Origin of the sequence: Pseudarthrobacter sulfonivorans (assembly GCF_031454915.1) — a bacterium.
GTDB classification, from domain to species: Bacteria; Actinomycetota; Actinomycetes; order Actinomycetales; family Micrococcaceae; genus Arthrobacter; species Arthrobacter sulfonivorans_C.
Window position 1 is genome coordinate 1 of record NZ_JAVDRS010000001.1, and the last position, 114,155, is coordinate 114,155.

104 protein-coding genes and 5 pseudogenes are annotated in these 114,155 nt (G+C 64.5%); 70 read left to right on the top strand and 39 right to left on the bottom strand.

Annotated elements, in window-relative coordinates; translation table 11 throughout:
- Positions 1-609 precede the first annotated feature (609 nt).
- Positions 610-882, top strand: a complete 273-nt coding sequence (locus J2808_RS00010) for a hypothetical protein (protein ID WP_309809796.1) — start codon at positions 610-612, stop codon at positions 880-882.
- Positions 883-1,375: 493 nt separating this feature from the next.
- Here the strand turns inward: J2808_RS00010 and J2808_RS22215 are convergent, their stop codons facing one another.
- On the bottom strand, positions 1,376-2,554 hold the full coding sequence (locus J2808_RS22215; protein ID WP_397427945.1) for an acyltransferase family protein: 1,179 nt from the start codon (positions 2,552-2,554) through the stop codon (positions 1,376-1,378).
- A gap of 441 nt (positions 2,555-2,995) precedes the next feature.
- On the opposite strand from J2808_RS22215, the gene J2808_RS00015 reads away from it, so the two are divergent.
- The 6 genes from J2808_RS00015 (at position 2,996) to J2808_RS22220 (ending at position 9,656) form a co-directional block, all read left to right on the top strand.
- Positions 2,996-4,501: a tyrosine-protein kinase domain-containing protein gene (locus tag J2808_RS00015; protein WP_309809798.1), complete on the top strand. Its 1,506-nt coding sequence runs from the start codon at positions 2,996-2,998 to the stop codon at positions 4,499-4,501.
- Positions 4,482-5,819: a hypothetical protein gene (locus J2808_RS00020; RefSeq protein ID WP_309809800.1), complete on the top strand. Its 1,338-nt coding sequence runs from the start codon at positions 4,482-4,484 to the stop codon at positions 5,817-5,819. The genes J2808_RS00015 and J2808_RS00020 overlap by 20 nt, the downstream gene beginning before the upstream one ends.
- The gene (locus J2808_RS00025; RefSeq protein WP_309809802.1) at positions 5,785-6,600 is read left to right on the top strand and encodes a glycosyltransferase; all 816 of its coding nucleotides are present in this window, start codon (positions 5,785-5,787) and stop codon (positions 6,598-6,600) included. The genes J2808_RS00020 and J2808_RS00025 overlap by 35 nt, the downstream gene beginning before the upstream one ends.
- The gene (locus J2808_RS00030) at positions 6,600-7,820 is read left to right on the top strand and encodes a glycosyltransferase (RefSeq protein WP_309809805.1); all 1,221 of its coding nucleotides are present in this window, start codon (positions 6,600-6,602) and stop codon (positions 7,818-7,820) included. The genes J2808_RS00025 and J2808_RS00030 overlap by 1 nt, the downstream gene beginning before the upstream one ends.
- Before the next feature lie 10 nt (positions 7,821-7,830).
- Complete coding sequence (locus tag J2808_RS00035) at positions 7,831-9,114, top strand: lipopolysaccharide biosynthesis protein (RefSeq protein WP_309809808.1); 1,284 nt, start codon at positions 7,831-7,833, stop codon at positions 9,112-9,114.
- A 302-nt stretch (positions 9,115-9,416) separates the two neighbouring features.
- Positions 9,417-9,656 (top strand): serine O-acetyltransferase, encoded by a 240-nt coding sequence (locus J2808_RS22220; protein WP_397427975.1) that lies wholly within the window; start codon positions 9,417-9,419, stop codon positions 9,654-9,656.
- A gap of 902 nt (positions 9,657-10,558) precedes the next feature.
- Here J2808_RS22220 and J2808_RS22335 read toward each other — a convergent pair.
- Positions 10,559-11,296, bottom strand: a pseudogene (locus J2808_RS22335) (ATP-binding protein); the annotation flags it as partial.
- Positions 11,293-12,855, bottom strand: a complete 1,563-nt coding sequence (istA, locus tag J2808_RS00050) for an IS21 family transposase (protein ID WP_309809816.1) — start codon at positions 12,853-12,855, stop codon at positions 11,293-11,295. The gene istA and the pseudogene J2808_RS22335, both read right to left, overlap by 4 nt.
- Before the next feature lie 1,050 nt (positions 12,856-13,905).
- Here istA and J2808_RS00055 point away from each other — a divergent pair.
- The 9 genes and pseudogenes from J2808_RS00055 (at position 13,906) to J2808_RS00095 (ending at position 21,064) form a co-directional block, all read left to right on the top strand.
- Positions 13,906-15,069 carry an acyltransferase family protein gene (locus J2808_RS00055; RefSeq protein WP_309809817.1) on the top strand — a complete coding sequence of 388 codons (1,164 nt, stop codon included), beginning with the start codon at positions 13,906-13,908 and terminating at the stop codon, positions 15,067-15,069.
- A gap of 412 nt (positions 15,070-15,481) precedes the next feature.
- Positions 15,482-15,874 (top strand): TetR family transcriptional regulator, encoded by a 393-nt coding sequence (locus tag J2808_RS00060; RefSeq protein ID WP_309811803.1) that lies wholly within the window; start codon positions 15,482-15,484, stop codon positions 15,872-15,874.
- Positions 15,875-16,090: 216 nt separating this feature from the next.
- Positions 16,091-16,228 (top strand): hypothetical protein, encoded by a 138-nt coding sequence (locus J2808_RS00065; RefSeq protein ID WP_309809820.1) that lies wholly within the window; start codon positions 16,091-16,093, stop codon positions 16,226-16,228.
- 24 nt (positions 16,229-16,252) lie between these two features.
- On the top strand, positions 16,253-16,522 hold the full coding sequence (locus J2808_RS00070; RefSeq protein ID WP_309809823.1) for an MFS transporter: 270 nt from the start codon (positions 16,253-16,255) through the stop codon (positions 16,520-16,522).
- A gap of 218 nt (positions 16,523-16,740) precedes the next feature.
- A complete protein-coding gene (locus J2808_RS00075) occupies positions 16,741-17,223 on the top strand; it encodes an MFS transporter (RefSeq protein ID WP_309809825.1) in 483 nt (160 codons plus the stop codon).
- Entirely contained in the window at positions 17,202-17,687 is a 486-nt protein-coding gene (locus tag J2808_RS00080; protein WP_309809828.1) for a hypothetical protein, read from the top strand. The genes J2808_RS00075 and J2808_RS00080 overlap by 22 nt, the downstream gene beginning before the upstream one ends.
- 107 nt (positions 17,688-17,794) lie before the next feature.
- Positions 17,795-18,225: pseudogene (locus J2808_RS00085) on the top strand (integrase core domain-containing protein); the annotation flags it as partial.
- A pseudogene (locus J2808_RS22225) lies at positions 18,186-19,181 on the top strand (IS481 family transposase). The pseudogenes J2808_RS00085 and J2808_RS22225, both read left to right, overlap by 40 nt.
- 332 nt (positions 19,182-19,513) lie before the next feature.
- Positions 19,514-21,064, top strand: a complete 1,551-nt coding sequence (locus J2808_RS00095; protein WP_309809832.1) for a glycoside hydrolase family 16 protein — start codon at positions 19,514-19,516, stop codon at positions 21,062-21,064.
- Positions 21,065-21,211: 147 nt separating this feature from the next.
- Here J2808_RS00095 and J2808_RS00100 read toward each other — a convergent pair whose 3' ends face one another.
- Together J2808_RS00100 and J2808_RS00105 are read right to left on the bottom strand one after the other, a co-directional pair.
- A complete protein-coding gene (locus tag J2808_RS00100) occupies positions 21,212-22,120 on the bottom strand; it encodes an alpha-1,2-fucosyltransferase (protein ID WP_309809835.1) in 909 nt (302 codons plus the stop codon).
- 7 nt (positions 22,121-22,127) lie between these two features.
- Complete coding sequence (locus tag J2808_RS00105) at positions 22,128-22,667, bottom strand: hypothetical protein (protein ID WP_309809838.1); 540 nt, start codon at positions 22,665-22,667, stop codon at positions 22,128-22,130.
- A 105-nt stretch (positions 22,668-22,772) separates the two neighbouring features.
- Here J2808_RS00105 and J2808_RS00110 point away from each other — a divergent pair.
- Positions 22,773-23,026 (top strand): annotated as a pseudogene (locus J2808_RS00110) (2-oxo acid dehydrogenase subunit E2); the annotation flags it as partial.
- A 118-nt stretch (positions 23,027-23,144) separates the two neighbouring features.
- Positions 23,145-23,486, top strand: coding sequence for a hypothetical protein (locus tag J2808_RS00115; protein WP_309811892.1), 342 nt, complete (start codon positions 23,145-23,147; stop codon positions 23,484-23,486).
- A gap of 361 nt (positions 23,487-23,847) precedes the next feature.
- Here the strand turns inward: J2808_RS00115 and J2808_RS00120 are convergent, their stop codons facing one another.
- Positions 23,848-24,267, bottom strand: coding sequence for a hypothetical protein (locus tag J2808_RS00120; protein ID WP_309809842.1), 420 nt, complete (start codon positions 24,265-24,267; stop codon positions 23,848-23,850).
- Between the two features lie 115 nt (positions 24,268-24,382).
- On the bottom strand, positions 24,383-24,760 hold the full coding sequence (locus tag J2808_RS00125; RefSeq protein WP_397427976.1) for an Lrp/AsnC family transcriptional regulator: 378 nt from the start codon (positions 24,758-24,760) through the stop codon (positions 24,383-24,385).
- Positions 24,761-25,007: 247 nt separating this feature from the next.
- Between J2808_RS00125 and J2808_RS00130 the strand changes: the two genes are divergently transcribed.
- From J2808_RS00130 to J2808_RS00165, 8 genes are all read left to right on the top strand, one after another.
- Positions 25,008-26,264, top strand: coding sequence for a thiamine pyrophosphate-dependent enzyme (locus J2808_RS00130; protein WP_309809848.1), 1,257 nt, complete (start codon positions 25,008-25,010; stop codon positions 26,262-26,264).
- A complete protein-coding gene (locus tag J2808_RS00135) occupies positions 26,261-27,373 on the top strand; it encodes an alpha-ketoacid dehydrogenase subunit beta (RefSeq protein ID WP_309809851.1) in 1,113 nt (370 codons plus the stop codon). Before J2808_RS00130 ends, J2808_RS00135 begins: the two co-directional genes overlap by 4 nt.
- Before the next feature lie 3 nt (positions 27,374-27,376).
- Complete coding sequence (locus J2808_RS00140; RefSeq protein ID WP_309809855.1) at positions 27,377-28,855, top strand: dihydrolipoamide acetyltransferase family protein; 1,479 nt, start codon at positions 27,377-27,379, stop codon at positions 28,853-28,855.
- Positions 28,856-29,798: 943 nt separating this feature from the next.
- Positions 29,799-31,235: a hypothetical protein gene (locus tag J2808_RS00145; RefSeq protein ID WP_309809858.1), complete on the top strand. Its 1,437-nt coding sequence runs from the start codon at positions 29,799-29,801 to the stop codon at positions 31,233-31,235.
- A gap of 22 nt (positions 31,236-31,257) precedes the next feature.
- Complete coding sequence (locus J2808_RS00150; protein WP_309809861.1) at positions 31,258-36,534, top strand: hypothetical protein; 5,277 nt, start codon at positions 31,258-31,260, stop codon at positions 36,532-36,534.
- Positions 36,531-39,659, top strand: coding sequence for a hypothetical protein (locus J2808_RS00155; protein ID WP_309809866.1), 3,129 nt, complete (start codon positions 36,531-36,533; stop codon positions 39,657-39,659). The genes J2808_RS00150 and J2808_RS00155 overlap by 4 nt, the downstream gene beginning before the upstream one ends.
- A 607-nt stretch (positions 39,660-40,266) precedes the next feature.
- Entirely contained in the window at positions 40,267-41,481 is a 1,215-nt protein-coding gene (locus tag J2808_RS00160; protein WP_309809869.1) for an acyltransferase family protein, read from the top strand.
- A gap of 103 nt (positions 41,482-41,584) precedes the next feature.
- Positions 41,585-42,190, top strand: coding sequence for a globin family protein (locus tag J2808_RS00165; RefSeq protein WP_309809871.1), 606 nt, complete (start codon positions 41,585-41,587; stop codon positions 42,188-42,190).
- On the opposite strand, the gene J2808_RS00170 is transcribed toward J2808_RS00165, so the two are convergent.
- Together J2808_RS00170 and J2808_RS00175 are read right to left on the bottom strand one after the other, a co-directional pair.
- Entirely contained in the window at positions 42,180-42,512 is a 333-nt protein-coding gene (locus J2808_RS00170; protein ID WP_309809874.1) for a hypothetical protein, read from the bottom strand. The genes J2808_RS00165 and J2808_RS00170 overlap by 11 nt on opposite strands.
- On the bottom strand, positions 42,509-42,784 hold the full coding sequence (locus J2808_RS00175) for a hypothetical protein (RefSeq protein WP_309809877.1): 276 nt from the start codon (positions 42,782-42,784) through the stop codon (positions 42,509-42,511). The genes J2808_RS00170 and J2808_RS00175 overlap by 4 nt, the downstream gene beginning before the upstream one ends.
- Positions 42,785-42,893: 109 nt before the next feature.
- Here J2808_RS00175 and J2808_RS00180 point away from each other — a divergent pair, with 109 nt between their 5' ends.
- Positions 42,894-43,742: an SGNH/GDSL hydrolase family protein gene (locus J2808_RS00180; RefSeq protein ID WP_309809879.1), complete on the top strand. Its 849-nt coding sequence runs from the start codon at positions 42,894-42,896 to the stop codon at positions 43,740-43,742.
- Between the two features lie 68 nt (positions 43,743-43,810).
- Here the strand turns inward: J2808_RS00180 and J2808_RS00185 are convergent, their stop codons facing one another.
- The gene (locus J2808_RS00185; protein WP_309809882.1) at positions 43,811-44,755 is read right to left on the bottom strand and encodes a hypothetical protein; all 945 of its coding nucleotides are present in this window, start codon (positions 44,753-44,755) and stop codon (positions 43,811-43,813) included.
- 185 nt (positions 44,756-44,940) lie between these two features.
- Between J2808_RS00185 and J2808_RS00190 the strand changes: the two genes are divergently transcribed.
- A complete protein-coding gene (locus tag J2808_RS00190; protein WP_309809885.1) occupies positions 44,941-45,756 on the top strand; it encodes an MBL fold metallo-hydrolase in 816 nt (271 codons plus the stop codon).
- Positions 45,757-45,832: 76 nt separating this feature from the next.
- Here J2808_RS00190 and J2808_RS00195 read toward each other — a convergent pair whose 3' ends face one another.
- On the bottom strand, positions 45,833-46,648 hold the full coding sequence (locus tag J2808_RS00195; protein ID WP_309809888.1) for a hypothetical protein: 816 nt from the start codon (positions 46,646-46,648) through the stop codon (positions 45,833-45,835).
- Positions 46,649-46,863: 215 nt separating this feature from the next.
- Between J2808_RS00195 and J2808_RS00200 the strand changes: the two genes are divergently transcribed.
- From J2808_RS00200 to J2808_RS00210, 3 genes are all read left to right on the top strand, one after another.
- Positions 46,864-47,007, top strand: coding sequence for a hypothetical protein (locus tag J2808_RS00200; protein WP_309809891.1), 144 nt, complete (start codon positions 46,864-46,866; stop codon positions 47,005-47,007).
- A gap of 86 nt (positions 47,008-47,093) precedes the next feature.
- Positions 47,094-47,231: a hypothetical protein gene (locus J2808_RS00205; protein WP_309809893.1), complete on the top strand. Its 138-nt coding sequence runs from the start codon at positions 47,094-47,096 to the stop codon at positions 47,229-47,231.
- Positions 47,232-47,572: 341 nt separating this feature from the next.
- The gene (locus J2808_RS00210; RefSeq protein WP_309809895.1) at positions 47,573-48,859 is read left to right on the top strand and encodes a MinD/ParA family ATP-binding protein; all 1,287 of its coding nucleotides are present in this window, start codon (positions 47,573-47,575) and stop codon (positions 48,857-48,859) included.
- 457 nt (positions 48,860-49,316) lie between these two features.
- On the opposite strand, the gene J2808_RS00215 is transcribed toward J2808_RS00210, so the two are convergent.
- Positions 49,317-49,643: a hypothetical protein gene (locus J2808_RS00215; protein ID WP_309809898.1), complete on the bottom strand. Its 327-nt coding sequence runs from the start codon at positions 49,641-49,643 to the stop codon at positions 49,317-49,319.
- 484 nt (positions 49,644-50,127) lie between these two features.
- Between J2808_RS00215 and J2808_RS00220 the strand changes: the two genes are divergently transcribed.
- Both J2808_RS00220 and J2808_RS22230 read left to right on the top strand, forming a co-directional pair.
- Positions 50,128-50,352 (top strand): hypothetical protein, encoded by a 225-nt coding sequence (locus tag J2808_RS00220; RefSeq protein ID WP_309809901.1) that lies wholly within the window; start codon positions 50,128-50,130, stop codon positions 50,350-50,352.
- 226 nt (positions 50,353-50,578) lie between these two features.
- On the top strand, positions 50,579-50,707 hold the full coding sequence (locus J2808_RS22230; RefSeq protein ID WP_397427977.1) for a DUF6855 family protein: 129 nt from the start codon (positions 50,579-50,581) through the stop codon (positions 50,705-50,707).
- A 258-nt stretch (positions 50,708-50,965) separates the two neighbouring features.
- Here J2808_RS22230 and J2808_RS00225 read toward each other — a convergent pair whose 3' ends face one another.
- Complete coding sequence (locus J2808_RS00225) at positions 50,966-51,718, bottom strand: SDR family oxidoreductase (protein WP_309809903.1); 753 nt, start codon at positions 51,716-51,718, stop codon at positions 50,966-50,968.
- A gap of 191 nt (positions 51,719-51,909) precedes the next feature.
- Between J2808_RS00225 and J2808_RS00230 the strand changes: the two genes are divergently transcribed.
- The gene (locus J2808_RS00230) at positions 51,910-52,242 is read left to right on the top strand and encodes a hypothetical protein (RefSeq protein WP_309809906.1); all 333 of its coding nucleotides are present in this window, start codon (positions 51,910-51,912) and stop codon (positions 52,240-52,242) included.
- 113 nt (positions 52,243-52,355) lie between these two features.
- Here J2808_RS00230 and J2808_RS00235 read toward each other — a convergent pair whose 3' ends face one another.
- Positions 52,356-52,697, bottom strand: coding sequence for a thioredoxin domain-containing protein (locus J2808_RS00235; protein ID WP_309809909.1), 342 nt, complete (start codon positions 52,695-52,697; stop codon positions 52,356-52,358).
- Positions 52,698-52,818: 121 nt separating this feature from the next.
- Between J2808_RS00235 and J2808_RS00240 the strand changes: the two genes are divergently transcribed.
- The 3 genes from J2808_RS00240 (at position 52,819) to J2808_RS00250 (ending at position 55,253) form a co-directional block, all read left to right on the top strand.
- Positions 52,819-54,036 (top strand): MFS transporter, encoded by a 1,218-nt coding sequence (locus J2808_RS00240; RefSeq protein ID WP_309809912.1) that lies wholly within the window; start codon positions 52,819-52,821, stop codon positions 54,034-54,036.
- Between the two features lie 84 nt (positions 54,037-54,120).
- Positions 54,121-55,023 carry an LssY C-terminal domain-containing protein gene (locus J2808_RS00245; protein ID WP_397427946.1) on the top strand — a complete coding sequence of 301 codons (903 nt, stop codon included), beginning with the start codon at positions 54,121-54,123 and terminating at the stop codon, positions 55,021-55,023.
- Positions 55,023-55,253, top strand: a complete 231-nt coding sequence (locus J2808_RS00250) for a zinc-ribbon domain-containing protein (RefSeq protein ID WP_309809917.1) — start codon at positions 55,023-55,025, stop codon at positions 55,251-55,253. Before J2808_RS00245 ends, J2808_RS00250 begins: the two co-directional genes overlap by 1 nt.
- Before the next feature lie 34 nt (positions 55,254-55,287).
- Here the strand turns inward: J2808_RS00250 and J2808_RS00255 are convergent, their stop codons facing one another.
- The 3 genes from J2808_RS00255 to J2808_RS00265 all read right to left on the bottom strand — a co-directional run bounded on the left by J2808_RS00255 (position 55,288) and on the right by J2808_RS00265 (position 58,085).
- Positions 55,288-56,532 carry a hypothetical protein gene (locus J2808_RS00255; RefSeq protein WP_397427978.1) on the bottom strand — a complete coding sequence of 415 codons (1,245 nt, stop codon included), beginning with the start codon at positions 56,530-56,532 and terminating at the stop codon, positions 55,288-55,290.
- Positions 56,533-56,817: 285 nt separating this feature from the next.
- Positions 56,818-57,306, bottom strand: a complete 489-nt coding sequence (locus J2808_RS00260) for a hypothetical protein (RefSeq protein WP_309809924.1) — start codon at positions 57,304-57,306, stop codon at positions 56,818-56,820.
- A 194-nt stretch (positions 57,307-57,500) separates the two neighbouring features.
- Positions 57,501-58,085 (bottom strand): carboxymuconolactone decarboxylase family protein, encoded by a 585-nt coding sequence (locus J2808_RS00265; RefSeq protein WP_309809925.1) that lies wholly within the window; start codon positions 58,083-58,085, stop codon positions 57,501-57,503.
- Positions 58,086-58,263: 178 nt separating this feature from the next.
- Here J2808_RS00265 and J2808_RS00270 point away from each other — a divergent pair, with 178 nt between their 5' ends.
- The 3 genes from J2808_RS00270 to J2808_RS00280 all read left to right on the top strand — a co-directional run bounded on the left by J2808_RS00270 (position 58,264) and on the right by J2808_RS00280 (position 61,849).
- A complete protein-coding gene (locus J2808_RS00270) occupies positions 58,264-59,754 on the top strand; it encodes an APC family permease (protein WP_309809927.1) in 1,491 nt (496 codons plus the stop codon).
- Positions 59,755-59,929: 175 nt separating this feature from the next.
- On the top strand, positions 59,930-61,234 hold the full coding sequence (locus J2808_RS00275; protein ID WP_309809931.1) for a PLL family lectin: 1,305 nt from the start codon (positions 59,930-59,932) through the stop codon (positions 61,232-61,234).
- Between the two features lie 9 nt (positions 61,235-61,243).
- Positions 61,244-61,849, top strand: coding sequence for a hypothetical protein (locus J2808_RS00280; RefSeq protein ID WP_309809934.1), 606 nt, complete (start codon positions 61,244-61,246; stop codon positions 61,847-61,849).
- Positions 61,850-61,899: 50 nt separating this feature from the next.
- Here the strand turns inward: J2808_RS00280 and J2808_RS00285 are convergent, their stop codons facing one another.
- Positions 61,900-62,808, bottom strand: coding sequence for a phosphatase PAP2 family protein (locus J2808_RS00285; protein ID WP_309809937.1), 909 nt, complete (start codon positions 62,806-62,808; stop codon positions 61,900-61,902).
- Positions 62,809-62,945: 137 nt separating this feature from the next.
- Between J2808_RS00285 and J2808_RS00290 the strand changes: the two genes are divergently transcribed.
- Genes J2808_RS00290 through J2808_RS00305 form a run of 4 tightly spaced genes read left to right on the top strand, consistent with a single transcriptional unit; the run spans position 62,946 to position 67,741 of the window.
- A complete protein-coding gene (locus J2808_RS00290; protein WP_309809939.1) occupies positions 62,946-64,367 on the top strand; it encodes an extracellular solute-binding protein in 1,422 nt (473 codons plus the stop codon).
- A complete protein-coding gene (locus J2808_RS00295) occupies positions 64,364-65,317 on the top strand; it encodes a carbohydrate ABC transporter permease (RefSeq protein WP_309809941.1) in 954 nt (317 codons plus the stop codon). The genes J2808_RS00290 and J2808_RS00295 overlap by 4 nt, the downstream gene beginning before the upstream one ends.
- An 8-nt stretch (positions 65,318-65,325) precedes the next feature.
- Positions 65,326-66,210 (top strand): carbohydrate ABC transporter permease, encoded by an 885-nt coding sequence (locus J2808_RS00300; RefSeq protein ID WP_309809944.1) that lies wholly within the window; start codon positions 65,326-65,328, stop codon positions 66,208-66,210.
- A 28-nt stretch (positions 66,211-66,238) separates the two neighbouring features.
- Positions 66,239-67,741, top strand: a complete 1,503-nt coding sequence (locus J2808_RS00305) for a glycoside hydrolase family 32 protein (RefSeq protein ID WP_309809947.1) — start codon at positions 66,239-66,241, stop codon at positions 67,739-67,741.
- 102 nt (positions 67,742-67,843) lie between these two features.
- Here the strand turns inward: J2808_RS00305 and J2808_RS00310 are convergent, their stop codons facing one another.
- The 4 genes from J2808_RS00310 to J2808_RS00325 form a co-directional block, all read right to left on the bottom strand.
- Positions 67,844-68,905, bottom strand: a complete 1,062-nt coding sequence (locus tag J2808_RS00310; RefSeq protein WP_309809950.1) for a LacI family DNA-binding transcriptional regulator — start codon at positions 68,903-68,905, stop codon at positions 67,844-67,846.
- Positions 68,906-68,983: 78 nt separating this feature from the next.
- Positions 68,984-70,186 carry an MFS transporter gene (locus J2808_RS00315; RefSeq protein WP_309809953.1) on the bottom strand — a complete coding sequence of 401 codons (1,203 nt, stop codon included), beginning with the start codon at positions 70,184-70,186 and terminating at the stop codon, positions 68,984-68,986.
- A gap of 138 nt (positions 70,187-70,324) precedes the next feature.
- The gene (locus J2808_RS00320) at positions 70,325-70,834 is read right to left on the bottom strand and encodes an SRPBCC family protein (RefSeq protein WP_309809956.1); all 510 of its coding nucleotides are present in this window, start codon (positions 70,832-70,834) and stop codon (positions 70,325-70,327) included.
- 14 nt (positions 70,835-70,848) lie between these two features.
- Positions 70,849-71,184 (bottom strand): ArsR/SmtB family transcription factor, encoded by a 336-nt coding sequence (locus J2808_RS00325; protein WP_309809959.1) that lies wholly within the window; start codon positions 71,182-71,184, stop codon positions 70,849-70,851.
- A 79-nt stretch (positions 71,185-71,263) separates the two neighbouring features.
- Between J2808_RS00325 and J2808_RS00330 the strand changes: the two genes are divergently transcribed.
- The 4 genes from J2808_RS00330 (at position 71,264) to J2808_RS00345 (ending at position 74,309) form a co-directional block, all read left to right on the top strand.
- Complete coding sequence (locus tag J2808_RS00330; protein ID WP_309809962.1) at positions 71,264-72,280, top strand: magnesium and cobalt transport protein CorA; 1,017 nt, start codon at positions 71,264-71,266, stop codon at positions 72,278-72,280.
- Between the two features lie 112 nt (positions 72,281-72,392).
- Positions 72,393-73,028 (top strand): hypothetical protein, encoded by a 636-nt coding sequence (locus J2808_RS00335; protein WP_309809963.1) that lies wholly within the window; start codon positions 72,393-72,395, stop codon positions 73,026-73,028.
- On the top strand, positions 73,028-73,258 hold the full coding sequence (locus tag J2808_RS00340; protein WP_309809966.1) for a helix-turn-helix domain-containing protein: 231 nt from the start codon (positions 73,028-73,030) through the stop codon (positions 73,256-73,258). The genes J2808_RS00335 and J2808_RS00340 overlap by 1 nt, the downstream gene beginning before the upstream one ends.
- 34 nt (positions 73,259-73,292) lie before the next feature.
- Positions 73,293-74,309 carry an o-succinylbenzoate synthase gene (locus tag J2808_RS00345; RefSeq protein WP_309809967.1) on the top strand — a complete coding sequence of 339 codons (1,017 nt, stop codon included), beginning with the start codon at positions 73,293-73,295 and terminating at the stop codon, positions 74,307-74,309.
- A 228-nt stretch (positions 74,310-74,537) separates the two neighbouring features.
- Here J2808_RS00345 and J2808_RS00350 read toward each other — a convergent pair whose 3' ends face one another.
- From J2808_RS00350 to J2808_RS00380, 7 genes are all read right to left on the bottom strand, one after another.
- Complete coding sequence (locus tag J2808_RS00350) at positions 74,538-75,815, bottom strand: MFS transporter (protein ID WP_309809970.1); 1,278 nt, start codon at positions 75,813-75,815, stop codon at positions 74,538-74,540.
- 111 nt (positions 75,816-75,926) lie between these two features.
- A complete protein-coding gene (locus J2808_RS00355; protein ID WP_309809973.1) occupies positions 75,927-77,327 on the bottom strand; it encodes an MBL fold metallo-hydrolase in 1,401 nt (466 codons plus the stop codon).
- A gap of 121 nt (positions 77,328-77,448) precedes the next feature.
- The gene (locus J2808_RS00360) at positions 77,449-77,811 is read right to left on the bottom strand and encodes a thioredoxin family protein (protein WP_309809976.1); all 363 of its coding nucleotides are present in this window, start codon (positions 77,809-77,811) and stop codon (positions 77,449-77,451) included.
- A gap of 55 nt (positions 77,812-77,866) precedes the next feature.
- Positions 77,867-78,163 carry a rhodanese-like domain-containing protein gene (locus J2808_RS00365; RefSeq protein ID WP_309809979.1) on the bottom strand — a complete coding sequence of 99 codons (297 nt, stop codon included), beginning with the start codon at positions 78,161-78,163 and terminating at the stop codon, positions 77,867-77,869.
- 32 nt (positions 78,164-78,195) lie between these two features.
- Positions 78,196-78,537, bottom strand: a complete 342-nt coding sequence (locus J2808_RS00370) for a rhodanese-like domain-containing protein (protein ID WP_309809981.1) — start codon at positions 78,535-78,537, stop codon at positions 78,196-78,198.
- 22 nt (positions 78,538-78,559) lie between these two features.
- Positions 78,560-79,318: a sulfite exporter TauE/SafE family protein gene (locus J2808_RS00375; protein ID WP_309809984.1), complete on the bottom strand. Its 759-nt coding sequence runs from the start codon at positions 79,316-79,318 to the stop codon at positions 78,560-78,562.
- Complete coding sequence (locus J2808_RS00380; protein ID WP_309809986.1) at positions 79,315-79,932, bottom strand: rhodanese-like domain-containing protein; 618 nt, start codon at positions 79,930-79,932, stop codon at positions 79,315-79,317. The genes J2808_RS00375 and J2808_RS00380 overlap by 4 nt, the downstream gene beginning before the upstream one ends.
- Positions 79,933-80,051: 119 nt before the next feature.
- Between J2808_RS00380 and J2808_RS00385 the strand changes: the two genes are divergently transcribed.
- The 6 genes and pseudogenes from J2808_RS00385 to J2808_RS00410 all read left to right on the top strand — a co-directional run bounded on the left by J2808_RS00385 (position 80,052) and on the right by J2808_RS00410 (position 86,905).
- Positions 80,052-80,309 carry a metal-sensitive transcriptional regulator gene (locus J2808_RS00385; RefSeq protein WP_309809989.1) on the top strand — a complete coding sequence of 86 codons (258 nt, stop codon included), beginning with the start codon at positions 80,052-80,054 and terminating at the stop codon, positions 80,307-80,309.
- 34 nt (positions 80,310-80,343) lie between these two features.
- Positions 80,344-80,751 carry a DUF302 domain-containing protein gene (locus J2808_RS00390; protein WP_309809992.1) on the top strand — a complete coding sequence of 136 codons (408 nt, stop codon included), beginning with the start codon at positions 80,344-80,346 and terminating at the stop codon, positions 80,749-80,751.
- 833 nt (positions 80,752-81,584) lie between these two features.
- Positions 81,585-81,740, top strand: a pseudogene (locus J2808_RS00395) (AAA family ATPase); the annotation flags it as partial.
- 141 nt (positions 81,741-81,881) lie between these two features.
- Positions 81,882-83,957 carry a PhoX family protein gene (locus J2808_RS00400; protein ID WP_309809997.1) on the top strand — a complete coding sequence of 692 codons (2,076 nt, stop codon included), beginning with the start codon at positions 81,882-81,884 and terminating at the stop codon, positions 83,955-83,957.
- A gap of 116 nt (positions 83,958-84,073) precedes the next feature.
- Positions 84,074-85,762: a 2-succinyl-5-enolpyruvyl-6-hydroxy-3-cyclohexene-1-carboxylic-acid synthase gene (gene menD, locus J2808_RS00405; protein WP_309811804.1), complete on the top strand. Its 1,689-nt coding sequence runs from the start codon at positions 84,074-84,076 to the stop codon at positions 85,760-85,762.
- A gap of 168 nt (positions 85,763-85,930) precedes the next feature.
- Positions 85,931-86,905 carry a hypothetical protein gene (locus tag J2808_RS00410; protein ID WP_309810000.1) on the top strand — a complete coding sequence of 325 codons (975 nt, stop codon included), beginning with the start codon at positions 85,931-85,933 and terminating at the stop codon, positions 86,903-86,905.
- An 86-nt stretch (positions 86,906-86,991) separates the two neighbouring features.
- Here J2808_RS00410 and J2808_RS00415 read toward each other — a convergent pair whose 3' ends face one another.
- From J2808_RS00415 to J2808_RS00430, 4 genes are all read right to left on the bottom strand, one after another.
- Positions 86,992-87,795 carry an amino acid ABC transporter ATP-binding protein gene (locus J2808_RS00415; RefSeq protein ID WP_309810003.1) on the bottom strand — a complete coding sequence of 268 codons (804 nt, stop codon included), beginning with the start codon at positions 87,793-87,795 and terminating at the stop codon, positions 86,992-86,994.
- A gap of 11 nt (positions 87,796-87,806) precedes the next feature.
- A complete protein-coding gene (locus tag J2808_RS00420; protein WP_309810006.1) occupies positions 87,807-88,598 on the bottom strand; it encodes an amino acid ABC transporter permease in 792 nt (263 codons plus the stop codon).
- Positions 88,599-88,712: 114 nt separating this feature from the next.
- Positions 88,713-89,516 (bottom strand): ABC transporter substrate-binding protein, encoded by an 804-nt coding sequence (locus J2808_RS00425; RefSeq protein WP_309810009.1) that lies wholly within the window; start codon positions 89,514-89,516, stop codon positions 88,713-88,715.
- Between the two features lie 222 nt (positions 89,517-89,738).
- The gene (locus J2808_RS00430) at positions 89,739-91,082 is read right to left on the bottom strand and encodes an isochorismate synthase (RefSeq protein ID WP_309810011.1); all 1,344 of its coding nucleotides are present in this window, start codon (positions 91,080-91,082) and stop codon (positions 89,739-89,741) included.
- Positions 91,083-91,207: 125 nt separating this feature from the next.
- Here J2808_RS00430 and J2808_RS00435 point away from each other — a divergent pair, with 125 nt between their 5' ends.
- The 4 genes from J2808_RS00435 (at position 91,208) to J2808_RS00450 (ending at position 95,686) form a co-directional block, all read left to right on the top strand.
- Positions 91,208-91,996, top strand: a complete 789-nt coding sequence (locus tag J2808_RS00435) for a demethylmenaquinone methyltransferase (RefSeq protein WP_309810013.1) — start codon at positions 91,208-91,210, stop codon at positions 91,994-91,996.
- A 5-nt stretch (positions 91,997-92,001) separates the two neighbouring features.
- Positions 92,002-93,345: a geranylgeranyl reductase family protein gene (locus J2808_RS00440; protein WP_309810016.1), complete on the top strand. Its 1,344-nt coding sequence runs from the start codon at positions 92,002-92,004 to the stop codon at positions 93,343-93,345.
- The gene (locus tag J2808_RS00445; RefSeq protein ID WP_309810019.1) at positions 93,342-94,442 is read left to right on the top strand and encodes a polyprenyl synthetase family protein; all 1,101 of its coding nucleotides are present in this window, start codon (positions 93,342-93,344) and stop codon (positions 94,440-94,442) included. Before J2808_RS00440 ends, J2808_RS00445 begins: the two co-directional genes overlap by 4 nt.
- A 404-nt stretch (positions 94,443-94,846) precedes the next feature.
- Positions 94,847-95,686 carry a type IV toxin-antitoxin system AbiEi family antitoxin domain-containing protein gene (locus tag J2808_RS00450; protein ID WP_309810021.1) on the top strand — a complete coding sequence of 280 codons (840 nt, stop codon included), beginning with the start codon at positions 94,847-94,849 and terminating at the stop codon, positions 95,684-95,686.
- 177 nt (positions 95,687-95,863) lie between these two features.
- On the opposite strand, the gene J2808_RS00455 is transcribed toward J2808_RS00450, so the two are convergent.
- Both J2808_RS00455 and J2808_RS00460 read right to left on the bottom strand, forming a co-directional pair.
- Positions 95,864-96,292: a hypothetical protein gene (locus J2808_RS00455; RefSeq protein WP_309810024.1), complete on the bottom strand. Its 429-nt coding sequence runs from the start codon at positions 96,290-96,292 to the stop codon at positions 95,864-95,866.
- Between the two features lie 14 nt (positions 96,293-96,306).
- The gene (locus J2808_RS00460; protein ID WP_309810027.1) at positions 96,307-97,002 is read right to left on the bottom strand and encodes a trimeric intracellular cation channel family protein; all 696 of its coding nucleotides are present in this window, start codon (positions 97,000-97,002) and stop codon (positions 96,307-96,309) included.
- 60 nt (positions 97,003-97,062) lie between these two features.
- Here J2808_RS00460 and J2808_RS00465 point away from each other — a divergent pair, with 60 nt between their 5' ends.
- From J2808_RS00465 to J2808_RS00485, 5 genes are all read left to right on the top strand, one after another.
- On the top strand, positions 97,063-97,797 hold the full coding sequence (locus J2808_RS00465) for a sirohydrochlorin chelatase (RefSeq protein WP_397427953.1): 735 nt from the start codon (positions 97,063-97,065) through the stop codon (positions 97,795-97,797).
- 155 nt (positions 97,798-97,952) lie between these two features.
- On the top strand, positions 97,953-99,701 hold the full coding sequence (locus tag J2808_RS00470; protein WP_309810029.1) for a nitrite/sulfite reductase: 1,749 nt from the start codon (positions 97,953-97,955) through the stop codon (positions 99,699-99,701).
- On the top strand, positions 99,698-100,453 hold the full coding sequence (locus J2808_RS00475; protein WP_309810032.1) for a phosphoadenylyl-sulfate reductase: 756 nt from the start codon (positions 99,698-99,700) through the stop codon (positions 100,451-100,453). Before J2808_RS00470 ends, J2808_RS00475 begins: the two co-directional genes overlap by 4 nt.
- A complete protein-coding gene (cysD, locus tag J2808_RS00480) occupies positions 100,450-101,397 on the top strand; it encodes a sulfate adenylyltransferase subunit CysD (RefSeq protein ID WP_309810035.1) in 948 nt (315 codons plus the stop codon). The genes J2808_RS00475 and cysD overlap by 4 nt, the downstream gene beginning before the upstream one ends.
- The gene (locus tag J2808_RS00485; protein WP_309810039.1) at positions 101,398-102,852 is read left to right on the top strand and encodes a sulfate adenylyltransferase subunit 1; all 1,455 of its coding nucleotides are present in this window, start codon (positions 101,398-101,400) and stop codon (positions 102,850-102,852) included.
- Positions 102,853-102,960: 108 nt separating this feature from the next.
- On the opposite strand, the gene J2808_RS00490 is transcribed toward J2808_RS00485, so the two are convergent.
- Positions 102,961-104,202, bottom strand: coding sequence for an NAD(P)/FAD-dependent oxidoreductase (locus tag J2808_RS00490; RefSeq protein WP_309810042.1), 1,242 nt, complete (start codon positions 104,200-104,202; stop codon positions 102,961-102,963).
- A 124-nt stretch (positions 104,203-104,326) separates the two neighbouring features.
- Here J2808_RS00490 and J2808_RS00495 point away from each other — a divergent pair, with 124 nt between their 5' ends.
- The 6 genes from J2808_RS00495 (at position 104,327) to J2808_RS00520 (ending at position 111,723) form a co-directional block, all read left to right on the top strand.
- Positions 104,327-105,493 carry an RtcB family protein gene (locus J2808_RS00495; RefSeq protein ID WP_309810044.1) on the top strand — a complete coding sequence of 389 codons (1,167 nt, stop codon included), beginning with the start codon at positions 104,327-104,329 and terminating at the stop codon, positions 105,491-105,493.
- A 133-nt stretch (positions 105,494-105,626) separates the two neighbouring features.
- Positions 105,627-106,763 carry an ABC transporter substrate-binding protein gene (locus J2808_RS00500; protein WP_309811805.1) on the top strand — a complete coding sequence of 379 codons (1,137 nt, stop codon included), beginning with the start codon at positions 105,627-105,629 and terminating at the stop codon, positions 106,761-106,763.
- Positions 106,764-106,804: 41 nt separating this feature from the next.
- Positions 106,805-107,530: an ABC transporter ATP-binding protein gene (locus J2808_RS00505; RefSeq protein ID WP_309810046.1), complete on the top strand. Its 726-nt coding sequence runs from the start codon at positions 106,805-106,807 to the stop codon at positions 107,528-107,530.
- Positions 107,520-108,485, top strand: a complete 966-nt coding sequence (locus J2808_RS00510; protein WP_309810049.1) for an ABC transporter permease — start codon at positions 107,520-107,522, stop codon at positions 108,483-108,485. The genes J2808_RS00505 and J2808_RS00510 overlap by 11 nt, the downstream gene beginning before the upstream one ends.
- A gap of 417 nt (positions 108,486-108,902) precedes the next feature.
- Positions 108,903-110,168, top strand: a complete 1,266-nt coding sequence (gene cobA / locus J2808_RS00515; RefSeq protein ID WP_309810052.1) for a uroporphyrinogen-III C-methyltransferase — start codon at positions 108,903-108,905, stop codon at positions 110,166-110,168.
- 88 nt (positions 110,169-110,256) lie between these two features.
- Positions 110,257-111,723: an FAD-dependent oxidoreductase gene (locus J2808_RS00520; protein WP_309810055.1), complete on the top strand. Its 1,467-nt coding sequence runs from the start codon at positions 110,257-110,259 to the stop codon at positions 111,721-111,723.
- 94 nt (positions 111,724-111,817) lie between these two features.
- On the opposite strand, the gene J2808_RS00525 is transcribed toward J2808_RS00520, so the two are convergent.
- From J2808_RS00525 to J2808_RS00535, 3 genes are read right to left on the bottom strand one after another with little or no spacing between them, the layout of a single operon-like run.
- Positions 111,818-112,258 (bottom strand): SRPBCC family protein, encoded by a 441-nt coding sequence (locus J2808_RS00525; protein ID WP_309810057.1) that lies wholly within the window; start codon positions 112,256-112,258, stop codon positions 111,818-111,820.
- A gap of 31 nt (positions 112,259-112,289) precedes the next feature.
- Complete coding sequence (locus J2808_RS00530; protein WP_309810058.1) at positions 112,290-113,117, bottom strand: DUF1206 domain-containing protein; 828 nt, start codon at positions 113,115-113,117, stop codon at positions 112,290-112,292.
- A 3-nt stretch (positions 113,118-113,120) separates the two neighbouring features.
- Positions 113,121-113,408 carry a hypothetical protein gene (locus J2808_RS00535; RefSeq protein ID WP_309810060.1) on the bottom strand — a complete coding sequence of 96 codons (288 nt, stop codon included), beginning with the start codon at positions 113,406-113,408 and terminating at the stop codon, positions 113,121-113,123.
- Positions 113,409-113,526: 118 nt separating this feature from the next.
- On the opposite strand from J2808_RS00535, the gene J2808_RS00540 reads away from it, so the two are divergent.
- Positions 113,527-114,063, top strand: a complete 537-nt coding sequence (locus J2808_RS00540) for a hypothetical protein (RefSeq protein ID WP_309810062.1) — start codon at positions 113,527-113,529, stop codon at positions 114,061-114,063.
- The last annotated feature ends 92 nt before the right edge of the window (positions 114,064-114,155 follow it).

Sequence of the window (114,155 nt, forward strand, 5' to 3'; positions counted from 1 at the left end):
GTGGGCAGATCTCATGGCCACCGGCGGGCAGTTCTACTGGCCGTCAGCGGGCAATTTCGTGGCCGCCTATGGGCAGTTTTTCATGGCCGCTAACACGGAACAGCTACGCCGCCGGAGTCGCTGCATTCGCCGGGGTCCTCGCGACCAGGATCGTGCAGGTCAAACCTTACGACTCGGAGAGCACGGGCGTGGTGGAGGGGCGAACCAGTTCCTAGAGACCTCATTCCTGCCGGGCCGGACCTTCACCTCACCAGCGGATTTCAATACCCAGCTCACGCCGTGGCTGCCGCTGGCCAATGCCCGATTGGGCCGCCGGACCGGTGCCCGGCCCGCTGAGTTGATCCGCCAGGATAAAGCGGCGATGCTGGGGCTGCCACCGGTTCCGCCTGTGACCGGATTCGCGGCCCGGGTCGGCTCCCGCGGGACTACTACGACCGGGATGGGATCCAACGGCTACTGGCCGGTGTGGGACCAGACATGCTCATCAACGCCGAGCGCATCCACCCCTCGAGCCGTCCATCGCTGCGATCCGCCGGGATGCTTTCACCTGCACCGTGTTCCACGGTGGGCCAGGAGACGCCGAGCTGATGAGCCAAGGCCGAGACCGACGTGCTGAAACGCTGGAGCGCATCGGTCGCCCGCCTGGCGGCCCTGGTCATGAGTTTCGTCCGAGCGCCCGCCATGGGACGTTCCTCGGTGAACGTCGTTCTCGGGCAGCCCGGGTCCGGGCAGCGCCAGACGCGCTCGATCCACAGCAACCGCACCGGCTGCCGAAACAGGGAATGCCATGGAGCCGATCCGCCGCCGACGACCGCCTACGGCGACGACGCCGCAGCGCGGACAACCGTTGACATCTCCTTCGGTCTCCACGCGCACAACTAAGCCGGCCCCGGTTGCCATGACGGACCTGACATGGATGCCCCCGACCCCCGACACCGAGCAACGCATCCGCACGCGTGCACCAGTGGCCATCGGAACAAGACATAGAGCTATTCATGTCAGGGTCTCTTTTTAGGTATTGGCTTGCTTGGTCGCTACCAATTCTAAGAGGCCCTGACCTCTTTTCACGCGGCACCGAAATACGTCGCAGCGCCGCGGCGGCATCCTCAGACCGCCCAACCACGCCCACTTGCAAAGTCCTTATTAACTCTACAGTCATGACCCGACGAGGCGCTGCCCACAAGCTTGTAGCGGCAACCATGACGTCGCCTGGCCCGAGCACAAGGGCGCGCGGGCGAGCTGGGCGTTGGTTTAGGCAACTGCCTGCCATGACCCGCCCACGAAATTCTGCCACACAGGGCGTATCACACATCCGTTCATTCCCAGGACCAACTCGCTTGGGGAATGACTCGCTGGAGTGGCAAGCCCTTCCTCATTAGCGGCTCGTAAGCGTTCTGGTCCCTTTGTGCCTTGGCTCCCGACTAAGAACGTTTCCAATTCTTCGACGAACGCGCGTCGTATTTCGTTCAGTGACCAACGACATAGTGAAAGCAACCGCCGAGACACACAAAACGATCGCCAAGGCCGCAAGAATTGATGTTGGACTGACTTGCCAACGAGCGGTAGGGACGGGGACAAGCAGGGACGCTAGGAGCGCGATAATCGGGACGTGGATCGCGTACAAGGTGTATGACCATTCCGCTGCCCAAGATAGCGGTCGGATAGCTTGGCGCCCCTGAGCCACGTCCGTTGTGTGTAGCCCCAGCATGATAGCGCTCGGAAGTACTACGAACAGCAGCAGTCCGGTGCTGCCGTCACCCAACAATATGACAGCGGACGCGACGACGCCCACTGCGGCTACGGACGAGAATCGCAGGCAAGCAAGAAGCAACGGTTGTGTTGCGTTCAGCCATGAGGCGATTTGGTCACGCCGCCAAGCAACTATTGCACCTACGATCCAAGCCGGAAACATTGCTAAGACACTGGGACCAGCCAAGGCACATCCTCCGATCGTGAAGAGAAGGCAGTATACCCTTTTCTTCACGCTAAAGTATCGAGAAAACGTAATGATTAGTGCGGGAAAAATCGCGTAGTACCAGAATTCGTACGCAAGAGACCAGAGTGGCGAATTAGTCCCCAGTGTGGCCGTATAAATGGACTGGAGAAAGAACAGATTCCCCAAAGTTTCTAGTGTTCCTAAGGTCGGAAGCGGCCCTGCCGCCGGAATGACGCTGTGGTAAGCCGCCGATCCGCTATAGATGCTACTCGTCGGACTGGCCCAAGCTCCTATCCTGTCAAGTAGTTGGGTGAGGGCGATAACCGGAATTAAAACAAGCCAGAGTCGCGTCATTCGGGAAATGCAATATGCCGACCAGCTAAAGGTTCCATTTCCGACTTGCCGTAAAACAGATCCGCCGACCCAATACCCGCTGAGAACAAAGAAAACAATGACGGCTGGGTGGCCCATTGAGCTTATAAGATAGAAAATCTGGACCGGCACTGATGTTGATTCCGAAATTCCAAAATCTACGAAAAATAGTGTCCTTAAGTGACTTATAACAACTAAAAAGGCCGCCACTGTTCGCATGGCATTGAGTGACAAATTCGTATTCACCTGCGCTAATCCCCCGGGTCGTGACAGAGTACTTGGTCGAGCTTGAAGTTTGGTATTGACTGTGCGTGCGATTGCATCAACCGCGAGGCCTTAGGGCGCCCAGTACCCTGAATCAATCGAGATAGCAATCGAACCATACGTCACGGCACTGAATGCCGGCGGTACTTGTCCGCGCGATGAGCCCAAACGGATGTTCGGTGTGGTCGTCTAACGGCCTAGGCGATAATACCTTGAGTGGCGCGGAGCGACTGACGCCGGTGCTCACGGGCTCACGAGCTCGTTCGTCGCCAGGACAGCCCGCCCATAGGCAACTCTCGTCGTTGGCGAGGTGGTCAATCTCGAAACATGCGACGGGTACAATTACCCAAGACCGCACGGACGTGGCCGTTCTGGTGTCAGACCAGCGGCTGTCTCCAGTCATTAACTCAGGGGGATCCTCGCTTGCAATTACGCGACTACTTTCGTATCCTGCGCCGCAGTTGGATCCTAATCACAGCGGTAACGCTTGCTGGACTAACCATTGGCGGAGGAACGACGCTTCTCGCCCGACCCATCTACACCGCGGAAACACAACTGTTTGTAGCAATTCAAGGTTCCGGCAGTGTCTCTGAATTGCAGCAAGGGAATTCGTTCAGTCAGGCTCGTGTTCAGTCTTACGTGAAGACGGTCCAGTCGCCCGCAGTGCTTCAGCCTGTGATTGACACGCTAGGCCTCGAGGTTACGGCGCAAGACCTTGCCCAGGATGTCGGGGCAACGACGGATCTCAACACGGTCCTAATAAATATTTCGGTTGATAACGAATCACCGGTTCAAGCAGCCGCGATAGCTCAGGCTGTGGCCAACAGCTTAATTCGGACTGTTGACACGCTCGAAAAGCCAACAAGCGGCGGCGTGTCACCCGTCAGTCTTTCAGTAATAAAGCCAGCTATCGCGCCGCCCGCGCCTACGTCTCCGAATACCAGACTGAATTTGGTCGTTGGGATTCTCGTCGGCATAGTTGCTGGCGTAGGACTTGCCGTATTGCGGGCCACTCTGGACACGGCTATAAGGGGCGAGGTCGACGTGCGCCGAGTTACGAGCGCCGCAATCCTTGGAGGTATCGCGTTCGATCAAGACGCGAGTAAGAAGCCCCTTCTCACGCAGACGGCGCCGCAGAGCCCACGGGCGGAGTCCTTTCGACAGTTGCGGACTAATCTCCAATTCGCCAATGTAGCTGGCCAGGCTAGAACTGTCCTGGTAACTTCGTCACTGCCCGGCGAAGGCAAGAGCACCACGGCGACCAACTTAGCGATTTCGCTGGCTCAAGCTGGTCAATCTGTGTGCCTCGTTGACGCCGACCTCCGTCGCCCAATGGTGAATGAGTATCTTGGTCTCGACAGAAGTGCAGGACTGACGACCGCCCTTGTTGGTGCCGCGGATGTAAGCGAACTGTTGCAGCCGTGGGGTGACAACCGACTTTACGTCTTGACGTCCGGCCTGATCCCGCCCAATCCAAGCGAATTGTTGGGGTCCGACGAGATGAGGAGTCTCGTAGTTAGGTTGGAGGACTTGTTCGACATGGTAATTATCGACGCGCCGCCCCTGCTGCCCGTAACGGACGCAGCCGTTCTCTCGCAGCACGTCGGAGGCGTCGTTCTGATTGTCGGTTCCCATACAGTTAAACAGAACGACCTGGCGCGATCCCTCGATGCGTTGAGCATGGTGGATGCCAATGTTTTGGGCGTAGTCCTAAACCGCCTTCCGCTCAAAGGTCCGGACGCCAACTCGTATAGCTACTACAACTACACCTCTGCTTCGAGAGGTCGTGGAGCTTCGGAAAACGCACCCTTTGACTCTTACCACGAGATGACTCTCAACGATGATGCTCACGTTTCGGACAGCGAGCTGATCCCCAGCAGGTCAAAGCCGGCACGAAGGTTCTCGCGAAATGACGCCAGAGATCACTAAAGGGTCGGTGGACCCTAAACTTAGAAGGCAACCTCGCAGGTCTGTTCGTGCAGGATCCAGTGGGCTACAGAGCAAGAGCATTGAGTCCGCGTTTCTTGTATTCGTCACCACCTCGTCATTCGTCTTCATCGGTTTAGCTGGACAGGTCTATATCGCCGAGCTGGTCTTGTCCATATACGTGTTTCATCGGATAGCTAGTTCTCAACTTGTCCCGATTCGTGTTCCCGCATGGACGTTGTGGACGCTTCTTGTATGGCTTGTTGGGACGATTGCTTCGGACATTGCGCTTGGTTCTGATGCACTGCAAACGATTAGAGGCATTGCACGTATAGTTTTCTTAGCCATTGATCTCATTGCTCTATACCTCCTAATCAATGGCCGAATGAAGCTAATTTTTACCGCATGGATTGGCCTCATAGCTGCTTCAGTATTGTCTTTCATATTTCAACCATCCACTTTTGCGCGGGCGCTCCCTTGGAAGTTTGAATTTGGGGTTCCGGTAACAATAGCGGTGGCCTTGTGGCTGGGATCCAACGATTCCCGGCTCCGATGGGGTGCGCCGGCTCTGTTTACAATGACGGGAATTCATTTTGCACTAGGCTTCCGCAGCATGGCCGTTGTATCTCTATTGACTGGATTTATACTACTGGTGCGGGCTCGAACTGAAATCTCCCCCGAGCACGGACGTTTTGGGAGATGGCGACCGCTAGTCATAGGTTTTGGCGGATCTTCTGCGGGGATTTTTCTCATAGACCTCTATGATCGTTTAGCCATAGCTGGAACGTTCGGTGGGATTGCGCAACAGAAAGCAATGTTTCAAGCTGGTGGTGACTATGGGTCATTACTCAGCAGTCGGAGTGAGTTTTTTCTGTCGATTGGAACGATCCTCAAGCAGCCCTTGCTAGGGGGTGGGTCGTTTTCCCTGGCGTCGCCCGATACTGTGCAGAACGCGGCGTCCCTTTACAACGCCTGGGGTTATACGAGCGTCGCGTCAAGGATGCTGTTGGACGTTCCCGCGTACCACTCGACCCTGCTAGGAAGTTGGGCCGAAAACGGCGTCCTTGCCTTGCCGTTCTGGCTCGCCGTACTGGGAGTATTCATAAAAGGTTTAGTCAGCGTGCTCTATCGAGAATGCCACGCGCCGGCGCTTGTCGCCTTGCTGTGCACTTCGGGCATCTGGGACCTTATGTTCAGCCCGTTTGGTGCGGAACGGAGAATGTGGCTTGCCCTTTCGGTTGTCACTGTCATTACATTGATTTATCGCACAAAAGGAATAGAGAAGCGTGCCACGAATTTCCATTGTAACAATAAGCTATAATCAGATTGATTTTCTGCCTCTCTGCGTGGAAAGTATCGAATCACAGGACTACGATGACTATGAGCACATCATCGTCGATCCTGGCTCCTCTGATGGATCGAGAGAATGGCTAGCTGCCAACTTGAATTCAAAAAGGAGGTTAGTCTTTGAGGCTGATTCAGGCCCGGCCGACGGCTTGAATAACGGCTTGGCTCACTGTCGGGGTGAGATATTCATTTATCTAAATGCGGATGATGAGCTTCCGCCGGGTGCTTTGCAACGTATTGATGAGCTTCATAGGCAAAATGCAGTATTTGATGTAATTATAGGCAATGGTTGGACAATCGATCATTTGGGTAACCCTGTCAAGCATGTCATCAGTGACGGATTTAGCCCCTTTCGCTATGCCTTATCAGTGGGTACTGTTCTTCAACAGGCCACTTCATTCAAACGTGCTGCGCTTGGAACCGACTTAGTCTTCAATGTACGAAACCGAGTGAACTGGGACACTGAATTTTTGTTTGATGCCGCAGCTTCAAATCTGTCGTTCACCAATGTACCGGACTGTTTAGGCTTTTTTCGGCTGCAGGAAAACTCGATTACTGTTAGCGGACGATTTGCCTCACAACTTAAGGCCAAGCGACAGGAGTTGACTAAACATCATTCTGGTCGCGCAACTTATTGGGTTGGACAGATCTTATCGCCTATTACTCGTTGCTATAAGCGCGCTAGATCGATCCGCGCAGGAATGACCAGCAAACCATCATTTCCAGGTCTCAGCAGATTGCAAAAGGATTTCTAGTGTCAACTTCGTACAAAGTGGCTATTAACAACGGATTTGGTCAGTTCCATTTGGCGCGTTTGGCCGAGAATCTGGAGGCCGCAGGCAGCCTGGAGGTCTTCCTCACCGGGGCCTATCCAAAAGGCGGCTTTTCCGCGGCGCTTGCGAAGTCACAGGTTCCAGCAATTGGGAGACTGGGCGCTCGCAAGATTGATGTGCCTGACAAAAAAATCAGATCATTTTGGTTCGGTGAGGGTCCTCACCAGTTGGCCCAATACACTCGTCACCACGGTTTTAGCGAATTATCAGAACTTTCTACGGGTCTGGCCCTAAGTTCGTACCAGAAGTTTGCAAGCCATTCATTGAGGTCAAGTTCGGCCGATATATACCATTACAGGGCTGGCATGGGTGGGCCTAGCGTCGCCGTCGCAAAGAGGAATGGTGCGGTTGCGATATGCGACCACAGCATTGTCCATCCTCGTGTACTTCAGGGCTTGATCGCCGGGACTGGTGAGACAGCTCAAAATTTGTCTCAATTATGGCGTCGAGTTGAGGCTGATATGGAGCAGGCGGATCACTTGTTAGTGAACAGTGACTTCGTGGCAGAGACCTGCATCGCCGTGGGTATTGATGCCGCCAGGATATCTGTCGCTTATACCGGCGTGGACCCGCTTTTCCTTCAACAGTTGGACTTAGCGCAGCATTTCACTCGCTGGTCAAATCCTCGCGTTCTCTTTGCCGGCACACTGGAGCGCCGCAAAGGGACTGATGTCGCTATCGCGGCGGCAAAAGTTACGAGTGGCTCTCATCTTCCCTGGCTCTTTATGGGCAACTGGGAGCCCGACTCGAGGCATCTGGAGACGGAAATTGGAGGGTACATAGGTCACACCCCGCGTGCAAACCGACACGGATTGGCGAGCGCTATGGCTTCAAGCGCAATGTTCGTTTTTCCCACACGGGCGGAGGGCTCCGCGCGTGTAGTCGCCGAGGCGCTTTGTGCTGGTTGTTATGTAATTACCACGAAGAATGCTGGCTCTATCGTCAGGGATGGCATCGACGGCCGCATTGTATCCGTGGGCGACTCTATGGGGATAGAGAGCGCAATTGCGGAGTATCTTGCTCTGGGCGTCGAAGAAAGGGCCGAGCGCTCACTTCGGACTAAGACATACGCTCGTAGCCGTCTCAATGAGCTCGAATACTCCTCTAGCGTAGCTAATGCATACGCGGCTGCCCAGAAGTAAGGTCTTTTTGATGGGCCTGGGTCATTTTTTTCGCAGCGGTCCGGGCCGTGGCCTGATCGGACAGGGCTTTACATTATTTTCCGTCATGGGTGTCCAGCTGCTTCAAGTGCCTACATACCTTAATGTCTTGACGGCTGAGGAATACGGCGCCTACCTAGTCCTAATCGCAGTTCCTAGCGCCTTGACTCTTGCTGACTTTGGCCTATTGAGCGCCTTGTCAACTCGACTAACGCGTCTGATTGCGGCGGGAAAACAACCTGAAGCTACACAAGTCTTTCGCATGGTTTTGTATATTGTCTTTTTCTTGACATCGATGATTCTCGTTGCCGTTTTTTCTATTCTTGCTTTTTTCGTAATTGAGCTTGAACCTTTCAATCGAATTGAGGCAGCGGCGGTTCTTTCTCAATATACAGTTTATTCGTTATTGTTTATTCTGTCTTCCGCACTCGAAGGAGCCATGCGCGCCTCAAATGCTTACGCTGATGCGTGGATGCGGTTGGCTTTCATGCGAATTTCTGACTTTGCATGTGGAGTGGCTTTGCTCTACTTGACAGACTCAGTGATTTTTGCAGTTTCGGGAATGTTGATTTCACGAATGATCGGCGTGGCGCAACTGTACCGCAGAACGCGAATGCGGGCGACGTGGGCGAGCTTTTCCCCCTTGAGGCCTACACGCTCAGGCATGGAAGGTATGATGAAACCGACCATAGGGTCTGCAGCTCTTCCTATTGGTAATGCTGTGCTCAATCAAGGTGTTGTCTTGGCGGTTAACGCGTCCCTGGGGCCCGCCGCCGTGGCGGTTTACTCCACAACGCGCACGATCGTTAGTACGCTCCGGCAGCTAAGCAACGTGGTCTCGAATGGGATCCTGCCGCACATGACGCAACGCTACGCTTTGAGCCGGGCCCTAGAAGCTCAGTCTTTTCTTCGACGTGTTTTCTTCGCTACTTCGGCGGTTCTTCTGGCGTCATCCGTAGTTCTTGCGCTATGCGGGCAGTGGCTTGTTTCGATTTGGACTCTTGGGCGGATAGAACCGTCTCAGTCGTTGTTGCTCATAATGATCTGCCAAGTGCTGATCGAATCGATCTGGACGCTGATAGCCGTTCAGCTATTGGCGCAAAATATTCATTTTGGTTATTCGATCTTCTATGCCATTGCCGCCATTGCTACTGTTACTGTGCTTTACATGCTGCCTCCGAACATAATCGAAGGTTTCCCCTTAGTGACTTTGGCGCAAAGTGCACTTATGCTTATCTTTGTTTCATATCGAACTAGAAAGACCCTTAGATTATGAATGCTAAGCAGGACTTCAGAGCGGATATAGATCAGTTTGTCCGCGGCTCCGGCCGTTTGTCCGGACTGCGACTGGTAGGCAAGGTCCTTTCCGAGCCCGGACTCTTATTTGTTCTTTTTTTGCGGATTCAGATTGCCTTGGAACGTCAGAATTTGTTCCTGATGGCACGCCTGGTTCATTTGGTAAATCTTCGAATTACGGGCGGGGAGATCGGCCACGGATGCAGCATTGGGCCGGGTTTGGTGGTCAAACACCCGCTTGGAGTAGTGATAGGTGGCGGTAGCGAGATCGGGGCTCGATGCATGGTGCTTCGCAACGTAACTCTCGGTGAGTTACGACCCGATGCTGCCCAGGCTGGCCAGCGATATCCGGTCGTAGGTGACGACTGCATGATTGGCACGGGGGCGACCATTCTTGGTGGCATAACGGTGGGCAGTAATGTCCGTATAGGCGCACATTCTCTCGTGCTGTCTAATCTTCCTTCCAACGTAACCGCTGTGGGGACACCAGCAACGGAAGTAAGGCGCGCAGAGCAACTATAGAACTCAAAGTGCACTTGGATGTTGAACCCACAGGTCTCAGTAGATAGGGCGAGCGAGGGCGCTGGTTTGGAGGAAATTCGACTTCGGGCGGGCGGGCGTTCGGCACGGTCTGCAGCCTGAGCACGACCGGGGCGGAATGGTCACCTGGTCCACGGCGTCGTGCGGCATTGAGTCGGTCGCCTTAGTAGTCCACCTGAATCCTGAGCGGATCCCGACGGGTGACTTCAAGGTTCCCGGGGAATGGTCGGCTGAGATGATTGCTCATGCTGCCATCCGGGCTGCACTTCTCAAGAGAATACCTGATTTGTAATTGCGTGGGTTGCGGTAGCCGCGGGCGGTGATGCGCTTGGTGTGCTTATTGCTGGTTTGTTGGCTTCTGTCCCGACCATTGTTTGCTCCGGGATAATGAGAACTCCTACCGCGGCCCACCACCGGCACACGGTCCGGTAGAGCCTGTTGGTCTCGGGCATCGCAGCGCGTCCCACAGTGCCGGGTAGTGCTGTTTTCGCGGCGGCTGCGGCATCGGGGGACCTGGTGGGAACAGGGTGTGGAGTTGTTCCTTGACGTGCCAGGCATCCTGAAGGCTGCCGGTCGGACCGGCGGATCGGAAAGACTTGATGCTTCCGGACGGAAGGTATCCGGCCGAGGGTGGGCACACCGCCAACGCCATGCCGGCCGCAGCCGCGATCCAGCAGCTCGGTAGAATCAGGTAATAGGGAAATCAATAATGATGTTTGCGGCTACTGGCATAGCCGTTGTCGCCGCGGCAGCTGTCACTGAGTGTTTGAAGGTTTGGAAGCCACTTGATATTGCCTTTCGGGGCCATTGATATTGCCGGTGAGGGCCAGTGGCTTCCAAAGGTTGTGGGGCCGCCGGCTCCCACCGACGTTTTCGCAGTGCTTCATGGTGGCGTGTTCCCGCATGTTGTGGTTGCCGGTATCGACCCAGATGGTGTTGTGAAGGATGCGGTCCATGATCGCATCGGCGGGGACCCCCGGAGCCGAGCCGCTGATGCCAGTCTTTCTTGGCGTACTGGGTGCAGAACACGGTCGATGCTGTGGCGTACCGGCGCTCCAGCAGTTCCAGCAGCATGCTGCGCATGCCCTCATCGGGGTGGTCGAGAAGCCATTCGTCGATCACGAGGAGGGTGAAGGCCGCGTACTTGTTCAGGAATTTGGTTTGTCCCTGTGGCTTGTCCTTCGCCAGCGCCCAGGCTTCCTCAAGGTCGGGCATCCGCACGTAGTGGGCCCGGATCCGGTGCTGGCAGGCCTGCTTGGCCAGAGCGCACCCCAGGTAGGACTTCCCGGATCCGGTGAATCCCTGAAACACGACGTTCTGCTGCCGTTCGATGAACGAACACGTGCCGAGCTGGGCGATCACGTTCCGGTCCAGACCACGCTCGTCCACGAGGTCGAGCCGGCGCAGATCCGCGCCGGGTAGCGTAGCCCGGCCCGCCGGATCAGTCCCTCGACCTTGGCGTGGTTGAACCCGGAGTGGGCCTCGTCGACGACCAGCCGCAGCCGTTCCTCGAAGGCCATGCCGAGCACGAGCGTCTCGTCCTGAGCCTCGAGCGCCTCCAGCATCGGGGCGGCACCCATCTCACGGAGCTTGCGCTTGGTTTCGATATCGATCCCGCTCACTTGGCACCACCTGCGTAGTATTCGGCGCCGCGCACGTATCCGCCGTGTTCGGCCGGTTCATCCCGTGGTGGCCTGAGCCCGCCAGCTTTGTCCTGCTCTGTGGCGAGGATCGGCTGCAGATGCGCATACCGCGGGGACCGGACGCGGCCTGCCAAGGCAAGCCGGCAGGCCGCCTCGACCCGTTCAGCCGAATAACGCCGGGAGAGCCGCAACACGGCCAGTGCCGCGTCCAAGCCCTGCTCGTCGACCGGGACGGACTCGAAGATCCGGTTGACCACGGTCACCGCCGCCGGGCCGATCCGTCCGGCCCACTCCCGCACGCGGGCCGGGTCCCACTGCCGGTACTTCTCGCCGGCGGGCAGGGCGGCGTCGTTGGTGCGGTACTCGTTGGCCGCGCCCTCGGGCAGCAGCAGGTGGCTGGTCAGCCGTTCGGTCCCTTGGTAGGCCTGGATCACCCGGTCGGTGATCCGCAGGTCCACCTTGGTGCCGATATTGGCAAAGGGCACCGAGTAGTAGTTCCTTTCCCAGACCACGTGCCCGTTCCGGCCCACCCGGCTTCCGTAGACCCACCTGCTGATCTCGTAGGCCGTCGCCGGCAACCCCGTCAGCAGCGGCTGCTCCTCGGCTGCGAACACGCCGGCCCTGGACTCGGGCCGCTTCTGGAACGGCTCGGCGTTGTAGGCCGCCACCCGCTCGATGATGGCGGCCCTGAGCTCCGGCAACGAGGTGAATTGTCGCTGGCGCAGCCCGGCGATGACCCAGGTAGCGACATGGGCGACCGTGTTTTCCACGCTGGCCTTATCCTTCGGTGCTCTGACACGTCCGGGCAGCACCGCCGCCGAGTAGTGCGCCGCCATCTCGCGGTAAGCGTCATTGAGCACGATCTCGCCCTCGCGGGGATGCTTGATGACACCGGTCTTCAGATTGTCCGGCACGATCCGCGGCACCGAGCCGGTGAAGGCCTCGAACATCGCCACATGGGCGCGCAACCAGGTGTCCTGCTTCATGTCCAGGGCGGGTTCGACGAACGCATACCGACTGAAAGGCAGGCAACCCACAAACAGATACACCGTCCTGGGCTTGCCCGTGACCGGATCGGCCAACTGCATCGTCGGTCCCGACCAGTCGACCTCCACCGTCTGCCCGGCCTTGTGCCCGACCCGCGACGCCGCACCGGTTACCAGCACATGCCGCTGGTAGGTCCTGCAGAACCGGTCATAACCCATCATCGGCTCACCGGCAGCGGCGCATGAATCGGCGTACTCGCCATGGAGCAGCTTCAGCGTCACCCCCACCCGAGCCATCTCCCGGTGGACCTGGTCCCAGTCCGGCTGCGCGAACACGCTTTGATGCTCACCGCGGCCCGGGAACAACCGGACACACACCTCGCGGTCCGTGCTGTAGGCGATATCATCCCAAACCACACCGGCCGCATCGGCAGCCTCCAGCACCGCCGTGATGCTCTTCCGGGACATTCCCTGCGATGCCGCGATCGCCCGACCGGACATGCCCTCGGCGCGCAACTGCAACACGAGCTTCGCTCTGATCTTCCGTACCATTGATGATTACTCCTTCCGCCGTGCGCCCTATACACACGACGGAAGGAGCCTAAGCCGGGGCCGCCCCCAAACACGCCGCTACCGGCACCCCAGACCGCTACTGCACGCTCTGCCCACCGGCCCCCAAACACACGACAGATGGACCCCAACAGCGCCAATATTCAGTCACGGTTATTCAGGTCCGGGATGCGGATGCTGCCGCCGTCGTGCGGGCCAGTGATCGGCGCTCCAATCGATTAAGACCTGGTTCGCCATTGATCGGACGGCCGCCCCAACGAATGATGTGTTGCTTGAAGTGCTAGGCGGCTCCTACACGCAAGGCAAGTTCCCTGACGACCCTCAATGCTTTCCCTCACATTGCGGCTGGGGACCGGTTTGTCCTTGTAGACGGTTCTGGGGGTTCCGGCTACGTTTTCGCAGGCCGTTGCGATGATGCTTTGGTCATTGACCGCGTTGATGGGCCCTGGCCACGGCGCCTGACCTGCTCGTTCTCGCTGTTGGTCTACACGATTCCGGTAAGGGCGGCGTCCGTGCCGGAATCGATGAGGTTCTTAGACCGCGCCGCTACCGCTTCCCCCAGCAACGGCATTGTCGGGGTTGGAGCGTTCAAACCGCTGCCTCAGGCGGGCAGATGTCGCCGCCGTCACGGCGGGATTCGAGCGTCCGCGGTCGCCCACGATGTTGAAGTTGTTAATCTTTCCGGCTGGGAATTCCCCACCCTGCATCCCGGCGCAGGGGGCCGTCGGATAGTTGCAGAGCGTTTGGGTCCATAGTTGCGAACCGGTCCTGAGATGTGATGGGTGTGGCCGCTGGCGTCACATCCGAGGGCCTTCGCGGCTCCCCGATGTAGTATGTCGGTCATGAGCGAGGCGCGACTCAAATGATCACGGCGGGGAACTGAAGCGTCAGCAGCTTGCCCGGTTCGGACGCATGCTCTCATACACTGGGCTTGGCGTTTTGGCGACTATCGCCGGACTCGTTGTTGCCTTAGGGTTCATGCGCTGATCTTTTCTGGCCGCCGTGCCGGGTTTATCTAAAACAACATGGGGGATGGTTTTGCACGCTTCGATTCAACGACAGCGCATTGATTACCTCGACGGGGTTCGTGCGCTTGCGATCCTTGCGGTGCTGTTGGTGCACTGGGGATCACCCCTAGCCCAGTCGCTCGCGCCAGGACAGTCGTTGGCGCGTGGTGGCTATCTCGGAGTCGACATCTTCTTCGTACTCAGCGGTTACATCATCACAACCATGCTGTGGCGTTCGCGGAACGTGGCGAGTATCGGGTCCCAGTATCTCCGGTTTATACGGCGCAGGTGCGCACGCCTTTACCCCGCGCTGGCCGGGATGTTAGTAGGAATATTCATCCTATACGCCGTAATACACGGGGCGCCCGTACCAGCAGGCGAACTTATTCTGCCGGGACTTGTTGCCCTGGTTCAGGGCTCATCCTTCTACCTGGCCTTGGGGGCACCTGACAATCCGTTTGGAATTACGTGGTCCTTATCCGTGGAATGGATGTTCTACCTACTTTGGCCCCTAGCCATCTTCTGGGCTAAGAGGGCTGGCTTCAGCGCTCGTAAGACTTCCTCGGTAGGCATGGCCGTTGCTGTTGCTCTGTTCGCCTGTTCTTTGTTTCAGGATGAACGATGGTTTTATTTCAGCGCTTTGGCGCGGATGCCGGAGATCATCGCCGGCGGCGTGCTTGCCCTGGTCCTAGTTGATTCGGGGTGCCGGCCCAGTCTGCTGCGTCCCAATCTGGCGCATTGGGGTGCGTTTGTCGCCGTAGCCCTGGTTGCCGCATATGTCTTGGTTGGTCCGGTGCAGTGGAGCCCGATATTCCGATGGGTTGGGCTGCCGCTCTCCGTAGCTGCGACGCTCTACTTAATTTGGATTGGCACACGGTCCCCGCAGGGCATCGCAGTTAGGGCACTGAGCTGGAGTCCCTTAGCTCTCCTTGGTCGCGTCAGCTACAGCCTCTACTTATGGCATACGCTCGCGTTTGAGTTACTGGTCCGCGACGGGGTCCCGTTACCACGACCGGTTGCGGCAGTGTTAGCCGTTGTCGCTACGGCTATTCTCACGACCCTGAGCTACAGATTCCTCGAGTTGCCGTTCATGAAGTCGCAGAGCCCCGCCTTCCGCCATGACTCTGGGACCGTCACGGAAGTTGAGACCGTGCCGAGCCCGTTGACAGCAGTTGCTGATCGGCGATGAGTTGGCCTCCCACCTCGGACTGACAGCCTTGATGACCCGCTGATCTCGTCGGCTGCGCCTACCTGCCAGTCGCTTCGGCGTCAAGCCGTCAGCGTTGTTGAGTGACTTGCCGTCCGAGAGTTTGGCGAGCGCTTCAAGCGCGTCGATGTAGAGCCAGCCGCGTTCCCTTGCCAGCCCCGGAGTGCCTTCCAGCGTAAAGTCTGCCGTAGCAGCGGTCTGAGCTTGAGCACGAACGAGAACGCTAGCACCACCAGATCCACCCCTGTGCGGCATCGATTCCGTGAACACCCTTCCTGCGGTGGTTCTGCGCGAATCCCCGGCGGACAGCACCGGCCCGGCGTTGGTGGCAACGGTGTCGCCAGGGAAAATTGCAGTTGTGCAATAACTGCAGTTGTGCATGCCCCAACCATCCATGCCCTCCCTCTGCGAGCGCAATAGGGTCGAGACTTGGACCGCCGTCCATGAGCCGCGGTCCCTCGCCCAGCGGCGCGGGCTGGAGCAGGCCACGGTGGAAGTCATAACTGAGGGCGCAGGGGTATCGCCGCGGACATATTTAAAGTACTTTCCCGCCAAGGAGGACGCCGTACTGGGCCTCCGCGAACCCGTCCTGGACCCTGCAGAATGTGCAAATCCCACCAGTGCAGCCAACCTTCTCGACCAGATGACGCTGCTGCTGGCGTCCGTAGCCCGGTCTGCGCTCGGGGGGCACAGATACGCGCCGGCGCCGCGAACTGCTGCGGCGGTACCCGAACCTGTACCGCCGCCAGATGGAATACATGGCCAAAGGCGAAGCACTGGTCTGTGAAGTGGTGATCGCTGCACTGGCTGGCCCACGATCCTTCCTGGTCCGGCGGCCCTCAAGGCTTCAGCCCGGAGGAGACCGCACGGATGCTCGTGATGCTCGCCGCCGGGCCCGACAAGTTCAGGGCAACATCCTCCGACTCTGACCCCGTCATAGGACTCACCCCCGCGGAGCTGGCCCTTCGCTAGCGCTATTCCACCATTTACAAAGGAAACTCTGATGACCAACCCAACTGCCCGCGGCGCTCAGGAAAAACAGCACATGATCCTAATGTTCGTGGGCCTGATGCTCTCGATGCTCCTCTTCGGCGCTAAACCAAACGGTCCTCAGCACCGCACTGCCCAGCATCGTGGGTGAACTCCATGTCGTCAGCGACATGCTGTGGTGATCACCGCGTTCATTCTTACCTCCACCACCAGCATGCCCATCTACGGCAAGCTGGGGGATCTGATGCGTCGCAAATCCCTGCTGATCGCAGCCATCATCCTGTTCGTGATCGGCTCGGTCATCGGCGCGCTGGCCAAGGACATGGGTGTGCACATCAGCGCCTGCGTGATCCAGGGCCTGGGCGGGGGCGATCTGATGATCCTCTCGCAGGGGGTGAACGCCGACGTCGTCCCGCCCCCGAGCGCGGCAAGTACATGGGCATGATGGGCGGCGTCTTCGAGATCGCCCCCGTGGCCGGACCACTGCTGGGCGGCTGGTTCCCGAAGGGCTCGGCTGGCGCTGGGTCTTCTGGATCAACATCCCGCTGGGTCTGCTGGCACTCGCCGGTGCGGTGTTCTTCCTGAAGCTGCCCAGGCACGCCGGAAAGCACAAAGCTGGACCTCGGCGGCAAGCTCCTGCTGGCCCTCGCCACAACCGCCCTTGTGCTCTTCGCCACCTGGGGCGGCAGCAAGTACGACTGCACTGACCCGATCATTCTGTCCCTGGTCACCGTCACTATCGTCAGCGCTGTCGGCTTCGTTCTGGTGGAGCGCTGCACCGCCGAGCCCATCATCCCGCTGCACCTGTTCAAGGACCTGAACTTCAACCTCTCCACCTTCGCGGGCCTGCTGATCGGTGTGGCCATGTTCGGCGCCATCGGCTACCTTCCCACGTACCTGCAGATGGCTTTCAGCGTCAACGCCACCGACTCGGGCCTGTTGATGATCCCCACGATGGGTGCGCTGCTGGTGGCCTCGATCGGTTCAGGCCAGCTGGTCAGCAAGACCGGCCGGTATAAGTGGATGCCCATCGCCGGCTCCGTGCTGGTGGGTATTGCCCTGGTGCTGCTGTCCACCCTCAAGCCAGGACAGCCGCTCTGGGAAATCTGTGCCTACCTGGCCGTATGGGCCTCGGGCTCGGCCTGAGCATGCAGATCCTGGTCCTCATTGTGCAGAACTCCTTCCCGCTGCGTGAAGTGGGCACCGCCACGGCCTCCAACAACTTCTTCCGCCAGATCGGTGCCACCCTCGGCTCGGCCGTGGTGGGCAGCCTGTTCGCGAGCAGGCTCGCAGAGCTCCTCACCGAGCGCCTGCCCGCCGCCTCAACCGGCGGCGGCACACCCGGCGGATCGAACTCCCTTACGCCCGCGCTGGTCAACGGCCTGCCCGCGGAGATCAAGGAGCTGATCATCTCCGCCTACAACGACGCCCTGACGCCCATCTTCCTCTGGATGGTCCCGCTGGCGGTGACCGCCGTCGTCGTCCTCTTCTTCGTCAAAGAAAAGCCGCTCGCAACCACCGTGGAACACGACATCCAGTCGGAAGCGATCTCCGAAGGGAACATCTTCATCACAGCCGATGAAGATGAGGTGGCCACCACCTCGCGGTAATTAGACAGCATCGCAGTGGAGTTTCTTCGGATTTTTCCGGCTGCTGGAAATCCAGGTCCCTCGGCTTAGCGTTTTCCTCGGCATAGTCCACGTTAAGCCGAATTCGGCTTAACGCGGATCGGGGGACGTCGATGACGTCCAAGACAGTGGCCGCGCTGCTCTCGGACTTGGAGGTCGCCCGGTCACATTCCAGGCCCCGGGTGTCGAATGATAATCCGTACAGCGAGGCGCTATTCAAGACGCTGAAATACGGTCCGGAATTCCCTTAACGCTTCGCCTCAGTCCACGATGCCGCCACATTCATCAGCGGGTTCGTGGACAGGTACATCATCACCAGCACTCCGGCATCGGCTTCCACACGCCCGCCAATGTCCATTACGGCCACGCCTCCACGGTGGCCAAGGAACGCTCGGCAACGCTCGCTGCAGCCCGCGTGAGACACCCCGAACGCTTCACCAAAACCACTGACCCGAAAATCCTCGCGCTCCCAGGACCAGCCTGGATCAACCAGCCAAAGGAAATCACCGAACAGTCAGCCGCCTCACTCCCACTGGTACCGCTCAGCTTGAAAAATTCCGCCTCGCCGGCCGTCCGATTGCCCATGTGGCCAAGCAAATGGGTATCTCCCGGACCTGTGCCCACCGTTGGATCAGCCGGTACCGGGCCCACGGCGGGGACGACCTTCAGGACCGCAGCTCCAGACCAAAGCCATGCCCGCCCGCCACCCCGGCGGATGTCGTTGCCGACGTCCTGACCCAGCGCGTGAAGCACCGCGTGAAGCACCGCGTGGGGCCAGCCAATCTAGCATTGCGCTGCGGCACCAGCGCCCGGATTCTGGCCCGTGCCGGCATGCCGCGCCTGTGGGACCTGGATCCTGTGACCGGGGCGCGGATTTCGAGCCGCCCGAGCCACCCATCGCCGCTACGAACGCCACGCCCCGGGGGACATGATCCACGTCGACGTCAAGAAACTCGGGCGGATCCCGGACGGTGGCGGCTGGCGGGCGGACCCTTCCCAGAATCTGGCCAACCACCGCACCTCACATCAAAAACTGGGCTTCGACTACGTCCACGTGGCCGTCAATGACTACACCCGCTTCGCCTACCCCGAGGTCCTGCCCGACGAGAAAGGCTCGACCTGCGCCGGGTTCCTCATCAGGGCTGTGGCCGCCATGGCAACCAACGGAGCACCCGTGAAACGCGTTATGACCGACAACGCATTGGCCTACCGACTTTCCCGGGATTTCCAGAACGCTCTGGCCGCACTGGGCGCCAAACACATCCTCATCAAACCCCGGCATCCCTGGCAGAACGGAAAAGCAGAACGCTTCAACCGCACACTGCAGGAAGGCTGGGCCTTCCGCCAACCTCTCACGTCCAACCAGGCACGCACCGACGCCTTGCAACATGGCTAAACTTCTACAGCAGCCACCGCCCACACGGCAGCCTCGGAGGCAAACCACCCATCAGCAGGTGCAACCAACCTACTGGCTGAGTACACTTAGTCGAACCGCAGGCCGTGTCAGGAGGCCCTAACCGGGGTTACATTTTAGTGCTTTCATCGTCGCAGGTTAGCGAGGAAATGAAGTCAAGGTTGCGCTACCAACCGATCGCTCCGATCTGGATCCATACCATACGTGTTTGTACATATTGATCACCGCATCCATTCCTACATAACGGTTTTGCATCAGATGCTGGATGCGTGCAAGACTGTAGGCGGTCAATGGGATGCCCCCTGGAAGCGTCAACTTCCGTGGGAAAGTTCCCATCCAGACCTCACTTTCGCCAACTGGGGATGGCACAGAACCCAGAGAGTCAATCCACTTTATGAAGAATTCTTCGAATTCCACGTTCGCGCGCCTAAAAACCAAGCGGAGAATGATTTCTGCCGGAGGAATGGTGGCAGCCCTGCTGGCTGCCACGATTCCCGCCATCCCGGCCGGAGCGGAGGAACCCGCCCTCGTTGCCGGTCCTGCCGTGCTGAACGACAGCATGTCGAGGACGGTCAGCCCCGGTTGGGGTCAATCGCCCGAGAAGGTCACATACAGTTCAACCTCGCCGGCGACGTCTGTCAGCTCGGGCCGCGCCAATATTGACTTGCGGCAAGGAGGCGAGTCCCTGACTACGGCTGCGGCCGTGTCTCTTACTGATGCCGAGGCCGCCTCTACCGTTTCGGTTCGTGGTGTTCCCACGTCGGGAAGCGGGGTCTACGCATCTTTGCACCTGAGGCATACTGCTGGCGGCTTCTACCGCACTTCGCTCAGGGTCGGCCCAGGGGGTAAAGCGACCTTGGAACTGTCGCGATCCAATGGCGCGAACGGAATCGCGGTGCTCCAGAGCGCACGGACTTTGCCCTTCCTTGTCCGTGCTGGACAGGATATTAATGTCAAATTTCAAACCGCCGGTTCCGCCGACGTCCGGCTGAAGTCTAAAGCCTGGCCGGCAGGCAGCACTGAACCGTCAACCTGGACAAATGTGTACGCCGATACGTCTGGGCAGCGAATTACAACCGCAGGGAAGGCGGCAGTCAGCGGCTATCTGGCCGCCACCAGCCAGCCGACGGTGCTTGCATTCGACAACCTCCGCGTGTCCCCGTTGGCACCAAAGGCTGCTGCCGCCCCAGCCCCAGCCCCGACTCCGTCAGCCAATCTCCCTGGCTGGGGCGAGCCGGACTTCCGCGATGAGTTTTCTTCCGGCACTCAGCAATGGAACGTCAGGGACAACGAGTCGTTGTCCTACGACAAGGCACGAATCAAGGCGGCTAACGTCACAGTCAGCGGCGGCCTACTACACATTACCGGCAAGCGTGAAACCATAGATGGCAGGGATTTCACTACTGGATACCTGGATTCCATCGGCAAGTATGAGCAGCAGTTTGGCAGGTGGGAGATGCGCGCCAAGATTCCCACAACGCCTGGCAATTCTCGCGGCATATGGCCCGCCTTTTGGTTACGCAACAGTGGCGTAGGTGAACTCGACATCATGGAGGCATGGGGGGATCCGTTTACAAATCCCACCCGTATCGGCACCTCGACCTTGACAATCCACGAATCTACGAACGGAACCGGATCCAGCAAGGGTTGGAACTGGGAGGCGCTCGCAGGCACAACAGTCAATTCCTCGAAGGATTTCCATACCTGGGCTGTCGAGTATACCCCTACGGAGCTCAGGGGCTTCTTCGATGGCAAGCAGGTGCTTACCGCGACCAAGGCTCAGTACCCATGGCTGTGGGGACCCAACTTCCAATCAGCCTTCAATATGCGACTTAATCTTCAGATCGGTTCGCCTTATCATGGCTATCCCATCGGCCCGGACTACTCAGATACGAAAATGCCGGCCGACTACCAGATCGACTACGTGCGCGCCTGGAAATACTAGTGGTATGTCTCAGTTTTGTTAGGTGGTTGCGAGGGTGCCGCGGCCGCGGGCTACTTTTGGGATGATTGAGCCCTCAGTCGCGGTCCGTCCGTCTAAATCGGTTGACTGGTTATGACAAGCCTGACGCGGGATCATTCGTTCAGAGCCTCAAAGCTTTATCCATGAGTGTGGTAAGAGATCTGATGTACTGTTCTGGTCGGACACGAACCACCGAGCGGGAGCTATCACGGGATTCTGCGGAGTCGAGCGACGGCCCAGCCATCCGCCCCACCAGCTGAAACTACTGTTGGCTATGACACGACTGGAACATGATGCCATGAGTGCGATCTCGCCACCCGCTGCATATGCGAACTCCGGACCGCAGACTACCTCACCAGGACGGGCCAGGTTTTCGGTAACCCAGCCAGGGTCATCGCTGAACCAAACATGGCGGACATGCCCCAACTCCTCCATCATAGTGAGGGCGCTCCTGTAGTAGTCCCCTTGAAGAGCGCCGTGATGGGCCGAAGCGACTGGATTTGTGACATAGTCCCCGCGACGGACGTGCACGGCTACGCTGTGCTGATCGCTCGCTAAATCCTTTGCGAGAGCCTTTCCCTCCCGAGTGAGCATTCCGTCAAGAAAGGCTGAAAGCTCGGTCCTCACACTGTCGGCAATGACGTCGAAGTAGCGTGGAGACTGGAAGTAGCCAACCAGATAGCTTCTCGATCCGAGGCGGGAAACGAGGCTCGGATCGTAACTGAAGCCGCCTTCCTGGACCACCCGCATGGGAAAACGGCCGTTCAAAATGCCACTCTTATAGGCTGCAACGGCTGCCAAGCCCAATGCGGGACTGAGCCTGCTGCCTGGCCAAAGAAGCGGACCAATCATGAGCGGCCGAGAGCCGCGGCAGCGAATGGTGTCGAAAAGCACCTCATGCCCTTGAGTTTGAAGTGCTTTCGCAAAGGCCCATTCAAAGAGTTGATTGCCCAGTCCGCCCTGGACGGAAAGTACAACTGTTTTCTCATTCGTCGTTTCAGTGGCAGCGTGTCCACCACCGGCTTGATAAGTATCCATCCGCGGCTCACTTCCCTTTGATCAGCTGACGAACAGGACTTATGGCCATTCGTTCACGACGGGGTCGAAAACCTAAGATGGCGGCCTCGAGCTTCTTCGAGGCGGCTTCCGCGTCGGCATGGCGAGGCGATGTCAGCAAGGAAACCGGAGTCATCGGGGTGTTTTCGAGTGCATCCAACACTTGTGGGTAGCTGGTCACCATGATGGCATCGCGGCCCCCCGCCACCACCTCAGTGTCCGCGACTTGATGAGTATCGTCGGGACGACGGAAGGAGTCACACGAGCGGTTGTGCACTTGGTCCGGACCTAGGTCGCTATTGGGCTCGTGGAGACCGCAAATGAGATTATCCAGCAACCCGCTGTAGCTCTCCGCCACCGCAGCGGCGTCTTGGCCCTGGAATTTGAGGTAAGCGCGGGCGAATGCAATTGCATGCTCAGCTGCAGCGCCAGGCTCTCTGCTGGTTGCGCTGACCTGCAATACCTGCGACGACGATAAAGACATAAGCCGATACCTGCTTTGTAGACGGCAATGAACGAAGTTGATCACACGACGCTATTAGGGCTGCACAGTAGGTACACGAGTAGGCCCTACCCTAATTCAGAATCACAACTACCCGTGCTCTGGAGGCAGGTACTCTTAATCAGACGCTGTGAACTGGACGCCGAGATCCACCGGCTCGCCGCCGTCGCGCGCGAGGGCAAAGCGACACCGGAGCAACTGGGCAGCGGCACCTTCACCCTGAACAACTACGGTGTGTTCGGCGTAGACGGCTCAGCCGCCATCATTAACCACCCCGAGGTGGGCATCCTGGGCGTGGGCCGGATCATCGACAAGCCATGCGTGGTGGACGGGAACTCGCGGTCCGAAAGGTCAACCATCTGTCGGCGGAGATCGAGGAATTGATCGTCTCCTCCTACAACGACGCCCTGACCCCGATCTTCATCTGGATGGTCCCGCTCGCGGTGATCGCCGCCGTCGTACTCGTCTCCCACCTGGACCCTGGCCGTCGAGGAGCAGTTCTACTTGGTTTGGCCGGTGCTCCTGCTGGTCATGCTCCGGTTCTGGAAGCTCCGCACCGTGGTCCGGCTGACCGCCGTCCTGGCAGCCGGGTTCCTGATCCTGCGGTTCATCCTGGTATCCGTCGGGGCGCCGCTTGCCCGGCTCTACAACGGGCCGGACACCAGGGCCGACCAGCTGCTGCTCGGGTGCGTCATGGCCCTGCTGTTTTCCTCGGTCAGCCACGGTTCACGGGTGCATACCTCCCCGCAGGCCGGTGCATGCTGGGCCGGTCCCATCGCCGGGGATCGCCCTGGTGGCGGCCCTCCTCGCGCTTACAGAGCCCACCACGCCGGGCGCCTGGTTTGATGTCTTCTGGACCTTCGGGCCCACGGTTCTGGCGCTGCTGGCTGCGGTGGTCATCGGATCGCTGGTCCTCCGTCCCGCCGGCCTCGGCTCCCGGATCCTGAGCCACCCCTGGCTCGCCACCCCGGCCGCGACCTCTCCTACGCCGCCTACCTCTGGCACATGCCCATCTACCTCCTGCTGATACCCCTGGTCCCGTCACTCTGGATGCGCGTTCCGACGGCCACGGCACTGACCGTGCTGATGGCATACCTGTCGTTCCGCCTTCTGGAGCGCCCCCTCCGCCGCTTGGCCTCCAGAAGGTTGGAGCCGACGTCGTCCGTCCCGTTCCGGAGCGCACCCGGGAGCTGGAGCCCGCCGCAGCTTAGTTGCTGCAGACGACGTCCACTGAATCCAGGGATGTGGCGCTGTTCCAGCGGAAGACGGCGGTTTCGTTTGGCTGCCGGCCGAGGCTGACCAGAACGGCGATGGAGTGGCCTGAATCCGCCGAGTCGCTGAAGGTCGTCTGCAGGGTCTGGTTCAGGACGTACCGGGTTCCCGAGGTGGTTGTGCCCTTCAGATGGATGACTGCCTCTTGTTTTGTTGTGCCGGCGGAGTTCGTCTTCACCACGGTGTGGAAAGTGCCTTCGAGGTAGATTTCGTCGCCGTTGCAGCTGTTGGTGACTGTTACGAACGCGTCTTCCTTGATGATGAGTTCGGGAGGGGCAGCCATCGATGCGGAGGCGGGAAGGGCCGTTGCCATCAGGACACCCACCCCTGCGAGAATTCGATAAAACGTTCGCATTGACAGTTCCTAACTTCGATGGACCCGCGGGCGGGCGATGACCGCAGCCTAAACCCAGCCCAGCTCGGGGCAACAGGGATTGGGCTACTAGGCTCCACATTGGGTAGGCGCGGCACTAGCGCGTATCCACGTCCTCGAACACCAGGAACGTCTGGGTGTCCAGGACGCCGGGCATGGACTGGAGCTGGTCGAAGATGACCCTGCGGAGGTCGGTGTTGTCGATGGCGCGCACCAGCAGGATGACGTCGAAGTCCCCGCCTACCAGCGCAATGTGATGGATCTCCGGGATGGCTTTGAGCTCCTCCCGGAGTTCGCGCCAGGAGTGCTGGCTCACTTTGAGGGTGACGTAGGCGGAGGACTTGAGCCCCGCCTTGATGGGGTCCACCAGGGCGGTGAACTTGGTCAGCACCCCTTCGCTGGTGAGCCGCGCGATGCGGGTGTAGGCGTGGGCCCTTGAGATGTGGACGTTCTGCGCCACCTGGGTGACGGACATTCTGCCGTCGCGGGTCAGCTCCGAAATGATCTGGCGGTCGACGTCGTCCAAGGACGCCGTCTCGGCCCGGTCTGCTGTGCCTGCCAATATGTCCACCGCTCCCTGCCGTAGTGCGGTCCGTGATGACGATTCGTCTCCCAGAATAGCCATCCTGCCCTGACTTCTCCATGATTCGACTGAGGTCTGGATACGAAACATCCGTTAGGTCAATACTGGGAGTGAATAGTGGCTACAGAAGGACTGACCAATGACGATCTCCGCGGACCACACCGCCCCCGGCTCTGCCCAGGGCTCTGCGCCCGGCTCTGCGCCGGACCAGGCCCAACGCCGGCCGGCTGAAAATGCCGTGACCGAAGCCGTGCGCAAGTTCGGCATCACGGTTGAGGACTACATGCTCCCTGCCCGGCACCAGATCCAGATGGTGGACCCGGAGGGACGGCTCCTCGCCGAAGGCGAGCAGGGCACCGAACCCGGCCACGAGTACCCGTTGCCCGGCGATGACGAACTGCTGGCAGCGTACGAGCAGCTCGTCGTCGGACGCCGCGTCAACGACCAGAACTCGGCACTCGTCCGGCAGGGGCGCATGGCCGTGTACCCGTCGAGTCACGGGCAGGAAGCCTGTCAGGTGGCCGCGGCACTGTGCCTCTCAGAGGGTGACTGGCTGTTCCCCACCTACCGGGACGCCGTGGCGGTCATGACGCGCGGCGTTGATCCCGTGCAGACCATGACCATCTTCCGCGGTGACTGGCACAGCGGCTACGATCCCGCCAAGCACAAGGTGGGCATCCAGTGCACGCCTTTGACCACGCAGCTGCTCCACGGCGTGGGAGTTGCCCATGCGGCCAAGCTCCGCGGCGAAGACACTGTGGTCCTGGCGATGTGCGGCGACGGCGCAACCAGCGAAGGCGACTTCCACGAAGCCCTGAACTTCGCCGCCGTCTTCCACCTGCCGGTCATTTTCTTCGTCCAGAACAATAAGTACGCCATCTCGGTTCCGCTGGCGCACCAGTCCGTGGCGCCTTCTTTGGCGCACAAGGCCGTGGGTTACGGCATGGCCGGTGAACGCGTGGACGGCAACGATGTGGTTGCCCTCCTCGCCGTGCTGGACCGGGCCGTAAAGCTCTGCCGGGCAGGCTCCGGCCCGCTCCTGGTGGAGGCGAACACTTACCGGATGCAGGCACACACGAATGCCGACGACGCCACCCGCTACCGGCAGGACAGCGAAGTTGCCGAGTGGCTGGCCAAGGATCCGATCAGCCGGATGAAGGCGTACCTCACCGGCAGGGGAGTGCTGGACGACGACGGCGCCGCCAGGATCGCGGCTAAAGCGGAAGCAGTTGCCGCTCAGCTTCGCGAGGGCCTCGGCGAAGATGTCCCGGTGAATCCCCAGGATCTCTTCCGGCACGTGTTCTCAGTGCCCACGCCGCAGTTGAAGGAGCAGTCCGCCCTGTTGGCCGACGAACTTGCCCGCGAAGCATCGTCCTCGAAGGAGTCCGCGAAATGAGTCCGACAGTCACCACAGCCTCCGAGGCCAACGGCAACGTCAGCGCAGCAACCGCCCGGGCGGCTGCCACGGCCGCGGCCGCCGAGGAAGCAACCGGGCCGCAGTCCATCACCATGGCCAAAGCCCTCAATACGGCATTGGTTGATGCCATGCAGGCCGATCCCACCGTCCTGGTCTTCGGCGAGGACGTGGGCCTGCTCGGCGGGGTTTTCCGCATCACTGACGGACTGACCAAAACCTTCGGCGAGCAGCGGTGCTTCGACACGCCTCTGGCGGAGTCCGGCATTGTGGGCATGGCCGTGGGGATGGCCATGAACGGGATGCGGCCGGTGGTGGAGATGCAGTTCGATGCGTTTGCGTATCCGGCGTTCCAGCAGATCGTCAGCCATGTGGCCAAGATGCACAACCGCACCAGGGGCGCCCTGAAGCTGCCCATGGTGATCCGGGTTCCGTATGGAGGCGGCATTGGGGGAGTGGAGCACCACTGCGATTCCTCGGAGTCCTATTACGCGCATACGGCCGGCCTGAAAGTGTTCGCGCCCGCCACCGTTGCCGACGGGTACCGGATGCTGCGGGAAGCCATCGATTCGGACGACCCCGTCATGTTTATGGAACCCAAGAAGCTCTACTGGTCCAAGGACATGGTGGACCTGGAGGATCTCCAGGCCCAGCACGCAGCCAACGCGGAAGCAGGGAAGTCCTCGGAAGGCCGGGCCGCCGTCGCCCGTTCCGGAACTGACGCAACGCTCATCGCCTACGGACCGTCCGTGCCCACGGCGCTCGCCGCCGCTGCTGCCGCAGCAGAGGAGGGCCGTTCTCTGGAAGTCATCGACGTGCGATCGATTGTCCCTTTCGACGACGAGACGGTGTGCGCGTCCGTCCGCAAGACCGGCCGGGCCGTGGTGATCGCCGAAGCGCATGGCTTCGCGTCCGTGTCCTCCGAGATCGTGGCGCGGGTCCAGGAACGTTGCTTCCACCACCTCGCGGCGCCGATCCGCCGTGTGACGGGATTCGACGTCCCCTACCCGGCACCGAAGCTCGAGCACCACTACCTGCCCGGCGTGGACCGTATCCTCGACGCCGTTGACGACCTCCAGTGGGAGAACTGACTAATGACTGAAACAAAAGTGTTCCTGCTGCCCGATCTCGGCGAAGGCCTGACCGAAGCCGAACTGGTCAACTGGCTGGTGGCCGTGGGGGATGAGATCCGCGTGGACCAGCCCATCGCCGAAGTGGAGACCGCCAAGTCCGTGGTGGAAGTGCCGTCGCCGTATGCCGGCACTGTTACCGTGCTCCATGGCGAACCTGGGCAGACGCTGGACGTGGGCAAGCCGCTGATCTCAGTGGCTCCTGTGGGCTCGGTGGAGGTTTCGACAGGCTCAACCACCGAAGAGGCGGTGGTTGAGCCTGTCCAAACCCCGTTGGTTGAAGCGGCGGCCAACGCCTACCGGGAGGAGGAGAAGGCAGGGTCCGGGAATGTGCTGATCGGCTACGGGACTCCCGGCGGCGAAGGCCAGTCGCGGCGCACCCGGGCTCCTCGAAAGGCAGGTTCGGCAGGCTCGTCCAACGGCAGTCCGGTGGTTAAGCCTGTCGAAACCCAGGACATGGATCTCTCGCTTCTCCGTACGCGGGTACCCGGGAAGCTGGGCGCCGTCATTTCACCGCTCGTCCGGCGGATGGCCCGTGAGCACGGCGTGGACCTCGGCGCTGTCCACGGGTCAGGGGACAGCGGCCTGATCATGCGCCGGGATGTGGAAGCGGCGATCCTCCCCACCCGCCCCCTAACCTCGCAAGCTCGGCCAGGGAACCCTGCGGTCGTGGCCCCAGGCTCAGTCACCGAGCCTCGATCACCGGAACCGACCAACGTCGACGCCCGCACCGGCCTGAGCATTTCCTCGCGGACGCCTGTCCGGGGTGTCCGTAAGACCGTTGCCGCGAACATGTCCCGCAGCCGTGCCGAGATCCCGGAGGCCACCGTCTGGGTGGACGTTGATGCCACCGCGCTGGTCGAGCTGAGGGCTGGGCTCAAGAAGTCCGATCAGCACGGCACCCCGGGCCTGCTTGCGTTCATAGCCCGTTTTGTCACGGCAGGGTTAAAACGATTCCCCGAGCTGAACACGCGCATCGAGACCGCTGCCGGCGGCGCCCAGGAGATCGTGGGATTCGCCGGCATCAACCTCGGCGTCGCGGCCCAGACGGACCGCGGACTGGTGGTCCCCTCGATTCGTAACGCCGACAAACTCAGCGCCCGCGAACTGGACGCGGAGATCCGCCGGCTCACCGCCGTCGCACGCGACGGCAAGGCGACGCCGGAGGAACTGGGCAGCGGCACCTTCACGCTGAACAACTACGGCGTGTTCGGTGTGGACGGCTCCGCAGCCATCATCAACCACCCCGAGGTGGCGATCCTTGGGGTGGGGCGCATCATGGATAAGCCGTGGGTGGTGGACGGGGAACTCGCGGTCCGCAAGGTCACCGAACTGACGCTGACCTTCGATCACCGCGTGTGCGATGGCGGCACGGCGGCCGGTTTTCTTCGGTTTGTTGCCGACGGCATGGAGAACCCGGGAGCGGTATTGGCGGACCTGTAGTGGCGGCCGAAGGATGGGGAGCTTAAACCCTCGTCGTAGCCGGTAGTGGTGACCAACAATCCGAGTACCGGCTACTCGTGCGCGGCGCCGGGAGGTTCGCTTTACTGATGTTGCCGACGGGATTCAGGGTTGGTGCCCCCAAAGGTCGCCGCCGGCGCCATATCGCCTCACCTGAAACGACTAAGCGCCCCGCCCATCGCGACGTGGACAGAAAACGCAGGATCCCATGCGAGTCAGAGCGGCTACCGGGGACGAACTAAACCCTATGAGTTGCCCACACCAGTTTGTCGGTCGTTGTGACGCGTGCACCGCGGCCAGGCAGGTAGAGCCAGTCGAACCGCGGGACCGCAAAGGAATGGAAACTCGGTCGGCCGATTAAGTCGGCCGATTAATATGCGGAGCCGCCAACGTAAGACTGTTCGGCCACCACGTGCACCCGGACCGGGGAGTGTGCCACCGGGATGTCCTGGGATCCTTTCCGTTCGCGATGGCGGCACAGTAGCCGGTTTCCTCCGACTTGTGGCGGATGCCATCGAAAACCCGGGAACGGTGCTGGCGGCATTTGACCGCTCATGTGATCCGAATACTCGTCGTATTGGTTAATTCCAAATACTTTGCTTTCCCGTCATTGGCCAGCTAAAGGTAAGGAAACGTGACCATCTTGCTGCTGGCCCGCACTTGCTGTCAATACAACCGATCCCCCTACCGAATGGTCACAAATACGGGCTATTTACGGGGGTAATCGCAAATGACCACGGGCCGTGCGCAGCGATAAAAACAACCGTTGACAGGGGGCAATTGACTCCTCCATTCTTGTGACTAAAGGCCCAAGAGCCCCATCTAAAAATTCCGATTCGGCAGCGGACCAACCGCTTTCCGCGGATTTCCTGTGCGGCTTTTTGGCCCTTTAGGGCTCGTTAGATGAGGCAGGGAGGAATTCTCAGTGGTGGATCCTCTGCAGATTCTGCTCAACGAACACACCTGGTCCACCATCCGGAATACCCCCGGTTCCACGCACCACCTGATTTCCCTGGGCGGATCCGGCGGCGGGGAACTGCTGGACTGGGTTGCGGAGACCGGCCACTACAGCGTGTGGGTGGGGGAACCGGCGCCCGGCGCCACCGCCGATCCTTACCGGCCCGCAGCCCGCACAGAGGGAAATTTCGCCACCATCCGCGCCGGCCACACCCTGACCCACCTCGCTGACACGCCGGGCAACTGGTCCGAGGGCAACGTCATGGACCTGGAATTGGCCACCAAGAACGTCCGGATCTACCGGTACCACCGCGGCATCACCAGCGGCGACCCCATCCCCACCAAAGTGAACTCGGCCAGATTCTTCAGCATCGGCCAGGGCCATACGCTCATCTACCTGGACCACGACCGCGTCCTGGACTGGGAGCCCGCCACCGGGCGGGCAAGGATCTGGAACTACGACCGTGCCCGCACCACCACGGACCCGTTGCCCACCAAGGTAACGGAAACCGTCTGGGACGGTGTCCTGTCCAACTACCAGGTGCTGTACCTCGGCGGGGATCTGCTCCTGTTCTGGAACCAGACCTCCGGGCGGGTCACGGTGTGGCGCTACGACCGATCCCTTTCGGGTGACAACACGGACCCCTTCACGGTGCTCGAGATGGAGGACAGCTGGGCGGGCGAGATCGCCGCCGGTCGCATCATTCATTACCTTGGCGGTGACCGGGTGCTCGACTGGGACCCTGCCACCGGACACGAAAGGATCTGGGACTTTGACCGTCCCATGATGGCGGCGCCGGCGTTCCAGGCCATGCTCAACCGGGATATCGCCACTGCCCGTACCTGGGTGGTCAGCGCCCAAGCCGCCATTGCCGCCTACCAGCTCGGACTGGTGAGCGGCGTCCACGATGTCCAGTGGCTGGCTACAGACGCTGCCTTACTCACCCACTTCCACGCCCAGAACCACGCAGGCGGTATCCAGGCAGCCCTCTCGGCCATCCTCACCACCTACAACCTGGTGCTAGCCCGTCTGACCACCGGAACCTCGAGCTTCAGCCAGGTCAGCAAGCAGCAGGCCGTGACCCATCTGGGCAGCCGGGCAAAATACACCCGCGGCTACACGTTCCGCGACGTGGCCACGCACCTGACCCCCTCCTACCGGCCGTTCGATACGATCGGAAACTCCGGGCTGGACGGCGCCGGCGACAAGCTGCGCGCCGCCATCATCATCCACGAGACGGTCCATTTCGTAGGGAACAACCCGGACAGCGCCACGGAATGGGAGCCGGGCTACGCCACACTCACGGCTGAGCAGGCAGTCACCAACCCTTCCAGTTACGCCGCCTTCGCCCATCACATTCTGACCAACCACGATCTGCGCTTCGGCAACGAACCCTGGAACTAGTGCAAGGAGAAGGTGCGCGTCCGTGGCGAACACAATCTTCGACGTCGTAAAAACCCTGCTGCCGGGAGCGGCGGACCGGATCATCTTCCCGCAGGAAATCCGGCTGCTGCTGGAGCACCTCTCCACTGATGCGCCCCTGCCGGCCAGCCCGGGCCACCCGCCGATGGAAGGCGAGGTCAAGGCGTCGGCGAACGACTCCGCCGGGGGCTTCGCGCGGCTGGACATCGCCCCGCTGGGACCGGCAATTCCCTTTCACCTGCGCCTGACCGGACCGGCAGAAGCCCCCACAGGCTTTCAGTTCGACCTCGAACCCGCCAGCGGCCTCCTCAAACTTCCCGCTGCCTGCCGGCCCGGAAAAGTGCAGGTGGACGCCGCCGGCAAGCGGACGCTGGTTGAGGACCCGACGGCGGTCCGCGTTGCCGTGACGCTCAACGGAGCGGACCCGCTGGCCATCCGGATCGAAGGCCAGGCAGGCAGTTCGGCCCGGCAGGGGATTGTTGCCCTGGACACGGCGCAGAGCGGCATGATGGGGGCAGGTATCAACCCGCCGGCTTTCCTGGTCGGCGGCCAGGGGTTCGGCATCCACCTGCCCGGGGGCCTCACCGTGGACAGCTCCGCTGCCCTCGCCCCGCCACCGGTGGAGCACGGCGACGGGCGCCCGCTGCCGTCGGAGGCGGCCCCGTGGCAGGGCGTCGCGCTCCGGAAGGCGGAGCTGTTCCTGCCTGCCAGCACGCCGCTGATCGGCGCCGGACCCATCCCTGTTGAAGTGGATTTGGGACTGCCGCGTGGCCTGTACGGCCACAGCGAGGTGAAGATCCCGGCTGAAGGGTCACGCCCGGCGTTCGACGTCGACATCACCTGGGACGATCCCGGTGCCACGTCGCTGGCCTCGGCGCTGCCCACTGCCATCGAGATCCGGACCATGTGGAACCTGGACCAGACCGCCGGCCCCCCGGGCGTGGGCACCGTCGCCCTTCTCGGCGGCCGCCCCCTGAAGGTGACCGGGCGCTTCACCCGGGTGCCCGGCACCACGGATCTCGAATTTGGCCTGATTGTCGAGGCCGGCGGCGACCAGGGACTGCTGACGGTGGAGGGAGACAGCACCGGCGGGAAGGTGATTGTGACCGCCGCCGCCCTGGCCACCGCCTTCATTGCCGACGCCGAGGAACCCACCCAGCCCGGGTATGACGGGTTCGGCGCCACGCTCCACGCGCTGCTCGTGGCCGCCGCGGGGCTCAGCGCCTTCCTCGACGACGGTTCGGTGACCCTGCACGCGGTGGAGATCGACGCCGGACTGGCAGCGGCCGGAACCCGGCTCACCCTCCGCGTCGACTACAGCGTGGACGTGCTCGTCAGGCCGATTGGACTCGGCTTCATGAGCATCGGCATGAAGCCGAACATCCCGATGCGCCTCCGCTACCGGAATGTCCGGATGCTGGTGGACTTCGCCCAGTCCGGAATGGACCGCTTCCACCTCTCCTTCGGCGAAGCCGACATCGGCGTGGAGGATCCCGGCGGGTGGAAGATCGACTCACCCGGGACGGTCTCTGACCTGTTCGACGTCCTGGGCAGCAGGTCCGGACACGGGTCACAGTGGTTCGAGATTGACCTGCGCTTTGCCCTGGACCTGGGGCCGGTCTCGGTCAATGGAGCCACCGTGCGTGTCACGCTGGGCCCCGGCGGTGCGCTCAGGCCGGAGCTGCGGGGGCTGGATGCATCACTCACCATGCCGGGGCTGTTCGAGGCCAGGGGCAAAGCGTCGCTGGCGGAAAGCCGGCTGGACCTTGCACTGGCGGCCAAGATCCTCCCGCTCAACGTTGGCGGGTTCGCCCGGCTGAGCTACGAGGACTGCGGCCAGGGGGTCAACAAGCTGGTCTTCGCGCTCGGCGTCGACCTGCCCGGACCCATCCCGCTGGCCAACTCCGGACTGGGGCTCTATGGGCTGGGCGGCATCTTCGGCGTCAACGCCCAGCTTCCCATCGCTCCTCCCGGCCAGGACCCGGTGGAATTCCAGTTCACCATCGACCCTCTCAACCCCTCCAAGTACGCCTGTGCTCCCGGCGGCAGCGTGTTCGGCCTCGGCGCGGTGGTCGGGACGGCCCCGGACCTCGGCTGGACCTTCAGCGCCCGTGCGGTCATTGTGATCGGAATCCCGGACGTCTCCCTGCGGGCGAGCCTCGATGGCAAGGTCCTGGCCAAGCGCGTCGAGATGGGCAACTTCGGCACCCCGCCCGCGCCCGGCCTGAGTTTCCTCGGCCTGCTCGCTGTCGCACCCGACGGCGTAACCATCGCCGTGCGCGGCCACTACGAAATCCCGGTCCTCTTCACCATCGATGTGCCTTTCGGCGCCCACTTCCCCTCTAAGGGACCTTCCCGGGACTGGTATGTCCGGCTGGGGAGCGACGGCGCCCTGGACCGGACCAGTCCAGGGCCCATCCAGGCCAGAATCCTCCCCGGCATCCTGGACGTGGGCGCATGGGCATACCTGATGGTCCAGGGGAACGGCATCCCCAGCCTGGGCGGTGACCCGGCCATGTCCCTGGCCGGCTTTGCCATCGGCTTCGGTGCCGGATTCACCGCCACGTACGGTAACCCGCTGGTCGGTTTGGATCTTTCAGCCTCGGCAATCATCGGCATCGGCACCAACCCGTTCTTCCTCGCCGGCAAAGGGCACCTGTCCGGCAGCCTCCACCTGGGACCGGTCTCCATCGGCGCCAGCGCGGAGATCATGCTCCAGGTCGGCCCCGCTTTGGAGGACGCCTGGGTCAAGTTCAAAGTCTGCGGGGAAGTGGACCTCTTCTTCTTCAGCCTCGAGGGCTGCGTCGAAATTCAAATCGGCGAAAAGTCCGACGCTATCCCGGCACCCACGGAATGGCCCCTGGCGTCCGTGGCTCTCTCCGACCACCGCTATACCAAAGTGGCCGGCGCGCTCCGGGCGGACGGCATCCCCAGCGGGGCCTCGATCCCCATAGTCTGGCCGGACGTCATTCCCATCCTCCAGTTCACCACCGGCCCCGCCAACGCCCTCGCCGCCGGACCCTTCACCGACAAACTGGTGTGGGATGCCAGCGCCGTGGGCGACGGCGTGGTGGGCAACGAGCGCCTGAGCTACACGTACACGCTGGACTCGGTGGAGCTGACGGCCATGAACCCGGACACGCTGGGGGAAACGGCTGTGGCCGGTCCCCTGGAGGCGGCCTGGCAGGCCAACAAAGCCGGCCAGACCGGCCAGCCGGGCGCCCGCGAGCTTGCGCTGCTGACTTGGGAGACCACGCTCTGGACCCGCAAGCTGGTGGACGGCGGGGTAGACGACCCGCACGACCCCCTTCCCGCCGTCGCCCGCCGGTGCCGGGAGGTGCACGCTGCCCGGCCCGGCTGGGCATTGGGGGCACTGGGCAGGCGGCACGGGCCGGGCGAGGGGTGGCGGCTGCCCACCGAAGCGGCGCCGGGACCCTTCGCCTCGTCCTTCGAGGTTCGCGTGGCGGCGCGCTGGTGGGAAAAGCTGATTGACGAAAGCACGCTTGCCTTGCTTCCGCACCAGTTCCCGCTGCAGCTCGGCGGGCCCGCAGCCTTCGCCGCGCCGTTGGGGACCATGGCCAGGGACTTTACCGGCGGCTTCCGCCTGCCGCACGTTGTGGGCTTCCCACGGGATGTGCAGGACCCTGACGGGACCAGCGTGATCGGCGAGGTGCCCATCACGGTCACCCTGACCTTCGACCGGCCCCTGCACGATCCCTTCCTGGCGCTCCTCTTGCCGAAGTGGCCCCCCGACTACGCTGACCGGCGCCTCCACGTCTATTTGATTGGACAGAACGGCAGCTCCGGCTTCCCTCCGCAGGGCGATGAGGACGGCATCGGCGACGATTTCGTCCGCACGTACGCCGAATCGGGGGGACCCTATCTGGGAGTCCGGCTCAGCTACTCAGCGGCGCTCGCCGTCGTGGTTTTGGGGATCCGGGGAGTGACCGAGACCGCGAGCCTTGCTGCTGCCGGCGCCACGGCCGCTGCCCAGGCGGCAGCGCAGACGGCAGCTGCCAAGGCCACTGCCGTGACCCCGCGGAAGATGCTGGCGCCTAACACCATCTACCGGATTGACGTCACCGTCTCGGGGGAGGGGAAGCGCGCCGAATCAGGGACCACCGCCGCCCCGGTGGTGCATACGGACCGCTACTGGTTCCGGACTCCGAAGATGAGCGGCCCGGCTCCCAGCGCGGGTCTCCAATACCCGCAGACGACGGCGGCGGTGGCGAAGCTGCACTACGACCGGTACGTGGCGTCCCCGGCAAAGATGCTGCGGACTGACCAGTTCGATCCCGCCTATCTGGAACGGTACGTCCTGTCCTGGATGCCGGCCGACAAGGCCCGGTACTGGTTCCTCAAGGACGCGGTAGGGGTCCAGATGGAGGTCAACCATGTCCCGGACCTGGCCGCCGCCTACGACCACGACACCAAACTCCGTGTCCGCCGGACCGACCCCACCAAGGGAAAGCCCGACCCGTTCGAAATCCAGGAGTTTCCGGCCAGCAGTATCTGGCAGGCAGCGGTCTCGGCCCTCCAGGCTCAAGCCGACATCCGACTGCACGGCCTGACATCGGTGGCCGGCGCCTGCCGGTACCCGCCACCCGGTGCCACCCTGGGCGGCCGTCCGGAACTCCAGCCGCTGAGCCAGTACGACCTTTTTCTGGCGTTTCCCTTCCTGGACACCGGCGCTGGCGGGCTGACCGGCGGTGCCGAGATCCCCGGCGTGGTGTTCTCCACCTCGCGGTACAACCGGCCGGAGGACCTTCTGGCCAACATGGGGTTCGGCAATGCTCCGGACCCTGGCCTGCACGGTGACATGGAGGTTGGCAGGGTCCCGGTGAATGCCGGGGACACCGCCTCCGATGGTGCGGTGCAGCAGGCGCTCACGCGGCTCGGACTGGGCCGGCGGCCGGTTGCCGGGGAGCCGCGCTCCACGGGGCTCTGGTGCCGGGCGGGTGACGGGTGGGCACTGCACGGTGTCCTGCTGGAGGCCCCCGAGCCGATCCACCGGCCGGACACCCTGGGGCTGGCCAATTTCGGCGGGCGCGTCCTGGTGCGCTCGCTGGCCAGTTCGGGCCGCACCTTCGAACAGGTGATCCGTTCGGCGTCGGGCGACAGGCTCCTGTTCCTGACCGGGGCGCCGTTCACCCCCGCCGGGACGCTCGGCCTGACGGTTACGCTGCAACAGGTGCCGCTTGAGTCTGCGACGGCGCCCGCAACGTCCACGCTGAGCTGCCCCATCGCCGCTGCACCGGGATTTGTGGAGGACCTGGCATGAACGCAATACCGGCCCCGGCGTCATTATTTCGGGCGAATGCACTCTCCACCTATGACGTTGCCACCGGCGCCCACGTTCCGTGGCTGACGGAAGGGTTCCACCTGCGGGTGAAGCTCAACCCCTGGATCGGCTTCCCGCTGCATCCCTTTGCAGCCTGGCGGATTCCGTACGGCGGAGAACCCCATCAGCATCCGCAGGAAGGCGGGGAGCTGCAGATTCTGTGGACCGGGGCCAACGGGCAGGCGCTCAGCGTCCCGTTCGACCTCCGGGATGCCGGTGGTTCCGCCACCGGAGCCACGCTGGGGACGGACGCTGCCAATCCTTGGATCTGGATGGATTTCGACATCGACTACGGCGGCGATGGGGTCCGGCTGGACCTGCTGGACATGCACTCTCCAGGCAATGGGACCGACAGGATCCTTGCAACCCGCCGCCAGAGTCCGTTCCGGTTCGGCCACACCCAGATCACTCGTTTTCGCGTGAGCGGGGAAGGCGCAGTCCGCCGGGTGCGAGCTATCCGCTTTTCTGACCTGGCACTGGAGGATTACTTTCACAAGGCGCCGGACTTCGTCTTCGGCCTGCCCCAGCCGTCCGGTAACTGGTACGCGGCCGACCCCACCACGGACCCGCGGGCCGAGGCCATTGAGCGGGTCAAGATAGCCGCCCCGCGGCGGCTGTCCCCGCCGGACAATCCGGCCGGGAACCTTCCGGACGATACCGATCCCGGTGCCGAGGCCGGTCGGATTGCGGACTCGGTGGCGCCGGACCTGGTTGATCCATGGCTTGCCGACGGCTTCACCGGTCCGGAGGTGGCACCGGTCCACGCGGTCCGCACCGGGACCGGCGATACCGGCACGGGGGCTGCGATGGTCACCAGCGCGCCCGTAACGCCGTCGTTATTGACCATGGCGGTGGACCCCCAGATCGCCCGCTACCTTGGGCTGGCCACAACCATTCCCTACGGAGAGACGGCAGAAGACAACGAGGTGGATACGTGGGTCATCGCCAGCCGGTGGGCGGTCCAGCGGAACCGAACGGTCCTCCGGCATGAAGGCCTCAACGGCGGCCCGGTGACACTGGACGAGTTCCTGCGGGGAGCGTCGTCGCCTGCCGCCATCACCAGCCGCCTCAACGAGAAGTTTCCCGATGCTGAACACCTGATGGCCGACGTCGTCAACCGCCAGACCGAGGACGGCCACGGGGAATGGTCCATCGTCACGCTGTTTGCGGTGGCAGTCTCGGCAGGTGATGCACCCCCGGACGCTCCTGACCCGTTCATGCTCGCGGCCGGGGCGCCCGGCGCCTGGAACGCCCACGGGAATCCCCAGGGCCCGGGACCGGAAAGCTGGCGGCAGCAGGTCTCGCTCGGGACCGCACCGTCACGGGGAATGGTGGGCTTCGCGAGGATGTCACCCGGGGAGCCTGTCCCTTTGCAGCGGCAGTACCCGCCGCCAGGCACCGGGCTGCCCACGCGCGTACTGCCGCTGGTGCCAAACTGGGCCAGCAACAACCGCCGGCTTGTCACGGACCGCGACGTTCCGCCCCACCCGGATGGCGCGGGCTGGCAAGTCTGGCAGGCGGACGAATTCGGGCAATGGTCCCAGGGTGCAACGCTTAAACGCCCTCTGCCACCCCGGCCGGTGCCGCCGCCACCACAGGTGGAGGCCACCTATACGCCCAAGGCCGACGACGGGTCGTCAGGCCTCCGCGTCCCGGGCCGCCTGCGCCTGCGGTACGTCGTTCCGGCGCCCGCGAACGGTGCGCCGGGGTCTTTGCCGATCGCCGGACTTCGGATCACGGTGGACGGGGTGCCGCTGCCGCCGATGGCAGTGACAACAGGGGAGACGGTGGCCACCGAGGCAGAACCCGGCCCCTTCCGGGTGGGACAGCAGCGCCGGGTGCCGGTGGTTGCCATGTATGTGGACGCGGACGGCGCCGAGTCCGAGGCAGGGACCACTGCCTGCCACGTATACGACGCGCGGGCACCGCGGGCCGTGCCGACGTCACCGGTGATCCTCTGGACGGGGGAGCCCGACGCGACGGGCCAGGCGGAGCTTGCCCTGCGGTGGCCGCCGCGGGAAGGTGCAGCGCGGTACCGCGTGTACTTGGGCGACGCGCGGCGGCTGGCGGATGCTGCCGGGGTGGCCCTGCCGGACAGCCACGTCCGGTCCAAGCAGGCGGGCCCCATCCATGCCGCGGGCGGCGGCTTGGCGGACAAGCAGCTCTTTACGTTCCTCGGAGAGGTGGCCGGCACCCCGGCCGGAGACGGGAACGTGCATTTCCGGACCCGCATTCCCGGAGCGCTGCGGAGTGTGCAATTTGTCCGGGTTGTGCCGCTGACCGAGGGCGGCGCCGAGGCTGCTTTCGCCGCCTGCGGGCTGGTGCCGGTTGCCGTGCCGGGAACGGACCGTCCGCCCACGCCCGCGCTGGACGCTGTGACCGGTCCCGCCTCGGGCCTGACGCTTACCGTCCGGGCACTGGGACTGCGGGCCCACCTGCTGGCGGCGTCGCCGGGCGGAGCCGCCGAGTACCGGATCCGTCGGACGCTTTCCAGCACCAAGGAACGGACGTATGCCCCGGTGTGGGGCTCGGGCGTTTTAGGGCCGGCAGCTGACGGAATCTGGACGGCCGCCCTGACTGTTCCCGCAGCCGATCTGGTGCCGTTCGTGCGGACCACCTGGCTGGCGGAGGTCCGTTACCCGGCTGAGCCGCCGATTCCGCCCGGCGTGTCACCGGTGCCCGTGGCCGGAGGCGTGGAACCCGTCTGGTCCTCTGTGGGGGATGTGGCGGAGGCAGCCTGGAGTGATCCTTCCCTCGCTGCCGAGTCGCTGCTGATACCGCCGGATGGCCCGGCAGTACCGGAAGTTGCGCGCACCCAAGCGGCCGACGGGTCCCCGATGCTGACGGTGACGGGCCTGCCAGTGGCGCACCGCGCCGCCGTCGCGCCTTACGGTCTGGAGTTCTACCGGGGCTTGCCGGGAATCCCGGCCGAGCTGGCCTCCAGCCAAACGATCTCCGCCGCCGAACTGACGTGGACCGAGTCGGCGCCCGTTCCCGCAGGCGTCCATTACGACGTCCTGGTGGTGGACCCCATCGGCCGGCGGAGCCTGCCGCGCCGAGTCTAGTGGGCTGAGTCCGTGTGCTCGGTGCACCGGACTGTCGCAATCAGCGGCCCGCCGTTGTCGTCCTTTTGGTACCGGGTCACGTGATTGGTGGTCTTGCCGCATGCCCCGCAGAAAGTTTGTTGCTGTTTTGTCCCCATTCCAAGATTGTATGCGGACTGAAGTTTCGCGAAGGTAAACATCATGAGACGGCCGCAAAGTGCGGTCACACAAGGTCCGTAGTCGTCGTTGAAAATGTGAGTACTGGCTACTCGTGCGTCGGGCCGGTACCTGAGGTTTACTGATGTTGCCGGCGGGATTTAGGCCCTCTAGAGTCACCGCCGGCGCCAGCATCGCCTTAGCGGATACAACTAAAGCCCATCGCGACGTGGACGGAAAGTGGCAGGGTCCCATGCGAGTCAAAGTGCCTACCGGGGACGACTCAGATCCCATGGACTGCCCCCACCAGTTTGTCGGCCGATGTGATGCGTGCTCCGCCCCGGCGGGGCAGGGAGATTCTGCCGAATCCCGGGACCGCAGGGTAAGTTAACCGGTCGAATCTGCGTCCAGGCCAGGCTGCCTCCAGCCAGCCGTTTATGAGCGTTATGCATCCGTTATATATGCTTGCTTGATGAGTTCACGGTCTAGCGGGGCACCCCCCACGACGATGCAACGCCCGTTCGCGCCCGAAACAGGGCTGCTGTCCGGGCGCAAGCACGCACTCGACGGGTTGCGCACAGTCGCGGTAGCGGCGGTCTTTCTTTTCCATACCGTGACGGAGTTCGCCCCAGGCGGCTCCATGGGGGTGGACGTTTTCTTCACGCTCAGTGGCTTTGTCATCACGCTTCTGATCATGAAGGAGTACCAGGCCACGGGCCGGCTGCGTCTGGGCGTTTTCTACGCCAAGCGGCTCGCCCGCCTATGGCCCGCGCTGCTGATTGTGTGCGCCTTCGTGGCGACCGTCGCCCTGATCTTTCCAGCGTCAGGGCTGGGCGGACAGGAAAGCTATGCCATACCGGCAGCGGCCTATGTGATGAATCTGGCCCGTGCCGGCCTCATTGTTTCCCCAATCACCGGCGGCGCGCTGGCTCCCACCTGGACGCTCGCCGTCGAGGAACAGTTCTACCTGGTGTGGCCGTTGCTCCTTCTGCTGGTGCTGCTGTTCTGCAAGGCCCGCGCTGCCGCCTGGGTCACCGCAGTCTTCGCGGCGGCGTTCTTGCTGGAGCGGTTCCTCCTGGTATCGGGCGGGGTACCGCTGGCCCGAATTTACAACGGGGCGGATACCCGGGCGGACCAGCTGCTGCTCGGGTGCGTCATGGCCCTGGTCTTCACCACCGTGCGTCCGGGTTCCCGGTTCCATGCCTTCCTGCTGGCCGGTGCACGTTGGGCCGGACCGTTGGCAGGGCTCGCCCTGCTGGCAGCCGTGCTCATGATCCAGGAACCGAACACGCCAGGTGCATGGTTTGATATCTTCTGGACCGCCGGCCCCGCTGCCCTGTCCATCCTGGCAGGGCTGGTCATTGGCTGGCTTGTCCTCCACCCGGCCGGCCTTGGCGCCAGGGTCCTGAGCCATCCCTGGCTCGCCAACCCTGGCCGAGACCTGTCCTATGCCTTCTACCTCTGGCACATGCCGGTCTATCTCCTGCTGATTCCCCTGATCCCTTCCCCCTGGCTTCGCGTGCCGCTGGCGGCGGCCCTGACCGGGCTGATGGCCTACCTGTCATTCCGCTTTGTGGAACGCCCCGTCCGCCGCTGGGCCGCCAGAAAATTGGAGCCCGACGCCGTTGTGCCCGTCCGGCCCGTTCGGGAACCGGAGCGGGAGTTGGAGTCCGCCGGCCGGAGCTAGGCGTCCGTCCCGTCACATTTCGCCAGATTGCTTCGGAGGCAGCGGCCCGTCAGAGCGCCGTTCAATTGACGCTGGCCGGGCTGGACGGCCATAAGCTGTGTCGATGAAACATAAAAGTACCCTTAGGCGGGGCGAGACACTGGGTGTCTGGGTTTTTGGCGCTGTTGTCGGCGCGGTCTTCACCTGTGTCGTCCGGCTGTTGACCGGCCCTGGAGTCTCCGGCCCATGGCTCCAGTTGGCCGCGGCTTCCGTAGCTGCAGCGGCGTTTCTTGTTGCTCTCAGGACCTTCAACTTCAACGTAAACAAGAGTAAGACTGACCTCTTCAACTCGATGCACACCAAGCTTCTTGACGCTGACATCCAGTTGGGGAGGGCTCTCCTTTCTGACATCAGGAAGTCGGAAGAAATTGCGGACCTGGGGACGGACGAATTCAGGCGCATCAATAGGGCATTGGCGCACTACGACACGCTCGCAATGTACGCCATAAAAGGGGATGTGGTTCGAGAGCATGTGGTCGAGACTTGGGGCGCTGCCATGCAAAATCTCGCGCCCCAGACCAACTGGTTCATCTCGTACCGTGCCCACGTAGATGGTTACCAATCATGGCCGCATTTAAGTCAGTTCCTCGCCGAATTGCACGATCTGCAACCCGGAGCACGAGACATGTTGGTGGCGGCGAAGAAAGCAGATGCTGCGGCTATTCCCTAGCGCTAACGGGGACTGGATGCAGCCCTCCCAACCCAGGACAGCGCGGCGATGATGTGCGCACGGACCCGACTCCCAGCGTCGGGTCCATGACGGGGGCGAAGAAGGGGGAGTGGTTCGCCGGGATGTCCCGGGCTACTGTCCCGTTCTCGACGGCGGCGCGGTACGTTTCCGGGTCCACGCCGCCGATGAGCCAGAACGTGTACGGCACGCCGAAGGCGTCCGGGATGCCGCCGAAATCCTCCAACGCTGTCTGCCGCTCCGCAGCGTGGACTGCGCCGGCACCGAAGTGCGCGGCGAAGGCGGCAGTGACCTGCTCCGTCACCGCAGTGTTGTTGCTGGTAAGCGGAAACTGGGCGTATCCATGTCCGCGCGCGCCAGGACCGTGGCGCCCTCTCCGTTGGCAAGGACGCCGACGACGCCGGTGCCTCCCAGGTGCGTGACCTCGTATCCGAACGTGGCCAGTTTCGCCGCGACGAGCTGGGCGGTCCGGTGCTCTTCGAAGCTAAGTTCCGGGTGCCGGTGCAGCTCCATGTATGCGTCCCGGATCCAGCCCAATTCCGCCTGGAGGCCCGCTAAGACTGGGTCGCTGCTCATGGCGATCGCTTTCTGGTCCGGGCGCCGGCGTATTGGACCCGGCACGGCTGCATGACCCAGCCTAGACCCGGACGCCTTTGCCGGTGGACCGGGCCGGTAAGATGTGCCGGTGACCAGAAACGGCAGAGGCCTCAACGTAACCAAGCAGGAGTGGATCAAGTACGCTGCACTTTTTCTGCTGGCAGTAGCTGCCTTCGGGGTGTCATGGCTCGCCCTGACGAACCCGCGCGGGGCAAGCGAAGCCGTCAGCCCCGTGACCGTAACCCCGCCGTCGGCCACGCCAACAGCTACTGTCACCCCAACTGCCAACGCAACCCCGTCGCCGAAGCCCAAGCCCAAGGCAACGGCTGAACGGCTGGGAATCGAGCTGCCTGCCGAACCCGTCGTCCTTATTCTTGGCGATTCGTACACGGCCGGTATGGGCGCAGATCCGGCAGACCAGGGGTGGGCGTACCTGGTTGCCGGCTCGCTGGGGTACCCCACGAACATTGACGGCGTGCCGGGCACCGGATTCGCGTGGGGCGGTGGTGAGCAGGACGAGCTGGCACAGGAGTACGAAGTCCGGCTGCAGGCAGCCGCACAGGATCCGTCCTTCGTGCCCAACATCCTCATCCTCCAGGGCGGACAGAACGACGCCGCAATCACCGACCCCGCTGAAGTCAAAATCGCCACAGCGGAGACCATCGAAGCTGCCCGCAGGTTCTGGCCCGGCATCCAGGTGGTTGTCATGGGCCCCTCGGCGCCACTGCCGTTCGCCGGGGACCTGAGCGCGGCGAACAGCGCGGTCCGTGCCGGTGCCGCAGCCGCCAAGGCGCCGTTCATTGACGCCGTCAAGGCCGGCTGGTTCACCGGCGCCAACAGCCCGGAATTCAACTTTGACGGCGCCCACCCGAACACCGCCGGACACGCCCACATTGCCGAGAAGTTCCTGAAAGCCTGGGCCACGTTAACTGATTGAGCGGCCTTAACTGAATGAGCGGCAGAGTCCGCGATGGACCTGTGCCGCTCATCCCCGGGATTAGACGGCTACGCCGGGTCCACCATGCTCACGCGGTCGGTCAGTTCCAGCCACACTTCCTCCGACGTGCCGGCCGGGCACGCCAGGGCAAGTTCCATCAGCCCATTGGTGCTGCTGGTTGCGCGCACGGCCATCAGGTAGACGACGTCGGCGTCACTGTCGTTCTTGAAGCGGAGCTCTGCTTCCTGCATTTCGATTTCCTGGCTCCCGTCGCGCAGGTTAACGTACCTTGACCCCGCGTCGTCGATGACCTGAACGGGCTTGCCCACCGAGCCCTTTACGGCCTCGATCTCGGACGCCATGACCAATCCTGTGGCGGCCTCATCGTCGGTTCCGCCGGTGGGCTCGATGGTGGCCTGGTACGTGGTGAAGGTGCACTGCAGGCTGCTGTTCCGGTAATGGACCATGCCTTCCTTGACCGGTTCCTTGGTCCAGCCCTGAGGTTCCCTGATGGACCACACGGGTGCGCCAGTGAAACCTGCATCGTCAAAGAGATAGATGGCTCCGGCGGCACTCTCAGTGGCCCCCGCGTCTGCCAACTCTTCGGGCGCCACGGATTCGCTGGTTTTGACGTCGGGGACGGCGTCCGGCTTGTTGCTGCCCGGCAGCCCGTTGAACACCATGACGCCGGCCACTATGATCACGCCAACAACGCCCACACCACTGGCAACCCAGCCCCAGACGGGCAGGCCCTTCTTCGGCGGAGCCTTCATAAAAGTGGTGCCCTGGCCGTACTGCTCGCCCGGGTTGCCGTAGGGCGGCTGGCCCTGCTGGCCCTGCTGCTGGCTGAAGCGCGGCTGGCCCTGCTGCGGCCACTGCTGCTGGGCGTAGGGAGGGAACTGCGGCGGCTGACCGCCCTGGCCAGGGGCCGGCGGGATGGGCGGAGTGCCCTCGGGCTGCGGCTGCTGGTTGTTGGGCTGCTGCGGCCATCCGGGCTGCTGGTTGTTAGTCACGTGTTTCCCCCAATATTTGGCGCGAGAAGTGCAGCTACCATCATGCCGTGAATCTGGTGCGGGTCGCGATGGGGAGCCGTGCCCATCGCGCTCGGGCCGCTTCCGCGTCCCGGTAACTCGGAGGACCCGTGGGTAGAATCGAGGCCAAGAAGAACGCAAGTGCTTTCCGGAGGTACGGAGAAACAATGTCAGAATGGCTCGAAGTCGGCGCGGACAATTACGTGCTGATCACCGAAGGTTCGCTGCTGAATACCGGCCTGATTGTTGGCTCCGAGCGTGCCATGGTGGTGGATACCGGCTGCGGGCCGCGGCAGGGACGCGAGATCCTCGACGCGGTGCGGGAGAAGACACAGCTGCCCATCGTCGTCGTCAACACCCACGCGCACTACGACCATTTCTTCGGCAACGCCGTCTTCGCTTCCGACGGCGCCACCGAGTTCTGGGCGCACGAAAACTGCGCCCAGGAGATCGACACCCACGGCGACCTGCAGCGCCGCTTCGTGGGGACGCTGGAGCCGGAGATGTCCACCGGTGAAGGCGAGAACGTGGACCTGGTGGTGCCCAACGCCATCGTCCGGGACCAGCCCGTGCTGGTAGACCTCGGCGGGCTCACCGTCACCCTCTTCTACCTGGGCCGCGGCCATACCGACGGCGACCTCCTGGTGGGCACCCCTACCACCCTCTTCGTGGGCGACCTCGTGGAGCAGGGCGCGCACCCGTCCTTCGAGGACTCGTACCCCGAGGAGTGGGCCGATTGCCTGCGCCACATCTCCGCGCTGCGCCACCGCTACGAATTCCTCATCCCCGGCCACGGCCAGCCCTGCAGCGACCAGTTCGTCAAGACCATGGCCAACACCATGACCACCGCCGTGCGCCAGGCCCAGCTTTCCATCCGCGAAGCACCCTCCGACGCCACCAAGGCCATCCCCGTGCTGCCCTACGGCCCGGAACAGTCGCGCTGGTTCATCAAGCGCCTGCAGGAGACACGGCCGCTGCACTAACAGCAACGCGGGGTCACTTCCCGCCCGATAATTAGAGACTATTGGGCCAGGAGTGACCCCGCGTTGGAAGCTTGGGCTAGGCTCTGGCACTGCCCTCCCGGAAAGAGGCGATCAGCTCCTGGACCGTCCGGTGCTCCTCCGACGCGCCGTAGGTGTGCGCTTCTGCCATCGTCCCGAAATCCCGGCTCGAGATGAAGAGAACGGTGCGGTGGGTGACCCCGTTAGTGGCCACCACCCCGGTTTCCACCAGGCCCAGTCCATACATCAGCCGCGGCACCAGGGCAGTAGCAGCCGGGCCGGTGGCCGAGCTGAGCGACGTCACCACCTGGACGTTGTCCGCCCATTGGTTCTCCGCGCGATCCTGCGGGAACTTGGTCAGGTCCATCGCCATGGACCGCACCACGAAGGGCCCGGACTTTGACAGTGGCACGTCCCCGGCCACGTCACCGAGGTGAACCGCAGGACGTTCAACACACGGGCACTCGGCGCCCCACGCAACCAGGATAGTGAGGGAAGCCAGCTCCCTTCCGTCGGGTCCCATCACGGTCACCACACCGGATCCCGGGGAACCTCCCACCGTGGTGTCCTGCACCGTCCAGTCGGACGGGTGGTCAAAGGAATACCGCACGTCCTCCCAAGTCCCTGAAAAGGTGGAGAGCGCGACGGCGGTGCTGCCGCCGTCGGGCGCTGGAACGGGAGATTCGGAAACGGGAATGGAGGGTGCGGGGGACACCGGTGCCGTAGATGCTGGCGGCGTGGATGCTTGGCTGGCGTCCCGTGTTCCGGTTTCCGTGGGTGCCGGCGCGGGAAGCCCGGTGCAGGAGCTGAGGGCGAGGGCCATGCACAGCGCGGCTGGGAGGAGCATTGGACGCTGCGGATGGTGCCTGTTCAAGGGGGCCTCCTCGGATCGCACAAAGCGCTTTCCCTGATAGTAAGGCGGCCGGACCATTTGCGTGGGATGGAAGGCGTGTCAACGCCTGAAGGCGGCAGCAGCCGTCGCCAAGCGCGTATTTAGCCCCCGCGTGGGCCTCCCGCGGGCTGCTGTCTTTTCGTCACATTCGGTGTGACTTGAGCAAATCTTGAGGCGGCGTTCCTTAGCATGTCGGCATGGGTAAGTATGGGGGCACCTACACGGCACGCGAGTCCCGGCGGGAGCGCGGCCGACGCAGAATGAAACTGGTTTCGTACGTCCTGCTGGCCGCCCTGGCGGTGGCTACGGCCGCGGTGGTGATGCTGGCGCTCAACCGTTGACGTGACTCGATTTGTAAACCGCTGTGACTTACGGCTAGCCTGACCCTGATCGCATGGGGGATCACTGCTAACCGATGGAGACCGCTGTGGCTATCACTGACTATGCCCTGGCGCTGTGCGCGCTGCTGGGCACACTGCTGATTCCCTTCTGTGCGATGTACCACGTGCTCCGCCTCAAACGGCGCGCAATCAAGGTGACCGCCACGAGGAGTGACTGCAGATAGCCATGCCCTACGTCGATATCAACCCGCACAAGGGCCGCCCCAAATGGCAGGCCTACAGCGTTCTCGCCGTCCTTTTAGTGCTCACCGCCTGCGTTGTGGTGGCCGCCCTGACCCGCCACTGACGCCGTCTTTCTGCCCCAGCGCCTAGACTTGGTGATTGAATCAGTCCGTAAAGTGCCGCAGAACCTTGTGCCGAACGTCCTGGGGGACAGACCATGCCCGATCCGGCGGATCAGAACGCACGCGCCAATGCAGAGGATGCAGGGCAACCGCAACCGCCCCGACGACGCCGCGACCTCCGCCGCGCCGACGGCGCGCTTTCGGATGCCCAGACAGGAACCATGCCAGCCATAACTCCCGAGTCTTCCAGTACCCCCGACGCCGGCTCCCCGGTACCGCGACGCACCTCCTGGGCGGAGGCCGCGGCCGCCGCGGACCAGGCCAAACCCGCAGCGCACGTTCCCGCGCCCACCCGCCGGCCCGCCAGGCCGCCGGCAACGGCGCAGCCGCAGGCGCGGTCTCAGGAACCGCAGTCCGCGCAGCCGGACGAGCACAGCTCCCTCACCACCGCGGTGGCGTACGACGGCGACGAAGCCGCGCCGCCGTCGTCGTTCGGTTCTGAGCCTTCCGTTCCGGACGAAACCCCCGCGTTCCGGCGCATCCGGCCCACGGCGGCCGACGTCATCGCCGAAACCCCCATGCCTGACTTCATCAGTTCCCCGGGCCTGTTCGTGCGGGAGCAGAAGCCCCGGCCCGTGGGCGGTATCCGCGGTGCCATCTACGCGCTGACCGGCGGGGCCTGGAACATGGGGCCCAGCGCCAAGCAGCGCGACGAGGACGAACTGGGCCGCCGGATCGCCCGCCAGCTGCAGGGCAGCTACAACACGGCCGTGCTGAGCCTCAAAGGCGGCATCGGGAAAACGTCCACCACGGTGGGCGTGGGCCTGACCCTGGCCGAATTCCGCGGCGATGCGCCGTGCGCCATCGACGCGAACCCGGACTCCGGTGACCTCGTGGAGCGGGCCCTGGGCGAGGGGATCTACCAGCAGGCCAGCCCGCGCACCATCACGGACCTGCTCAAGAACATCGAATCCGTGGACTCGCTCACCGCGCTGGCCCGGTACATGCACCATGCCGGCCGGCTGCACCTGATTGCGGGGGAGCAGGACCCGGAGGTCTCCGACTCGCTGACAGCGGCCGAGTACCTGCGGATCCGCAAGCTGATCTCCAACTACTACTCCGTGGCCCTGACGGACTGCGGCACCGGCGTGACCCACAACGCCATGAGCGGGATCCTGCAGTCGGCGGACAACCTGGTGATCGCGGCCGGCTATGCGGTGAGCGGAGCCAAGCGTGCCCGCAGCACCCTGCACTGGCTGGCGAGCCACGGGTACGAGGACCTGGCCCGGAACGCCATTGTGGTCATCACGGACAAGGACGAGGTTTCCTCCCGGGTGGACAAGGACGCCATCGAGGAACACCTCGCCGGGATCTGCCGCCAGCTCATTGCCGTCCCGCACGACCGCGGCGTGGCCGACGGCGACCTGGTCACCCTGGACGTCCTCAAGCCGGAGACCCGGCGGGCGTACAAGGAGATCGCGGCGGCCATCGTGGACGGGTACCGGTAGAGGTCCAGATCCCCGGACACCGGAAATGTCTGTGTATCACGGAAGCCGGTACGGCGAAATGCCAATCACGGGGAGAAGCTCTGCTTGGCGGCGCCACCTTCGTGACACCGCCAAGCGCTGAGCCCTGTCCCCCAATGAAGGCCTTGGCATCACTGGTCCCAGCTCCAGTTGCAACTGCGTCGCGCTTCAGGCCTTACAAGAAATACTGTGCACTAACCGGCTCAAGGCTGGCGCAGATACGCGCAGGAATCCCTCAAAAATGGCTCAAGATGCGCCCGCCAGCAGTGCGAGGACACGGCGTCGGCCAAAGTGCCCGCGCATTGTTTCCCACAAACCGAGAGTGCGGCTACCCGTCTATTCGGATACAGCCGCACTCAAAGTTTGTGGAAATTTAGAAAGTCTGTGGCTGGCACCCTGGCCCGATTATTGGGCGCTGCGGGTGCTCTGCCTGGGTGCCTTAGGCCGCGATTGGCGCGCGCCTTGCGGACGTATGCTCCCGGCGCGGTGCCAGGACGCTGATGGTGCAAGGTGCCTGCTGCGGATCGATCTTGGCCGGCAGGTGATGGGTCTCGGAAGCGGTATGAAGCATTTCCAGGGCTTCTTCATCGACCCACGCATGGCTGATGTCCAGCTTCAGGTCCAAGCCATCCCTCAAGGAATTGGCCCGCTTAACTACTACATAGAGTGCGTTCACGCTGTGGACGGTGATATGCCCCTTTGCAATCACCAGAGCCTTGGCATGGTCGAGATCTACGCGGACAACGATGTTGAGCTTGGTATTCAAGTTGTAAAGCCTTCCCCGGCATTGGCTGCGACGCTGCAGCTTCTTGCTTTTGGCCCGTTTGCTGGAGCCTTATCCAGAGTAAGGGGCGGATGTGACCTGCGCAACAGTTACGTATTTATTACATCGATTGGAGATGCTGATCGTGTGGCACTGCGGCTCGCGACACTTGGCCCGACCCGCATCTGGGCGCGACCGAATCGTGATCCGACACACCGGCCCATCTTGCGCTGATCTTGAGCTTGAGCAGTAGCGTCGGCGCATCAGCCCTATGAAAGGTGCGTCAACGATGACCATTCTTGAATACGTCTCAGGCCTCAGCATCATCCTCGGATCCCTCGTTGGCACTATGGGCCTTGTGGTGGGGGTTATGCATTTCCGGCGAAGCCACTAGGCTTTAGCGCCGGCCACTTAGGTGGCGGGCCGGCGCCAATGCAGGTAGCCGCTACTCGTGTGTGCGGCGGCTGCCCCTGCCTAGTCTCGGACCATGGAGCAAGGTAGCTATAGGAGAGTGCGGCGGCACAAACAGCCCAGGCCCACTGAGCAGGAGATCGGCGAGCTCATGGCGCTGATTCGGGGACTCGACCCGGATGGTGCAGAGCGGAAGGTCGCCGTGATCGCGCCGATCTCGGGCGCGGGCCTGCTGCGTGAGTCGCTGGGGAAGGTCCTGCGTCTGCCGAAAGCCTTCCGTCCGGCGCCGCCGCGTTCCTGACTGTCCTGGCCCGGTAAGCCGTTACCCGGAGACCCTGCGACGCTGCAGTCGATCCCGGGTGGCTGCGACGCTGCAGCCTCAAGTAGGGTAGGCGTAAGGTGTGACCCATGCAACACTAGCCCCCAATTGTTGCGTGGGCTTCGCTGGTGGGAACCGGTGATCGAGCCTGTCGAGATCCAGGTTCTGGGGGAGGGACCCGGCGAATCCCGTCGCCGGCTGGTAGGGCCTGCGCAAGGTCTACCGCGGGCGCTTTGGCATGTACTTGCCCCCGCTCATGGAAGCGCTTGACCTCGCGGAACTTACCCACGAAAAGCGGAACAGCAGGATGCGGGTCGCCGGAGACGGCATCACCTAGAAGCTCGAAGGGTGCAGCCCAAAAGTAGGGTAGTTGCTACTGGTGCGCGAACGGTCGATAAGGAATCTAATGGGTGTAGTCAGTCTGGGGCTCTGGACCAGGGCCTTCCGGTTTCCGTCCGCGCTGTGACCATCCGGTCGCCGAACCGCCGCCGACGGATTGCGCCGGGGCCGGCGGCGAAGTGGCCTCAGGGTAAAGCCAGGCCGGAACATTTGACGTCGTCGGCCCCTTATCTTGAGGATCTCCACCCCGGCGTTCCTAGGTTCCGTTGCGTTCAGTCTCCAGCCACTCACTGAACGTTTGGCGCCCGACGCCGGCACCCGCCGCCGGGATCAGGCCGCCGTTGCGCATCGCGCGCCAGAGCGGTCCGGGAGCGGTGAACTCAATGATGAGTCTCTTCCGGCCATGCCTTAGTGCGTAGGCGCGGACAAGGTCGACCAATTGTTTCCGCTCGGGGCCGCCGAGGTCTGCAATCCGTCCCTGCGGACCGGCTTCGGCCGCGTCAACCAACGCCTCGGCCACCGCGCGTGCCGCCACCGGCTGGGTGGCCATCCGGGGCACCAGCGCCAGCGGGCCTACGGAACTGCGCTGCAGCACCTGCCCTGCGAACTCATGAAACTGGGTGGCACGCAGGATGGTCCACGGCACGTCAGCGCTGCTGACCAGTTTCTCCTGGGCCAGCTTCCCGGCGTAGTAGCCCGCGGCAGCCTTGTCCGCTCCCACGATGGAGAGTGCCACGTGGTGCTGTACCCCGGCTGCCTTCCCCAGCTGCAGAAGGTTCCCGGTAGTGGTGGAGAAGAAGTCCACAGACTTCTTTTCGTTCAGCGTCTGGATGCTGGCCACGTCAATCACTGCAGCCGTGCCTTCAAGTGCTTTGGCCAGGCCCTCGCCGCTCACCAGGTTCACGCCCTCTGCGCGGGAGAGGCTAACTACGTGGTGGCCACGTGCCCGGGCGATGGAGACAACATCGCGTCCAACTGTTCCGGTGCCGCCGGCAACTGTGATGTTCATGCTCCGAACTTTAGGCCACGGGCTCTCCAGTGCACCGGCCTGGAGCCCTGCGGACACAATCCGTGCCGGATGTTGCGTACGTCACACGAACCTGCCTAACCTGATTGTGGCTGCTGAATCGCGGCCACTGGCCGCAGCGTCGCGGCCGCCCCGGTTGCAGCGTCGCAGCCACGCAAGGAAGGCATTTCACCTTGACAGACAAGCTCAGCATTGTTGTCCGTGTAGACCTCGACCACGCCAAAGCCCAGGTCCTTGCCAAGGGCCACGTCACCGTTCACAGCATCCAGGCCCTTTACGTTGTGGTGAAGCGCGCCAACAACCTGAAGCATGACCTCAATCTGGAACTGGACATGCGGCATGCCCGTGTGGACCCCGAGGCGTTGCGCCAGTTGCAGGCCTGCTCCGAGACCCATCACCTGCCCGCGAGGATCGACCCGCAGCAGACCCCCTGCACGCTGAGCATCCTCCCGCCGCGGCGGGCAGTCCACGTTCCGGTCCACGCGCCGAGCCCTTTGGCAGCCTGAATCGGACGGCAGCCTGAATCCGCGCACCCTGAACTCACGCACCCTGAACTCACGCGCTGGCAAGCCCACACGCTGAACGGAAGTGCCGCCGTCGGGCATTGCCCGATCAGGCGTTAGCGGGCGGCAGGAATCCCGCCGGCCAGCTCGGCAGCCGCCGCTTGGACCCAGCGCTCGGATTCCGGCTCAAAACAGACCACAACGGACGCGTCGGACTCGCGTGCCTCATCGATGGCAAGCAGCAGGGCATCCTCAAGATGCCGCGCATAGTCCTGCCGCTCGGTGAACGAGCCGGGCAGTCCGCCGTCGTCAATGATCACGTGGGCCTTGCCGTCCACGATGACCTTGAGCGCGTAGCCCTGGTCGTCGTGAAGGGACGCCCGGGTGGACGCGATTTCCGTGACCTTGTCTGCCCGGATCAAGCTGTTGTTGATGGTGCGGATCCACACGTCACCCATGAGACCTCCTTGGCTTTGAGGCGCAGGTGGCAGTGCGCCCCACAAGGCAAACGTTAGTCCTCACGGGGCCGCTTGTGACCCCCTGAATACTGGGGAATTTCCGCGGCATAAGATAAATCTGATGACTTCGCCAGGAACCCCGCAGCCTTTCAACTTCCGAAGCATCGCGATACCCGCCTTTGGGCCTGCGCTGCTGTTCTGCATCGGCGAAGGCGCAGTGCTTCCCGTGGTGGTCCTCTCCGCGCGAGACCTCGGCGCCTCGGTGGCGGTCTCCGCGCTGATCGTCACCCTGATCGGGCTCGGCTCGTGGTTCTTCAACCTGCCGGCATCCCTTATTACGCTCAAGTTCGGCGAACGCTGGTCGATCGTGGGCGCAGCCGCCGTGGGTGCCCTGGCGCTCGCGGCCGCCGCGATGTCCTCCCTGATTCCCAACGGACTGTGGCTGCTCGCGGTGGCGATGGCCGTCGTCGGGATGGCCGCGAGCGTTTTCAGCCTGGCGCGGCAGAAGTACCTCACCGAGGCTGTGCCCGTTCAGTTCCGGGCGCGGGCATTGTCGACACTGGGCGGCGTCAGCAGGATCGGCGTTTTCATCGGGCCGTTTATTGGTGCCGGGGTGATGCAGTTCGCGGGGATCGCCGGCGCGTACTGGGTGGGTGTGGCGGGCATGGCGGCGGCCGCCGTATTGGCGGTCACCATCCCGGACCTGGTGGTTCCGCCAGCGCCCGACGGCGGGCACAAGACTCCGGAGCCGACGCTGCGGAATGTGGCGGTCTCGCACCGCGGCGTGTTCCTGACCCTCGGGGTGGGGATCCTGCTGCTCAGTGCCCTGCGCACCTCGCGGCAGGTGGTCATCCCGCTGTGGGCCGACCACCTGGGCATGGATCCTGCGCAGGCCTCGGTGATCTACGGGCTGTCCGGCGCGATCGACATGCTGGTGTTTTACCCGGCCGGCAAGGTGATGGACCGGCGCGGCAGGCTCTTTGTGGCCGTCCCGTCCACCGTCATCATGGGAATCGCGATGCTGCTCATTCCGCTGACAGCCTCGTTTGCCGGGTTGCTGTTGGCGTCGCTGCTGATCGGGTTCGGGAACGGCATCAGCTCCGGGCTCATCATGACACTCGGTGCTGACTTCTCGCCCGACCGTGGCCGTGGCCAGTTCCTCGGGTTGTGGCGCTTCATCGCCGACGCCGGCTCGACGGGCGGGCCGGTCCTGCTGTCCGGGGTCACGGCTTTGGCGAGCCTCGGCGCGGGGGTGTCGGCCACGGGACTCCTGGGGTTTGCGGCGGCCGGCGTGTTCGCGGCGGTGCTGCCGCGGCTGAAGCACCGGCGGAACTACTGACGGCGCTTTGTGGTGGCCGGTCGCTTGGCCTGAAGAAGATATCCTGACACGGTCCTGCGCAAGGTAGTTGTTCTGAACGGGGAGGTGGCCTTGACATCGGGGAACGCTGACCGCGCTGTTCCGGCTGAACCGGACCATTCCCGGGCGGAGAGCTCGCAGGAACGCAGGCAGAGCCGCTGGGCCACCGTTCTTGCCGTGCTGCAGCGGTTGTTCTATGGGCTCATTACGGTGGCGGTGGGCTGGGCCGTGTACTTCTTCCTGCTTGCCAGGCTTGCCCGCGGACCTTCGCAGGCCTGGGTGTTCCTGCCGGTCTGGCTGATCCTGGCGTACGCATTGCTTCCCCGCATTCACAAGATCCTGAGCAGCCTCTACATTCCGGACTACTTCATCGGCCGTGCCCGCACCGGTGACGGAGTTCTCGGAGACCCGGTCAACCTCGCAGTGATTGGCCCCGAAGCTGAACTGCGGCATGCGATGTTTAAAGCCGGCTGGGTGGAGGCCGATGCCCTCACCCCGGCAACCGCATGGCGGACTCTCACGTCAACAATCCGCCGCCGCAGCTATCCGAGGGCGCCGGTCAGCTCGCTGTATGTCTTCGGCAATAGGCAAAACCTGGCCTTTCAGCGCGAGATCGACGGGAATCCCCGTAAGCGGCATCACGTCCGGTTTTGGCAGTGCGCCGACGGGTGGATGCTGCCGGGCGGCATCCCGGTTAACTGGGTGGGCGCGGGCACGTATGACAGAAGCGTGGGCCTATCCCTGTTCACCTTCCAGATCACGCACAAGATCGCCGACCGCACCGACGAAGAACGCGACTTCATCATCGATACGCTTCGTGCGGCCAACGCGGTGGAATCCGTGCACGTCATCCGTAATTTCTCCAGCGGCTACCACCACCGCAACGGGGGAGGGGACTCCATCCGCACGGACGGCCACCTGCCCATCATCGACCTCCACCCTCCGGAAACGCTCGAAAGGCACTCATAATGCTCCTGATTTTCGGCCTTAAGACGGTTCTCCGAGCGCTGCCAGGCAGGCAGGCCACCTGCCAGAACTGCGGGCAGTTCGTTCACCATCACCTCGAAGAACGCGCTCGGAAATTTACGCTGTTCTTCATTCCCGTCTTCACTACGTCCCGCACCTATCAGATCACCTGCACGAACTGCGGCCGTGTTTCTTCAATCAGCGCTCGGGAACGGAATGCGCTGGGGCGGTAGGGACAGTCAACGTTGAAGTAGGGGATCTTAAGGGTCAGGCTGCGGCAAAGTAGATGCTCGGCAAGTCGGGGAGGTTGGGGCTGCTGGCCGTCAGCTGACAGTCCGGCTTCACACCATTGACGGTCAGTCCGCTGAAGGTACCCGAACCGGCATGGCTGGGGTTGGGGATATGCACTGTGCACTTGTTCTGTGGTCCGGTGGGCGGTTGACCCGTAGACACGAGCGTAACTGTCGCCGTGCTTTGGGTCAGGTTTTCGAAGAAATCAACAATCGAGACCGTCACGCTGAACCCGGTCTTCGAGACCGGGGAGGTGATGGTGCCGAACATCAGCTTGTAGGGAGCTGCCGCGAGGATTTCTACTGGTACAGACAGTGGCGTGCCGAGGCCCGTCGCCGTGAAAGGCCTCGATCCGGACTTGGATTCGCCGTAGTAGAACGACGTCGAAGCGAGCCCTGCTGGAATGACCACCGACGTGATGCCACCGCCGCCGGCCGTTAAGGCAAAGCGGCCCGTGCCGCCTGAACCAGCGGCCAGCGTGACGTTGGTGGTGCCCGCAGTTGCCGGGTTTCCGTACATGTCGCGGCGTTCCACGGTGATGGGCCCAATGTTTGGCGTTCCCGAGGCGACGCCGGATACCGGAGTCGGCGAGGTGATGACCAACTGCGTGGCCGTGGCGGCGGTGACGCTGAAGCTCGTGCTGACAGCCCCGGCGTATGCCGTGCTGGAGGCGACCAGGGTGTACCCGATGCCCGCCTTGTCAATGGAAAGGTTGCTGAAAGTGGCCACGCCGGTTATATCTGTGGTGGCCAAAAGGGTGCCGGAGAGCGAGCCGCCGGCCGGGTTTGCCCCGATGCTGATGGCCACGGGGACATTCGGCACCGGCAAGAGTCCCGACACGGTCCGGGCAGCGATGCGCAGCGTGGCAATCGAAGCGCCGGCCGTGACACTGCCGGCAGGCTGCGATACGAACGTGAGGTTGCTCAAGCTGATGACACTGACGTTGTTGCTGGCTCCGCTGACTGCGGTCCACGAGCGGTGAACGGCGGTGACCACGTAACTGTGGGAACCTATGGGCGTCGAAGCGTCTGTGCACGAAGTCGTCGCAATCAGCGTCGCAGGGCCCGAGCTGCAGGCGGAGGCGGGTGCGCCGCCGGTGATGCGCGTGACGTAGTAACCGGTGGGTGCCAAGGCGCCTGCTGGAGCCGTCCAGGAGACGGCGACGTTTGAGTTGCTCAGCCCCGGGACAGAAACATTGGTTGGCGCGGCCAAGGTGCCCACGGTCGCCGTCGTGCTTCCGGTGCCTAAGGAGCTCCAATGTCCAAAGGCGGGCGTTGCCCCCAAAGCCGCAACCAGCAGGAGGACGATGCCAAGAATTGTGGCCAGCAGACTGCGCCGAAACAACACCAGCTCCCGTCGAGGCCGGGGGGGACCTTCGAGGGAGCTGGTGTTGCGGAACATATGGACCTTCCAGGCATTTGCCTCACTGCGGGGTGAAATGAAGTCAGGTCACCATCGGGCGATGAAACTGACCGTTTGGGCCAGGAGTTCCAGGCCTGTTCCTCTTCAGTTGACGACGACGTGGAGAGGCACGGTCTTGCCCTTGCAATCATCCTGGTTCACTCCGGTACGGTTCTTCATCTGAAGAGTCACGGTACCGGTGAGCCTGCTCTGGGCGGCGATTTCTGTGGCGGTGAACGGGTCGCCGTTTACGAGGACCGGCCCGACAAGGAAGTCGGCGGCGGTGCAATTCCCAGCAGTCCACACGCCGCCCGTGGTAGTGGCGACGGCCACTGCGACACCGGAGACCTGCTGGCCGCCGTCGGACGTGTTGTCGATAGTGACGGTTACGTTCTGCACTGCGCCACCGGGCGAGAGTGGATCACCCGCAACCGTGGTGTCAACGGTGAAGTCTTCCGATGCTGCTGCAGCCGAGGTGGTTGCATTGTCCACTCCTGCAGCCGTCCAGTAGGCGAATGCGGCGCCGCCACCGATGGCCAGCATTGCGGCGGTGGTGATGATGATGCGCTTCTTGCGTCCGGTTGTCTTAGCCATGTGAGACCCCTAAGAAATTGTGCGATATCCGCAGATCCTGTGAGCCCCAGCGGCTCCGTTAGGAATACTTTCGCGGACCAGGCTCAACTTACCGCCGGGTAATGGATCAAGAATTTCTCAAGGTTTATTGACGTTTCCGCAGTTCAGGCGTATAAGCCAATCCATTTGATGGATTTACTGCCGGTACAGATGAGCTATTTGGGGCGGCGCGCGGCCAGTGGAGCCAGGAGCGCTTCCTGCAGCTCCGGGCTCAGGACCGGTGGAACGTCGAGGTCCACCGCCAGGGCAAGGACCGCCCGGCTCAGGAAATTTCGCGCCGCCGCAGCCACAGTGATGTCCATGATCTCGCGATCCGTAAAGCCGTGGCCGCGGAGCACCAGGGTGTCGGCATCGGTCATGGCGGTTGCATCCCCACTGAGTTTTTCGGCGTACTCCATCATGGCCACTTCAGCGCGAGTCAGCCCCGCGTTGCGGTAATCCCGGGCCACGCCAGCGAGCTCGTCCTCCGGAAATGCTTTCAGCGATTTGGCCCCGTGAGCCAGCAGGCAATGCGTCGAGCCAATGGCCCGGGCTGCCGCAAGGGTGACCAGCTCATAGCGACGCAAATCCATCGAGGCCGTGATGGCGCCGAGCATGGCTTCGAAGGCCTGGAAGACTTCGGGATTAATCGCCATGGCCTTCGTCTGGGTGGTGACGTAACCGAGCGAGTTGAGGTCGTCGTCGTAAATTGCCGCCGTCAGCCCCGTGGCTTCCGATTCCGGCGTGGTCTTCAGGATCATGGCTTCCCCAATCGGGCTCGTGAGGCGATGATCTGCCCATTGTGGCCCCGGGCAAAAAGCCCCGCAATAGGTAGGTGCGGAGCTGGATGGGGACCCGCGCCCGATGTGTTGCCAAAGGGGCCCGAAAGGATCACAGTGAAGTAAGTCACATCGATGCATTGAGCGTGGAGGTCCTGCCATGAGCGCCACTTCAGATCAAGTGTTCGACGTAACTCCCGAAGGTGACAAGCACGAGCTTAAGCGGGTCATGGGGCCCAAGCTCCTGCTTTTGTTTATTGTGGGCGACATCCTGGGCGCCGGCGTCTACGCGGTCACCGGGACCATGGCCGGGACGGTGGGCGGCATCGTCTGGCTGCCGTTCCTGCTGGCCTTCGTGGTGGCCACCCTGACCGCCTTCTCCTACCTGGAGCTGGTCACGCAGTATCCGCAGGCAGCCGGTGCGGCGCTCTACACGCACAAGGCCTTCGGCATCCACTTCGTCACGTTCCTCGTGGCATTCGCCGTGGTCTGCTCCGGCATCACCAGTGCCTCCACTTCCGCCAACGTCCTGGCGCAGAACTTCTTCGGCGGCCTGAACATCAACGGCTGGATGGCCGTGCCCGGCCAAGGCGTCATCACTGCCGTCGCCATGGGATTTATGCTCCTGCTGGCAGTGATCAACCTGCGCGGCGTGGGCGAGAGCGTGAAGTTCAACGTCCTGCTGACCATCGTTGAGATGACCGCCCTGTGCATCGTGATCGGCGTCGGCTTCTACGTTATGGCCCAGGGGACCGGGAACCCGGGGGAAATTTTCGTCTTCAATGACTACCAGGACAAGGGCCTGTTCCTGGCCGTTACCGCCGCCACCTCGATCGCCTTCTTCGCCATGGTGGGCTTCGAGGATTCGGTGAACATGGTGGAGGAGACCCAGAACCCCGAGAAGATCTTCCCGCGGACCATGCTGACCGGCCTTGGCATCGCCGTGATCCTCTACATGCTGGTGGCCGTGTCCGTGGTCAGTGTCCTCTCGCCCACCGAGCTGGAGAACATCAGGGAAGCCGAAGGTGCCGCCCTCCTCGAAGTGGTGCACAAGGGCTCGCCGGACTTCCCCATCGACAAGATCTTCCCCTTCCTGGCGGTCTTTGCAGTCGCCAACACCGCCCTGATCAACATGCTGATGGCCAGCCGCCTGATCTACGGCATGGCACGCCAGAACGTCCTGCCCCGGCCGCTGGGCAAAGTGCTCCCGACCCGCCGCACCCCATGGGCCGGCATCCTGTTCTCCACCGTCCTGGCGCTGGGCCTGATCTGGTACGTCACCAGCGATCCCAAGAGCAACGTGGTGGCCAACCTCTCCGGCACCACGGCGTTCCTGCTGCTGCTCGTCTTCACCGTGGTGAACGTGGCCTGCCTGGTCCTCCGCCGCAAGCGGGACCCCAACCGCAAGGTGTTCTTCACCTCACCCGGGCAGCTGCCGCTGGTGGCCGCGCTGCTGTGCGCGTTCCTGGCTGGACCGTGGGTGGGCCGCAACATCATCCAGTACCAGATCGCCGGCGGGCTCATGGCGATCGGGGTGGTGCTGTGGTTCATCACGTGGCTCATCAACAAGCGGACCAACACCCCGGAAGGCGAACCGGTAGGCATGCAGAACGTGGGTAAGGACGAGGGCCTCCCGCCAATGGGCCACTAAGACTCTGTTTTGGCGGCATTCTGCGCCGCCACCCTCCAGGAGGGACTGCCCGGTAACGCGCCAGTAACGGCAGGGCGGCTCTACTCTCTCTGGAGGCTGCAGCACCGTCAGCAGCTTTTCACGACGCAATGGATTCGGCCGCCCTCTGGACGACCCCGCGGTGAGGAGATGTTCGATGACGTGGTTTGGTTGGGAGAGCTTGGGCGGGGTCTTGACGAGCGGCCCCAGCGTATCGTCCTGGTCCCCGGACCGGCTGGACGTATTCGTCCGCGGGACGGACTCGGCCCTGTGGCATAAGTGGTTCCAGAACGGGTGGTCCGGCTGGGAGAGCCTGGGCGGCATTCTGACCAGTTCTCCAGGGGCGGTCTCGTGGAGCACCGGGCGGATCGATGTTTTTGTGCGCGGCACGGACTCTGCGCTGTGGCACAAGTGGTTCCAGAACGGGTGGTCCGGCTGGGAGTCCCTGGGCGGCGTCCTCACGTCCGCCCCCTCAGTCTCCAGCTGGTCAGCGGGCCGTCTTGACGTCTTTGTGCGCGGCACCGATTCAGCCCTGTGGCATAAGTGGTTCCAGAACGGGTGGTCCGGCTGGGAGTCCCTGGGCGGCGTCCTCACATCCGCCCCCACCGCCGTTTCATGGGGCAACGGGCGCATCGACGTCTTCGCCGTGGGAACCGATTCAGCCCTGTGGCATAAGTGGTTCCAGAACGGATGGTCCGGCTGGGAGTCCCTAGGCGGCGTCCTGACGTCCGCCCCGACTGCAGCCAGCTGGGCATCAGGGCGCCTTGACGTCTTCGCCGTGGGAACCGATTCCGCACTCTGGCATAAGTGGTTCCAGAACGGGTGGTCCGGCTGGGAATCCCTCGGTGGTGTCCTGACGAGCGAACCCGGGGCCGTGTCCTGGGGCCCGAACCGGATCGACGTTTTCGGGGCCGGAACCGACAGTGCCCTGTGGCACAGGTGGTGGTCGGTCCGCCCGACCGTCCGCCTGCACGCGAAAGTCCTCACTGCCCCGAACGTTGCCGTGAACACCGCCGTGCAGCGGATGCGGGAGGTCTATGCAACGGCCGGGATCGGCGTCGAACTGGTGTCCACGGAAAACCTCAACCTGCCCACCCTCAACGATGTGGACGTCGGGAACTGCGTTCGCGGGGAGTCGACTGCCGAGCAGAACCAGCTCTTCGCCAACCGCAACAACGCAGGCAACAACGACGTCGTGGTGTACTTCGTGCGGTCAACCGTGCCGCCGTTCAACGGCTGCGCAGCCCATCCCGCAGGCCGCCCGGGCGCGGTGGTGGCCCAAGGCGCCACCCAATGGACCCTCGGCCATGAGGTGGGGCATGTCCTGGACCTGCGGCACGTCAATGACAACGACAGGCTGATGACAGGAAACGGCACCGGCAACATCACCAATCCGCCACCAGATCTGGTCAACACTGAGGTGTCCACCATGATCAACAGCGCCCTCACCCAGGATCTCTAGGAGCGAATCATGAGCGTCACCATGGAAGCCGTACTCAAGGTCCTCGAACCGGACGAGCCGAATTACGCCCGGGCCGCATCGTTGGGAAGCGATGCGCTGCCCCACCTGCGCACCCTGGTTGAGGGCAACGACCCCATGCTGGCGGCCAAGGCAGCCTACGCCGCCAGTCTCCTCGAGGGCGACCAGGGCAAGGACATTGTGGAAGCCGCCGCACACAGTGAAACGGCGAGCGTCCGCGTGGCAGCTGCCGCGGCAGCCAACAACCTGCCAGCCGACTCGGCGGCGGAGGTGCTGATGGACCTCGTGGACGACAGCGACGAGGGTGTCCGCAAGGTTGCCCTCTCATCGGTGCCCGCTGATGCACCGCCAGAGCTTTCGGCGAAGGTGGACTCCCAGGGCGGCCGTAGGGAAGACGCCGGCGGTACTGGGTTTGACGAGGCGCCTGCCCGGGAAGGCGCAGGTGCGGGAACAGGAGCCGGCAGCGGGATGCCGGGCGCGGGGCAAAGCACCATGCCCGGCGAGAAGCCGGCCACCGGGTTGATGCCCGGCGAAAAACCGTCTTCCTCCAATGGCCGCCAACGGGGCGATGGGCTGATGCCGGGGGAGAAGCGCTGACCTGCGCCCGAGGTGACCTGCGCCCGCGCTGATCCGCGCCCGAGGTGCGGTCAGCGCCTTGGCGCGTCCCGCCGTCGTGCGGCGTAGGCAAACAGCGACGTAGTGGCCACGGTGGCCAGGTATCCGGCGATCACGATGAGCGCGAGCCCGGCCCAGAAGTAGTTAGTGGTGCTGCCCTCCTGGAGGGGGCCAGGGGCGATCTTCGCGAGCGAATACACCGCCACGCCAGCCGACGCCAGCCCGATCAGCACGGGCAAAGTCAGCCACATTTTTGCGGATCCCACGTGCCTGCCGAAACCGTCCCACATGTTCCACGCCCCGCCGTACCGGATGATCAGCCAGCCGGCGGGGATCATAAACGCGCCCACCAGGAGGAAGGCTGCCACCACATCGGCCGGGCGGTGCCACTGGTTGATCAGCGTGGACACTCCTGAAGCGATGGCGAACGTGCCGCCCACAAAACCGGCCATCGGACGCCACCGCGGCGAGGACATCAGGAACACCGCTGCCGCAGCCGACGCCGCCAGCGTGGTGTGCCCGGACGGCAGGGAGTTAAGCTCCAGCGTGATTACGCCCTTGTCCGGGCGCGCGGGCAGCACGTCCTTCAGAACCTGGGTGGCAATGTTCGCACCGATGCATGCCGTGATGGCGATCCCGGCAGCCGACCACCGGCGCCGGATCACCGTGACAAACAGAACCACGACGGCGGCCATCACCAGGGAGATGGTGGGGAGCCAGTCAAGGAATTCTGTGGCAGCCTTGCCCGCCGGCCCGTGGATGTCCACCGCCTCAACCAGCGCCGACTCGTCGATGAACTGGCCCGTGGTGGTCTGGACGAAGTAGTAGTACGTGGCGATCAGACCCACAACGCAGGCGAGCGTGGCGAAGAGGAACATAAAGCCGGAGCCCGGGGCTGGGCGTGCGGGAGTCCTGGTGCGCGCGGCTTTCGACAAGGTCATCAGTTAAGGGTGTCACACAAAGCTGGGAGGTCCCGCACGGACCTGGCGCCGAGGCCGGCGGCTGCCCGGATGTGACGCTTGACACGTGTTAGGTCCGTCCCCTAAGCTTCCTAACACGTGTTAGGAAGGAAATTGACATGACCGGTGCCACAACTGGCCGCCTGCGTGAAATCTCTCGCCGGACCGCCCTGGGTGCCTTGGGAGCAGGAATTTTGGGAGCAACCGTGGCGTCGTGGCCCCGGCTCTCCGGATCCGACATTCCCGGGCGGGGCGACAACAGCCTCAGCATTGCCATCATGGGAACCGCAGCCGATGCCGCCGCGCGACAGCGCGCCATCGACGCGTTCACCCGCCTCCACCCGGACATCCGGGTCAAGGTCCAGGCCATCCAGGCCGTGGACTGGAAAGACTTCTTCACCAAGATCCTCACCATGGTTGCCGCCGGCACCCCGCCGGATGTGGTCTACGTTGCCACCGAAGGCGCGCAGCTCTTCGCGGACAAGCTGGCCCATCCGCTGGACGAGTACCTGCGCCGCGACGCCGCGGACATGGCCGAGTTCTTCGACGACGTCCACCCCAGCCTGGTGGAGGCCTTTATGTACAAGGGCAGCCTCTTCCAGCTGCCCATGGACTGGAACGCCGCCAACATGTACTACAACACCACCGCCTTCCGGCAGGCAGGCCTGGAGCGCCCGGCGGACGACTGGACCAACGTGGATTTCCGCAACAGCCTCGCCGCGATGCGCAAGGCCCGGCCGTCCGACTTCACCCCGTACTACTGGACCAACCGGCTCTTCGGCGGCGTGGTTCCGTGGCTCTACGCCAACGACACCAGCTTCCTCAAAGAGACCCGGTCCACCGGCGGGGACTGGCTCTGGGACTCCTTCTACGCCAAGGACCCCTCCCGCGGCCTGCGCTCCGGCGGCTACCAGTGGCTGGAACCCAACGCCGACGACCCCCGTGTGTTCGAGACCTTCGACTACCTCCGCGGCCTGGTCAAGGACGGCCTCGGCGTCCGCCCGGAAGAAGGCGGCGGCAGTTCCCTGGTGGGGCTCTTTGCCTCCAACCGGATCGGCACCACGCCGGCCGGCGGCTACTGGGTCCAGGGCCTGCACGAGGCCGGCATGAAGGAGAACGACTACGACGTGGCGTTCTTCCCCAAGTGGCGGAGCCAGCGGCACCAATTCGGCACGGCCGGCTACGCCATCATGAAGACCGCCAAGGACAAGGACGCCGCCTGGGAATGGATCAAGTTCAGTGCCAGCCGCGAGGCCATGGAACTGATCTTCCCCAACCCGGTCACCACCCCGGCCCGCCGCTCCATGGTCAACGAAGCCCTCTACGCCGGGAAGGGCCCGGCGCACTGGAAGGTCTTCTACGACACGCTGGACAAGTACCCCACCACCGGCCCCATCCCGGCACCGCCCCAGCAGGCCGCCGTCGAAACGGCCCTGATGAAAAACGTTTCGCTGGCCGTCAGCGGCGACGAGCGCCAGCTCAAACAGGCACTCGAGTCCATGCAGCGCGATCTTGAACTGGCCCTGAGGAGGCAGTCATGAGCACCACCATCCCTCCCCGGGAACGGGCCAAGCAGGCCCCTACGCCGGCAACGCCCACCGGACAAGCCGCGTCCGGCCGGCACAGCCAGCGCTGGCTGGCCTGGATCTTCCTGGCCCCCACCATCCTGGGCATGGGCCTGTTCACCCTGGTGCCCATTGTGGCGTCGGTGGTCCTGGCGTTCTTCCGCTGGGACATCATCTCGGCCCCCACGTTTGTGGGCTTCGACAACTTCGCCGAAGTGGTCCAGGACCCCACGGTGCGGGTGTCCTTCCTGAACACCATTGCGTTTGTGATTGTGGCGGTGGCACTCCAGCTGGGCCTTGCGCTGGCGCTCGCCGTGATGGTTCAGGAGAAAATGCCTGCCTGGCTGCGGAGCTTCTTCCGCTCGGCATTCTTCTTCCCGCTGATCCTCTCCGCAGCCTCGGTCTCCATCTTTATGCGGTACCTCTTCAACGAGCAGTTCGGCGTGGTCAACTGGTTCCTTTCCCTCGCCGGCATCCCCGCGGTGCCGTGGCTGACCACCCCCGGCGGGTCCGCCACCGTGGTCATCCTGGTCTACGTGTGGCAGAACTTCGGGTTCTCATTCCTGCTGTTCATCGGCGGGCTGGCGTCCATCCCCGCGGAAACCTATGAGGCCGCCTCGCTGGACGGCGCCACAGGCTGGCGCAAGCACGTCTATGTCACCCTGCCGCTGCTGAGCCCCACCACCCTGCTGGCTTCGGTGATGGCCATCATCGAAGCGCTGCAGGTGTTCGACCAGCCGTACGTCCTGACCCGCGGCGGGCCCGGCGACTCCACCCGGACGGCCGTGATGGTGATCTTCGAATCAGCCTTCCAGCGGCTTGAATTCGGCCAGGCCTCCGCCATCGGCGTGCTCCTCACCCTCATCATCATGGGCATCACCGCCGCGCAGTTCCGGCTCAGCAAACGATTCGTCTTCTACCAGTAAGGCCAGCCATGTCTATCACTACAGAGCGCGTCTCCACCGGCACGGCCCCCGCCGTGCCTGCCCGCCCCCGGCGGAAGCTGAACTGGAACCTGGTCCTCCGCGTTGTCCTGCTGATGATCGCGGCCATCCTGACCCTGGGACCGGTGATGTGGACCCTGTCCACGTCGCTGCGGTCGCCGTCGGAATCGTTCAAGCTGCCGCCGTCGTTCTTCCCCTGGAATCCTGACTTCACGTCCTATACCCAGGTGTTCAAGCAGCTGGATATCGTCCTTCTGGTGCTGAACAGTGCCCTGGTCACCGGGCTCATCGCCGTCGGCCAGATGATCACCGCCGCGATGGCCGGCTACGCCTTCGCCAACCTGAAATTCCGCGGCCGCGGCGCCCTGTTCTCGATTGTGCTGGCCACCATGATGGTGCCCATGCAGGTGACCATCGTGCCCGTGTTTATGCTGATCCGCGGCATGGGACTCTCGGACACCCTGCTGGCGCTGATCCTGCCGGCCATCCCGACGGCGTTCGGCACCTTCCTGATGCGGCAGTACTTCCTGGGGCTGCCCGCCGACCTCGCGGAAGCCGCGTCGATCGACGGCGCCACACCCTGGCGGACCTTCCGCTCGGTCTACGCGCCGCTGGCGGTGCCGGGCATGGCGATCGTGGGCATCCTCGCCTTCAATTTCCACTGGAACGAGTTCTTCCGGCCGCTCATCATGACCATCTCGGAACAGAACTTCACCCTGCCGCTGGGCCTCGTCTCGCTCCAGGGCAACCTGGGCACCGGCAGCATCTCGGTGGTGCTGGCAGGCGTGGTCCTGTCCATGATTCCCGCCCTGGTGGTGTTCATCTTCGGCCAGCGCGCGCTGCAGGACGGCCTCACCGCCGGCAGCGGCAAATAACCTCAACCCTTCTGAAAGGCTTACCTCCATGTCATCCCCGGATCTCGCCGCCACCGACTTCGCCCGCCTGGCCGCGGCCCACCCGGACCCGGCGTTCCCGCACTTCCATCCACGCCCCGCCCAGGGCTGGATCAACGACCCCAACGGCATCAGCCACATCAACGGCCGCCACCACGTCTTCTTCCAGTACAACCCCGAGTCGGCCCGCCACCACAAGATCGCCTGGGGCCACGTCAGCTCCGCCGACCTGGTGCGCTGGGAGGAACACCCGGTGGCGTTGAGGCCGCAGGACGGCGGTCCGGACGAGTATGGCTGCTGGACCGGTGTGGTGACGGACGACGGCGGTGTCCCCACCGCTGCGTACTCCGGCGTGCGCGGCGACGGCGGCCACTCCCAGGTGGTCATCTCGCGCGGTTCCGCTGACCTCGTCTCATGGGCCCAGGACGGGCATGTTGCCGCGTCCATGCCATCCGATCCTCTGGTGACGGCGGTCCGTGACCCGTTCATCTTCCGCTTCAACGGCAAGCGCTACGCCATGCAGGGCGCGGGCCTTTCCTCCGGCCACGCGGCCCTGCTGCTGTACACCGTGGAGGACCTGTCCGACTGGAAGTACCAGGGCATCTGGCTCACGTCCGAGAACCCCGTGGCATCAGCCCACACGCCGGCCGAGATCTGGGAGTGCCCGCAGCTGGTGCGCGTGCCGGCCGGTTCTTCTGCTGAATCCCCGTCCGGGGACGAGGCTGCCTCCGAGGACGCCTGGGTGATGATGTTTTCGCTCTGGCTCTCCGGCGACCACCACGAGCACGCCAACGGCGTGGGCCACCTCATCGGCACCCTGGCTGAGGATCCCGCCACCGGGCTGCCCGTGTTCTCCCCGGAGACCGGCGGAAAATCGGACCTGGGCCGGGACTTCTACGCGCCGCAGATCGTGCAGCTGCAGGACGGTGCCGGGGCAGGGGCTCCGGATGCTCCGGCATCTTCCTCGGCCCTTGCTGCTCTCGCGGAGCCCAAGGCGCTGCTGTGGGGCTGGGCCAACGAAGGGCCCGGCCGTGACGGCCGCCGCGGCCGCAGCCAGGACGAGATCGATGCCGCGGGCTGGGCCGGCGTGCTCACCCATCCGCGCCTGCTGTCGGTGGTGGACGGTTCCCTCGCCGTGGCACCCGCGCCGGAAGTGGATGCTTACCGTGGCACCCAGCTGGCTTCACAGGCTGCCGGGAACGTTGAGCTCTCGGCCTATGCCGAGGCTGTGGTGACCACCCGCTCCGGTGGGCCTGCCGCGCTGGCCGCGGACGCCGTCGTCGAACTATCCCTGGTGGCCGACGGCGATTCCTCACCCCAGGTGGTGTTCAGCGGGGCGCTGGCCGCGGGGGAGGAACTGCGGGTGTTTGTGGACGCGTCGCTCGTGGAGGTGTACCGGAGCGGTTCGGTGGCCACCACGCTGCGGGCCTATCCGGCAGCCGGCGAACGCTGGGTGCTGCGGCTTCCCGAGGGTGCAGCAGCGGACGTCTGGCAGCTGGAGCAGCCGGCATAACCGACGACATACCTGACAACGCGGGGTCACTTGATGCCCATCCGGACGCCTCGGACGGGCATCAAGTGACCCCGCGTTGTCCTTGCTGTTAGGGGACCGGGATCAGTTCCGGCCGGCGGGGACCGGACCCGTTGACTCGCGCACCACCAGCCGGCAGGGGACGAGCGTCTGATCTGCCCTGACGCTGTCGTCGTTCTCGGGTTCCTCTGACAGTTCGCCGAGCAGCCCGGTCATGGCGGCGGCCCCCATTTCCCGCAGGGGCAGGGCCATGGTGGTGAGCGCGGGCACCATGGTGGAGGCGATGCGGAATTCGTCGTCGTAACCCATGATGGAGAGGTCCTGGGGAATGGCCAGGCCAAGCCGGTTGGCCGCGAGCACCACGCCGATGGCCAGGCGGTCGTTCGCGCAGACAATAGCGGTGGGACGGTCCGCCGCGGCCACGCCGTCCAGGAGCTTCATGGCACCGTGGAACCCGGCATCGATGTCCCAACCCGCCTGGATGATCCGGCCCGGCCGCACCGGCAACCCGGCGGCTTCGAAGGCGTCGCAGTGGCCCTGGATCCGGCGCGGGGCGGCGGGCGTGATGCTGTCGCCGGCGAGGAATGCGATGTCCCTGTGGCCAAGCTCCAGCAGGTGCGTGGCCGCCTCCCGGCCGCCACGCACCTCGTCCGGAATCACAGCGGGAACGCCGGCCTCGGGGCGGTCATCGAAACAGTTGGCGAGCACCGACGGCACGCGCAGCATGTTGAGCGGGACGTGCAGGGGGCGCAGGCCCACGGTGACGTACATCAGCCCGTCCACCTGGCGGTCCAGCAGCGTGGACACGGCGCTTTCGTCGCGCGACTCGTCCGACTCAGTATCCATCACCACGGTGACAAAACCCTGGGACCTGGCCACGGCGTCCGCGCCGGCGATGATGTTGCCGTCGAACGGGCTGGTGACCACCTGGTCCGAGACGATGCCGATGATCCTGGACCGGCGGTTCCGCAGGCTCACGGCGATGGCGTTGGGCGTGTAGTTCAGGGTGGCCGCCGCTTCACGGATCCGGACCTGGCTTTCCTTGGCCACATTCCCGTCGCCGCGGCCGTTCAGGACCAGAGACACCGCGCTGCGGGACACCCCGGCGAGCTTGGCGACGTCCAGTGCTGTGGCTTTGCGGTTCATGCGTTTCCTCCGGCGTGCGGTATTTCCTGCAGTCTACCTAACGCGTGTGAGGTGCGCGTACCCGGCGGGGCGGCGGTGCTACTTACTTGGGCCGGGGCCTGGGCTGGTCTGGTGCGCGGTGCCCAGCCGGGGGAGGCTGGCCGCCGCGATCAGCAATGCCAGCGCGCCAAGGCCTAGTGGGAGCGTGGCCAGGGTGGCGAGGCCGCCCACCAGAAGCGGCCCGCCGGCATCGCCCAACTCCCGGCCGAGCTCGGCGGAACCCATGGTCCGGCCCATCCGCTCCGGCGGGGTGGTGTCCGCCAGGTGCGCGAAAGCCAGCGGCGTGGCCGCACCGACTCCCACGCCAATGGCCGCAGCCGCGATGAAGATGGTGACCGGTCCGGGGACCACCGCCAGCAGACCGACGCCTGCGGCGATGAGGAGGAGTCCCGCCGTCGTGCCCTTGTTGTCGCTGATGCGGTTCCTGTCGCGCAGCCTGCCGATCCGCGGCTGAACGAGCACCGAGCCGAGGGCCAGGAGGCTGACTGCGGCCGTGCCGGCCACGGCGTCAAGGCCGTGCCGTGTGGCCAGTGCAGGGAGGAAGCCGACCGCTGCGCCGAGCGCCGCCGTCGATGCCGCGAGCACCAGTGTGGGGACGAGGAAGCGCCGTTCTCCCACCTGGCGGGCGAGGTCCAGGACGGTGTAACGCTGCCGCGGGAGCGGCTCGAGGTGGGGGACTGCCAGCACAACCCACAGGGCCGTGGCTGCCGCGAGGACCGACAGTGCACCGAACAGCAGGGCGAAGCCGCCGGCCCAGATCAGGCCTGCCCCGAGCAGCGGGCCGATGATGTAGCCGAGACTTTTCCAGGACCCGTACCTGCCGAAGTACGTGCCCGCCTTGCCGCCGCGAGCCAGCCGGGCCACCATGGCCGAGGACGCGGGGGAGAACGCCGACGCGGCGGCGCCCTGCCCGAGCCGGGCCAGCGCCAGCATCAGCGGGTCCGCGGCCCACAGGCCGATCAGCGACAGCGCGGCAAAAGCCAGGAGCCCGCCGACGATGACGGGTTTGGTGCCGATCCGGTCGCTGAGGGCGCCGAAAACCGGCTTGAGGAACACCTCGGAGACGTCGTAGAGGGCCAGGAGGATGCCCAGGTTCAGCAGCGTCAGGCCGATGTTGCCGCTCTGCGCCCCGAGGCCCGCGGCGATGCTGTGCGCTCCGAAGGCCGTGACGAATCCGGCGGCGTAGAGGGGCGCGGAGGTGGTGCGGGTGGCGTGGTCTCGTGTGGTGCCGGCGGATGTCACACCGTGGAGTGTAGCAACGCCCTGCCATGGCCGATCCGGCGCACTGCGGTGAAGGGCCCTTCACATGCAACGCGGGGTCACTCCCGGCCCAATAACCTTCGTTTATTGGGCGGGGAGTGACCCCGCGTTGCTTTTCTGTCAGGCGAGGGCCGCAGCCAGCTCCTCGATGATCTCGAACTGTTCGCGGACGCCGCCCTCCATGCCGGACTGGGCAATCATGTCGCGGACTTCCCTGGTGCCCGCATCGGTGCGGATCCTGACCAAAGTAGCGCCGCCGTCGCGCGCGTCCTCGAAGGTGACGGTGTTGACCACGGCACCCTCCTCACTGTCCGGTGCGGTGCCCGGCATCTCCATGATCTCCGTGTGAACGATCCGCTCGTTGGGCACAATCTCGCGGTAGGTGCCGTGGAAGGCCACTTCGAACTCGCCGTGCGCGGTCATGACATACCGCCACGCGCCACCCACGCGGAAGTCCATCTCCGCCACCGTCATCTCGCCCCGCCGGCCCGGCCACCACTTCCTGACGAGTTCGGGCGTGGTCCAGGCCCGGTACACGAGGTGCCGCGGCGCGTTGACAGTGCGGGTGATCAGGATTTCCGTGTCGCTGGGGAACGTCACGTCCAGTGTGCCGCTGCTTGCCTGTGCCATTGCCGTACTCCTTTTCAGTGCTCTTCGTCTTTGAGGTCCTCCAGCACGTCCTCGAGGAGGTCGAACCGTTCCTCCCAGAGGTGCTGGTAGCTGGCAACCCAGTCGTGGATGGGCTTGAGTGCCTGCGGATTCAGCCGGTACATGCGCTGCCGTCCCGCATCGCGCACGACGACGGCGCCCACCTCGCGCAGCACCCGCAAGTGCCGCGATACGTGCGGCTGCGCCAGGCCCAGGAGGTCAACCAGCTCGCCGACCGGGCGCTCGCCGTGCGTGAGGGCGTCCAGGATTTCCCGACGGCGGGGCTCAGCCACCGCATTGAACGCATCTGCCGTTGTTGCTGCCCGTGCCATGCCGACATGATATACCCATATAGATATGCGTTGGAAGGGCCTGTTGGTGGCATGGCCGGAAGGGTCTAACGTCACAGCCATGACCATCATCGACAATGCGGTGTATGTGGACGGGCTGCGGACCGCGGACCCCGAAGGCCTGGACGAGACGTACTTTGTGCTCAGGCAGCGCGAGGGAATGGCCTGGATCGGCCTCTATCGGCCGGACGCCGTCGAACTCCGCTCCGTAGCCGAGGAGTTCGACCTGAATCCACTGGCCGTGGATGACGCCCTGGCCGGGCACCAGCGGGCCAAGCTGGAACACTACGGTGAATGCGTGTTCCTGGTCCTGCGCCCCGCCCGCTACCTGGACGACGTGGAGAAGGTGGACTTCGGCGAGATCCACGTCTTCGTGGGCGCCGACTACGTGATCACCGTCCGCCATGCGGAATCCCCGGACCTCGCCAGGGTCCGGCGGCGGATGGAGGCCATGCCGGAGTTCCTCGCCCTCGGCCCGGACGCGGTGCTCTACGGCATCCTGGACCAGGTGGTGGACGAATATGAACCCGTCGCCGCCGGCCTGGAGAACGATGTGGACGAGATCGAAGACGACCTCTTCGGCGCCGATCCGGATGTCTCCCGGCGGATCTACGAGCTGTCCCGTCAGGTGATCACGTTCCAGCGCGCCACCAGCCCGCTGGTGGGCATCCTGCAGGCGCTCCTGGCCGGAACGCCGGAACGGGTGCCCGGGACCGAACTGCAGGACCACTACCGCGACGTGCTGGATCACATCATCCGGCTCAACGAACGCGTGGCGTCCTTCCGTGCGCTGCTGCAGAACGCCCTTGCCGTCAACGCCGCCCTCGTGGCCCAGCGCCAAAACGACGAGATGCGCAGGCTCACCGAATCGAGTTTTGCCCAGAACGAGCAGGTCAAGCGGATATCTTCGTGGGCGGCCATCCTGTTCGCACCGACGCTGGTGGCATCGATCTACGGCATGAACTTCCGGGACATGCCCGAACTCAACTGGCTGTTCGGCTACCCCTTTGCGCTGGGCCTGATGGGTGCCATGGGCCTTGGCCTCTACCTGACCTTCAAGCGCAACAAGTGGATCTAGGTTGGCCGGATGCGGCGGCAGCTGCGGCCGACGGCGTTGACGCGCAGCGCCTGGGAGGGTAGCTTATCGATTGTCATTATTAACGAATATCGATAACGCTTTTGGGGGAGCCATGAAATTGACCAAGGATACTGCCGGCCCGCAGAACGGGAAGAAGTTCGTCTCCAGAGCCGACGCGGTTTTCCTCATGATTGCCTCGTCCGCCGCGGCGGTACTGACTACCGTTCTGACAGTCTTAGGAATCGTCGGGTATTTCACCGGACCTGTGACGCTGGAGCTTCCCATCGCCTCAACGCAGCGGACCGTCAGCGGGCTGGAGCTGGAGTCCGCCGGGCACTTCACTGCCCTGGAAGCCACAGTTCCCGTCCTGCCCACGGGCCCCGGGGAGCTTCTGGCCTGGGGCGCGGCCCTGAACCAGGTGGGCATGCTGGCCATCCTGGCGCTGGTGTTCATGCTGGCCTACCGGCTGCGCAGCGCGATCCTGTTCAGTCCAGGTTCTGTGTGGATCGTGGGTGCCTGCGGTGCTGTGCTGGCGCTGGCCGGGACGGTGGGCCAAGTCCTGGACGGGTGGGGCCGCGCCAGGCTGGCGGAATTGATCGCGGCCAACGAACGCACCCCGGGGCAGTCCTACAGTTTCTCTGCCCAGTTCGATCTCTGGCCCCTGGCAGTCGGCCTGGTCCTGATGCTGGTGGCCGGCGTCTTCCAGTACGGCCGGCGTCTCCAGACGGACACAGAAGGGCTGGTCTGATGCCGGCCGACGACTCGGACATCCACTGCCGCCTCGATGAACTCCTGGAAGCGCGGGGCATGACACTGACGGAACTCAGCAGGGTGGTCGGCGTCAGCCTGGTGAACCTGTCCGTGCTGAAGAACGACCGCGCCAGAGCGATCCGGTTCTCCACCCTCACCGCGATCTGCGATGCTCTCGACTGCCAGGTGGGCGACCTGCTGGTGACCGTCCCCCGCGCCGGTGCCTGACCGGCCCGTGCCCGACCGCTTGTACAGTGAACGCATGCCCGCTTTCGTCCCTCCCGCGTTGCCGTCCCTCGATGAACTCCTGGCGTCTGCGCATGTGGTCAGCCTGCCGATGCGGGTCACGTTCCGCGGCATCATGGAGCGCGAAACCCTGCTGGTGCGCGGTCCGCTCGGGTGGGGCGAGTTCTGTCCGTTCCCGGAATACGACGACGCCGAGGCCTCCCGGTGGCTCGCCGCCGCCATTGAGGCCGGCTGGCACGGGTTCCCGTCTCCCATCCGATCGGTGGTTCCGGTGAATGCCACGGTCCCCGCTGTTCCTGCTGACCGTGTGCCCGAGGTTTTGGCCCGGTTCGGCCGGGTTGATGCCGTCAAGATCAAAGTGGCCGAACGTGGGCAGACGCTCGACGACGACGCCGCCCGGGTGGCCGCCGTCCGTTCCGCCCTGCCCGACGCCGCCATCCGCGTTGACGCCAACGGCGGCTGGGACGTGCCCACCGCGGTGTCGGCACTCACCCGGCTCGCCGCCGTCGGGCTTGAATACGCGGAGCAGCCCGTGCCCACCATTGAGGGGCTCGCCGAGGTGCGGCGGCAACTGCGGGACGCCGGAACGCCGGTGCTGATCGCGGCGGATGAGAGTGTGCGCAAGGAATCCGACCCCCTGCGCGTGGCCCGGGCGGGCGCGGCCGACCTGCTGGTGGTGAAGGTGGCGCCGCTCGGGGGAGTGCGGCGCGCGCTGGACATCGTGGCGCAGGCGGGACTGCCCGCCGTCGTCAGTTCTGCACTGGACACGTCCGTGGGGATCCGCGCCGGGCTGGCCCTGGCGGCTTCCCTGCCGGAGCTCCCGTACGCGTGCGGGCTGGGAACGGTGTCCCTGTTTACGTCGGACATCACCCTGGATCCGCTGGTGGCCGACGACGGCGCCATCCGCCTCCGCGACGTCGCCGCCGACGCCGGGCTGCTTTCGCGGTATGCCGCATCGGTTCAGCGCAGGGATTGGTGGCTGGCCCGCCTCCGCCGCGTCCACGCCCTCCTTACCGCCGCCACCACCTCCTAAACCCCGCCCCCACCCTCCCCCTCCTGCGACGCTCTCGCACTTAATGCGGGTTTTTGGGCGACGCTCTCTCACTTAGCCCGGTTTTTGGATGGGGGTTTTAACGGTGCTTGGCGGCGTTGTTGTGGGTATGTGTTGTGATTTTGCCGATGAACTGATGTCTTCTGACGGGCGTCCGATCATGCGGAATCGTTCGGGCTGCCGGGTCAGGGTCCGGCTAAGAGCCAGCTTCTACCCCGTCATGTGGTCGTCGCCGCGCATTCGGACGGCAACCACTATGCCGGAGGCGGCGGTGAGTGCCGCGACAGTGGCGATGGCTGCGGGAATCCCATGTATGTCTGCGAGAAGTCCGGACAGGAGCGCCCCTACGGCGAAGCCGCCGTCCCGCCAGAGCCGGTAGACCCCGACGGAGCGGGCCCGCCAGGTGGGGTGTGCGACGTCGCCGATTGCGGCTAGGAGGGCGGGGTAGACCATGGCTGTTCCAAGTCCCAGGAGAACTGCGGCGATGAGCCAGGGACCGAAACTGCGGGATGAGGCGACTATCGTGAGCCCCGCGGCTTGGACCGTCATGCCGGCCACGATGAACCATTTGCGGCCCCACCGGTCTGAGGCGGCACCGGTGAAGAGTTGCCCGGCGCCCCAGACCGCGGGATAGACGGCGGCCAGGATCCCTACCTGGTTCAGGTTTAGCCCGGAGCTGACGAATAGGACTGGAAACAGGCCCCAGGCGAGGCCGTCGTTGAGGTTGTTTACCAGGCCGGCCTGGCTGGCGGCGGAGAGTGAGCGGTCTTTGAAGCTGGTGAGGGTGAATACCTGGCCGGTAGTGAGGCCGGCGTGGGCACTGCTGTGTGTACTGACGTGCTGGGAGGCCTCGGTCTTGGCGTGGTGGTGGGTCTCGCGCACGGTCAGGACAGATAAGCCCAAACCGAGGGCGATGTAGGCGGCTCCGAGGAGGAACGGGCCGGGCCGGAGCCCGTAAGCGGAGGCAATGTACCCGGTCGCCAGGGCAGTGACGGCGACTCCGAGGTAGCCTGCCGCTTCGTTCAGACCCATGGCGAGGCCGCGCTGCTTCGGGCCGACAAGGTCCATCTTCATGATCACGGCCGTGGACCAGGTCAGGCCTTGGCTGACGCCCAGGAACACGTTCGCCGCCACAATCCATCCCCATGACGGGCCAAAGATGAGCATGAGTGGTACGGGGATCGCTAGCAGCCATCCCGCGACGAGGACTGGTTTGCGGCCATACCGGTCAGAGAGTGTTCCCGCGAAGTAGTTCATCGCAGCTTTAGACAGACCGAAAGCGAGAATGTACGTCAGCGCACTCGTGTACAGGTCCAGATGGAATGTTTGGGAAGCAAGCAGGGGCAGGACGGTGCGCTCCTGGCCAAGCGTGCCGCCCACCAACGCGTTGACCGACACCAGCAGCAGGAACTGCGCCAGGTTTTGCCGAAGCCCCAGCACGGCGCCCGTTGATCCTCGTCCATGGCGCGGGAGTGTGCTGCCCTGCATGTGGAGTGCTCCGTTCTTAGGGGGATAAAGGTGCCCGGACGCGCGGGGGCGCGCCCGGGCTGCCCGGGCCGGAGGGGGGACCGGCCCGGGCGGTCTGGGGGGGATGGCTGGTTAAGCTGCGGGAACGGAGTTCCGCCAAGCGCTCCAGCTGGCGTAGCTGCCGTCGAGTTCGACGACGTCGTACCCGGCCCGGCGCAGGGCGCTGGCCGCGACGGAGTTGCGTACCCCGCTCTGGCAGTAGGTGACGATGGCGCCCTCGGCGGGGATTTCGTCCAAGTGCCACATGAGGCGGCCGCCGCTGACCTGGTGGGATCCGGGGATGTGCCCGGCCGTGTGCTCGGTCTTGTTGCGGACATCGAGCACCATGGCGGCATCGAATCCGTCGAGTTCCTCGGGCTGGATCAGCTTCGGGGTGCTCGTGGGGAGCCCTTCGATGCTGGTGACGTAGCCGGCGACGTTATCTATGCCGACGCGCACCAGGTGGTCCCACATCTCCTGCGCGGTTTCCTGATCCTGAGCCAGGAGCACCAGTGGGTTCTTGTCCGTCTCCGGGTTTACCACCCAGGCGCCGTAGCTGGCCACTGACTTGCCGGCCGGTACGTTTAGGGAGCGGGCTACCGTGCCTTCGTGGACCTCGCCGTTGGGGCGGGTGTCGATGAAGGTCAGGGTGTCCTCGGCCAGGCCTGCAGCAACGATGCCGGATGCGAGTTCGGGCAGCGGGGTACGCTCGCCCATCACGGCAGGTCCTTCACGGTTTTCCCGCTTCATCCGGCCGAAGTAGGCGTGCGCGTCAGGCTGGCCGTCGAGGAGTTCCTCGATGAAGCCCTGCTCGTCGTTGGCAGCGAGGTAGGGGCCCCACCAGGCGTAGAGCCGCTCGTAGCCCACGGTGGAGGAGGGGATGGCCCCAAGCGCCTTGCCACAGGCACTGCCGGCGCCGTGCGCCGGGTGGACCTGGACGTAGTCCGGCAGGGTCAGGAACTTGTCCCGCAGGCTGGCGAAGAGCTGCTTGGCGCCTTCGAAGCGCGTGTCGATACCGCCGGCGGCCTCGTCCAGCAGGTCCGGCCGGCCAAGATCGCCGGAGAACACGAAGTCCCCCGAGAGCAGGTAACCGGGCTGGTCACTGAACGCACCGTCGGTCACCAGGAAGGACAGGTGCTCGGGGGTGTGGCCAGGGGTGTGAAGGGCCTCGATGCTGATGTTTCCGATGGTGATCTTGTGGCCGTCGTAAAGACGTTCGCCGTCGAATGCGTACTGCCAGTCCGGTCCGCCCTCGCCCGAGACATAGATCTTCGCGCCGGTGGCCGCGGCCAGTTCGCGGGTGCCGGAGAGGTAGTCGGCGTGGATGTGGGTTTCGGTGACGGCAACGATCTTCATGCCGTTCTTCTCAGCGAGTTCCTGATAGACCGCGATATCGCGGCGGCCGTCAACAACAACGGCGGCGCCGTTGGCCTGGCAGCCAATCAGGTAGCTGGCCTGGGCGAGGTCTTCATCGTAAATGCGCTCGATAAGCATCTTGGGTGATCTCCTTCGGATGAGGGGGTGGAGGGTAATTTTGTCGTTCTCTCATATTTCAACGCTAATACCCCCAGGGGTATTCCGCAGCGCCGGATGTGCCAGCTTTCTGCTGCGGGTGTTAGGGCTGTTGCTGTGCGGCGTCGGCGCGGAGCTTGTCCGTGTCCACGTTTTTCACAGCCTGGATGACTTCCTCGAGTCCGGTGGCATTGAGGGCTCCGGGCTGGGAGAAGACCAGCGTTTTGTCCCTGAAAGCCATCAGGGTGGGGATGGAGGTGATGTTCGCCGCTCTGGCTAGGGCCTGTTCTGCTTCGGTATCGACCTTGGCGAAGGTAATGTCCGGGTGTCGTTCGGCCGCGGCTCCGTAGGTGGGGGCGAACATGCGGCAGGGGCCGCACCACGCTGCCCAGAAGTCAACGAAGACAATCCCATTGCTCTCAAGGGTCTCGGCGAAGCTCTGTTGGGTAATGTCGATGGTTGCCATCGTCTTACGTGTCCTTTCGGTCGTTCTCTTGGGTTGGTGGCCGGACTACAGGGGCTCAGGTGATGGGGAGGCCGGCGCGGGTCCAGGCGGTCATGCCGCCGGCCATGGTGTCCGCGGTGAAGCCTGCGCCATTGAGGGCTTCGGCTACGGCGGCACTACGGTTGCCGCTGCGGCAGACCGCAATCACGGGCACTGCAGGATCCAATTCGGACAGGCGTAGCTGCAGCTGGCCCATGGGGATGTGCAGGGCGCCGGGGATCATGCGTTCCTCGACTTCGAAGTCCTCGCGGACATCGAGAATGCGGGAGGTGGCGCGCCGCTGCTCTGCTTCGGTGATGGTGATTTCAGCCATTGGATTCTCCTTCGAAATAGTGTGGGCTGTTGTTAGCGGACGGGTTCGCCGGCCTGGCGCCAGGCGCTCATGCCGCCGCGCAGGGAATAGGCCTGGTAACCCTGGGTCGCGAGGAGCCGGGCCGCTGAAGCGGACCGCACCCCGGAGGCGCACACGGCGATGACGGGCCGGGTTTTCTGGATTCCGGCGGTGCTGGTTTGCAGCCGGTCCAGCGGGATGTGCTTCGCCTGGGGCGCCCGTCCGGAGCGCCATTCCTGGGCCGATCGGACATCGATCAGGGTGGCACCGGAGCCCAGGAGTTCCTTGGCCTGGGCGACACTGATCGTCTTATAGGGCTTACTGAAGGCCTTTTTGAAGGAATCTATCAATCGCATGGTGTTCTCCTGTTTGGTGTGATCAGGCGGTGACGGTGCTGGCGGTGACCCACGCCGCGACGGCGAAGATGAGTACCGCGAATGAGATGCGGATGTGCTTGTCCTTCAGACGGCGGGCCAGCCGGGCGGCGACGAGGGAGCCCAGGGTGGCCGGGACCGCGAACGCCAGGGTGGTTGCCCAGTCGATGGTGTATCCGGCAGCGTGGGCACTGAATCCGGCGGCGGAGTTGATGACAATGATCGCCAGAGACGTTCCGACGGCCTGCTTCATGCGCAGACCCAGGAAGATGGTCAGCGAAGGGGTGATGAGGAAGCCTCCTCCCACCCCGAGCAGTCCGGTGAGGAAGCCCACGAGCAGACCTACCCCTACGGCCTTCGGGGCACAGGACCGGAAGGCCCTCCCCGGCCCCGTGCTGCAGGACCCTTCGGATTCGCGCGGCTTCCTGAGCATCCGGATTCCTGCGGCCACCATGATCACCGCGAAGGCCAGCATCAGGATGTTTGGGTCCAGCAGCCGGCCTACGGCCGCACCGCCCCAGGCTGCCGGGATGCCGGCAGCCCCGACTAGTGCGATTACTGGCCAGTTCAGACCCTCCCGGACCCGGGGCAGCAGGGCGGCCAACGAGGACACGCCGACCACCAGCAGCGAAGTGGGGATGGCCTGGGCGGGGCTCATGCCCACCCCGTACACCAGGGCCGGAACGGCGATGATGGACCCGCCGCCGCCCACTACGCCCAGGACGATCCCGACGAAGAGCCCCAGACCCAGGGCCGGAATCATGCCGCGGCGTCCTCTTCAGGTGCCGGCGAGGGCAACTGCAGGATGGCGCTTTCGCGGGTGGGTTCCTTGGCGGCCTTGTTCCACGGCATTGCCGAGAGGGCCTGGCCCATGGCGCAGGTGTTGGTGGCTGCGGAGAACGTGAGGCCTGTGCCGATGGCACCGGCCAGCAAGCGGATTTTTGGCGAGACGAACCTGCCCCCGGCCAGACCCAGGACCACCAGGGCGCCGGCGGCGAGGCGGACCTGGCGCTCCAGGTCCCAGCGGTCCTTGCCCTTCACGACGTCGCCGCCGGCGGCCGCGAAGCCGGGTGCCCCGCCGGTCAGGACGTAGGCGCCGTCGATCCCTGACTTGCCCAGGCGCTGGCGTGCCTGCTCGGCACGTGCACCGGACTGACACACCAAAACCACGCGCGAACCCATCCGGGCTGCGAACTCGTCCGCGTGCTCGGACAGTAGCGGCAAGGGCACGTTGTAGGAGCCCCTGATGTGCATGGATTCAAACTCGGCGGCGGAACGCACATCAATGACCACGAGGTCCTGGTGCTGATCCAGCCAGGTGCGCAGGGTCTCGGGAGCAACGGCGGTGACGGCCGTGGCCATGGATGGGGAAATCATGGATGCCTCTCGGTAGGTGAAGTGAATACCCCGCCGAGTATTACAGATACCCCCAGGGGTACGCAAAACACCCTAGGGGGTATAAGATCGGGACAAGCCCCTACGCTTTGGAGAAAACCTTGGAACTCAATCCCGCAGAACTTACACCCGTGATCAACCGGCTCAAGCGCGCCCAAGGCCAGCTTGCCGCCGTCACCCGCATGCTGGAAGAAGGCCGGGACTGCAAGGACGTCGTCACCCAGCTCGCGGCCGTGTCCAAAGCACTCGACCGGGCCGGATTCGCCATCATCGCCACGGGCCTGGAGCAATGCATCATCCAGAAGGACGCAACGATGGACCGCAAAGAACTGGAAAAGCTCTTCCTCTCTCTCGCCTGACCGACCCCACACTCAAGCCGCCCCAAGGAGAACCATGACGTACACGCTCAGCACGACCATCGCTCTTCCGTGGGCCGAAGCCCTGGACCGCACCCGGGAAGCCCTGTCAGCCCAAGGGTTCGGAATCCTCACTGAATTCGACGTGCGTTCCACCTTCGAAGCCAAGCTTGGCGCCGAAGCCGCTGACGCTGTCGGCGACTACGTCATCCTGGGTGCCTGCAACCCCGCCCTGGCCAGCCGCGCACTTGCCGCAGAGCCCGAAATCGGCGTGCTCCTGCCCTGCAACGTTGTAGTCCGCCGCAGCAAAGACGCAGGAGTGACCACCATCGAGGCCATCGACCCGCAGACCATGGTCCAGTTCAGCACTGAGCCGGCCGTCAAAGAGATCGCCGACGACGCCGGCACTCGCCTGCGCAAGACCCTCGCCGGCTTGAGCAACTAACGGAACAGGGAATGTCAGTCAACGAGGACCGCGGCACACTCATGCCCGGAACAACCATCGAAGTAGTGGCCCAAGGGCAACTGGGTGTGGAGGTTCCTGCCTGCGCAAACAGCATGCGCTCGGCAGAACTGGAAGAAGAAGACCTTACCGCCACGCTCAGACCCAGGAATGGTTGCGTTTATGAGGAACTCGCGCTGGCCAAACCCCGACCGAAGCGGGCAGACGAGGCGCCCCTGCGCCGAGCTACTCCCTCGTCCGCGATCTTGTCAAAGCACTAGACCGGCTGGTGGCCATGGCTCTCGAAGGTTCCGCATCCTATCTGGACCGGCATGAACTTGTCCTGCGCCGCCGCGCCGACCGCCCAAACCCGATATGGCAAACGGATCACACCCAACTCGATAACCCCATCAGCGGCGCCAACGGGAAACCTGACCGGCCATGGCTGACGACAGTGATGGCCGATTACTCCCGGGCGCTCTGTGGCTGCACTGTCGTCACCGGTGCACCCTGAGCACTTAACACAGCCCTGGCACCGACTTTACGAGACACCACCTCGAACGCACCGCCATCGAGTTGCACATCCGCATCATCCACTCCACCACCGGCCGTCCGCAGGGCCGAGGAGAGATCGAACGGTTCGTCGTGACCATCAACACCGAAGTTCCCCCACCCTCCCCGGGCATCCGGGACCGGGGAACAGGAAACCACAACCCGCGCTTGATCTGCCTGGACTGGATCGCGCCATCGGAAGATTCGTCGCCGCATACAACGACCGGCCCCACAGCGAACTCGGTGTCTCACCAGGGAGGCTTGGGTTGCCGACGGCTGTCTTCCCCGGCAGAGATCAACGATTCCGGCGCTATCCCCAGCTTTACAGCCGCCTCGGCTTCTCCCACCGATACCGCGCCCTCGGCAGAGACGAGCTCCTCTTTGTTCTGGACCGACACTGGAAACGACTCGGCCGGACCCTCGACCCGGACGACCTAACGCCAAACTCCACTTTTTGAACAACCCTCGCGCAGTTTCCGCAGGTCACCGGCGGTTAACCGGAACTTCACCCGGGCGACGGCTGCGCGTCGGAACCGGCTGACAGGGTGGCCGGGACCCGATCGTATTACTGGAGGCAACCCTTGTCTGAAACGACATCCCGCAAGTTCACCCTGCTGCCCATGCTTGGCCATACGAAGGGCAAGCGCAGTGCCGTCACCTGCGCCCTGAAGTGCGACAACGCCTGCGCCGGCGACGTCTGCAACACCAGTTCCAACAGCTACTTCCGCGACATCGCGTCCGCCACCATGTCCCGCCGCGCCGCCCTGGGCTTCGGCGCCGCCGGTGCGCTCGCCGTCGTACTCGGCAGTGCAGTTACCTCCACGGAACCGGCAGTTGCCGGCGGTCCGGGGCTGGCACCCGCCGCGAAGGAAGGCTTCGCCAAGTCGAAGCTGACGTTCACGCCGATCGCACCGGTGGACGCCGCCGTTGACGCGATGACCGTTCCGGAAGGCTTCACCTGGCAGCCCGTAATCCGCTGGGGCGATCCCATCTTCAAGGGCGCGCCGGACTTTGACCTGGACAACCAGACCGCCAAGGCGCAGGAACAGCAGTTCGGGTACAACAACGACTACACGGACATCCTCGAAATCCCGGGCACTAAGGGCCGCCGCGCCGTGCTGTTCGCAAACCACGAGTACACCAACGAGAGCATCATGTTCCCGGCGAGCATGCCTGCCGAACAGAAGCGCGCGGTGGGTGCTGCTGCGCACGGCCTGACCGTCGTCGAACTCGAGCGCAAAAACAAGAACAAGCCGTGGACATACGTGCAGGGCGCGCCGCTGAACCGCCGCTTCCTGAACAACACCGTCTATGAACTGACGGGCCCGGCTGCCGGCTCCGACCTGGTCAAGACTTTTGATGATGACAAAGGCCGCTTCATCAAGGGCACGCTGGGCAACTGCGCCGGCGGCACCACCCCGTGGGGCACCATCCTCTCCGGTGAGGAAAACTTCAACGGCTACTTCCGCTCCCCGGGGACGTCCGCTGAGGACAAGCGCTACGGCCTGACCGACAAAGCCACGGCCCGCAACTGGGAGGCGGACGATCCGCGCTTCGACACGCGCGACGCCAGGTACACAAACGAAGCCAACCGCTTCGGCTACATCGTGGAAGTTGACCCGTTCGATCCCACGTCCACGCCGAAGAAGCACTCCTCGCTGGGCCGTTTCAAGCACGAGGGCGCCAACGTGATCGTTGCCGAATCCGGTCATGTGGTGGCCTACTCCGGCGATGACGAGCGCTTCGACTACCTCTACAAGTTCGTCTCTGCCGGGAAATACAAGGAGGGCGACCGCAAGCACAACATGACCCTGCTCTCGGCGGGCAACCTGTACGTGGCCAAGTTCACGGGTAACTCGCCGGTCGCCGAAATTGACGGCAAGGGCACGGTTCCGGCAGACGGTTCCTTCGACGGTACGGGTGTTTGGCTGCCCCTCGTGGTTGACGGTGAGTCGGCTGTGGAGGGTATGTCGGTCGAAGAGGTCCTGGTCTACACGCGCATCGCCGCGGACAAGGTTGGCCCCACCAAGATGGACCGTGCCGAGGACGTGGAGCCCAGCCTGCACACCGGCAAGGTCTACGTGGCCTGCACCAACAACTCGGACCGCGGCAAGGTGGGCAAGGAAGGCGCCACCGAGATCAACCCGCGCAACGAGAACCGCGACGGCCACATCGTGGAAATCACCGAGACCGGCGACCAGACCTCCACAGCCTTTACGTGGAACCTTCTGATGGTCTGCGGCGATCCATCGCAGGGCGATGTCACCTACTTCTCCGGCTTCCCGGTGGACAAGGTCTCGCCGATCTCCTGCCCGGACAACCTCGCGTTCGACTCCGTGGGCAACCTGTGGATCTCCACCGACGGCGCCCCTGCCGGCATCGGCAAGGCCGACGGCCTCTTCAAGGTCACCCTCGAAGGCGCCGGGCGCGGCAAGGTGGAACAGTTCCTCGCCGTGCCCAACGAAGGCGAAACCTGCGGACCGATCATCCACGACGACGAGCGCACCGTCTTCGTCTCCGTGCAGCACCCGGGTGAGGACGGTTCCTTCGAGGACCAGCACTCCTTCTTCCCGGACTACGTCAAGAAGGGCGCGACGCCGGCACGCGGCCAGGCGCGCGCGCCCCGCCCGTCAGTGGTCCAGGTGTTCCGCGGCTAAGTCCGCTCTCCTCCCGCGTCAGGGGGTGGCAGACTGGTTCGGTGACTTCGCTGAATGACCCCGACCCTGCCACCTCCTCGCCCGACCCTGCCCCGGAGGCACTCGCCGGCGCTGCCATGACTTCGCTCGAGGCCGCACGGATCGCCGTCGACGCCCTGATCGACGGCGGTGTCCAGTACGTGGTGGTCTCCCCGGGATCCCGCTCGGCTCCGATGGCCTATGCCCTGGCTGAAGCTTCGGCAGCCGGACGGATGGAGCTGCTGGTCCGGATCGACGAGCGGTCCGCAGGCTTCACCGCCCTGGGCCTGGCCCTGTCCACCGGCTCCCCGGCGGCCGTCCTCACCACGTCTGGCACCGCCGTCGGGAACCTCTTGCCCGCCGTGATGGAGGCGAACCACGCCGCTGTCCCGCTGGTGATTCTTTCTGCGGATCGGCCTGAAGAACTGCTGGGGACCGGTGCCAACCAGACCACTGTCCAGCTGGACCTGTTTGGCGAGCACGTGCGCTTTGCTACGGACGTTCCGGCCGGCAGCAGCCCGCTCCGGGCCGTGGAGACGGCGCTGGCCGCAGCCACCGGCGCGTTCTCGGACCTTGCGCCGGGTCCCGTCCAGCTGAACCTCGCCTTCCGCGACCCGCTGGTGCCGGCGCCGGGGGATACGCTTTTGACGGCGGCCGGGCACCCCCGGTTCCGCATCGGCACCGACCCGCTCACCATGAACCTGCCGCCGGCCGCTTCTTCGCTTGAGGAGCGGCGCACGGTGGTGCTGGCAGGGCACGACGCCGGGCCCGTCGCCGAAGCGTTTGCCCGCGCCCACGGCCTGCCACTCCTGGCCGAGCCGTCCTCCAATGCCCGCTTCGGCCCGAACGCCGTGGGCCCGTACCGGCTGCTGCTGACACATTTTGGACCGTCCTCGGCGCAGCCCATCGAGCGCGTGGTCCTCTTCGGCCGGCCCACCCTGTCCCGGCCGGTGGCCTCGCTGCTGGCCCGGGCAGACGTGCCGTCCGCGTTGTACCAGCCGGTTCCGGTCGCCTGGTATGAGCCCGGCCGGCGCACCGAACTGCCCCTGGAAAGCCTGGCCGACCTCGCTGAGTTTGCCGGCCGCGGCCCGTCCGACTGGCTGGACACCTGGCTTCTGGCCGGGTCCGCCGCCCAGCACGCCCTCGACGCCGTTCTCGCGGCTGAGCCCGCTGCCACGGGTCCGTCTGTGGGCGCCCTCGTGTGGGGCAGTGCCCGCGGCCAGTTGATGCTGGGGTCCTCCAACGGCATCCGCGACGTTGATCTCGCAGGCCTGCCCACTGCCGAGCCGGCGGCAACGGTCTATGCCAACCGCGGCCTCTCCGGGATCGACGGCACCATCTCCACCGCCACCGGAATCGCCCTTGGCGGACGGCAGGAAACCACCTTGCTGCTGGGCGACGTCACGTTCCTGCACGACGCCGGCAGCCTGCTCCTCGGTGCGGGCGAGGCCTTGCCGGACCTCCGGATCGTGGTCCTCAACGACGCAGGGGGAGCCATCTTCGACCTGCTCGAACACGGGGCCGTGCGCCAGGCGGGAGGGTACGCGGACACCGTCGAGCGCCTCTTCGGCACCCCCCACTCAGTGGACCTCTCGGCACTTGCCGCAGCGTACGGCGTCGGGCACTGCTCAGTAAGTACGACGGCGGGACTCGCCGAAGCGCTCGGCCAGCCGGTCGAGGGGCGCACCATCGTGGAGGTCCGCACGGACCGGGTTGGCCTGCGGGACCTGCACGCCCGCATCAAGGCGGCCGTGGCCGCAGCCGTGGGAGGCGTCCTCAGCGGCTAGTTTCGACTCACGTCTTCGTTGGCGACTCGGCTATTCCCTGGCGCGGCCCATATAACGGGCGCGCCACGGCAGGTGCGCGTCGCAAAGGAATACGCGCGTCGCCAGCACTTCTCCACATAGCGGCATCTGAGCCTGATGCAGACGGCTTGCTGCTGGCATCGTCGGAGTATGACAGACCTTCCGCCGCTGATCCTGTCCCGCGACCGTGTTCAGCACGGGCTGAGCCCGAATGAACTGGCCAAGCGTGTGAAAGTGGGTTCCCTGGTCCGAGTTCGGCAGGGTGTTTACACGGAAGGGGCGGCCTGGAAGGGGCTGCAGCCGTGGGAGCAGTACCGGCTGCGCGTCCAGGCAGCGGCGGAGACGTTTGAGAAACCCACAGTCTTCGCCCGTCACTCTGCTGCCAGCGTGTGGGGAATTCCCACCATCGGCCGTCACCACCCGGTCCAGGCTTTGACGATGAAGAACGACGGCGGCAGGTCCCGTTCCGGAGTCCGCCGCCACTTCGCTGCCCCGTCGGGTCTGGCTGTCGTCTGCCGGGAGGGCTTGCTGGTCACCGGGCGTGTCCGCACGGTCCTGGACCTTGCTGCCTTCGTGCCCTTCACGGAGGCGGCAGCGCCTCTGGACCATGTCCTGCGGCCAGATCGGGCCCGGCAACTGCACGCCCTGACCAGGGACCAACTCGAGGCAGACATCGGATCGAACTATTCGGCGGCCGCCGGGCGGAGGATCCGGACAGCCATTGCCTTCGCGGACGCCCTGTCCGGTTCGCCGGGGGAGTCGTTCAGCCGCTCGCGGATCCACGTGGCCGGCTTCGAGGCCCCGGTCCTGCAACAGGCCATTTACGATGTCGGCGGCTTGGTGGGATACACCGACTTCTATTGGAAGCAGGCCAAGGTGGTTGGCGAATTCGATGGCGTGGAGAAGTACGTCAAACCCGAGTTCCTCAATGGACGGACGGCGTCGCAGGCGGTCGTCGAGGAAAAGAAGCGAGAGAACCGGATCCGTGCCACGGGGGTGAACGTGGTGAGGTGGGACTGGGCTGACCTCATGGAGCCCGGAAAGCTGGAACGCATGCTGTCAGCGGCGGGTGTGCCCCGCCGTCGAACGCGTTCCGCGGATTTCGACGCGGAGATACGTCCGTGACGCACAAATTCCCTGGCGCAACCGGTATTTCGGTAGCGACAGGGAATCCGCGCGTCGACAGGTAGTCCGGAGGCGGGAAGCGGAGCCTACTCCTCGATCTCGATGTGAGTCGGATCCAGGACGCGGCGCAGGAACTCCTTGGTGCGGGCTTGCTTCGGAGCGCTGATGACCTGCTCGGCCACGCCCTCTTCCACCACTACGCCGCCGTCCATGAACACCACGCGGTCGGCCACTTCGCGGGCGAAGCCCATCTCGTGCGTGACCACCAGCATGGTCATGCCTTCCTTGGCCAGGTTCCGCATCACCGAGAGGACATCGCCCACGGTCTCAGGGTCCAGGGCGGAGGTTGGCTCGTCGAAGAGCATCAGCTCGGGGTTCATGCTCAGCGCCCGGGCAATCGCAACGCGCTGCTGCTGGCCGCCGGAGAGCTGGTCAGGAAAACGGTCGGCCAGGTGACCCAGGCCCACACGGTCCAGGTTGTGCCGGGCCACCTTGGTGGCCTCCTCCTGGGAGCGCTTGAGGACCTTCGTCTGCGCGATGGTGCAGTTAGCCGTGGCATTCAGGTGCGGGAACAGGTTGAACTGCTGGAACACCATGCCCACCTTGCGGCGCATCTTGTCGATGTCCACGTCTGGGTGGGTGGCTTCGAAACCGCCCACGTGAATGGCGCCCTCGTTGGGCTGTTCCAGGAGGTTGACACAGCGCAGGAGCGTGGATTTGCCGGAACCGGACGGGCCGATCAGGCACACCACTTCGCCGGGCGCCACGTCCAGGCTGATGCCCTTGAGGACTTCGTTGGACCCGTAGGACTTGCGGAGGTCCTTGATGGAAACCCCGGCCGCGTGGATGGTGCCGGTGCTGCCGGAGGAGGAATTTACGACGTCGTTCATGGCTTCCCTGCCTATCGCTTGGTCCGCGCGGAGCGGCTTTCGAACTTCCGGGCCAGGAGGCTCAGGGGGATGGTGATGACCAGGTAGAAGGCACCTGCCACGAGGAGCGGCGTGAGGCCGGCCCCAAGGCTGGAGATGCCATCGCGGCCGAACTTGGTCAGTTCGTACTGCGAGGCGGTCAGGCCGAGGACGTAGATCAGCGAGGAGTCCTTGGTCAGGAGGATGACCTCGTTGGTCAGCGGCGGGAGCACAATCTTGAACGCCTGCGGAATCACGATGGACACCATGGCCCGCCACTGCGGCATGCCCAGCGAGCGTGCGGCTTCCAACTGTCCCTTGGGCACGGCCTGCAGGCCGGCACGGAGGGTCTCAGCGATATATGCCGAAGCCACCATACCCAGCGAAATCATGACGATCAGGGTGACGTTCCACTGGACCCCAAACGCGAGGGGGACACCGTAGCCGAACGCGATGAACACCAGCAGGGCCGGGACGCCGCGGAAGAACTCGATGTAGCCCGTGGCGATCCAGCGGTACAGCGGGAAGGTGGAGAGCTTCATCAGGGCCAGCAGGAGGCCGCCGGAAAGGCCCACCACGAAGCCGAGGAACGTATATACCAGGGTGTTTTTGAGGCCGATCAGGAAGATGTCCGGGAACATCGGGCCGATCTTGCCGAAGTTGAAGACGCTGTTGCCGACGGTCTTCCAGTCGATGGTCAGGACCAGCGCGGCCACGGCCACAACGAAGATGCCGATCTGGATGTACAGGCTTACTCTGGCCCGTTGACGTGCGGTCATTGCCATGGGGTGCTCACATTCATTTGCGTGGCTGAGGCCCCGGACGGACTGCTGTGCAGTTTGTCAGGGGCCCCAGCGGCGTCATTCTCAGGGCTGTGAAGGATTCAGTCCGAAAAGCGGTTACTTGGCGGTCTCGCCGAACCAGGTGGTTTCGAACTTCTTCAGCGTGCCGTCGTCGGTGATGCGCTTCAGAGTTCCGTTGACCTTTTCGGCCATGGCGGTGTTGCCCTTCTTGATGGAGATGCCCAGTTTCTCGCCGGTAGCGTAGTCCTCCACGCGCTTGAACTTGGGATCGTCCTTGATGGCGTAGGCCAGGATGGACTGGTTGCCCAGGGCGGCGTCGATGGTGCCAGCCAAGAGGGCCTGGACCAAGAGACCGCTGTCTTCGAACTGCTGCGCGTCGATGCCGTTTTCGGCTGCATACTTGGCGCCGGTGGTGGCCTGCTGTACGCCCACCTTCTTGCCCTTGGCGCTGTTGATGTCCGTGATCCCGGATGAGGTGGTGGCCACGAGGGTGAGGTCATCGTCCATGTACGGGTCGGAGAAGTCCATGACCGATTTGCGGACGTCCGTGATGGACACCGAGGAGATGGAGAGGTCGCAGCCGGTCAGCGCGGTTCCGGTCTCGATGGCCTCGAAGGAGCTATCCACCACGCTCAGTTCGGCGTTGAGGTCCTTGGCTACTTCGTTGGCGATGTCCATGTCGAAGCCAACAATCTTGCCATCCTTCTGGAATTCGAAGGGCTCGTAGGGGACGTCCGAGCAGACGGTGAGCTTGCCGGCGTTGATGAGCTGGACGCTGCCCTCGGACGCTGCCGGCGTGGGGGTGCTGCCGCCACAGGCAGTAAGGGTGAGTGCGCCGGCGGCAAGGATTGCTGCTGCCTTGGCGGCGATCTTGGCCTGGGCCAGGGACTTGAGCTGCATGTTTTTTACCTTTTGTTGCAGGGGTATGCGGTACTAAATCGGTTCATAGTGTATCGCCGAACAAGAGATGTGCATCACACGAAACATTGTTTCACTATTGGATAACTAGAACACAGCCTAAAGCAAGAGTTTTGGCCCCGCTCGTGTCTGGAATCCCGGACGGACGGCCAACTGACTAACAGTCAACGCCGTTCAAAGGTGGTTTGCAACGGTATCTGCGCCCTAGTTGCCGAAGCCGAGGGACTCCAGCATCGGCCGGAACTTCGCCCACGTCTCGGCCAGCTCCGCCTCGGGCTGGGATCCATCCACAATTCCGCAGCCGGCATATAAGCGCACAGTGTGGGGGTCTTCGATGACGGCGCCACGCAGCGCTATGCCCCACTCGCCGTTCCCGGCGGCATCCAGCCAGCCCACCGGACCCGCGTACGGCCCGCGGTCCAGGTGCTCCAGCTTACGGATCAGGGCCCCGGCCACCAGTGTGGGCGTCCCGCAGACGGCGGCCGTGGGGTGCAGCGCGTTGATCAGGGCGAGGCACGTGGGCACATGCCCCTCAACCTCAGTCAGCTCCGCCTTGACGTCCGACGCCAGATGCCACACGTTGGGGAGCTCCAAAATAAAGGGCTCGTCGTGCGCGTTCATGGCCTCGGAAAATGGTGCCAGCTGCGAGGTCAGCGACTGGATCGCGATCTCGTGCTCGTGCCGCTGCTTCTCCGACCCGGCCAGCACACGCTCGGCGTAGTCCATGGGAATCCCGTCCTCGCCGTGCGCGTCGCGGCGGTCCAGCGTCCCCGCCAGCACACGCGCCTGGGCAGTGCGGCCCTCCACCTGGATCAGCATCTCCGGCGTCGCGCCCACCAGCCCGTCCACCCCGTACGTCCAGCATTCGCGGTACCGCACGGCCAGCTCCCGCAGCACCTTCGCCGCATTCACCCCCGACGGCACCGTGGCCACGATGTCCCGGGCCAGGACCAGCTTCTCCAGCGCCCCGGTACGGATTTCCTCCACGCCCGCGGCCACGGCAGCCATCCAGTCTTCCTCGCTGAGCGACCCCGTGTGCAGCGTCGCCCCGGGAGCGGCAGGTAAAGGACGGACGACGGCGGCGTCAGGTTCGGCGTCGACCTCACCCTGGGTGCTGCCACCACTCAGCCAGCCGGCCAGGGCGGCGAGGGCACCCGCCTCGGTGAGTTCGCCGTCGTCGAACGTCATCTGCGTGACCCAGCACTTGCCGTCACGGACGCCCACCACGATCTCGGGCACAACCAGACGCGATTCATGGGCGGACTTCTTGGAAAAGGCGAACGAGCCGAAGGCCACGGGCCCCGTGCCGGGGAGTTCAACGGAGTCGGCGATGTCCGCTTCAAGGACGAGGTGGCGCCACCAGATGTCAGCCTCAAGGAAGCGCTCCGGGCCGGTTGCGGTGAAGCGGGTGAGTTCGCCGAAGCCTACGAGGCCGGCTTCGCGCCGGGTCCAGCAGAGGACGTCGTCCCGGACCAGGAACTGCGGCAATCCGCCGGCAGATGCGTTGCCATCCAGGGGGACCGTGAGGGTGCGGAACGTGCTCGTCATGATGAGACAACAGTACTCTGCGGTAGTTCGCGCTGCTTTAGGCGTTGGTTTGCAGTACTTTCAGCCCACAGCCCAAGATTCCCCCGCAGTTAGGGGGCCTGCAGAACATTTGAGACAATGACTGGGTGAACCGAGCATCCTTGGATAAGCGTCCGGACGAAGTAGCCACGATGTTTGACGACGTCGCACCTAAATACGACGTCGTCAACGATGTCCTCTCCATGGGACAGACGCGCCGCTGGCGCAAGATCGTGGTGGAAGCGGTGGACGCAAAACCCGGCCAGCGGGTGCTCGACCTGGCCGCCGGCACAGGAACCTCCAGCGAACCATATGCCGATGCCGGCATAGATGTGGTGGCCTGTGATTTCTCCCTTGGCATGCTCAAGGTGGGCAAGCGCCGCCGCCCGGACATCAACTTTGTTGCCGGCGATGCCACCAACCTGCCGTTCGCGGACAACAGCTTTGACGCCAGCACCATCTCCTTCGGGCTGCGCAACGTCAATGAGCCCAAGAAGGCACTGGCCGAGATGCTCCGCGTCACCAAGCCCGGCGGCAAGCTGGTCATTGCCGAGTTCTCGGCGCCCGTGGTTCCGCTGTGGCGCACGATGTATACCGAATACCTCATGCGTGCCCTGCCTGCCATCGCCGTAAAGGTGGCTTCCAACCCGGACGCCTACGTCTACCTCGCCGAGTCAATCCGCGCCTGGCCGGACCAGGACCACCTGGCCGCATGGCTGCAGGAATCGGGCTGGGACAATGTCACCTACCGCAACCTGACCGGCGGGATTGTGGCCGTCCACCGGGCCACCAAGCCGCTCGACTCAACCGCTGCCAGCACTCCTGACGGAGCAGCTGCCGCCATTGCCGCGCACAAGGGCCCCGTGGCCAAGCTTCGCCGCAACATCACCCGCTGATACCTGTGAATGTTCTGATTGTCGGCGCGGGGCCGGCCGGCTCCACCGCCGCGTATTACCTTGCCAAAGCGGGCATCAGCGTGACCGTGCTGGAAAAAACCAGCTTCCCGCGCGAGAAGGTCTGCGGCGACGGCCTCACCCCGCGGGCAGTCCGCGAAATCCAGAAGCTCGGCCTGCCGCACCCCGAAGAGGACGGCTGGCGCCGCAACAAGGGCCTGCGGCTTATCGCTGGCGGGCGGACCATCGAACTGCCCTGGCCTGAGGTGTCCGACTTCCCGGAGTACGGCCTGATCCGCACGCGCCTGGGCTTCGACGAGGAACTGGCCCGGCACGCGCAGGCCTCCGGCGCCGAGATCCTGGAGCGGCACAGCGTCACCGAAGCTCTGCATTCGGAAGACGGCCGCGTGACCGGCGTCCGCGCAGCGCTCCTGGACGAGTCGGGACGCAAGACGGGGGAGACGCGGGACTTCAGCGCCGACGTCGTACTGGCCGCGGACGGCAACTCCACCCGGACCGCGGTGTCGCTCGGTATCCAGAAGCGCGACGACCGCCCCCTCGGTGTCGCCGTGCGAACGTACTTCACGAGCCCCCGTCACGATGACGACTGGATGGAGGGCTGGCTGGAGCTCCCCGGCCGCGACGGCAAGTTGCTCCCCGGCTACGGCTGGGTGTTCGGCGTTGGCGACGGCACCTCCAACGTGGGCCTGGGCATCCTGAACTCCTCCAAGGACTTCGGCAAGCTGGACTACAAGCAGGTCCTGCGCGAATGGACCGCCGGCATGCCCGCAGAGTGGGGCTTCACCCCGGAAAACCAGGTAGGGGAGATCCGCGGCGCCGCACTGCCGATGGGCTTCAACCGCACGCCGCACTACTCGCCCGGTCTCCTGCTTTTGGGAGACGCCGGCGGCATGGTGTCCCCATTCAACGGCGAAGGCATCTCCTACGCGATGGAGTCGGCACGGTTCGCGGCGGAGTTCATCATTGACGCTTCCGCACGCTCTTTTGCTGCGGGGCAGACTTACGACGCCGACGCCCACCTCGCCGGGTACGCGGACTATGTGCGGGGCCAATGGGGATCGCACTTCACGCTGGGCCGGGCGTTTGCCGCGCTGATCGGAAAACCCGCCGTGATGAAACTCGCGCTGCGCACCGGAATGCCAATTCCCGTGCTGATGCGCTTTGTGGTGCGGCTGCTCGCCAACCTGACCGACCCGGCCGCGAAGGGCTTTGAGGACCGGGCCATCCGCGTCCTTGAATCGCTGGTCCCGGCCACGACAAATACACCGACGCATACCCCTACGGAATCCAATCAGCGGTATCCGCAACAAAAAGTTAGGGTTAACCCGTGACCAACTCCGCAGACCACAGCTGGACGCACGCCGGGCACGGCCTGCCGGACTCCGAACCCAGCCTCAACACCACCGCCATCGCCACGGGACTGCAGCTGCCCGCCGGCTTTGCGGCCATCGCGGAGGACGCCGAGCTGGGCCCCGCCATCACCACCAACCTTGCCCGTGTGGAGAAGAAGCTCCGCGAGGCCATTGCCAACTCCGATCCGCTGGCTGACGCGACGTCGCGCCACCTGGTGGAAGCCGGTGGCAAGCGCATCCGGCCGCTGCTGACCCTGCTGTGCGCCCACCTGGGTGACGCTTCGCTGCCTGCCGTGGTGCAGGCGGCCGTGGTGGTGGAGCTGACCCACCTGGCCACGCTGTATCACGACGACGTCATGGACTCCGCCCCGTTCCGCCGCGGCGCCCCCACGGCCCACGAGGTCTGGGGCAACTCCGTAGCTGTCCTCACCGGCGACCTCATCTTCGCCCGCGCCTCAATCCTGGTTTCCGAGCTGGGTTCCCGTGCTCTGGGCATTCAGGCACGCACGTTCGAGCGCCTGTGCCTTGGCCAGCTGCACGAGACCGTGGGCCCGCGGCCGGACGAGGACCCGGTGGAGCACTACCTGTCCGTCATCGCGGACAAGACCGGCTCCCTGGTTGCAGCTTCCGGCCAGCTCGGTGCCATCTTCGCCGGCGCCGATGAGGCCTACGAAGACTTGCTTGTGGAGTACGGCGAGAAGGTGGGCGTTGCCTTCCAGCTTGCTGACGACGTCATCGATGTCACCGGAGTCAAGGTCAAGTCCGGCAAGTCTCCGGGCACCGACCTCCGCGAAGGTGTCCCCACGCTGCCGGTCCTGTTTCTGCGCCGGGATGCCGCCGCTGGTGACCAGTCCGCCGTCGAACTTTTGAAGCTCATTGACGGCGACCTGACCTCGGATGACGCCCTGGCCGCTGCCGTAGCCGGGCTGCGCGAGCACCCCGTCACCGCCGAGTCCTGGGTGGTTGCGCGCCGCTGGGCCGACGAAGCCATTGCCGCTTTGGCCCCGCTGCCCGAGGGTGTCGTGAAATGGTCGCTGTCCAACTTCGCGCTGGCCGTGGTGGACCGCGCCAGCTGATTCTGTTCTTCCTTGGAGCGGGGCCTCGCCGGGGTCAACCTTGGCGGGGCTCCGCTGTTTGTGTTGTGGGGCGTTGGCTTAAATGCAATAGCCCCGGTTCTCAGCAACGTTACGAGTCACACGCTGCGTCGAACCGGGGCTATATCTCCGTTCGCATCAGACCCGCCGGAGGCGTTTAGCGGATCCATGAATAGTCTATGACAGCTTTGTCACAGAATGCAAGCCCGCTGTTAGGTGTCTGTCACAGGTACTTTGATCTTCGTGGGGCACATTGGGCGACGGGATGCGCATTCCCGGGCCGGGAGCCAGCGAGTCCGTGTCGAAGTGCCCCACTTCGGAGGGGTTTTCCACATGCCGCAGCCCTGCCCTGCCGCTGGCAGCAGGGCAGGGGCCACTCTAGGGCCATGGATATAGAGACATTTCTGGACGGGCGGGGCGGTGTGGCCCGGACATCGGCACTCCACGGGGCCGGCTTTTCCCGCACATACATTGACAAAGCCGTGGCTGCCGGGCGGCTTGCCCGGATCCGGCGCGGTATCTATGGCATGCCCAGGGACGCAGGCGCTATTGGACTGGCCCTTCGGCACAACGCGCTGCTGACGTCCCTGTCGGCCGCACCGCTGTACCGGCTATGGACGCTGCACGAGGCCGGCGCGGTGCATGTTAGTCCCGGGCACAAGGGGACGCCGGCCGGAACCCTGACTCATGGCCGGCTACTGCACCCCGCGCACCCGTGGCTTCCCGTTGCAGGACTGGCGGATGTCCTGATCCACTCGTTGCGCTGCCTGCCCACGCTTGAAGCGCTCGTTATGGTGCAGTGCGCCGCCCAACGCGGGGACGTGACCGTGGACTTCCTCCGGCGCAAGCTTGCCGGGAACCGCAATGCCCCCGCCAGGTCAGTTCTGGACCGTGTTATTCCCCGGGCTGATTCAATACTGGAAGTGTTGGCCAACGACCACTTCCGGCGGGCGAGACTGCGCGTCCGCAGGCATGTGGAGCTGCCGGGAGTCGGCGAGGTGGATTTCCTGATTGAGGACTGCCTCGTGGTCGAAACCGACGGAGGCACGCACTTGGAGCCACGGCAGGTGAAAAAGGACCGGAAGCGCAACAATGCCACCCTCATCGGCGGGCATCTCGGCCTCAGATTCGGCTACGACGACGTCGTTCATCACCCTGAACGGATGGTGGCCCAGGTGCTGTCGGTACTGGAGCAGTGCCAGCGGGGAGCGTTCGGCTCAAGGTAGGTCCCGCCGACGTACTCTCACGTCCGTCGTGGGGCACTATGGGGCGACATACCCGTCGACACGGCCTCAGCCTCGGTGAGCCCGTGTCGAAGTGCCCCGGTTCCGGCCGGGAAGCCGCCGGAACCGGAGGTGAGGAGCCAGCAGGTGAGGGCAGCAGGCAAGTCGACCGGGAGGACCCTAGTTTTCTTCTTCGTCGTTGAAGGCCCACTCGAACATGTCGAAGACGAACTCCGAGAAGGTGCCTTCTTCGCTCTTCCACTGGGCCCGGGCGTTGTTGCGGCGGTACACAATGGGGTCCGGGACGCCGAGGTCGCCCACGCGGAAGCCCCAGGTGAACTGTTCCTCTTCGTCTTCGAGGAACATCAGGAAGCCTTCGTCATCAACTTCGAGCTCTTCCGGGTCCCAGAAGTAGTGGTAGGCCTCCATGAGGTCCTCGCAGCCGCCCACCGCCTGGTAGAACTCACGCAGGACCAAGGGAACCTCGAACTGGTGCTCGGCCAGTGCGGCGTCCAGCTCGTCCGCGGACAGGCCGTCCTCTTCCTGCCATTCGTCCTCGAGATACTTCGGAACAAGCGCGCGGAATTTCTCGAGGAACATGTCAGTCATGGTCCCAATCCTAGCTAATTGTGGCCGCCCTCAGATCCGCCGCCACCATCCCCGGAATCCGACCTGTCAACGCCTCGCCGGTGCCAGCCGTGCACGGCCAGCGGGGCCTGCCAGGAACGGCGCCAGGCCACCACCCGGAATGTGAACACCACTGCGGCGATGGCCACAGCCGTCAGGGCATTAAAAACCCCTGAAACCCACAAAACAGAGGTCAGCACGGCCCCCGCAAATGCCGGCAGGGCGTAGATGTCCCTGGGGTTGAACAGTTCGGGTACCTCATTGGCTGTCACATCGCGCAGGAGGCCACCGCCCACCGCCGTCATCACCCCCAGGAGCACCGCCGCCACCGGGTTCATGCCAACGTCCAGGGCCTTGACAGTGCCGGTCATGCAGAAGAGGGCCAGCCCGCCGGCGTCGAACAGGATCAGCAGGGAAGTGAACCGCTGGACGCTGCTGAACAGGGAGTACACCAGAACGGTGGCAAGTAGGGGCGGGACCAGGTAGGCCGGGTTGCTGAATGCCGCGGGCGGGCCGCTGTCCAGGACCAGGTCGCGGATCACGCCGCCGCCCAGACCTACAAGGGAGGCCAGGAGAAGGGATCCCACAATGTCGATGTTCTTCCGTGCCGCCAGGAGTGAGCCGGAGACCGCGAAGAAGAAAACGCCCACCAGGTCCAGCCAGACAGGAGCGTTGTCAAAGGCGAATGTCATGGGCATCCCGGCTTATTCACAGTGGGCGGACAGGGCTGCTCCAACGTTACGCTAGCCCCTATGAACAACCCGATCATGATCGCCTGTGCCCACGGGACGTCCAGTATCCAGGGGGCCGCAGAGGTCAACGCCCTGCGCGCCGCGATCGCCGCGCTGCGCCCCGGCCTTGATGTGCGGGAAGCCTACGTGGACGTCCAGCAGCCGGACCTTGTGGATGTGGTGGCGGGCCTGCCCGCGGGGGAGTCCGCCGCCGTGGTTCCCTTGCTGCTGAGCGTCGGCTACCACGTCAAGGTGGACATCGCGCGGGCCGTGAAGAGCCGCGCGGGGACGCTTGCCGCCGCACCGCTGGGGCCCGATCCCCGGCTCGCTGCCCTGCTCGACCAGCGACTCCTTGAAGCCGGCGTGACCGACCGTGACTCGATTGTCCTCGCCGCTGCAGGGTCCTCCAACCCCAACGCCGCGGTCAGCGTCGAAGAGCTCGCTGACCAGCTCCGGGCGCTGCGGGGCAACCGGATTGTGGCCGCCTACGGTGCCTCAGCCAAGCCGTCAGTGCCCGACGCCGTCGCGATGCTCCGCGAGGAAGCAGAAGGGGGTGCCGGGGCGGGGGAGTCCGCCGGAGCCGTTGACCTCGGCGGCCGCGTGGTGATTGCCTCCTACCTCCTTGCGCCGGGCTTCTTCCACGACCAGTTGGCCAAGGCGGGCGCCGACCTCGTCACGGAACCACTGCTGCCGTCAGGCGTGCTCGCCGAGATTGCGCTGGAACGGTTCGACGCCGCCGTCGCGCGCGGGCAGTAACGGCGCCCCGGGCGCCCCGAAAACAACGGCGCGGTGAATCACAGGAAGCGGGCTTCTTCAAGGCTCCCCGGCGATTCGTGACGAAATGTTTCCCTAGGTGACTCAGCGTTTCCCGACCCTTTGTGACGCAATTCGGGGACACCTACAGTCGATGCATGACTGATACAGCTCTAGCCGGAGCGTCCGCGGACTCCGCAGCTTCCAAGCGACCCGCACGCACCTCCACCCGCCCCGCCGCAAAGCCGCACGGGCAGTGGAAAGTGGACGGCAAAACCCCGCTGAACGCCAACGAAACCTGGAAACAGGAAGACGACGGCCTCAACGTCCGCGAGCGTATCGAGACCATCTACTCCAAGGACGGCTTCGACGCCATCCCCAGCCAGGACCTCCACGGCCGGTTCCGCTGGTGGGGCCTGTACACGCAGCGCAAGCCCGGGATCGACGGCGGCAAGACCGCCACGCTGGAACCGCACGAGCTCGAAGACAAGTACTTCATGCTCCGTGTAAGGATCGACGGCGGCGCGCTCACCACCGAGCAGCTGCGCGTCATCGGCCAGATTTCCGTGGACTTCGCCCGGGATTCCGCCGACCTCACCGACCGCCAGAACATCCAGCTGCACTGGATCCGGGTTGAGGACATTCCCGAGATCTGGACCCGGCTGGAAGGTGTTGGCCTGTCCACCACCGAGGCCTGCGGCGACGTGCCCCGCGTCATCCTGGGTTCCCCGGTGGCCGGCATCGCCAAGGACGAGATCATCGACCCCACCCCGCTGATTGCGGAGCTGGGGGAGCGGTTCATCGGCAACCCGCTGCTGTCCAACCTGCCCCGCAAGTACAAGACCGCCATCACCGGCCACCCCAGCCAGGACGTGGTCCACGAGATCAACGACTTCGCGCTGGTGGGCGTGGTGCACCCTGAACTGGGCGTCGGCTACGACCTCTGGGCCGGCGGAGCGCTCTCGACGAACCCCATGCTGGGCAAGCGCCTCGGTGCCTTTGTTCGCCCCGAGGAAGCCGCCGAAGTATGGCTCGGCGTCACCAGCATCTTCCGCGACTACGGTTACCGCCGGATGCGCACCAAGGCCCGCCTGAAGTTCCTGATGGCCGACTGGGGTCCGGCGAAGTTCCGCCAGATTCTCGAGGACGAGTACCTCGGCTACAAGCTGGCCGACGGTCCCGCCGCGCCCAAGCCCACCACTCCCGGCGACCACATCGGCGTGCACGAGCAGAAGGATGGCAAGTTCTTCATCGGCGCCACCCCGCTGGCCGGCCGCCTGTCCGGCGCGCAGCTCGTGAAGCTCGCGGACACCCTCGAGTCCCGCGGCTCCTACCGCCTGCGCACCACCCCGCACCAGAAGCTCGTGGTCCTGGATGTTGCCAAGGACCAGGTAGAGCCGCTGGTTGCCGAGCTGGACGCCCTGGGCCTCTCCGCCCGCCCGTCCGTTTTCCGCCGCGGCACCATCGCCTGCACCGGCATCGAATACTGCAAGCTGGCCATTGTGGAAACCAAGGTCACCGCCGCCACCGCCGTTGCCGAGCTGGAACGCCGCCTGGCAGACCTCGCCGCCTCCGGCGAACTGCCGCACGCACTGTCCCTCCACATCAACGGCTGCCCCAACTCCTGCGCCCGCATCCAGACCGCGGACATCGGCCTCAAGGGCATGATGCTGCCAACGCCCGACGGCGATCCCTCCCCGGGATTCCAGGTCCACCTGGGCGGCGGGCTGGCTTCGAACAGCCGCGAGGAAGCAGGCCTGGGACGCACCGTCCGCGGCCTCAAGGTGTATGTCGAGGACCTGCCGGACTACGTGGAACGCGTCGTCCGCACCTTCGTTGCCCAGCGCGCCGAAGGCCAGACCTTCGCCGAATGGGCCCACGCAGCAGACGAGGAGGCCCTCCAGTGAGCAAACACGCATTGGGCGTAGACCCGGTGGTTGAGCCTGCCGCAGCTCCCAAACTCCGCACGCACGACGAACTCAAGGCCCTCGCCGAGTCCGGCGCCGCCGAGCTCGGCTGGGACGCCCCGGCCCGCGACGTGATCGCCTGGGTGGAACGCAACTTCGACCTGCCGTCCGTCGCCGTCGCGTGCTCCATGGCCGACGCCGTCCTCCCGGCGCTGGTCGCGGACCAGATGCCCGGCGTCGACGTCCTGTTCCTGGAGACCGGCTACCACTTCCCGGAAACCTACGCCACGCGCGATGAGGTGGCCGCGAACCTGCGCGTCAACGTGGTGGACGTACTCCCGGAGAACACCGTGGAACAGCAGGACCGGCTCCTGGGCAAGGACCTCTTTGCCCGCGACGCCGCCCAGTGCTGCGCCCTCCGCAAGGTGGCCCCGCTGCGCCGCACCCTGGCCGGCTACGAACTCTGGTTCACCGGCGTCCGCCGCGACGAGGCCCCCACCCGGACCAACACGCCGCTGGTGACCTGGGACGAGGTCAACGGGCTGGTCAAGGTCAACCCGGTGGCCGCGTGGACGTTCGACCAGCTGGTCCAGTACTCCGATGACAACCTCCTGCCCGTCAACCCGCTGCTTTCGCAGGGTTACCCCTCCATTGGCTGCCAGCCCTGCACCCGCAAGGTGGCACCCGGAGACGACCCCCGCGCCGGCCGCTGGGCAGGCACCGACAAGACAGAATGCGGACTACACGTATGAGCACTTTCCTAACTGAGGAGACCACCCAGGTGACTGAAGCCGCCGTATCCACGCGCCTCTCCAGCCTGGACGCCCTCGAGTCCGAAGCGATCCACATCATCCGTGAAGTCGTGGCCGAGTTCGAGAAGCCCGCGCTGCTGTTCTCCGGCGGCAAGGACTCCGTGGTGATGCTGCACCTGGCCACCAAGGCCTTCTGGCCGGGCAAGGTCCCGTTCCCCGTGCTGCACGTTGACACCGGCCACAACTTCCCCGAGGTCATCGACTTCCGCGACCGGACCGTGGAGCGGCTGGGACTCAAGCTCGTCGTCGGAAGCGTTCAGGAATTCATCGACCGCGGCGAACTGGCCGAGCGTGCCGACGGCACCCGCAACCCGCTGCAGACCGTTCCGCTGCTGGACGCCATCCAGCAGAACAAGTTCGACGCCGTCTTCGGCGGCGGCCGGCGCGACGAGGACAAGGCCCGCGCCAAGGAGCGCATCCTGAGCCTCCGCGACGAATTCGGCCAGTGGGATCCGCGCAACCAGCGCCCCGAACTGTGGAACCTGTACAACGGCCGCCACACCGTGGGCCAGCACGTCCGCGCGTTCCCCATCAGCAACTGGACCGAGCTGGACATCTGGCGCTACATCGAACGCGAGAACATCGAGCTGCCGGGCCTGTACTACGCCCACCGCCGCGAAGTGTTTGCCCGTGACGGCATGTGGCGCGCAGTGGGCGAGGTTTCCCAGCCGCTGCCGCATGAGGAAGTCATCACCAAGACGGTCCGCTACCGCACTGTGGGGGACATGTCCTGCACCGGTGCCGTTGAATCGGCCGCAGCCACCGTGAGCGACGTTGTGATCGAAGTTGCCGCCTCCACCATCACCGAACGTGGCGCCACCCGTGCAGATGACCGCATCTCCGAGGCCGCCATGGAAGACCGCAAGAAGGATGGGTACTTCTAAATGAGCACTTTTACTACGCCGGTGGTTGAGCCTGTCGAAACCCCGATTTCGACAAGCTCAATCAACGAAAACCTGCCCACCACCCTCTTCCGCTTCGCCACCGCGGGATCGGTCGACGACGGGAAGTCCACTCTGGTGGGCCGCCTCCTTCACGACTCGAAGGCGATCCTCGCTGACACGCTCGACGCCGTGGCCCGCACCTCAGCCGACCGCGGCTTTGGCGGCTCGGCAGGCGGCATCGACCTGGCGCTCCTGACGGACGGCCTCCGCGCCGAGCGCGAGCAGGGCATCACCATCGATGTGGCCTACCGCTACTTCGCCACGGACCGGCGCAGCTTCATCCTGGCCGACTGCCCCGGGCACGTTCAGTACACCAAAAACACGGTGACCGGCGCGTCCACGGCGGATGCCGTCGTCGTACTTATTGACGCCCGCAAGGGTGTCCTGGAGCAGACCCGCAGGCACCTGTCCGTGCTGCAGCTGCTGCGCGTGGCGCACGTGATTGTGGCCGTGAACAAGATCGACCTGGTGGACTTCAGCGAATCCGTGTTCCGCGAAATCCAGGCCGACGTGCAGCAGGTGGCCCGCGAACTGGGCATCGGCTCCGCCGAGCTGGGCAGCGCCGACCACATCGACGACCTGCTGGTCATCCCGGTGTCCGCGCTCGACGGCGACAACGTGGTGGACCGTTCCGAGCGCACGCCCTGGTACGACGGCCCGGCCCTGCTGGAGGTCCTCGAGACCCTGCCGGCCGCTGACGAGATCGACACCCAGCTGGAGAGCTTCCGCTTCCCTGTGCAGCTGGTCATCCGGCCGCAGGGCGCGCTGGCTCCCGACGCCGTTGCCGGTGGCCTGGACGTTGAGGCTTACCGCGACTACCGCGCGTACGCCGGCCAGATCACCGAGGGTTCCGTGAAGGTGGGGGACGAGGTTTCGGTCATCACCCCCGGCCAGGCTCCCCGGACCACCACCGTGGTTGGCATCGATTTTGCCGGTGAGTCCCTGCAGGAAGCGTTCGCCCCGCAGTCCGTTGCAATCCGGCTGGCCGAGGAATTCGACGTCGCCCGCGGAGACACCATCGCCGCAGCCGGCACTGTCCGCGAGTCCTCCGCTGACCTGTACGCCGCGTTGTGCTGGCTGTCTCCGAAGCCGTTGCGGGAAGGTGCCAAGGTGCTGGTCAAGCACGGCACCCGCACCGTCCAGGCTTTGGTCCGCAGCGTCAGCGGCAAGCTGGACCTGGCCACCTTCAAGCTTCAGGGTGCGTCCAGCCTGGAGCTCAACGACATCGGCCATGCGCAGCTCCGGCTCGCCGCGCCGCTGCCCCTCGAGAACTACCTGCACCACCGCCGCACGGGCGCGTTCTTGGTAATCGACCCGCAGGACGGCAACACGCTGGCCGCCGGCCTGATCAAGGACCACCCGGGCGACCATGAGGATGAGCGCTACTCTATCTAAGCCTCAGCGAGAGCTGCCCTGCCCCGCATGACCGTTGCTGCCCAGCACCGGTTATGCGGGGCAGAGCCGTTCTGGGTGGGTTTTGCTGGGTCCTGGCCCCGCGGCCCACTACTCCGGCCGGCCCACCACAACCTGCGCGGGACTGTGGGTGATGTAGCCGTTGAGCCAGGAAAACAATGCGCGGACCTTCTGCTGGAATCCGGACAGCAGGGCCAGGTGCACCAACAGCCACGACACGAAGGCCAGAGGTCCCTGCAGTTGGATTCGCTGGCGCCCGATCTCAGCCACCGCGGCGCCCCGGCCGATCATCGCCATGTAGCCCTTGTCCAGGTATTTGAACGGCTGCCGGGTACCGCCGTTCAGGTCGGCCTGGATGTTGGCGGCCGCCCACTTCCCGGCCTGCTGCGCGACGGAGCCCAGCTGCGGCAGATTGGCCCCGGTCGAATCGGTCATGTTGGCGGCGTCGCCGAGGACATACACGCCCTCGAAATCCGGCGCGGTCAGGTCCGGGCGGACATCGATACGTCCTCCTCTGCCCTGCGTCAGGCCGGAGCGTGCAATGATCTCTCCGGCCTTCAGCCCGCCTGCCCACACCACCGCACGGGTTGGAATGACCGTCCCGTCAGCGAGCGTCACGGCGTCCGCACGGACCTCCGTCACACCGACGCCCAAGTGCAGCTGGACGCCGATCTTGGTCAGGCGCGCCTTGGTGTATTCCTGCGACTTCACCGAAAAAGCATTCAAGACGGTGGGGATCATGTCTACCAAGTGGACGCGGCACCGGCCCGCGAGCTCCGGCGAGAAGTATTTCGGCACCACGAACTTCACGTTCTCCGCCATGGCGCCGGCCGTTTCCACACCCGTGGGACCTCCGCCGACCACCACGACGTCCACGGAACCGCCCGACTCCCGATCGGCCTCGTCCAACAGGTGGGTCAGCTTGGCGCCCAGCCGGGTCGCGTCGGTGACCGAGTAGAGCGGATAGGCATGTTCCTCCGCGCCTGGCGTGTTGAAGAAGTTCGGGACGGCGCCCGGCGCGATGACCAGGATCTGCGCCCGGAACGTGTCGCCATCGACGGTGCCCACGGTCCGGTTGGCGGCATCAATCGCGGCCACTTCCGCAGTGAGCACCCTGACCTGCCGGACGCGCCGGAAAACGGACCGAAGCGGCCGGGCAATAGCCGATACGCCAATCTGGGACGTCGCCACCTGGTAAAGGAGCGGCTGGAACTGGTGATAGTTGTTGGAATCGATGAGCAGCACGTTGACGCCCTTGCGGCCCAGTGCCTTGGCAGCTGTCATCCCGGCGAACCCGCCACCGACCACGATGACCTGGTATGTGTCTTCCATCCGAGCAACCTACTCCTCCTAAAGCCGGTGGAACAGGGCCTTGGGGTCTTCCTGGTTCATTTGCCAGCCGGCGTCCTTGCCACCCGGCGTCCGTCCCACCATCATCGTGAGTGGGAGGCGAAGCGTGGAAACTATCACCAGCAAGCTCATCAACTGGGCGTCGATCCTGGACGAGAAGACCCGTGCACAGGCCCTCGCCACCTCCACGCTGCCGTTCATCTACCCGCACCTGGCCCTGATGCCGGATGCCCATCTGGGCAAGGGCGCCACCGTGGGCTCGGTGATTCCCACGCTGCACGCGATCATTCCGGCAGCGGTGGGTGTGGACATTGGCTGCGGCATGATCGCGGTGCGGACCCAGTACTCGGTGAAGGACCTGCCCCGGGACCGGAAACGGCTGCGCGAGGACATCGAACGGGCTGTCCCGCTGTCCGCCGGCCACAACAACCGGACTGTCAAGGCCACCGCTGAGCCGCGCATCGCCGAACTCACGAAGCGGGCGGCCAAGGCCGGCTTCAGCCCTGCCCAGTACCTGGCGAAGTGGGAGCTGCAGCTGGGTTCTCTGGGCTCGGGCAACCACTTCATTGAAGTCTCGGCCGACGAATCCGACGCCGTCTGGCTGTTCCTGCACTCCGGCTCACGCGGCGTCGGCAACAAGATCGCACAGCATCACATCGGCGTCGCACAGCATGTAAACCGGAAACGTGGCACCAGGCTGCCGGACCCGGACCTCGCCTACCTGGACGAAGGCACCTCCGAGTTCACCCGGTACATCGAGGAGTTGCGGTGGGCCCAGCACTTCGCGCTGCTCAACCGCGAGGAAATGATGGACCGCGTCATTGCACAGTTCGGCCGCTGGGTGGGCGGCCCCGTCCAGGAACGCGAACGGATCAACTGCCACCACAACTTCACCCGGCAGGAAACGCACTACGGGAAATTGGTGTGGGTGTCGCGCAAGGGGGCCATCAAAGCCGAGCACGGCGATCCCGGACTGATTCCCGGATCCATGGGAACGGCGTCGTATGTGGTGGAAGGCCTCGGCAACCCGGCCTCCCTCAATTCCTCACCGCACGGCGCCGGCCGGGAGTACTCCCGGACGGCCGCACGCAAGACGTTCACGCTGGCGGAGCTGAAGACGGCCATGCAGGGGATCGAGTTCCGGCCCACCGAAGCGTTCATCGACGAGATTCCGGCGGCCTACAAGCCGATCGACCAGGTGATGCACGACGCCGCGGACCTCGTCAAGGTACGGCACAAACTGCGTCAGCTGATCAACGTCAAAGGGGACTGAACCGGCTGCATCTTGGATACTTCGGCATCGCGAATGTGACGTTGCATGAACCCGCGTGACCCCCCGTTTCTGCTTCATTGAATGGGTTTATGTCACTCCCTATGGTGAAACAATGACAAGTTCCAAGCCCGGGATGACCCGTATCGTGGCAGGCGAAAGCGCTGTACCCCAGCGCAAGCGTGCCATCGAGGCAGCCCTGGCCATCGGACTCGTTGTCCTGATCGCACTGGGCGCCGTGGTGGCCTCCAATATTTCCCGGGACGCGTCCGCAGAGGCCGCGCCGGCGCCCACGCCGGCCGTCGAGCTGAAGCTGGGCTACTTCGGAAACCTGACCCACGCGCCCGCCCTGGTGGGTGTGAAGCAGGGAATCCTGGCCCGGAATCTGGGCACCACCACGCTCAGCACCGAAACATTCAACGCCGGGCCTGCCGCGATCGAGGCGCTGAACGCCGGCGCCATCGACGCGGCCTATATCGGCCCGAACCCGGCCATCAACTCGTTCGTCAAGAGCCGGGGCGAGTCGGTCAGCGTCATCGCCGGTGCCGCCGCAGGCGGCGCGCAGCTGGTTGTCAGGCCGGAGATTACGTCGGCCGCTGAACTGAAGGGCAAGACCCTTGCGTCCCCGCAGCTCGGCGGCACCCAGGACGTGGCGCTCCGCGCGTGGCTGTCTTCGCAGGGCTACAAAACCAACGTGGATGGCAGCGGCGACGTCGCCATCAACCCCACGGACAACGCGCAGACCCTGAAGCTGTTCCAGGACGGGAAGCTCGACGGCGCGTGGCTGCCTGAGCCGTGGGCGTCCCGTTTGGTGCTCCAGGCCGGGGCCAAGGTCCTGGTGGATGAAAAGGACCTGTGGGACGGTTCGCTGACCGGCAAGGCCGGCGAGTTCCCCACCACCATCCTGATTGTGAACAAGAAGTTTGCGGCCGAACACCCGGACACCGTAAAGGCCCTCCTTCGTGGTCACGCCGAGTCCGTGGCCTGGCTGAATAACGCGTCCGCCGCCGAAAAGACGGACGTCATCAACGCAGCCCTGCAGGAATCAGCCGGCGCGGCACTTCCCTCCGATGTCCTGGACCGGGCCCTGCAGAACGTCATTTTCACGGTGGATCCGCTCGCCGGAACCTACCCCAAACTGCTCAAGGACGGGGCGGACGCCGGCACCACCAAGCAGGCAGACATCGCCGGCCTGTTCGATCTCCGCGCCCTGAACGAAGTCATCGGCACTGGCGGTCAGCGCGTCTCCGCCGCGGACCTCGGCCAGGACTGACCGCGCCGCCACCGCACCACCACCTACCTAAGGACGGGACCATGCCAGTCGTACTGGAACAGTTGGGCAAGCGCTTCGGCGACGGCGCCCCGGTGCTGGAGGATGTCAACGCCACCATCGGCTCGGGCGAGTTCGTCGCCCTCCTCGGTGCCTCCGGCTGCGGCAAATCCACCCTCCTGAACATCATGGCGGGACTGGAGGCCCCGACGTCGGGCGCCCTAGAAGTACCCAGCGACGGAGCAGCATTTATGTTCCAGGATGCCGCCCTGTTCCCTTGGCTGACGGCGCGGGAGAACATCGAGCTGGCCCTGAAACTGCGCGGTGTGGGGAAAGCTGAACGCCGGATTAAAGCCGACGAACTCTTGGACCTGGTGCACCTCGGCGAGGCGGGGGACAAGCGCCCGCACGAGCTCTCCGGCGGCATGCGCCAGCGCGTGGCTCTGGCCCGGGCTCTGTCCCAGGACCGGCAGCTGCTGCTGATGGATGAGCCGTTTGCCGCCCTCGATGCCATCACCCGCGACCTCCTCCACGACGAGCTGGAACGCATCTGGAAGGAAACCGGGCGCACCATCGTTTTCGTCACGCACAACGTCCGCGAGGCCGTGAGGCTGGGCCAGCGCGTGCTGCTGCTGTCGTCCCGCCCCGGCCGGGTGGTCCAGGAATGGGCCGTCACCGAGGAACACCGAACCGACGCCGGCCTGGCCGGACAGCTGACCGGGGTCATCACCGCCCGCCTGCGGGAGGAGATTCGCCGCCATGCCAAGTAACCCCACATCCAATTCGGTGGTTGAGCCTGTCGAAACCAGTCCGGTGGTTGAGCCGGAAACCCACAAGGTCCACGCCGCGCTCACGCGCACGTCCACCGGGCACGAGGACCTGCGTGAGCTCGAGGCCGGGCTGGATTCGCTTCAGTCCGACGCCGCGCGCAAGCACCGGATCGACTGGAGCCGCGTGCTCCTGCCCGTGGCCGCCCTGGTGGTCCTGGTCCTGGTGTGGCAGTTCTATGTCTCCCTCGGTGTGAAGCGCCGCGACCTTGTCCCCGGCCCGCTCGACGTGCTCGGCCAGCTAGGGGTCCTCTGGGGCGACGCGAAACTGCAGGAAGCCGTATGGACATCGTTGCAGCGCGGGATTGTCGGGTTCCTGATTTCGGTGGCCATCGCCACTCCGGTGGGGCTGCTGCTGGCCCAGGTTGCCCCGCTGCGCCGGGCCTTCGGACCCCTGATTTCTGGCCTGCAGGTCCTGCCGTCCGTCGCTTGGGTTCCTGCCGCGATCATCTGGTTCGGGCTGACTGACGCCACCGTTTACTTCGTGGTGTTTATGGGTGCCATCCCGTCCATCATCAATGGCCTCATCTCCGGTGTGGACCAGATCCCGCCGCAGTACCGCCGCGTGGGCACCGTCCTGGGCGCCAACCGGCTTCAGATGGCCATCCAGATCATCCTGCCGGCAGCTCTGCCTGGCTACCTCGGCGGCCTCAAGCAGGGCTGGGCCTTCTCGTGGCGGTCCCTCATGGCCGCCGAAATCATCGCCGTGGGCGGCACCATCGGCTTCGGCCTCGGCTCGCTCCTGGACCAGGGCCGCGTCCTGTCCGACATGACCATCGTGATGGCGGCCATCCTGCTGATCCTGGGTGTCGGCATCCTGATCGAGCTGCTGGTGTTCGCACCGATCGAGAAGCGCCTGCTCCGCAGCCGTGGTCTCCTCTCGGGCAGTACCCGCTAACCCGCACCCCTTCCAACGCGGGGTCATTTCCTGCCCAATATGCATCGTTTATTGGGCCGGATCTGACCCCGCGTTGATTTTTCACTGGCGGACTGGCGCCATGACCGTCAGCTTTGTGTGCCGCACCGCGTCCTCCCTCCCTCGGGAGCGTCTGTTCGACCTCGCCCGCAGTATTGACGCACACGTGGATTCCCAGAAGCGTTTGAAGCCACAGCCACAGGCAGCATGTGACACCGAACCGGGGCACATTGACACGGACACACCACGGATAGGGCCGATTCGGAGCCCACTTCCCGGCATTGTGACCCGCGACGGCGCCCCAAGAGCCCGCCCGGCAATGTGACGCAGGATTACCCAGCGTTACCGGGTGTTTCCGAACCATTGTTGGCCAGTATGACGCGGCCCTACCGTTGATTCATGGCAATTCAGGATATTTACCCCACCGCGCTGCGGCTGCTCGGCCGCCCCGTGCTGGTGGTGGGCGGCGGCCGCGTGGCTGCCCGCCGCGCCAAGGGACTGCTCGACGCCGGTGCACGGGTCACCGTGGTGGCTCCCGTTGCCTGCCCCGCGCTCCATGAACTCGCCGACGCCGGCCTCGTCACCTGGGAGCAGCGCACCTACCGTCCGTCCGACGTCGACGGCGTCTGGTTCGTCCAGACGGCCACCGGCAACCCCGCCGTGGACACCCAGGTTTCCGCGGACGCCGAAGCGCAGCGCACCTGGTGCGTCAACGCCTCCGACCACGAAGCATCAGCCGCCTGGACTCCCGCCGTCGCCGTCGTGGATGACGTGCAGATTGCCGTGAACGCCGGGGGAGACCCGCGCCGGGCCATGGCCCTGCGTGACGCCGTCGCCACCGCGCTGGAAACAGGCGACCTGCCGCTGCGCCGCCGCCGGGCCCACCGCGGCTCCGTTGCCCTGGTGGGCGGCGGACCCGGCGACACCGGCCTCATCACCGTCCGCGGCCGCCGGCTCCTGGGCCAGGCCGACGTTGTGGTGGCGGACCGGCTCGGCCCGCGCGAACTGCTCAACGAACTGGCCCCGGACGTCCGCGTCATCGAGGTGGGCAAGACTCCCGGCCACCACCCCGTACCGCAGTCCGAGATCAACCGCATCCTCGTGGACGAAGCACTCCAGGGTCACCGCGTGGTCCGGCTCAAGGGCGGAGACCCGTACGTCCTGGGCCGCGGCGGCGAGGAAGCTGAACACTGCCGGCAGCACGGCGTCGAGGTTGAGGTGGTCTCCGGCGTCACGTCCGCCATCTCCGTTCCCGCCGCCGCCGGCATCCCGGTGACCCACCGCGGACTGGCCAAGGGCTTCAGTGTGGTCACCGGCCATGAGGAACTCTCCGAGGTCCCTGCCCGCGCAGACCACACCATCGTCCTGCTCATGGGCGTGGGCGCGCTCCGCGATTCCGCCTCCGCCCTGGCCGGCGCCGGTCTCCCCGGGGACACACCGGTTGGTATTGTTGAAAACGGCTATTTGCCGAATCAGCGCGTAACCATCGGCACGCTCGGTTCCATCGCTGACCAGGCCGAAGCCACCGGCGTCGCCAATCCTGCCGTGATTGTGATCGGCGACGTGGTCCGCGTCAGCCCGTTCGCGCCGTCGCACTTCAAGACCGCGGACTACAGCACCACCACGCCGAACAAACCCCGCACCACCCGAGTTCTAACCCCCTGAAACCCATCGATTGCTCCGCAACTGCCCTTATGAAGGCTCAAAAGGGCACCTACGGAGCAATCGATGCAGAAGATAAAGGAACACAGCCGTGTCATCAAGCACCTCCGTAGGATCTGCCGAGCGTCCGCTGCGCGTTGCCGTCGTGGGCTCCGGCCCGGCCGGCGTCTACGCCGCGGACATTCTCACCAAGAGCGAAGCCGTCAAGAGCGGCGAGCTGACCGTGAGCATCGACCTCTTTGACCGCTACCCGGCACCCTACGGGCTGATCCGCTACGGTGTGGCCCCGGACCACCCGCGCATCAAGGGCATCGTCAACGCCCTTCACAAGGTCCTGGACCGCGGCGACATCCGCTTCTTCGGCAACGTGGACTACGGCACGGACATCTCCATCGAGGACCTCCGGACCCACTACGACGCCGTCATCTTCGCCACCGGCGCCATCAAGGACGCGGACCTGAACATCCCGGGCATCGAGCTGGACGGCTCCTACGGCGGCGCGGACTTCGTCTCCTGGTACGACGGACACCCCGACGTTTCCCGCGAATGGCCGCTGGACGCCAAGGAAATCGCCGTGATCGGCAACGGCAACGTGGCCCTGGACGTGGCCCGTGTCCTGTCCAAGCACGCCGACGACCTGCTGGTCTCCGAAATCCCGGACAATGTCTACGCCGGCCTGAAGAACTCGCCCGTCACCGACGTGCACGTCTTCGGCCGCCGCGGCCCGGCCCAGGTGAAGTTCACCCCGCTGGAGCTCCGCGAGCTGTCCCACTCCAAAGACGTGGACATCATCCTCTACGCCGAGGACTTCGAGTTCGACGAGGAATCGGACCGCCAGATCCAGAGCAACAACCAGACCAAGACCATGGTGGGCACCCTCACCAACTGGATCGCCGAGCAGCCCGAGGACCTCGCCGAGCTCCAGGCGTCCCGCCGCCTGCACCTGCACTTCCTGCACAGCCCGGTGGAGATCTACGACGACGCCGAGACGCCCGGCAAGGTTGCCGGCATGAAGTTCGAACGCACCGAACTGGACGGCACGGGCAACGCCCGCGGCACCGGCGAGTTCGTTGACTACCCCGTCCAGGCCGTGTACCGCGCCATCGGCTACTTCGGTTCGGCCCTGCCGGAGATCGAGTTCGACCACAAGAAGGGCGTGGTACCGAACGACGGCGGCCGCGTCCTGGATGCCGCCGGCACCCACGTGCCGGGCATCTACGCCACGGGCTGGATCAAGCGCGGACCGGTAGGCCTCATCGGCCACACCAAGGGCGACGCCCTGGAGACCGTAACGTACCTGCTGGAGGACCGCGAGAACCTGCCGGTTGCCGCCATTCCCGAAGCGGACGCCGTCGTGGATCTCCTCGATGCCCGCGGTGTGAAGTTCACCAGCTGGGAAGGCTGGCTGGCGCTGGACGCCCACGAGCTTGCCCTGGGCGCCGCGGCCACCGAGGCCGGCGGATCCCACGGGGTTGAGGTCAAGCGTGAGCGCATCAAGGTGGTTCCGCGCGAGGACATGGTTGCCATCTCCCGCGACGGTGTCACCGCCACGGTCTAGCACGCACAAAGACAACCAACGCGGGGTCACTTCCCACCCAATAATCACGGTTTATTGGGCCGGAAGTGACCTCGCGTTGCTTTAACGTCCGGGATTAACGCCCTGCGCCGCCCGCGGCCATCAATTCCAGCCGCTTGAGCGTCTCGGTGTTCCGCGCGCCGATCAGCGGGCTGCGCACGGCCTTTGGCATCAGCTTGCCGGGCCCCCGAATGGCGTCCTCGGAGATGGTGACCCGGCATTGGGTGCCCAGATCCTCCAGCGTGATCACTACTTTGGCCTCGCCCAGCGGCCACCCGCGGGCCACCAGCTCCAGCGAGCGGCCGGGCTCGACGGCCGTCACCCGGGTGCTGTCGTCGATTACCAGCGGCCAGGCACCCACGGAGTGGTGGAGCCTGGAGCCAGCTTCGGGCCAGTGAGCGTCAACTGCCCGGATCCGGGAGGCGCCCACCACCCAGCCCGAGTAGAGCCATCCGTCGGCGATAACCTTCCAGACATCCTCGGCCGGGGAGTTGAACAAGCGGTGCACGGTGGACATTGCGCTACTTCCTTTCGGTGGTGAGACTTGGTTACATCCGGCCGAACCGGGCGCGGACCAGGGCGAACAGACCGTAGCAGATGAACCCGGCGCCGATCGCGACGAGCAGGTACGGGCCGAACGGGTGGTCCGTGAGCGCCTTCAAGCTGCCGTCCAGCCCGGTGGATTCCTCGGGACTCTGCTTGCCTGCGGCGATGACGAACAGCAGACCCACCAGATTCAGGGCGAGACCTTTGGCCACGTGCCCGGCGACACCGAGGGAGTCGATGAGCCTGCCTCGGCGGGAGCCGTCGAAGAGGAAGAGCTCAGCCTTGAACCCGCGGCGAAGCCCCTTGATGACAAAGTAGACGCCCACGCCCATAACGGTCAGACCCACGGCCACCAGCACGGGCACGCCGAACGGGGCAGCCAGCAGGGCGGTGCTGACATCCCGGGTGGTGTCGCCCGAGTCCCCACGCATTCCGACGGCGAAACTGGCGAAGCTGAGCCCCACACTGCCGTACGCAACCGTCAGGCAACCGGAGGAGATCAGCTTTCCCAGCCGCTTCTTCCGGGGCAGATGCCGCGACCGGAGGGTGGCTTCGCTCAGCTGCCACAACGCCAGCCCGGTGCAGCCCACCACACACGACCACAGCACCGCAGGTCCCCACGGGTTGGCGCCGAGCTGCTCGATGGCCCCGGTGGCTTCCGCCTGTCCTGGCTGCCCGAAGGCGATGGCGATGGCGATCGCCCCAACGATGATGTGGAGCAGGGCCATCACAGCAAATCCGGAGCGCGCCACAATGTCCAGCGCCTTGGTATCCGACGCTTCCTCGACGGCGTCTGCCGCCTCGCTGATGCTGGATTCACCGTCTGCCATGGCTTAGCCGTTCATGGGCCCCTCCGCGTGCATCTTGCCGGCACCTGGACCCTCAACATGGATTGTGCAGCGCACCACCAGCTTGCCCGGAGCATGATCCAGCTCCACGAGGCTGTCATTCGCACTCAGTGAGGTGAAGACTTCAGAACCGGCCACCACCGTGACGCCCTTGGCCTTGGCCGTAGCCGTGGCGTTCCCCAAGGCTTCCTTCTCAAGGCCTGACATGTACGCGCCGTCATCGTCCCGGGCAGGGTCGCCGAAGGCCCAGCCGAACAAAGTTCCTGTTTCCATGGCCACGATATTACGCGTATCCGCTGCTGAAGACGGGGTTCCGTAACATTAGTAAGTGTGCTTACCATGGCGTGAGCATGACTTTCAGGGAACCAGTTCAACGTGAGGAATACACATCATGGCAGGAAATCTTGTTGCCCGCTCCGTTCACGACCTGACGGCCGCGGCGTGGTTCGGCGGCTCACTCATGGGCGCCATCGGGTTGAACGGTGCGGCTGCGGACGCCAAGGACCCGGCCGAACGGACCCGGCTCTCCAGTAAAGGCTGGATGAAGTGGGCGCCGGTCCAGACGGCGGCTTTCGCCTCACATTTGGTGGCTGACCTCGCCATTGCCTTTGAGAACAAGGAACGTATCGCGAAGCAGGACGGCGTGGCCCGCGACACCGTGATCAAGACGGCGGTCACGCTGGCCGGCGCTGCGGTGACGCTCTACGCCGGCATCCTCGGCAAGAAAGTGGACCAGCTCGCGGACCAGGGCGGCGAGGGAGCCACCGAGCCCCGGCCGGGGGCATCGGATGAGCTGAAGTCGGCGCAGCAGCAGCTCAAGATGCTGCAGTGGGCCATCCCCGCCCTCGCCGGCGCGGTGATCATCCTCGGGGCCAAGCATGGCGAGATGCAGCGGCCCAAGAATGTGTTCGCAGGGCTCCGCTCCTAGCGCCCAGAAGGCGCATCAGCACTAGGAAGCGGTAACGCGACGGCGGTCCGGCACTTTGGTGCCGGACCGCCGTCGTGCACTTCTTGCGACGC

What these genes read in the sequence shown, in the direction of transcription:
- J2808_RS00540 (WP_309810062.1), top strand. Translation starts at nt 113,527, where the DNA reads ATGGCAGGAAATCTTGTTGCCCGCTCCGTTCACGACCTGACGGCCGCG.
- J2808_RS00275 (WP_309809931.1), top strand. Translation starts at nt 59,930, where the DNA reads ATGACGTGGTTTGGTTGGGAGAGCTTGGGCGGGGTCTTGACGAGCGGC.
- J2808_RS00305 (WP_309809947.1), top strand. Translation starts at nt 66,239, where the DNA reads ATGTCATCCCCGGATCTCGCCGCCACCGACTTCGCCCGCCTGGCCGCG.
- J2808_RS00430 (WP_309810011.1), bottom strand. Translation starts at nt 91,082, where the DNA reads ATGACGAGCACGTTCCGCACCCTCACGGTCCCCCTGGATGGCAACGCA.
- J2808_RS00165 (WP_309809871.1), top strand. Translation starts at nt 41,585, where the DNA reads ATGAAACATAAAAGTACCCTTAGGCGGGGCGAGACACTGGGTGTCTGG.
- J2808_RS00125 (WP_397427976.1), bottom strand. Translation starts at nt 24,760, where the DNA reads ATGTCCGTCACCCAGGTGGCGCAGAACGTCCACATCTCAAGGGCCCAC.
- J2808_RS00095 (WP_309809832.1), top strand. Translation starts at nt 19,514, where the DNA reads ATGAAGAATTCTTCGAATTCCACGTTCGCGCGCCTAAAAACCAAGCGG.
- J2808_RS00060 (WP_309811803.1), top strand. Translation starts at nt 15,482, where the DNA reads ATGCCCTCCCTCTGCGAGCGCAATAGGGTCGAGACTTGGACCGCCGTC.
- J2808_RS00460 (WP_309810027.1), bottom strand. Translation starts at nt 97,002, where the DNA reads ATGACATTCGCCTTTGACAACGCTCCTGTCTGGCTGGACCTGGTGGGC.
- J2808_RS00160 (WP_309809869.1), top strand. Translation starts at nt 40,267, where the DNA reads ATGAGTTCACGGTCTAGCGGGGCACCCCCCACGACGATGCAACGCCCG.
- J2808_RS00240 (WP_309809912.1), top strand. Translation starts at nt 52,819, where the DNA reads ATGACTTCGCCAGGAACCCCGCAGCCTTTCAACTTCCGAAGCATCGCG.
- J2808_RS00190 (WP_309809885.1), top strand. Translation starts at nt 44,941, where the DNA reads ATGTCAGAATGGCTCGAAGTCGGCGCGGACAATTACGTGCTGATCACC.
- J2808_RS00220 (WP_309809901.1), top strand. Translation starts at nt 50,128, where the DNA reads ATGGAGCAAGGTAGCTATAGGAGAGTGCGGCGGCACAAACAGCCCAGG.
- menD (WP_309811804.1), top strand. Translation starts at nt 84,074, where the DNA reads ATGACTTCGCTCGAGGCCGCACGGATCGCCGTCGACGCCCTGATCGAC.
- J2808_RS00380 (WP_309809986.1), bottom strand. Translation starts at nt 79,932, where the DNA reads ATGATTTCCCCATCCATGGCCACGGCCGTCACCGCCGTTGCTCCCGAG.
- J2808_RS00535 (WP_309810060.1), bottom strand. Translation starts at nt 113,408, where the DNA reads ATGGAAACAGGAACTTTGTTCGGCTGGGCCTTCGGCGACCCTGCCCGG.
- J2808_RS00135 (WP_309809851.1), top strand. Translation starts at nt 26,261, where the DNA reads ATGAGTCCGACAGTCACCACAGCCTCCGAGGCCAACGGCAACGTCAGC.
- J2808_RS00490 (WP_309810042.1), bottom strand. Translation starts at nt 104,202, where the DNA reads ATGGAAGACACATACCAGGTCATCGTGGTCGGTGGCGGGTTCGCCGGG.
- J2808_RS00390 (WP_309809992.1), top strand. Translation starts at nt 80,344, where the DNA reads ATGACGTACACGCTCAGCACGACCATCGCTCTTCCGTGGGCCGAAGCC.
- J2808_RS00250 (WP_309809917.1), top strand. Translation starts at nt 55,023, where the DNA reads ATGCTCCTGATTTTCGGCCTTAAGACGGTTCTCCGAGCGCTGCCAGGC.
- J2808_RS00470 (WP_309810029.1), top strand. Translation starts at nt 97,953, where the DNA reads ATGACTGATACAGCTCTAGCCGGAGCGTCCGCGGACTCCGCAGCTTCC.
- J2808_RS00510 (WP_309810049.1), top strand. Translation starts at nt 107,520, where the DNA reads ATGCCAAGTAACCCCACATCCAATTCGGTGGTTGAGCCTGTCGAAACC.
- J2808_RS00035 (WP_309809808.1), top strand. Translation starts at nt 7,831, where the DNA reads ATGGGCCTGGGTCATTTTTTTCGCAGCGGTCCGGGCCGTGGCCTGATC.
- J2808_RS00455 (WP_309810024.1), bottom strand. Translation starts at nt 96,292, where the DNA reads ATGACTGACATGTTCCTCGAGAAATTCCGCGCGCTTGTTCCGAAGTAT.
- J2808_RS00370 (WP_309809981.1), bottom strand. Translation starts at nt 78,537, where the DNA reads ATGCGATTGATAGATTCCTTCAAAAAGGCCTTCAGTAAGCCCTATAAG.
- J2808_RS00525 (WP_309810057.1), bottom strand. Translation starts at nt 112,258, where the DNA reads ATGTCCACCGTGCACCGCTTGTTCAACTCCCCGGCCGAGGATGTCTGG.
- J2808_RS00375 (WP_309809984.1), bottom strand. Translation starts at nt 79,318, where the DNA reads ATGATTCCGGCCCTGGGTCTGGGGCTCTTCGTCGGGATCGTCCTGGGC.
- J2808_RS00080 (WP_309809828.1), top strand. Translation starts at nt 17,202, where the DNA reads ATGGGCCTCGGGCTCGGCCTGAGCATGCAGATCCTGGTCCTCATTGTG.
- J2808_RS00530 (WP_309810058.1), bottom strand. Translation starts at nt 113,117, where the DNA reads ATGGCAGACGGTGAATCCAGCATCAGCGAGGCGGCAGACGCCGTCGAG.
- J2808_RS00285 (WP_309809937.1), bottom strand. Translation starts at nt 62,808, where the DNA reads ATGACCTTGTCGAAAGCCGCGCGCACCAGGACTCCCGCACGCCCAGCC.
- J2808_RS00415 (WP_309810003.1), bottom strand. Translation starts at nt 87,795, where the DNA reads ATGAACGACGTCGTAAATTCCTCCTCCGGCAGCACCGGCACCATCCAC.
- J2808_RS00320 (WP_309809956.1), bottom strand. Translation starts at nt 70,834, where the DNA reads ATGGCACAGGCAAGCAGCGGCACACTGGACGTGACGTTCCCCAGCGAC.
- J2808_RS00335 (WP_309809963.1), top strand. Translation starts at nt 72,393, where the DNA reads ATGAAATTGACCAAGGATACTGCCGGCCCGCAGAACGGGAAGAAGTTC.
- J2808_RS00225 (WP_309809903.1), bottom strand. Translation starts at nt 51,718, where the DNA reads ATGAACATCACAGTTGCCGGCGGCACCGGAACAGTTGGACGCGATGTT.
- J2808_RS00260 (WP_309809924.1), bottom strand. Translation starts at nt 57,306, where the DNA reads ATGGCTAAGACAACCGGACGCAAGAAGCGCATCATCATCACCACCGCC.
- cobA (WP_309810052.1), top strand. Translation starts at nt 108,903, where the DNA reads ATGGCAATTCAGGATATTTACCCCACCGCGCTGCGGCTGCTCGGCCGC.
- J2808_RS00410 (WP_309810000.1), top strand. Translation starts at nt 85,931, where the DNA reads ATGACAGACCTTCCGCCGCTGATCCTGTCCCGCGACCGTGTTCAGCAC.
- J2808_RS00295 (WP_309809941.1), top strand. Translation starts at nt 64,364, where the DNA reads ATGAGCACCACCATCCCTCCCCGGGAACGGGCCAAGCAGGCCCCTACG.
- J2808_RS00500 (WP_309811805.1), top strand. Translation starts at nt 105,627, where the DNA reads ATGACCCGTATCGTGGCAGGCGAAAGCGCTGTACCCCAGCGCAAGCGT.
- J2808_RS00340 (WP_309809966.1), top strand. Translation starts at nt 73,028, where the DNA reads ATGCCGGCCGACGACTCGGACATCCACTGCCGCCTCGATGAACTCCTG.
- J2808_RS00365 (WP_309809979.1), bottom strand. Translation starts at nt 78,163, where the DNA reads ATGGCTGAAATCACCATCACCGAAGCAGAGCAGCGGCGCGCCACCTCC.
- J2808_RS00350 (WP_309809970.1), bottom strand. Translation starts at nt 75,815, where the DNA reads ATGCAGGGCAGCACACTCCCGCGCCATGGACGAGGATCAACGGGCGCC.
- J2808_RS00420 (WP_309810006.1), bottom strand. Translation starts at nt 88,598, where the DNA reads ATGGCAATGACCGCACGTCAACGGGCCAGAGTAAGCCTGTACATCCAG.
- J2808_RS00330 (WP_309809962.1), top strand. Translation starts at nt 71,264, where the DNA reads ATGACCATCATCGACAATGCGGTGTATGTGGACGGGCTGCGGACCGCG.
- cysD (WP_309810035.1), top strand. Translation starts at nt 100,450, where the DNA reads ATGAGCACTTTCCTAACTGAGGAGACCACCCAGGTGACTGAAGCCGCC.
- J2808_RS00280 (WP_309809934.1), top strand. Translation starts at nt 61,244, where the DNA reads ATGAGCGTCACCATGGAAGCCGTACTCAAGGTCCTCGAACCGGACGAG.
- J2808_RS00345 (WP_309809967.1), top strand. Translation starts at nt 73,293, where the DNA reads ATGCCCGCTTTCGTCCCTCCCGCGTTGCCGTCCCTCGATGAACTCCTG.
- J2808_RS00360 (WP_309809976.1), bottom strand. Translation starts at nt 77,811, where the DNA reads ATGGCAACCATCGACATTACCCAACAGAGCTTCGCCGAGACCCTTGAG.
- istA (WP_309809816.1), bottom strand. Translation starts at nt 12,855, where the DNA reads ATGGTACGGAAGATCAGAGCGAAGCTCGTGTTGCAGTTGCGCGCCGAG.
- J2808_RS00055 (WP_309809817.1), top strand. Translation starts at nt 13,906, where the DNA reads ATGGTTTTGCACGCTTCGATTCAACGACAGCGCATTGATTACCTCGAC.
- J2808_RS00200 (WP_309809891.1), top strand. Translation starts at nt 46,864, where the DNA reads ATGGGTAAGTATGGGGGCACCTACACGGCACGCGAGTCCCGGCGGGAG.
- J2808_RS00065 (WP_309809820.1), top strand. Translation starts at nt 16,091, where the DNA reads ATGACCAACCCAACTGCCCGCGGCGCTCAGGAAAAACAGCACATGATC.
- J2808_RS00300 (WP_309809944.1), top strand. Translation starts at nt 65,326, where the DNA reads ATGTCTATCACTACAGAGCGCGTCTCCACCGGCACGGCCCCCGCCGTG.
- J2808_RS00265 (WP_309809925.1), bottom strand. Translation starts at nt 58,085, where the DNA reads ATGATCCTGAAGACCACGCCGGAATCGGAAGCCACGGGGCTGACGGCG.
- J2808_RS00450 (WP_309810021.1), top strand. Translation starts at nt 94,847, where the DNA reads ATGGATATAGAGACATTTCTGGACGGGCGGGGCGGTGTGGCCCGGACA.
- J2808_RS00270 (WP_309809927.1), top strand. Translation starts at nt 58,264, where the DNA reads ATGAGCGCCACTTCAGATCAAGTGTTCGACGTAACTCCCGAAGGTGAC.
- J2808_RS00235 (WP_309809909.1), bottom strand. Translation starts at nt 52,697, where the DNA reads ATGGGTGACGTGTGGATCCGCACCATCAACAACAGCTTGATCCGGGCA.
- J2808_RS00290 (WP_309809939.1), top strand. Translation starts at nt 62,946, where the DNA reads ATGACCGGTGCCACAACTGGCCGCCTGCGTGAAATCTCTCGCCGGACC.
- J2808_RS00020 (WP_309809800.1), top strand. Translation starts at nt 4,482, where the DNA reads ATGACGCCAGAGATCACTAAAGGGTCGGTGGACCCTAAACTTAGAAGG.
- J2808_RS00325 (WP_309809959.1), bottom strand. Translation starts at nt 71,184, where the DNA reads ATGGCACGGGCAGCAACAACGGCAGATGCGTTCAATGCGGTGGCTGAG.
- J2808_RS00425 (WP_309810009.1), bottom strand. Translation starts at nt 89,516, where the DNA reads ATGCAGCTCAAGTCCCTGGCCCAGGCCAAGATCGCCGCCAAGGCAGCA.
- J2808_RS00355 (WP_309809973.1), bottom strand. Translation starts at nt 77,327, where the DNA reads ATGCTTATCGAGCGCATTTACGATGAAGACCTCGCCCAGGCCAGCTAC.
- J2808_RS00210 (WP_309809895.1), top strand. Translation starts at nt 47,573, where the DNA reads ATGCCAGCCATAACTCCCGAGTCTTCCAGTACCCCCGACGCCGGCTCC.
- J2808_RS00100 (WP_309809835.1), bottom strand. Translation starts at nt 22,120, where the DNA reads ATGGATACTTATCAAGCCGGTGGTGGACACGCTGCCACTGAAACGACG.
- J2808_RS00485 (WP_309810039.1), top strand. Translation starts at nt 101,398, where the DNA reads ATGAGCACTTTTACTACGCCGGTGGTTGAGCCTGTCGAAACCCCGATT.
- J2808_RS00310 (WP_309809950.1), bottom strand. Translation starts at nt 68,905, where the DNA reads ATGAACCGCAAAGCCACAGCACTGGACGTCGCCAAGCTCGCCGGGGTG.
- J2808_RS00140 (WP_309809855.1), top strand. Translation starts at nt 27,377, where the DNA reads ATGACTGAAACAAAAGTGTTCCTGCTGCCCGATCTCGGCGAAGGCCTG.
- J2808_RS00505 (WP_309810046.1), top strand. Translation starts at nt 106,805, where the DNA reads ATGCCAGTCGTACTGGAACAGTTGGGCAAGCGCTTCGGCGACGGCGCC.
- J2808_RS00175 (WP_309809877.1), bottom strand. Translation starts at nt 42,784, where the DNA reads ATGAGCAGCGACCCAGTCTTAGCGGGCCTCCAGGCGGAATTGGGCTGG.
- J2808_RS22220 (WP_397427975.1), top strand. Translation starts at nt 9,417, where the DNA reads ATGGTGCTTCGCAACGTAACTCTCGGTGAGTTACGACCCGATGCTGCC.
- J2808_RS00465 (WP_397427953.1), top strand. Translation starts at nt 97,063, where the DNA reads ATGAACAACCCGATCATGATCGCCTGTGCCCACGGGACGTCCAGTATC.
- J2808_RS00120 (WP_309809842.1), bottom strand. Translation starts at nt 24,267, where the DNA reads ATGCGAACGTTTTATCGAATTCTCGCAGGGGTGGGTGTCCTGATGGCA.
- J2808_RS00130 (WP_309809848.1), top strand. Translation starts at nt 25,008, where the DNA reads ATGACGATCTCCGCGGACCACACCGCCCCCGGCTCTGCCCAGGGCTCT.
- J2808_RS00155 (WP_309809866.1), top strand. Translation starts at nt 36,531, where the DNA reads ATGAACGCAATACCGGCCCCGGCGTCATTATTTCGGGCGAATGCACTC.